109 protein-coding genes and 2 pseudogenes (2 of these 111 running past the window's edge) are annotated in these 115,343 nt (G+C 45.4%); 77 read left to right on the forward strand and 34 right to left on the reverse strand.

The genetic code is table 11. The annotated features are described in order from the left end of the window. Together ACWJJX_RS07305 and ACWJJX_RS07310 are read right to left on the reverse strand one after the other, a co-directional pair. A protein-coding gene (locus tag ACWJJX_RS07305) for a DEAD/DEAH box helicase (RefSeq protein ID WP_448197491.1) crosses the window boundary here: on the reverse strand, positions 1-1,947 show its 5' portion. It extends 828 nt beyond the left edge of the window; only the first 1,947 of its 2,775 coding nucleotides appear in the window; the start codon lies at positions 1,945-1,947; its stop codon lies off the left edge, out of view. Continuing rightward, positions 1,934-3,544 carry an SWIM zinc finger family protein gene (locus ACWJJX_RS07310; protein WP_326375193.1) on the reverse strand — a complete coding sequence of 537 codons (1,611 nt, stop codon included), beginning with the start codon at positions 3,542-3,544 and terminating at the stop codon, positions 1,934-1,936. Before ACWJJX_RS07310 ends, ACWJJX_RS07305 begins: the two co-directional genes overlap by 14 nt. Positions 3,545-3,747: 203 nt before the next feature. Between ACWJJX_RS07310 and ACWJJX_RS07315 the strand changes: the two genes are divergently transcribed. The 13 genes and pseudogenes from ACWJJX_RS07315 (at position 3,748) to ACWJJX_RS07375 (ending at position 14,804) form a co-directional block, all read left to right on the forward strand. Next, positions 3,748-3,891 (forward strand): hypothetical protein, encoded by a 144-nt coding sequence (locus ACWJJX_RS07315; protein WP_003151259.1) that lies wholly within the window; start codon positions 3,748-3,750, stop codon positions 3,889-3,891. 215 nt (positions 3,892-4,106) lie between these two features. Continuing rightward, positions 4,107-4,853 (forward strand): YveK family protein, encoded by a 747-nt coding sequence (locus tag ACWJJX_RS07320; RefSeq protein WP_146275686.1) that lies wholly within the window; start codon positions 4,107-4,109, stop codon positions 4,851-4,853. Then, entirely contained in the window at positions 4,840-5,529 is a 690-nt protein-coding gene (locus ACWJJX_RS07325) for a CpsD/CapB family tyrosine-protein kinase (protein WP_014305982.1), read from the forward strand. The genes ACWJJX_RS07320 and ACWJJX_RS07325 overlap by 14 nt, the downstream gene beginning before the upstream one ends. A gap of 45 nt (positions 5,530-5,574) precedes the next feature. Then, complete coding sequence (locus ACWJJX_RS07330; protein ID WP_454022853.1) at positions 5,575-6,339, forward strand: tyrosine-protein phosphatase; 765 nt, start codon at positions 5,575-5,577, stop codon at positions 6,337-6,339. Positions 6,340-6,538: 199 nt separating this feature from the next. Next, entirely contained in the window at positions 6,539-7,864 is a 1,326-nt protein-coding gene (locus tag ACWJJX_RS07335) for a UDP-glucose dehydrogenase family protein (RefSeq protein WP_015387591.1), read from the forward strand. 63 nt (positions 7,865-7,927) lie between these two features. Continuing rightward, complete coding sequence (locus ACWJJX_RS07340) at positions 7,928-8,716, forward strand: YwqG family protein (protein ID WP_060387207.1); 789 nt, start codon at positions 7,928-7,930, stop codon at positions 8,714-8,716. Between the two features lie 279 nt (positions 8,717-8,995). Beyond that, a complete protein-coding gene (locus tag ACWJJX_RS07345) occupies positions 8,996-9,430 on the forward strand; it encodes a coiled-coil domain-containing protein (protein ID WP_003151273.1) in 435 nt (144 codons plus the stop codon). Then, positions 9,430-9,690, forward strand: coding sequence for a YwqI/YxiC family protein (locus tag ACWJJX_RS07350; protein ID WP_007614257.1), 261 nt, complete (start codon positions 9,430-9,432; stop codon positions 9,688-9,690). The genes ACWJJX_RS07345 and ACWJJX_RS07350 overlap by 1 nt, the downstream gene beginning before the upstream one ends. Positions 9,691-9,709: 19 nt before the next feature. Continuing rightward, complete coding sequence (locus ACWJJX_RS07355) at positions 9,710-11,590, forward strand: ribonuclease YeeF family protein (protein ID WP_454022854.1); 1,881 nt, start codon at positions 9,710-9,712, stop codon at positions 11,588-11,590. A 2-nt stretch (positions 11,591-11,592) separates the two neighbouring features. Next, a complete protein-coding gene (locus ACWJJX_RS07360; protein WP_436335287.1) occupies positions 11,593-12,033 on the forward strand; it encodes an SMI1/KNR4 family protein in 441 nt (146 codons plus the stop codon). 47 nt (positions 12,034-12,080) lie between these two features. After that, positions 12,081-12,632 (forward strand): SUKH-4 family immunity protein, encoded by a 552-nt coding sequence (locus tag ACWJJX_RS07365; RefSeq protein ID WP_436335286.1) that lies wholly within the window; start codon positions 12,081-12,083, stop codon positions 12,630-12,632. A gap of 697 nt (positions 12,633-13,329) precedes the next feature. After that, positions 13,330-13,982 (forward strand): annotated as a pseudogene (locus tag ACWJJX_RS07370) (hypothetical protein). A 106-nt stretch (positions 13,983-14,088) separates the two neighbouring features. After that, positions 14,089-14,804 (forward strand): annotated as a pseudogene (locus ACWJJX_RS07375) (endonuclease V). A gap of 85 nt (positions 14,805-14,889) precedes the next feature. Here ACWJJX_RS07375 and ACWJJX_RS07380 read toward each other — a convergent pair. Beyond that, positions 14,890-15,771: a LysR family transcriptional regulator gene (locus ACWJJX_RS07380; RefSeq protein ID WP_077722959.1), complete on the reverse strand. Its 882-nt coding sequence runs from the start codon at positions 15,769-15,771 to the stop codon at positions 14,890-14,892. Positions 15,772-15,893: 122 nt separating this feature from the next. Here ACWJJX_RS07380 and ACWJJX_RS07385 point away from each other — a divergent pair, with 122 nt between their 5' ends. Continuing rightward, positions 15,894-16,439 carry a flavodoxin family protein gene (locus tag ACWJJX_RS07385; protein ID WP_146284007.1) on the forward strand — a complete coding sequence of 182 codons (546 nt, stop codon included), beginning with the start codon at positions 15,894-15,896 and terminating at the stop codon, positions 16,437-16,439. Then, the gene (locus tag ACWJJX_RS07390) at positions 16,436-16,654 is read left to right on the forward strand and encodes a hypothetical protein (protein ID WP_025853578.1); all 219 of its coding nucleotides are present in this window, start codon (positions 16,436-16,438) and stop codon (positions 16,652-16,654) included. The genes ACWJJX_RS07385 and ACWJJX_RS07390 overlap by 4 nt, the downstream gene beginning before the upstream one ends. Positions 16,655-16,680: 26 nt before the next feature. On the opposite strand, the gene chrA is transcribed toward ACWJJX_RS07390, so the two are convergent. Genes chrA through ACWJJX_RS07405 form a run of 3 tightly spaced genes read right to left on the reverse strand, consistent with a single transcriptional unit; the run spans position 16,681 to position 18,294 of the window. Then, complete coding sequence (gene chrA, locus ACWJJX_RS07395) at positions 16,681-17,217, reverse strand: chromate resistance efflux protein ChrA (RefSeq protein WP_077722957.1); 537 nt, start codon at positions 17,215-17,217, stop codon at positions 16,681-16,683. Next, positions 17,214-17,804: a chromate efflux transporter subunit ChrB gene (gene chrB / locus ACWJJX_RS07400; protein WP_025853576.1), complete on the reverse strand. Its 591-nt coding sequence runs from the start codon at positions 17,802-17,804 to the stop codon at positions 17,214-17,216. The genes chrA and chrB overlap by 4 nt, the downstream gene beginning before the upstream one ends. A gap of 13 nt (positions 17,805-17,817) precedes the next feature. Further along, the gene (locus ACWJJX_RS07405) at positions 17,818-18,294 is read right to left on the reverse strand and encodes an Lrp/AsnC family transcriptional regulator (RefSeq protein WP_003151298.1); all 477 of its coding nucleotides are present in this window, start codon (positions 18,292-18,294) and stop codon (positions 17,818-17,820) included. A gap of 206 nt (positions 18,295-18,500) precedes the next feature. Between ACWJJX_RS07405 and ggt the strand changes: the two genes are divergently transcribed. Next, complete coding sequence (gene ggt, locus ACWJJX_RS07410) at positions 18,501-20,078, forward strand: gamma-glutamyltransferase (protein ID WP_454022855.1); 1,578 nt, start codon at positions 18,501-18,503, stop codon at positions 20,076-20,078. A gap of 11 nt (positions 20,079-20,089) precedes the next feature. On the opposite strand, the gene ACWJJX_RS07415 is transcribed toward ggt, so the two are convergent. The 3 genes from ACWJJX_RS07415 to cotG all read right to left on the reverse strand — a co-directional run bounded on the left by ACWJJX_RS07415 (position 20,090) and on the right by cotG (position 21,942). Continuing rightward, positions 20,090-20,434 carry a DUF4181 domain-containing protein gene (locus tag ACWJJX_RS07415; RefSeq protein ID WP_172615032.1) on the reverse strand — a complete coding sequence of 115 codons (345 nt, stop codon included), beginning with the start codon at positions 20,432-20,434 and terminating at the stop codon, positions 20,090-20,092. A 164-nt stretch (positions 20,435-20,598) separates the two neighbouring features. Beyond that, the gene (locus ACWJJX_RS07420) at positions 20,599-21,219 is read right to left on the reverse strand and encodes a flavin reductase family protein (protein ID WP_326375197.1); all 621 of its coding nucleotides are present in this window, start codon (positions 21,217-21,219) and stop codon (positions 20,599-20,601) included. 156 nt (positions 21,220-21,375) lie between these two features. Next, positions 21,376-21,942 (reverse strand): spore coat protein CotG, encoded by a 567-nt coding sequence (cotG, locus tag ACWJJX_RS07425; protein ID WP_096034907.1) that lies wholly within the window; start codon positions 21,940-21,942, stop codon positions 21,376-21,378. Positions 21,943-22,082: 140 nt separating this feature from the next. On the opposite strand from cotG, the gene ACWJJX_RS07430 reads away from it, so the two are divergent. The 3 genes from ACWJJX_RS07430 (at position 22,083) to ACWJJX_RS07440 (ending at position 24,909) form a co-directional block, all read left to right on the forward strand. Next, positions 22,083-23,177, forward strand: a complete 1,095-nt coding sequence (locus ACWJJX_RS07430) for a CotH kinase family protein (protein ID WP_015387604.1) — start codon at positions 22,083-22,085, stop codon at positions 23,175-23,177. A 122-nt stretch (positions 23,178-23,299) separates the two neighbouring features. Further along, on the forward strand, positions 23,300-24,193 hold the full coding sequence (locus tag ACWJJX_RS07435) for a hypothetical protein (protein ID WP_025853571.1): 894 nt from the start codon (positions 23,300-23,302) through the stop codon (positions 24,191-24,193). Positions 24,194-24,234: 41 nt separating this feature from the next. Continuing rightward, positions 24,235-24,909 carry a hypothetical protein gene (locus ACWJJX_RS07440; RefSeq protein WP_007407530.1) on the forward strand — a complete coding sequence of 225 codons (675 nt, stop codon included), beginning with the start codon at positions 24,235-24,237 and terminating at the stop codon, positions 24,907-24,909. 49 nt (positions 24,910-24,958) lie between these two features. Here ACWJJX_RS07440 and ACWJJX_RS07445 read toward each other — a convergent pair whose 3' ends face one another. Both ACWJJX_RS07445 and alsR read right to left on the reverse strand, forming a co-directional pair. Then, positions 24,959-26,290, reverse strand: a complete 1,332-nt coding sequence (locus ACWJJX_RS07445) for an arsenic transporter (RefSeq protein WP_070082487.1) — start codon at positions 26,288-26,290, stop codon at positions 24,959-24,961. Between the two features lie 194 nt (positions 26,291-26,484). Further along, complete coding sequence (gene alsR, locus ACWJJX_RS07450; protein ID WP_003151316.1) at positions 26,485-27,393, reverse strand: acetoin biosynthesis transcriptional regulator AlsR; 909 nt, start codon at positions 27,391-27,393, stop codon at positions 26,485-26,487. A gap of 156 nt (positions 27,394-27,549) precedes the next feature. On the opposite strand from alsR, the gene alsS reads away from it, so the two are divergent. The 3 genes from alsS to ACWJJX_RS07465 all read left to right on the forward strand — a co-directional run bounded on the left by alsS (position 27,550) and on the right by ACWJJX_RS07465 (position 30,717). After that, on the forward strand, positions 27,550-29,262 hold the full coding sequence (alsS, locus tag ACWJJX_RS07455; protein ID WP_003151317.1) for an acetolactate synthase AlsS: 1,713 nt from the start codon (positions 27,550-27,552) through the stop codon (positions 29,260-29,262). A gap of 60 nt (positions 29,263-29,322) precedes the next feature. Next, positions 29,323-30,090, forward strand: a complete 768-nt coding sequence (gene budA / locus ACWJJX_RS07460) for an acetolactate decarboxylase (protein WP_003151318.1) — start codon at positions 29,323-29,325, stop codon at positions 30,088-30,090. Between the two features lie 102 nt (positions 30,091-30,192). Next, a complete protein-coding gene (locus tag ACWJJX_RS07465; RefSeq protein ID WP_454022856.1) occupies positions 30,193-30,717 on the forward strand; it encodes an NAD(P)H-dependent oxidoreductase in 525 nt (174 codons plus the stop codon). 124 nt (positions 30,718-30,841) lie between these two features. Here the strand turns inward: ACWJJX_RS07465 and ACWJJX_RS07470 are convergent, their stop codons facing one another. From ACWJJX_RS07470 to ACWJJX_RS07515, 10 genes are all read right to left on the reverse strand, one after another. Beyond that, on the reverse strand, positions 30,842-31,375 hold the full coding sequence (locus tag ACWJJX_RS07470; RefSeq protein WP_003151321.1) for an SH3 domain-containing protein: 534 nt from the start codon (positions 31,373-31,375) through the stop codon (positions 30,842-30,844). A 60-nt stretch (positions 31,376-31,435) separates the two neighbouring features. After that, positions 31,436-32,353: a ribose ABC transporter substrate-binding protein RbsB gene (gene rbsB / locus ACWJJX_RS07475; RefSeq protein WP_070082484.1), complete on the reverse strand. Its 918-nt coding sequence runs from the start codon at positions 32,351-32,353 to the stop codon at positions 31,436-31,438. Positions 32,354-32,366: 13 nt separating this feature from the next. Then, positions 32,367-33,338: a ribose ABC transporter permease RbsC gene (gene rbsC / locus ACWJJX_RS07480; RefSeq protein ID WP_003151325.1), complete on the reverse strand. Its 972-nt coding sequence runs from the start codon at positions 33,336-33,338 to the stop codon at positions 32,367-32,369. Next, positions 33,328-34,821 carry a sugar ABC transporter ATP-binding protein gene (locus ACWJJX_RS07485; protein WP_454022857.1) on the reverse strand — a complete coding sequence of 498 codons (1,494 nt, stop codon included), beginning with the start codon at positions 34,819-34,821 and terminating at the stop codon, positions 33,328-33,330. The genes rbsC and ACWJJX_RS07485 overlap by 11 nt, the downstream gene beginning before the upstream one ends. Positions 34,822-34,837: 16 nt before the next feature. After that, complete coding sequence (gene rbsD / locus ACWJJX_RS07490; protein ID WP_014305955.1) at positions 34,838-35,233, reverse strand: D-ribose pyranase; 396 nt, start codon at positions 35,231-35,233, stop codon at positions 34,838-34,840. Then, a complete protein-coding gene (gene rbsK, locus ACWJJX_RS07495) occupies positions 35,230-36,111 on the reverse strand; it encodes a ribokinase (RefSeq protein WP_454022858.1) in 882 nt (293 codons plus the stop codon). Before rbsK ends, rbsD begins: the two co-directional genes overlap by 4 nt. Then, positions 36,104-37,093, reverse strand: a complete 990-nt coding sequence (locus ACWJJX_RS07500) for a LacI family DNA-binding transcriptional regulator (RefSeq protein WP_146284010.1) — start codon at positions 37,091-37,093, stop codon at positions 36,104-36,106. Before ACWJJX_RS07500 ends, rbsK begins: the two co-directional genes overlap by 8 nt. A gap of 93 nt (positions 37,094-37,186) precedes the next feature. Beyond that, positions 37,187-38,320 (reverse strand): Ger(x)C family spore germination protein, encoded by a 1,134-nt coding sequence (locus ACWJJX_RS07505; RefSeq protein ID WP_146284011.1) that lies wholly within the window; start codon positions 38,318-38,320, stop codon positions 37,187-37,189. Continuing rightward, complete coding sequence (locus ACWJJX_RS07510) at positions 38,310-39,401, reverse strand: GerAB/ArcD/ProY family transporter (RefSeq protein WP_454022859.1); 1,092 nt, start codon at positions 39,399-39,401, stop codon at positions 38,310-38,312. Before ACWJJX_RS07510 ends, ACWJJX_RS07505 begins: the two co-directional genes overlap by 11 nt. Further along, entirely contained in the window at positions 39,391-40,860 is a 1,470-nt protein-coding gene (locus ACWJJX_RS07515) for a spore germination protein (protein ID WP_146275662.1), read from the reverse strand. Before ACWJJX_RS07515 ends, ACWJJX_RS07510 begins: the two co-directional genes overlap by 11 nt. Before the next feature lie 730 nt (positions 40,861-41,590). Between ACWJJX_RS07515 and pgsB the strand changes: the two genes are divergently transcribed. The 5 genes from pgsB (at position 41,591) to ACWJJX_RS07540 (ending at position 45,958) form a co-directional block, all read left to right on the forward strand. Then, a complete protein-coding gene (pgsB, locus tag ACWJJX_RS07520) occupies positions 41,591-42,772 on the forward strand; it encodes a poly-gamma-glutamate synthase PgsB (RefSeq protein ID WP_003151337.1) in 1,182 nt (393 codons plus the stop codon). 14 nt (positions 42,773-42,786) lie between these two features. Then, positions 42,787-43,236, forward strand: coding sequence for a poly-gamma-glutamate biosynthesis protein PgsC (gene pgsC, locus ACWJJX_RS07525; RefSeq protein ID WP_003151340.1), 450 nt, complete (start codon positions 42,787-42,789; stop codon positions 43,234-43,236). An 18-nt stretch (positions 43,237-43,254) separates the two neighbouring features. Next, complete coding sequence (locus ACWJJX_RS07530; RefSeq protein WP_017418784.1) at positions 43,255-44,403, forward strand: CapA family protein; 1,149 nt, start codon at positions 43,255-43,257, stop codon at positions 44,401-44,403. Positions 44,404-44,410: 7 nt separating this feature from the next. Further along, entirely contained in the window at positions 44,411-44,572 is a 162-nt protein-coding gene (locus ACWJJX_RS07535; RefSeq protein ID WP_003151344.1) for a hypothetical protein, read from the forward strand. 150 nt (positions 44,573-44,722) lie between these two features. Continuing rightward, a complete protein-coding gene (locus ACWJJX_RS07540; RefSeq protein ID WP_454022860.1) occupies positions 44,723-45,958 on the forward strand; it encodes a C40 family peptidase in 1,236 nt (411 codons plus the stop codon). A 38-nt stretch (positions 45,959-45,996) separates the two neighbouring features. Here ACWJJX_RS07540 and ACWJJX_RS07545 read toward each other — a convergent pair whose 3' ends face one another. From ACWJJX_RS07545 to ACWJJX_RS07555, 3 genes are all read right to left on the reverse strand, one after another. Next, the gene (locus ACWJJX_RS07545) at positions 45,997-46,722 is read right to left on the reverse strand and encodes a sunset domain-containing protein (protein WP_454022861.1); all 726 of its coding nucleotides are present in this window, start codon (positions 46,720-46,722) and stop codon (positions 45,997-45,999) included. Positions 46,723-46,827: 105 nt separating this feature from the next. Further along, complete coding sequence (locus tag ACWJJX_RS07550) at positions 46,828-47,685, reverse strand: Cof-type HAD-IIB family hydrolase (RefSeq protein ID WP_454022862.1); 858 nt, start codon at positions 47,683-47,685, stop codon at positions 46,828-46,830. Positions 47,686-47,839: 154 nt separating this feature from the next. Further along, positions 47,840-48,826, reverse strand: a complete 987-nt coding sequence (locus ACWJJX_RS07555) for an LCP family protein (RefSeq protein ID WP_003151348.1) — start codon at positions 48,824-48,826, stop codon at positions 47,840-47,842. A 304-nt stretch (positions 48,827-49,130) separates the two neighbouring features. Here ACWJJX_RS07555 and ACWJJX_RS07560 point away from each other — a divergent pair, with 304 nt between their 5' ends. Continuing rightward, positions 49,131-50,507, forward strand: a complete 1,377-nt coding sequence (locus tag ACWJJX_RS07560) for a sugar porter family MFS transporter (protein WP_038460090.1) — start codon at positions 49,131-49,133, stop codon at positions 50,505-50,507. 93 nt (positions 50,508-50,600) lie between these two features. After that, positions 50,601-52,013, forward strand: coding sequence for a glycosyltransferase (locus tag ACWJJX_RS07565; protein WP_454022863.1), 1,413 nt, complete (start codon positions 50,601-50,603; stop codon positions 52,011-52,013). A gap of 3 nt (positions 52,014-52,016) precedes the next feature. On the opposite strand, the gene ACWJJX_RS07570 is transcribed toward ACWJJX_RS07565, so the two are convergent. The 3 genes from ACWJJX_RS07570 to ACWJJX_RS07580 are packed head-to-tail and all read right to left on the reverse strand — an operon-like array spanning position 52,017 to position 55,707. Then, complete coding sequence (locus ACWJJX_RS07570) at positions 52,017-53,147, reverse strand: Ger(x)C family spore germination protein (RefSeq protein ID WP_454022864.1); 1,131 nt, start codon at positions 53,145-53,147, stop codon at positions 52,017-52,019. Next, positions 53,144-54,250 carry a GerAB/ArcD/ProY family transporter gene (locus ACWJJX_RS07575; RefSeq protein ID WP_454022865.1) on the reverse strand — a complete coding sequence of 369 codons (1,107 nt, stop codon included), beginning with the start codon at positions 54,248-54,250 and terminating at the stop codon, positions 53,144-53,146. The genes ACWJJX_RS07570 and ACWJJX_RS07575 overlap by 4 nt, the downstream gene beginning before the upstream one ends. 5 nt (positions 54,251-54,255) lie before the next feature. Beyond that, on the reverse strand, positions 54,256-55,707 hold the full coding sequence (locus ACWJJX_RS07580; protein WP_003151354.1) for a spore germination protein: 1,452 nt from the start codon (positions 55,705-55,707) through the stop codon (positions 54,256-54,258). Positions 55,708-55,925: 218 nt separating this feature from the next. Here ACWJJX_RS07580 and manA point away from each other — a divergent pair, with 218 nt between their 5' ends. Next, positions 55,926-56,876, forward strand: a complete 951-nt coding sequence (gene manA / locus ACWJJX_RS07585) for a mannose-6-phosphate isomerase, class I (RefSeq protein WP_094247919.1) — start codon at positions 55,926-55,928, stop codon at positions 56,874-56,876. A gap of 139 nt (positions 56,877-57,015) precedes the next feature. After that, a complete protein-coding gene (locus ACWJJX_RS07590) occupies positions 57,016-59,661 on the forward strand; it encodes an N-acetylglucosaminidase (RefSeq protein ID WP_454022866.1) in 2,646 nt (881 codons plus the stop codon). 60 nt (positions 59,662-59,721) lie between these two features. Here the strand turns inward: ACWJJX_RS07590 and ACWJJX_RS07595 are convergent, their stop codons facing one another. Beyond that, positions 59,722-60,888, reverse strand: coding sequence for a CDP-glycerol--glycerophosphate glycerophosphotransferase (locus ACWJJX_RS07595; protein WP_025853551.1), 1,167 nt, complete (start codon positions 60,886-60,888; stop codon positions 59,722-59,724). A 32-nt stretch (positions 60,889-60,920) separates the two neighbouring features. Further along, a complete protein-coding gene (locus ACWJJX_RS07600; protein WP_146275648.1) occupies positions 60,921-61,691 on the reverse strand; it encodes a WecB/TagA/CpsF family glycosyltransferase in 771 nt (256 codons plus the stop codon). Between the two features lie 355 nt (positions 61,692-62,046). Between ACWJJX_RS07600 and tagD the strand changes: the two genes are divergently transcribed. From tagD to tagH, 5 genes are all read left to right on the forward strand, one after another. Next, positions 62,047-62,436 carry a glycerol-3-phosphate cytidylyltransferase gene (gene tagD / locus ACWJJX_RS07605; protein ID WP_003151361.1) on the forward strand — a complete coding sequence of 130 codons (390 nt, stop codon included), beginning with the start codon at positions 62,047-62,049 and terminating at the stop codon, positions 62,434-62,436. Positions 62,437-62,598: 162 nt separating this feature from the next. Next, positions 62,599-64,617: an alpha-glucosyltransferase N-terminal domain-containing protein gene (locus tag ACWJJX_RS07610; RefSeq protein ID WP_454022867.1), complete on the forward strand. Its 2,019-nt coding sequence runs from the start codon at positions 62,599-62,601 to the stop codon at positions 64,615-64,617. A 49-nt stretch (positions 64,618-64,666) separates the two neighbouring features. Beyond that, positions 64,667-66,832 (forward strand): CDP-glycerol glycerophosphotransferase family protein, encoded by a 2,166-nt coding sequence (locus ACWJJX_RS07615; RefSeq protein ID WP_217904221.1) that lies wholly within the window; start codon positions 64,667-64,669, stop codon positions 66,830-66,832. A 154-nt stretch (positions 66,833-66,986) separates the two neighbouring features. Further along, the gene (gene tagG / locus ACWJJX_RS07620) at positions 66,987-67,814 is read left to right on the forward strand and encodes a teichoic acids export ABC transporter permease subunit TagG (RefSeq protein ID WP_015240701.1); all 828 of its coding nucleotides are present in this window, start codon (positions 66,987-66,989) and stop codon (positions 67,812-67,814) included. Between the two features lie 19 nt (positions 67,815-67,833). Then, entirely contained in the window at positions 67,834-69,387 is a 1,554-nt protein-coding gene (tagH, locus tag ACWJJX_RS07625) for a teichoic acids export ABC transporter ATP-binding subunit TagH (protein WP_454022868.1), read from the forward strand. 33 nt (positions 69,388-69,420) lie between these two features. On the opposite strand, the gene galU is transcribed toward tagH, so the two are convergent. After that, positions 69,421-70,299, reverse strand: coding sequence for a UTP--glucose-1-phosphate uridylyltransferase GalU (gene galU, locus ACWJJX_RS07630; RefSeq protein ID WP_015240700.1), 879 nt, complete (start codon positions 70,297-70,299; stop codon positions 69,421-69,423). Between the two features lie 277 nt (positions 70,300-70,576). Here galU and wecB point away from each other — a divergent pair, with 277 nt between their 5' ends. Further along, positions 70,577-71,716, forward strand: a complete 1,140-nt coding sequence (gene wecB, locus ACWJJX_RS07635) for a non-hydrolyzing UDP-N-acetylglucosamine 2-epimerase (protein ID WP_454022869.1) — start codon at positions 70,577-70,579, stop codon at positions 71,714-71,716. A 51-nt stretch (positions 71,717-71,767) separates the two neighbouring features. On the opposite strand, the gene tagU is transcribed toward wecB, so the two are convergent. Continuing rightward, complete coding sequence (gene tagU / locus ACWJJX_RS07640) at positions 71,768-72,688, reverse strand: polyisoprenyl-teichoic acid--peptidoglycan teichoic acid transferase TagU (RefSeq protein WP_077722937.1); 921 nt, start codon at positions 72,686-72,688, stop codon at positions 71,768-71,770. Positions 72,689-72,865: 177 nt separating this feature from the next. Between tagU and ACWJJX_RS07645 the strand changes: the two genes are divergently transcribed. From ACWJJX_RS07645 to ACWJJX_RS07700, 12 genes are all read left to right on the forward strand, one after another. Next, positions 72,866-73,168 (forward strand): hypothetical protein, encoded by a 303-nt coding sequence (locus ACWJJX_RS07645; protein ID WP_156735495.1) that lies wholly within the window; start codon positions 72,866-72,868, stop codon positions 73,166-73,168. A 22-nt stretch (positions 73,169-73,190) separates the two neighbouring features. Then, positions 73,191-75,308, forward strand: coding sequence for a SpoIID/LytB domain-containing protein (locus ACWJJX_RS07650; protein WP_454022870.1), 2,118 nt, complete (start codon positions 73,191-73,193; stop codon positions 75,306-75,308). Positions 75,309-75,333: 25 nt separating this feature from the next. Further along, on the forward strand, positions 75,334-76,824 hold the full coding sequence (locus tag ACWJJX_RS07655; RefSeq protein WP_172615018.1) for an N-acetylmuramoyl-L-alanine amidase: 1,491 nt from the start codon (positions 75,334-75,336) through the stop codon (positions 76,822-76,824). 253 nt (positions 76,825-77,077) lie between these two features. Next, positions 77,078-77,737 (forward strand): exopolysaccharide biosynthesis polyprenyl glycosylphosphotransferase, encoded by a 660-nt coding sequence (locus ACWJJX_RS07660; RefSeq protein ID WP_146284019.1) that lies wholly within the window; start codon positions 77,078-77,080, stop codon positions 77,735-77,737. 36 nt (positions 77,738-77,773) lie between these two features. After that, positions 77,774-79,222 carry a teichuronic acid biosynthesis protein TuaB gene (tuaB, locus tag ACWJJX_RS07665; protein WP_102422843.1) on the forward strand — a complete coding sequence of 483 codons (1,449 nt, stop codon included), beginning with the start codon at positions 77,774-77,776 and terminating at the stop codon, positions 79,220-79,222. Further along, positions 79,219-80,415 (forward strand): teichuronic acid biosynthesis protein TuaC, encoded by a 1,197-nt coding sequence (gene tuaC, locus ACWJJX_RS07670; protein ID WP_454022871.1) that lies wholly within the window; start codon positions 79,219-79,221, stop codon positions 80,413-80,415. Before tuaB ends, tuaC begins: the two co-directional genes overlap by 4 nt. 4 nt (positions 80,416-80,419) lie before the next feature. Continuing rightward, positions 80,420-81,760 carry a UDP-glucose 6-dehydrogenase TuaD gene (gene tuaD / locus ACWJJX_RS07675; RefSeq protein WP_182068998.1) on the forward strand — a complete coding sequence of 447 codons (1,341 nt, stop codon included), beginning with the start codon at positions 80,420-80,422 and terminating at the stop codon, positions 81,758-81,760. Between the two features lie 67 nt (positions 81,761-81,827). After that, positions 81,828-83,315: a teichuronic acid biosynthesis protein TuaE gene (gene tuaE / locus ACWJJX_RS07680; protein WP_326375206.1), complete on the forward strand. Its 1,488-nt coding sequence runs from the start codon at positions 81,828-81,830 to the stop codon at positions 83,313-83,315. Then, positions 83,312-83,992, forward strand: a complete 681-nt coding sequence (tuaF, locus tag ACWJJX_RS07685; RefSeq protein WP_015387623.1) for a teichuronic acid biosynthesis protein TuaF — start codon at positions 83,312-83,314, stop codon at positions 83,990-83,992. Before tuaE ends, tuaF begins: the two co-directional genes overlap by 4 nt. A 23-nt stretch (positions 83,993-84,015) precedes the next feature. Continuing rightward, the gene (gene tuaG, locus ACWJJX_RS07690; protein ID WP_003151380.1) at positions 84,016-84,774 is read left to right on the forward strand and encodes a teichuronic acid biosynthesis protein TuaG; all 759 of its coding nucleotides are present in this window, start codon (positions 84,016-84,018) and stop codon (positions 84,772-84,774) included. Positions 84,775-84,793: 19 nt separating this feature from the next. Further along, positions 84,794-85,990: a teichuronic acid biosynthesis protein TuaH gene (gene tuaH / locus ACWJJX_RS07695; RefSeq protein WP_094247452.1), complete on the forward strand. Its 1,197-nt coding sequence runs from the start codon at positions 84,794-84,796 to the stop codon at positions 85,988-85,990. A 132-nt stretch (positions 85,991-86,122) separates the two neighbouring features. Continuing rightward, positions 86,123-87,199, forward strand: a complete 1,077-nt coding sequence (locus ACWJJX_RS07700; RefSeq protein WP_003151382.1) for a glycosyltransferase family 4 protein — start codon at positions 86,123-86,125, stop codon at positions 87,197-87,199. A gap of 89 nt (positions 87,200-87,288) precedes the next feature. Here the strand turns inward: ACWJJX_RS07700 and ACWJJX_RS07705 are convergent, their stop codons facing one another. After that, positions 87,289-88,503 (reverse strand): LCP family protein, encoded by a 1,215-nt coding sequence (locus ACWJJX_RS07705; protein WP_070082459.1) that lies wholly within the window; start codon positions 88,501-88,503, stop codon positions 87,289-87,291. Between the two features lie 4 nt (positions 88,504-88,507). After that, positions 88,508-89,155, reverse strand: coding sequence for a YigZ family protein (locus tag ACWJJX_RS07710; RefSeq protein WP_060657503.1), 648 nt, complete (start codon positions 89,153-89,155; stop codon positions 88,508-88,510). Between the two features lie 222 nt (positions 89,156-89,377). Between ACWJJX_RS07710 and degS the strand changes: the two genes are divergently transcribed. From degS to ftsX, 26 genes are all read left to right on the forward strand, one after another. Then, a complete protein-coding gene (degS, locus tag ACWJJX_RS07715) occupies positions 89,378-90,541 on the forward strand; it encodes a two-component sensor histidine kinase DegS (RefSeq protein WP_003151385.1) in 1,164 nt (387 codons plus the stop codon). Positions 90,542-90,617: 76 nt separating this feature from the next. Further along, positions 90,618-91,307, forward strand: coding sequence for a two-component system response regulator DegU (gene degU, locus ACWJJX_RS07720; protein ID WP_003219701.1), 690 nt, complete (start codon positions 90,618-90,620; stop codon positions 91,305-91,307). Between the two features lie 97 nt (positions 91,308-91,404). Further along, on the forward strand, positions 91,405-92,253 hold the full coding sequence (locus ACWJJX_RS07725) for a DegV family protein (RefSeq protein ID WP_003151387.1): 849 nt from the start codon (positions 91,405-91,407) through the stop codon (positions 92,251-92,253). A gap of 107 nt (positions 92,254-92,360) precedes the next feature. Continuing rightward, positions 92,361-93,746: a DEAD/DEAH box helicase gene (locus ACWJJX_RS07730; RefSeq protein ID WP_109955204.1), complete on the forward strand. Its 1,386-nt coding sequence runs from the start codon at positions 92,361-92,363 to the stop codon at positions 93,744-93,746. Between the two features lie 57 nt (positions 93,747-93,803). Next, positions 93,804-94,088, forward strand: a complete 285-nt coding sequence (locus tag ACWJJX_RS07735; protein WP_017418816.1) for a late competence development ComFB family protein — start codon at positions 93,804-93,806, stop codon at positions 94,086-94,088. 5 nt (positions 94,089-94,093) lie between these two features. Further along, positions 94,094-94,783, forward strand: a complete 690-nt coding sequence (locus ACWJJX_RS07740) for a phosphoribosyltransferase family protein (protein WP_217365449.1) — start codon at positions 94,094-94,096, stop codon at positions 94,781-94,783. A 73-nt stretch (positions 94,784-94,856) separates the two neighbouring features. Next, on the forward strand, positions 94,857-95,276 hold the full coding sequence (locus tag ACWJJX_RS07745; RefSeq protein ID WP_173612792.1) for a TIGR03826 family flagellar region protein: 420 nt from the start codon (positions 94,857-94,859) through the stop codon (positions 95,274-95,276). A gap of 69 nt (positions 95,277-95,345) precedes the next feature. Next, positions 95,346-95,612, forward strand: coding sequence for a flagellar biosynthesis anti-sigma factor FlgM (flgM, locus tag ACWJJX_RS07750; RefSeq protein ID WP_003151393.1), 267 nt, complete (start codon positions 95,346-95,348; stop codon positions 95,610-95,612). Positions 95,613-95,626: 14 nt separating this feature from the next. After that, positions 95,627-96,109: a flagellar protein FlgN gene (locus ACWJJX_RS07755; protein ID WP_003151394.1), complete on the forward strand. Its 483-nt coding sequence runs from the start codon at positions 95,627-95,629 to the stop codon at positions 96,107-96,109. A gap of 15 nt (positions 96,110-96,124) precedes the next feature. After that, on the forward strand, positions 96,125-97,642 hold the full coding sequence (gene flgK, locus ACWJJX_RS07760) for a flagellar hook-associated protein FlgK (protein ID WP_015387629.1): 1,518 nt from the start codon (positions 96,125-96,127) through the stop codon (positions 97,640-97,642). Positions 97,643-97,653: 11 nt separating this feature from the next. Next, positions 97,654-98,571, forward strand: coding sequence for a flagellar hook-associated protein FlgL (gene flgL, locus ACWJJX_RS07765; RefSeq protein ID WP_003151396.1), 918 nt, complete (start codon positions 97,654-97,656; stop codon positions 98,569-98,571). Positions 98,572-98,660: 89 nt separating this feature from the next. Then, positions 98,661-99,230 carry a DUF6470 family protein gene (locus tag ACWJJX_RS07770; RefSeq protein ID WP_146284023.1) on the forward strand — a complete coding sequence of 190 codons (570 nt, stop codon included), beginning with the start codon at positions 98,661-98,663 and terminating at the stop codon, positions 99,228-99,230. A gap of 29 nt (positions 99,231-99,259) precedes the next feature. Continuing rightward, entirely contained in the window at positions 99,260-99,691 is a 432-nt protein-coding gene (gene fliW / locus ACWJJX_RS07775; protein WP_060657507.1) for a flagellar assembly protein FliW, read from the forward strand. Then, positions 99,685-99,909: a carbon storage regulator CsrA gene (gene csrA / locus ACWJJX_RS07780; protein ID WP_003151402.1), complete on the forward strand. Its 225-nt coding sequence runs from the start codon at positions 99,685-99,687 to the stop codon at positions 99,907-99,909. The genes fliW and csrA overlap by 7 nt, the downstream gene beginning before the upstream one ends. Before the next feature lie 144 nt (positions 99,910-100,053). Next, a complete protein-coding gene (gene hag / locus ACWJJX_RS07785) occupies positions 100,054-100,884 on the forward strand; it encodes a flagellin Hag (RefSeq protein WP_038460035.1) in 831 nt (276 codons plus the stop codon). Between the two features lie 249 nt (positions 100,885-101,133). Further along, positions 101,134-102,675, forward strand: a complete 1,542-nt coding sequence (locus ACWJJX_RS07790; protein ID WP_173612793.1) for a flagellar hook-associated protein 2 — start codon at positions 101,134-101,136, stop codon at positions 102,673-102,675. Positions 102,676-102,694: 19 nt separating this feature from the next. Continuing rightward, complete coding sequence (gene fliS, locus ACWJJX_RS07795; protein WP_003151407.1) at positions 102,695-103,096, forward strand: flagellar export chaperone FliS; 402 nt, start codon at positions 102,695-102,697, stop codon at positions 103,094-103,096. After that, positions 103,096-103,440: a flagella biosynthesis regulatory protein FliT gene (fliT, locus tag ACWJJX_RS07800; RefSeq protein ID WP_003151410.1), complete on the forward strand. Its 345-nt coding sequence runs from the start codon at positions 103,096-103,098 to the stop codon at positions 103,438-103,440. Before fliS ends, fliT begins: the two co-directional genes overlap by 1 nt. Positions 103,441-103,449: 9 nt before the next feature. Next, on the forward strand, positions 103,450-103,827 hold the full coding sequence (locus tag ACWJJX_RS07805) for a hypothetical protein (protein WP_003151412.1): 378 nt from the start codon (positions 103,450-103,452) through the stop codon (positions 103,825-103,827). A gap of 194 nt (positions 103,828-104,021) precedes the next feature. Then, on the forward strand, positions 104,022-104,588 hold the full coding sequence (gene hpf, locus ACWJJX_RS07810) for a ribosome hibernation-promoting factor, HPF/YfiA family (protein WP_003151413.1): 567 nt from the start codon (positions 104,022-104,024) through the stop codon (positions 104,586-104,588). A gap of 166 nt (positions 104,589-104,754) precedes the next feature. Then, positions 104,755-107,280 (forward strand): preprotein translocase subunit SecA, encoded by a 2,526-nt coding sequence (gene secA, locus ACWJJX_RS07815; protein WP_173612794.1) that lies wholly within the window; start codon positions 104,755-104,757, stop codon positions 107,278-107,280. 74 nt (positions 107,281-107,354) lie between these two features. Beyond that, a protein-coding gene (prfB, locus tag ACWJJX_RS07820; RefSeq protein ID WP_096034905.1) for a peptide chain release factor 2 occupies positions 107,355-108,456 on the forward strand; the annotation gives its coding sequence in 2 pieces (ribosomal slippage) (positions 107,355-107,426 and positions 107,428-108,456; 1,101 coding nt in all). Between the two features lie 169 nt (positions 108,457-108,625). Continuing rightward, positions 108,626-109,474, forward strand: a complete 849-nt coding sequence (locus tag ACWJJX_RS07825) for a YitT family protein (protein ID WP_058906389.1) — start codon at positions 108,626-108,628, stop codon at positions 109,472-109,474. A gap of 35 nt (positions 109,475-109,509) precedes the next feature. Beyond that, the gene (gene cccB / locus ACWJJX_RS07830) at positions 109,510-109,851 is read left to right on the forward strand and encodes a cytochrome c551 (RefSeq protein ID WP_454022872.1); all 342 of its coding nucleotides are present in this window, start codon (positions 109,510-109,512) and stop codon (positions 109,849-109,851) included. Positions 109,852-110,069: 218 nt separating this feature from the next. Beyond that, on the forward strand, positions 110,070-110,756 hold the full coding sequence (gene ftsE / locus ACWJJX_RS07835; RefSeq protein WP_003151418.1) for a cell division ATP-binding protein FtsE: 687 nt from the start codon (positions 110,070-110,072) through the stop codon (positions 110,754-110,756). Further along, positions 110,749-111,639 carry a permease-like cell division protein FtsX gene (ftsX, locus tag ACWJJX_RS07840; RefSeq protein ID WP_013353766.1) on the forward strand — a complete coding sequence of 297 codons (891 nt, stop codon included), beginning with the start codon at positions 110,749-110,751 and terminating at the stop codon, positions 111,637-111,639. The genes ftsE and ftsX overlap by 8 nt, the downstream gene beginning before the upstream one ends. 46 nt (positions 111,640-111,685) lie before the next feature. On the opposite strand, the gene ACWJJX_RS07845 is transcribed toward ftsX, so the two are convergent. Then, positions 111,686-113,092 carry a right-handed parallel beta-helix repeat-containing protein gene (locus tag ACWJJX_RS07845; RefSeq protein WP_071392356.1) on the reverse strand — a complete coding sequence of 469 codons (1,407 nt, stop codon included), beginning with the start codon at positions 113,090-113,092 and terminating at the stop codon, positions 111,686-111,688. A 206-nt stretch (positions 113,093-113,298) separates the two neighbouring features. On the opposite strand from ACWJJX_RS07845, the gene ctpB reads away from it, so the two are divergent. Both ctpB and swrA read left to right on the forward strand, forming a co-directional pair. Next, positions 113,299-114,660, forward strand: a complete 1,362-nt coding sequence (ctpB, locus tag ACWJJX_RS07850; RefSeq protein ID WP_369719121.1) for a carboxy-terminal processing protease CtpB — start codon at positions 113,299-113,301, stop codon at positions 114,658-114,660. A gap of 372 nt (positions 114,661-115,032) precedes the next feature. Then, on the forward strand, positions 115,033-115,343 hold the 5' portion of the coding sequence (swrA, locus tag ACWJJX_RS07855) for a swarming motility protein SwrAA (RefSeq protein WP_014305920.1). It continues 43 nt past the right edge of the window; 311 of the gene's 354 nt are visible here — the first part of the coding sequence; the start codon lies at positions 115,033-115,035; its stop codon lies off the right edge, out of view.

The raw sequence follows: 115,343 nt of genomic DNA on the forward strand, positions 1-115,343 counted from the left end.
TCTTTTTTCGTCACGGTCTTTTTCAATCGGCAGCACATAGCGTTTATGAAAGCCGGTCAGACTGCCGAGATAGCCTTTGTTCATAAAATCAAAGATCGACCAAAGCTCTGTCAGGCGGTTTTCCATCGGTGTTCCGCTCAGCGCGATATGATGGACGCCTTTCAGCTTTCTGATTGCGCGGGACTGCTTCGTATGCGCGTTTTTAATATTTTGCGCTTCATCAAGGCAGATGGTGCTCCATGTCACGGAAGAAAGCTCTTCCTGATCGGCGTGCGAGAGGCCGTAAGAAGTAAGAACGACATCCGCGTCCTGATAGGCCGGGACAAATGCTTCGCCCTTCGGCCTGCGGGGGCCGTAATGAAGCACGGCCTTCAGCTGCGGCGCGAAGGTCTGGAGCTCACGCTGCCAATTGCCGAGCACCGATGTCGGCGCAATGATTAAGGCAGGCGCTTTTTGCCGGCCGCTTTCCTTCACATGGAGAAAATAAGCGATCATCTGAATCGTCTTTCCAAGTCCCATGTCATCTGCGAGACAGGCGCCGAAGCCGTTTTCCCGTAAGAACAGAAGCCAGTTCATGCCGTACATCTGATAAGGGCGGAGCTGGCCCTGAAACGCGGCGCTGACTTCATGCTCCGGCAGATCCCCGGCATCCGTCAGTTTGCGGATCAGGCTTCTGAGATGCTTTGATAATTCGATCTTGATCCCGGCAAATGCCGATGAGTCAATGATGTCCGTGTCCTCGGCTCCGTTTTCCCCGTGATCCATCAGTTCGCGCGCCAGCACGTCGGACATGTGGAGGCCCTCAGATTCCGCTTTTTCCATCAATATTTTCATCTGTTTAATAAATTGCGGATCAATTTTCACCCATTGGCCGCGGATGTTGACGAGACGTCTGTTGTTTGCGACAAGCTCATTGAATTCATCCTCTGTCAGCTCAATTCCGTTTGTGGCGAATCTCCAGTTGAAATCAAGCAGAGCGTTCATGCCGACGAAGGACTCGCCCCGCGGGGAGGATGACACTTTCGCCTTGAGCATCATATTGCTGTCCCGGACAATCTGCCACCATGATGGGAGAAGAATCTCCACACCCATATCGACAAGCGTCTCACTCGCTTCCGATAAGAAGATCCAAGCCTCTTCTTCAGAGATCAGCGTCGTTCCTGAATCAAACGAAAGCCAGGGAACCGTTCTGCGGAAGCGGTCCTGTTCGCGCGCGATTTTTCCGCTGTATGCCTGCCACGCTTTTTTCAGACCCTTCAATCCGTCGAAAAAGGTGATGGAGCCGGTTTTTTTCTCACGTAAAAACATCTCGATTTTCCAGTCGTCACCGTCGAAATCAGGCTCGTTTAATCGGAGCCCGACGGTAAACGGCGTCAGATCGTCATGCCAGCCGATTCCCTCGAGAAAATCATCTTCATCCAAAAAGGAGCCTTTAAACGTATGAACGGCCGGCGAACGGGTTTCGATCCGCCTCCATTTTTCCAGCAGGTCATCATTGTACTGAATGTAGTCCTGTACCGCGGCTGAGAACCAGTCTGCTGTAAAGCCTTCAAGCAAAAGCTCGCGGTCTTTGAAGCGCAGGACACCATTTTGCCATGCGTCATAATCCGGAAGAAAATCGCCGTCGGCAATAAATTCGTATATCGTCGAAGCCGCTTCGATTAACGGTTCCGTTTCCTTTGTCAGCTGCACGGTGCTGAATGAATTGAACGAGTTTTTTCCAAGCAGCTCGACGGTCATCCAAGGGCTGAGCAGAACGGCCGGAGTGCCGATGAAGCTGACGTCTTCAAGAAACGTTCCGTAAAAGGTGGACTCATGCCATTGGAACAAATGAGTCTTCATCTGACTGAGAGTAAGCGGCTGCTCCTTCTCATCATGGCTTGACAGCGTAAATGTCCAATCTTCCATTTGTTCTACATGAATGAAAATTTCCTTAAGACTCGCCATCAATCAACTTTCCTTTCTGCAATTCTTCTTGAAGGGCGCGCAGCCTCTTGTAGCTTGCGCTCAGCCGGCTGATATACCGCTCCCAAACCTGCTGTTTTTTTGCCTTTTTATAAAGCGTCCGCAGTTTTTTCAGATGGCGCGCAGCCTCTTTATAGGCGCTGCGGTTTTTTTGGTCGATAAAAAAGGCCGCAGCCCGGTGATAGGAGGGGATGAGCGCTTCCGGATCACTGGCGGCAATTTCCTTCAGGATGTCCTTTTCGATTTCCCAGACGGAAAAACCGACGAGGCTGTGAATCTCCACCCATTCCGCGTACCGACGTTTTTCGTACAGGTACTGGCTGTATTCGGTAAAGGTATAGGGAAGGCAGCCGGAAGCAAACCGTTCAAACAGCTGATCATCCCGTGAGTGCCGCGCATAATCCGCCAATAGCGCAAACAGCTCTCCGATGATGTCGCGCATTTCTTTAAACGGCTTATCAAGCTTCGTATAGTTCACGGCAAGCGGTTCGATCCGGCCATACCATGCTTTCAGCCGTTTCCAGTCTTTTTTCGCGGTGAGTTCACCGAGCCATTGAAAGGTGTACGGCAGCGCTTCAGGAGGGAAGCGGGACATATCTTCAAAGACCGCTTCATCATCTTTTTGCAAAAAGGCCAGATGAAGCCGTCCGAACCGCACTTCCGGCGAAAAACGGCGCCCGCTTTCCTGTTCGAGAATCTCCTGTTCACGCGCGACCCATTTCGGCCGGTTCAAAAGCGCGCTCCACATTTCACCGAATATCCGGAGGCGTTCGTATTGAAAAAGCTCTTCTTTCACAAGCAGTCTGCGGAGCACCGGGGGCGTCCGGTCTAAAAAAGGATCGAGTGAAAAAGACAAGGCGTACGTTTTCAGTCTGTCAATGGAGGAATAAATCGTATCCATCAGCTGTTCCACGTATGGATTAATGCTGTAATAATCTTTTTCGGCATCCAATCTGCCTGACTCAATCAAAGTGAACATGTGAAGCCAGACGGCAAGCGCCGAATGAATCTGATATAAGCTTTTAAGCTCGGGTTTTTTCGGGGCGTGTTTTTTGAGCGCTGACAGATAGCCGTAATAAAGGCCCTGCATCGTCTGGCTTCCGGCCGGCGTCCGCGCCTCCCACAGCGAGAATTCCGAATCAAAAAAAGCGAGCCAGCTTGACAGCGACTCTTCATTCGGCAGCACTTTTTCCTGAAACTGCCGGCGGACAAGCTCCCTGCTTTCCTCAAGCTTTTCTCTTTCCAGCCAATGTTCGGTAAAGGTACCGACCCGCTCGAATTGGGCATATACGTAAAGAAAAACGGCGAGCACGTGGCGGCAGATCGCCTCAGACGGGCATGCGCAGCCGCTTTTCACCATGAAAAATAAGTTCAGCGTGACCCTTACAGGCACAACATCCTGCACATATGCGGAAATCTCTGTCGGGGTTTGAACCTGTATACGATAGACGGAATCCTGCCGATATAAAATGAGTGCTTTCTTCATCAGCTGAACATTGTCTTCATTGTAAGGAAGAAGTTCTTTAAGCTGTTCAGCCGCTGCGAGCACATCTTCTTTAGCAATCATATCCTGAAGCATGATTATCGCTCCTAACGAGTCACAAAATAAAAAGATTCCAATTCCTCTATTATATCGCAACACATGGCCCGGAAAAAGTTTTTCCTAAAAAAGGACATAAAAACCCGAATGTGTCGAATGATGTATTAGAGATTGCAAAACAGCACCCGACAGCATATAATAATCTTGTTTTCAATTTAATGGAAGCCGAAAGGAAACGAATGATGAAGAAAACGAAGTTAGATCAAGAGGAGTTTCTGAAGATTTTAATGCATGCGCACGACATCGGTGAGCAGTCCTCTGAGATGACCACAAAAGAAATGCTTGAGAATTTGATTTCTTATATTAAAAATGGATATGCAACATAAAATCCCGCAGGCTCCTGGCCGCGGGATTTTTTAATCTTCCTGTGACACCAGCATTTAAAGCGCTTACAAATATAAATCAGATTGAAGTGATTGTCTGTTTTTGTCGAATTTTGTCATTTGAAAAGGTTAGAAATGACAGTTTAAAGCTGTATAATCGTAATTGGAAAAGATCATTGGAGGGAATGGGAATACACGGAAAGTGATATGGAGGTTATATGGGAGAATCTGCAAGCATAAAGGAAATATTCGCAATACTGAGAAAGCGTCTGCTGTTTATACTTATTATTACCGCGGCGGCATCTTCCGCAGGCGGTCTCATCAGTTTCTTCGCTCTTACGCCGGTCTATGAAAACTCAACTCAAATTTTGGTCAGCCAATCCAAAAACAATCAAAAAGAAGTCCAATTCAATGACGTTCAAACCAACCTCCAATTAATCAACACGTATAATGTCATCATCAAAAGCCCGGTCATCCTCGATGAGGTGATTAAACAGCTGCATCTGTCCATGACTTCGAAAGAGCTGGAATCGAAAATCACGGTATCCAGCGAGCAGGATTCACAAGTCGTGACGATTGCCGTTCGGGATACGGATGCTAAGCGGGCGGCCGTTATGGCAAATGCGGTTGCATCCGTTTTTCAGGACAAGATCACCGCCATCATGAACGTGGATAATGTCAGCATCCTTTCAAAGGCCGAAGTGTCGGACAGCCAGTCACCGGCAGAGCCTAACCGTAAGCTGAACATCGCGATTGCGTTTGCCGCCGGACTTTTGGGCGGAATCGGTCTCGCCTTTTTGCTGGAACATCTGGATAATACGATCAAATCGGAAGAACAGCTGGAAGCGCTGCTCGGCATCCCGATCCTGGGAACGGTTACTTCAATCAGTACTAAAGACAGCGTTGCCAAAAATGTGAGGATGGCGGAAACCAAACAAGCGGGAGGCGGACATGTTGACGCGTAAAAAAGACAAACCCGGAAAACGAAGCGTGATTGCGATGTCTGAGCCGAAATCCATCAACTCAGAACAATATCGCACGATCCGCACAAACATTGAATTTTCTTCCGTTGATACGGAGGTGAAGTCCCTTTTGATCACATCCGCCGGTCCGGAAGAAGGAAAATCGACAACCGCGGCCAACCTTGCCGTCGTATTTGCACAGCAGGGGAAAAAAGTGCTTTTAATTGATGCGGATCTGCGCAAACCGACGGTTCATTTCACCTTCAAATTGGATAACGGAACCGGATTAACGTCGCTGCTGTTAAAACAGCTGCCGTTTCAGAAAGCCGTCCTGCCGGCTGATGAAGCAAACCTGGATATTTTAACGAGCGGGCCGATCCCGCCCAATCCGGCGGAGCTTTTATCGACGGGTGCCATGAAAGATCTTCTGTCAGAAGCAGCCGCAGTTTATGATAAGGTGATTTTGGATACGCCTCCCGTTTTGGCCGTAGCTGATACGAAAATATTAGGCAGCTACACTGACGGGGCCATTATGGTGATCTCAAGCGGGAAAACGGACAAAGAAAAAGCGGCCAAGGCGAAAGAAGCGCTCGATTACTGCCCGTGCAAGCTCCTTGGGGCCGTTATGAACGGGAAGAAACAAACGAAACATTCGGACTACGCCTATTACGGACAATAATGTCACAATGGGCGCGGTCCATTCTTTTTAAGGAGGGATTGAAATATGATAGATATCCATTGTCACATCCTTCCTTCCATAGACGACGGCGCGGCGGATGATACAGAAAGCCTGAAGATGGCGAGAGAAGCGGTCAGACAGGGGATTGATACGATCATCGCGACGCCGCATCATGTGAAATACCGCTATGACACGGATCGGCATACGGTCAACGAAGCGGTCAGCCTGTTAAACAAACGTTTGAATAAGGAAGGCATTCCGCTGACTGTCCTGCCCGGCCAGGAAATCAGAATAGACGGAGATCTGCTGGCAGGTCTTCAAAGCGGCTCGCTTGTCCCGCTCCATAATACAAAGTATGTGCTGGCGGAATTTCCGGCGGATCATGTCCCGGCCTACGCTGAAAGGCTGTTTTATGAACTGCAGCTGAACGGATATGTCCCCGTCATCGCCCATCCGGAGCGGAACAGGGAAATTCGCGAAAACCCTTCCGTCCTTTACAGTCTTGTGAAGAAAGGGGCGGCCGCCCAAGTGACGGCCGGCTGCATTGCCGGAGCATTCGGGCGGAAAGCGAAATCCTTTTCGCTGCAGCTGATGGAAGCGAATTTGATCCACTTTCTCGCATCTGACGCCCATAATCTCGGACCGAGAAATTTTTATTATCAGGAGGCGATCAGCGTTCTGAAAAAAGAAGCAGGGGCGGAGCTGATTTACATGCTCACGGAAAATGCGGCGCTTCTCGCTGAAAACAAAGCCGTTTATAAGGAACCTCCGCTGCCTGTGGCCCGCCGTAAGCGCTGGGGTCTTTTTTAATCGTCGTCTCCATCCCGTTTAAATGAAGCGTAAGCGGCTGTTTTGCAAGATGATTCTTTTATGCTTATGCTATTATCAGCGGCCGGCGCCGTTTTTTCCTATCATGACCTCAGGCTCCCGGCATTCCGCCGGGGCCGGGATCATATGATAATAGCGGTAAGCTGCCCAGCAGCAATTTCTAAACGGTTGGGGGAACACGATGAAAATAACAGTGATCGGAACAGGCTACGTCGGTCTTGTGACAGGAGTGTCTCTTTCAGAAATCGGCCACGACGTAACATGCATAGATATTGACGAACGTAAGGTTGAGCAGATGAGAAAGGGATTGTCCCCTATCTTTGAACCGGGCCTTGAAGATATGATGAAACGAAATATCGGCCGGCATCGGCTGGCATTTGAAACGAGCTACGAAAAAGGGCTTGCGGAAGCGGACGTTATTTTTATAGCGGTCGGAACGCCGCAAAAAGAAGACGGGCACGCAAACCTTACTTATATTGAAAATGTCGCCGAACAGATTGCCGAACATATTTCTAAAGATGCGATCGTCGTGACAAAAAGCACGGTTCCCGTGGGAACGAATGACAGAATCAGCGAAGTTATTCATTCACGGCTGAGAGCGGACGTGAACATTTCAATCGCTTCGAATCCGGAATTTCTCCGTGAAGGTTCGGCGATTCACGATACCTTTCACGGCGACCGCATCGTGATCGGGGCTGAAGACCGGCAGACGCGGGAAACGCTTGACCGGGTTTTCGCGCCGCTTGCGATTCCGGTATATCATACGGACATCAGAAGCGCTGAGATGATCAAATATGCGTCAAACGCATTTTTAGCGGCAAAAATCAGTTTTATTAATGAAATTTCTCATATATGTGAAAAAGTCGGTGCGGATGTGGAATCAGTCGCACACGGAATGGGATTGGATAAACGGATCGGCAATCAATTCTTAAGAGCCGGCATCGGTTACGGCGGTTCCTGTTTTCCGAAGGATACAAACGCCCTCGTGCAGATCGCGGGACATGTGGAGCATGATTTTGAATTGCTGAAGTCCGTCATTAAAGTCAACAATAACCAGCAGTCCATGCTGGTTGATAAAGTGCTGAACAGGCTGGGCGGTGTGACGGGGAAAACCATCGCGTTATTAGGGCTGTCTTTTAAGCCGAATACAGATGATATGCGGGATGCCCCGTCCATTGTCATTGCGGATCGTCTGGCGGCTCTTGACGCCCGGATGACAGCGTACGATCCGATCGCTTCATTCCGGGCTTCCGGGCTGCTTCCGGCTGCGGTTTCCTATCGGGAGTCCATAGAAGAAGCCGTCAGGGGAGCGGATGCCGTCCTGATTCTGACAGATTGGGAACAAATTAAACACTTCCCGCTTGAAGCGTACAAAGAGCTGATGGAAACCCCGGTTATTTTCGACGGGAGAAACTGCCACTCGCTTGAGGAAGCGGAACAGGCCGGCGTGGAATATATCTCAATCGGAAGAAGAGCCGTCGTGCCTCAGACTGATTCTGTCACTTGAAAGGCCGGCGGTCCGCACCGGCCTTTTATCATACAATCATTAGAGACGAAGGAGATATTAATCGTGGAAAACACATGGAAATTGCCGAAGCAAATGGAATCATCCCGCAGTCTGCTGGAAACGTCAGCACGGCCCTTTATCAAACTGCACGTCAAAAAAGCTGAAACGGGACGGTATGACAGTAAAATTGCCGGAGACCCCTATTTTCCGAAACATGAACCATACCCTGAAGATGAAAGCGGCAGGCCGATGAAGCTTCTCGCCCAAATCAATTTTGCGGATATGCCCGGACTACCTGATTTTCCGGACACCGGCATTCTTCAGTTTTACATATCGGTCAGTGATGACGTATACGGTTTGAATTTTGACGACGGGTGCGCGCAAACGGGTTTCTGCGTCAAATATTTTGAGCACGTGACAGATCGGGAAGAGGAGCTCATGGATGATTTTTCTTTCGTTCAGGTTGAAGAGGAGTACGATTTTCCGATTCAATCCGAAGCGCTGATCACCCCTGAGCTGTCTGCTGAATGGGTGCTCCCGTCTGATTTTCAATTCAGGCAATATGCCGGGATGGATGCCTTCGACTATTTCGAGCAGTTTGACGATGAGGTGTATGACGAATATACGGTGAACGCATTCGGCCATAAAATCGGCGGCTATGCGTCCTTCACCCAGGAAGATCCGCGGTCTTATTCCCATCAAAACCATACGATTCTGCTCTTGCAAATTGATTCAGATGATGACATTGATTCGATGTGGGGAGATGTGGGAATCGCCAATTTCTTTATCAGACCGGAAGATTTGAAGAAAAAAGATTTCTCAAACGTTTTGTACAACTGGGACTGCAGTTAACGACAGTATTAGAATCATGATACAAGGCAAAGGAGACGGTTAATCACTGTCTCTTTTTTTTAGGGAATTTATCATGGATACATAGAGGAGATCATTGAATGGATATGCCGCTTATGTGAGTCTTTTGGCGTTAATGATGAGCATCTCGGCTGCTGAAAATAAGTCATTTAACCTATTTAAGCTGCTTTCTGTCTATTTTAAAATATAATATATGGAAATATAGTATGGAAAAGTCTGTGCTTTTTGTACGACTTTTTGCGTAAGACGAGGTGAAAACAGATGAGCCATTCAAGCACATTAAGCCATATTAACAGCACCATCAGCCATAAACTGGGCGAGATCGAACACCAAATTGATAAATTAAAAGAAGCGAAAAGAGAGATAGAATCTCTGCAGGAAGAGGGCGTGTCTGAAATCAGAGACATCCTCAGGCCGCACCTGGATCATCATTGGACCGGCACTTTTGCAGAAGAATTTGATGACCGGCGCGATCAGGCCCATACAGAAGCATACAGAATCGTCACAGACAAATACGACGGTTATATTTACCGAATCGGCTTAAAGATGACACAGCTTGAAATTGAAAAAGGAGGGCTCCTTGCCGCCAGAAGCATCGCGAGAGAGGCAGAGCACCTGCTGACGCTGGGAGAAGAAGCCCTTGACACGGTCGGAGAAAAAATACAATCAATCAAAAAAAGCTGGAGTTGGTTTTAATGGCAGAAATAAAACTCAAATACGGAGCCGTCATGAAGCAGCTTGAATCCGTCAGCAGCGCTTTGGAGGCCGTTTCTATCGGGAACGCCGGTTCAAACGGAAAAAACAAGCTCGACTATACCTCCAAATACCAATCACGCGAGGCAAAGCTTGTATCGATGATCAGCGAATACAAGCAGGCCGTTCATAAGAATATCGCGGACGTTAAAGACAACGTAGATTCTTTGAAGGAACAGGACGAGGCGATCGCCGTAAAATAACGAAAGAAAGGACTTGCCGATGAGCAAAGTGTTTGAATCACAATCGTTAACGGACGAAGCAGATAAGAGAAAGAAACAATACGAAGCCCTTGAAGGGCAGCTGCGTGCGCTCAAACAAGCCTTTCAAGGCGTGGCCGATCTGGGTGATGCTTTGAAAGGGAAAGGCGCAGACAATATAAAAGATTTTTTTCAGGGACAAGCGGAAATCGCCGACAGCTGGCTGACGCTTGTCTCTGCTCAAATTGCGTTTTTAAATGGCATTTCAGGTGACATTAAAGATCAAGAACTCAGCGATTCATATGCGGAGACTTCGTTTTTAGAGCATGAGCTGCCCAATGCGGATTTGAGAGCTTCAGAGATTGTCTCCGCTCATAAAGCAGAAATCGATTCGATTTTGTCTGGCATCAGCGATATTATTCATCTCGATACATATACGCTGGATGATTACGCAGATAAAATGGGTGATGCCCAGAAAACCAGACGTGACACGATCACGGCAGTCGATACGCTTGATGAATCCCTGACCGCTGAATATCAAAACTTAGAATCTCTGGACAACGCAGTGCTCAGCAAATATTCCGTTCTCATGCAGGCCACCAGCAACGGGAAAAGCGCCTCCCCTATGTACTATGACAAAAAAGCCTTCCACAGCAATGAAATCTACAAAAGCGTCATGGCGACAGAAAAACAGGGCACGGACTATATTGACGCAAAAGCCCAGCAGGCCGAAGCAAGACGGCTTCAGGAAAAGGCTGAAGAAGAAGCCAATAAACCATGGTACGAAAAAACATGGGACGGCATCTGCAACTTTACCGGCGAAGTCACCGGCTATTATGATTATAAAAGAGCAGCCGAAGGTGTTGATCCGGTGACCGGCGAAAAACTCTCCACCGCAGAACGCGTCACAGCAGGAGCGATGGCCGCCGCCGGATTCATACCGGTCGTCGGCTGGGCGGGCCGCGCTTTCAAAGGCGGAAAAGCCATTTACAAAACCGGAAAAACCGTCATTGCCGCAGAACATGCTTTAGATGCCTATAAAACCGGAAAATCCTTAGACATTCTCAAAATGACAGAAATGGGCGCATACGGCCTCGTCGCCTCAAACGGATTCTCAGAAGCCGTCACAGGCAGAGATATGTTCGGAAATAAAGTGTCTGAGGAAAAACGGAAGCAAGGAGCGCTGGAAGCGGCGTTGAGTTTGGTTGGTGCCGGCGCACTGGCGAAGCATGTAAACAAAGGCATACCGCTTGCAAAATCGCCACAAGCAGCAAAGGTTGAAAAAGGGAAAAAGATTCTAGACCAAGTAAAAGAATTCAAAGTGCCGACGAATGTGAAAATTCGTGTCCATAAGACTGTCACACCGGATGGCGCAACTTTCCCAATCATTCATGCTGATGTTAAAACCAAAGCTGTGAAAGATCTTGGGTTTGTGAAGATGGTGGGTAGTGGGAATACAAATATTGTAGAAAAGATTAACTATGATTTAATAAAAAGGTATGTAAAAGATGTTGAGGCGAGAACATCTAGAAAAATACCAAAAAATCAGGTTGAAAAACTTAAAGAAGCCTTAAGAAACAAAGAGTATAAAAAGTTAACTCCACTACAGACAAGAAAACATCGAAGAGCGTTTAATAAAATTAAGGATCAGCTTATTGAAGAGTGGGAGAAAAATACTGGTCAAACATGGCCAACTTACTCTGAAGACGTTATATCTAAAAAGACTGGGGAGCCGGTGAGAAAAAAAGGTGATAAGTATGATGCCCACCATATTATCGAAAACAGTTTTGAGGGAGAGCACGAGTGGTGGAATATTCACCCGGCTAAGTTTCCTAATGAGCATCAATCCGGTATTCATGGTACGGGCTCACCTGCTAATGAACTTTTTAAAGGAGGTAAATAATTGTGAAATATGATTTTATAAAAACTTACAAAGAAAATACATTTTATCCAGTAAGCGAGAATGAAATTTTAGAAGTAGAAAATAAGTTAGGATTAAGGTTACCTTATGATTTGAGACAGTTTCTTCTTGAGATTGGTTACGGCTTTCTAAAAAAATCAGAATATAATATTAATCGCATTCTTGGACCTGCTTCAATTAGAGATGCAAGGTTAAAAGTTAATGACTTTGAGTTTTATCCAGATATAGAAGTTTATGAGGAACTTGAAGAAGATAAATTGATTTTTTTTGAAGCAAATGAAAGTGCTTTATTGTTAATTGCATTAGGCAATGAACAAAACAATTCAATATATTACGATGATATAAAAATTGCAGATTCATTAGAAGAGTTTTTAATCGAACTTATGAAAAATGATAAATATTATCTTGATTTAATTGAGGATTAGACTTATAAGCTGCAGAACGAGTAACAGCGGAAGGCTAAGGTGTCAACATGCTATTACCCAAAGAATTTAACCGAAGTTGGGATGTTAATAAAAATGGTCCGATATTAAAGTTTCCATATGATGACTTAGCAGAGACTCCTTTTTCGGAGGAATTTAAAAAATTTATTTCTTTAGGAGGTTTACCTGAAACCCCTCCGCCATATTTGGATTTCACTTCTTTTCAAACATCATTTAAACCAATTAGAAGTATCTTTGATGTGTCGGAAGCGTTTCGAAAATATTGGTTGTTAGGTTCTACTGGTTCCGGAGATCCAATTTGTATTATAGAAAATAACGAGAGAATTGTTTATTTAGATAATGGTAATGAATATAAAGAAGTATTTATTAACTCTTCAATAAATCAATTTGCAGAAAGTATACTGCTTTTCTCAGAAATGATTGACAAAGCTATTCAAATTAATGGAGAAGATGCTTTTATCGACAATGATATTCCTGAATATGTAATTGAATGGTTGAAAGAAGAACTGAAAAGAGTAGACTCAAATTGTATAAATGAAGAGAACTTCTGGGGTATTGAAATAGAAAGTTTATATGAATAATGAATTTTTATTTTGATGCATTGAGACCTGATCAGAGAAAGATGTTCTATCAAAGGATATTATTTCACCTAACAAGTCAAAGTAGATAATTGCTTTATTCTGGATCCAGCGTATGAGTTTACTGATAGTCCTTTAGCTTATGCAATTTATGTAATGGATAATAATTGGAATGCCATTTGAAATAAAAATTTCCTGAGCATAAATTTGTTGTAAAAAGTAGGTATTATACTGTATCTGCTTTTTAGTTTTTACTTTTTATGAATACTGGAGAGAAACCTTAATTAAATATATTACTTGGAGTTACTAATTGATTAAAAAACGATAGAACTCCTACCTGGATTGGTTTTACGCCTTTCAGGTTTTTTTATCGGTATAAAACTAAAGAGGGGAGGATAAAACAAAAAGCCTGCTTTTTAGCAAAGAGGCGGGGGCTACAGAGGAATTATGGGAAAGGTGAGTAGTTTCGGTGGATATAGCGATTTAGTGGAAGAGGTAATTGACTTTATTAAGCATGGAGAATTATTTAAAAATAATAATCGGAAAATGTTCCAAATACTAATATACCTCCCGGAGATTAACATTAGGAGATGCCTTGTTTACTGATGTATTAGAATTGCTATAGTTAAGAGCTTGCCGTGTTGTTATCGGCAAGTTTTTTTATAATAATTTAACAATGTGGAGTACAAGGAGAAGCAGGATGGACAGAGACCATATTTCTCAATTGCTGCCATTAAAAATCTGTAATGGCTGGTCTGTAGTACTGAACAATTTAAGTTCAGAAAAAAGAATGCGAGAAAAATATGAATTACTAAAACTACAAAATGAAAAACGTAATGCTGTTATTAAGGTAATATTTGAAAATGATCAATACCATGTCATAGTAGCGGGCTTAAAAACAGATAAGATTTATGAAGATGAGTCTTTTAATGAAATAGAACAATTATTGGAAGAGTTAGAATATCAAATCTGGACTGTGGGAAATGGGGTTTTAGAGGGTTTGCAGCAGCTAAGCCAACATGTTCCCAATTTCTTAAGGCTTAAGATACCGGCGGGGTGGACTGTTGATTATATTACATTAAAAGATACTGACCCTAAAACTCTAGAGGAAAATGATGATGCTTGGTTATTTGACTTTAATCAAGATCTCCTGCAGATTTCTCATAAAACTAAAAATTTGCTGCTTGACGTAGGATGGTACCCAGAAGGGGATCCCACCGGCAGATATGGCATTGACTGATAAAAAACGAAGATTGGGAAAATCCTCTAGAAGATATTATGTGTACTGAACGTAAAGAATTAATTAAACAATTGAATTATATTTTTATGAAAGAAATGAAAAATGAATATTAATAAAAAAGCAGATTATACTATCTGCTTTTTTCAATGATATAATTTGGAGTCATTGCTAGAATCGACATGCAGGACAATTGAGCGCGAAGAGAGGAAAACAAGTGAAATGAAAATACATCAAATTCACGATTTTGATCTAAAAGATGAATCGGCTTTTATTCGAACACAACAATCCCTTATACATAAAATCAACCTATCCCCCGTCATCCATCCAGACTCCGTCAATACATGCGCAGGCGTCGACCTTGCTTATTGGGAGCAGGACGGGGAACCGTACGGAGTGTGCAGTATCATCGTGATTGACGCTGATACAACAGAAGTGATTGAAAAAGTGCACAGCATGGGGAAAATCAGCGTGCCGTATGTGTCCGGTTTTCTTGCGTTTCGCGAGCTGCCGCTGATCATCGAAGCGGCCAAAAAGCTGGAGACGGAGCCGGATGTGTTTTTGTTTGATGCAACGGGTATCTGCATTACAATCATATGGGCGTTGCCACCCATGCGGCTTTTTTTCTGGGGAAGCCGACGATTGGGATTGCGAAAACCTATCTTAAAATCAAAGGCTGCGATTTTGAGATGCCTGAAAATGAAGTAGGCGCCTACACCGATATTCTCATTGACGGCGAGGTATATGGCCGGGCGCTTCGGACACGGCGGGACGTGAAGCCTATCTTCTTGTCTTGCGGACATAACATTGATTTAGAAAGCAGCTATCAGATCACAATGAAAATGATCAATCGAGAAAGCAGGCTGCCGATCCCTGTCCGTCTGGCTGACCTTGAAACGCATGTTTTGCGAACGTTTTATCGGAAAAATCACGTGTAACACTTGGGGCTTTAAGCCACCAAGTGTTTTTTTGTATGCCTGGTGTCTGCTTTATTAAAAACTTTGTCGTCCTTGCAGCAGGTTTTTATTTGAATGTTTTTCGCGTCAAATCGATAAATGCCTTTAATGGTGCAGACATCCACTTGTCCTTATGCCATGCTAGTTGAGTAAAAACGGGGCATTCATTCTGCCAGTTGAGTTCTTTCATCCGTCCTTCGGCAATATCGTCTTTTACTGTCATTTCAGGCAATAGTCCAATTCCGAGTCCGGCCATCACGCATTGTTTGATGGCTTCTATGCTGACGAATTCTAATTTATTAGGGTAGACTCCGGCGTCATGTAAAGTGTTCTCAAAGAGCGTGCGATATGAACAGCCGTCCTCTGTCAGCAGAAGGGTTTCGTTTTGAAGATCCTTCAATGTTGCTGGTGAATCTGCTGGAAAAGGATGGTCATTGGCGGCTACCATTTTGATTTCATCCTGAATCAGAGATTCAACGTGCAGTGCGTCTTCCGTTCGGTTCACATCCAAAATGAAAGTGATATCAAGCTGGCCCTGCAAGAGCTGTTCTTTCGCTTGTTCGTTGGAAATATACGGTTTGAATATGAGCTTTACTTGAGGAAAAGCCTGTTTGAATTCTTTTATGATAGGCGGAAGGCGGTATGTGCACTGGCTTTCCGTCGCGCCGATTTTCAAGGTTCCGGTTGTTTCTCTTGCTTGATTTGCGGCCATTTTTGCTTCTTCTGTTAACGCAATGATCTTCTCCGCATAGGATTTGAACGTTTTGCCGGCTTCTGTCAGGAAAAGCCGCTTGCCGAGCCGTTCAAATAAAGGAGTCCCGATTTCTTCTTCCAGTGATTTGATCTGAGAGGTAACGCTTGATTGTGCATAGTTAAGCATCTTGGCGGTTAGGGTGAAGTTTACGTGTTCTGCTGCGGTAATAAAGGTGATCAGCTGCTTCAATTCCATTTGATCTCGCCCTTTCTAAATCGGTTTTATCGATTGAAACAATCGAAATAATCATCTGTATTGATTGATGAATCCATTATATGATGAAGAAAATCATTCGTAAACAAAGGAGCAGATGCATCATGAAAATTGCGGTTATTAATGGCGGAACCCGGTCTGGCGGAAATACGGATATTCTTGCGGAGAAGGCTGTTCAAGCATTCGATGCGGAGCACATTCATTTGCGGAAATATCGGATACGGCCAGTTGAAGATCTGCGTCACGCCCAAGGCGGCTTTCGCCCTGTTCAAGATGACTGCGATTCTATTATTGAGCGGATTTTATCGCGCGATATTCTTGTATTCGCCACCCCAATTTATTGGTTTGGCATGTCAGGGACATTAAAGCTGTTTATTGATCGCTGGTCACAGACGCTGAGAGATCCGAGGTTTCCTGATTTTAAACAGCAAATGTCAGCGAAGCAGGCATATGTAACAGCAGTGGGCGGAGACAACCCTAAACTAAAAGGGCTGCCGCTGATTCAGCAATTTGAACATATTTTTCATTTTATGGGGATGTCCTTTAAAGGCTATGTGCTGGGAGAAGGCAATCGTCCGGGTGATATTCTTCATGATCAACAGGCTCTGTCCGCTGCGAGCCGTTTATTGAAAAGAAGTGATGCGATATGAAGCTGCTGCTGGTTATCTCTGGTATATTGATTCTTGCACTCTTTCTAGCTTGGAAAGCGCCGACTTCTGTTTGGGTACAGGCTGAAACCAATTCGCCTCAGGTTCAGCAATCTGTGAGAATGGCAGGCGCAACGCTGCAAGTCAAGCAAATCATCAAGAGTGATGCAGGCGAAGAAACAGTTGTCATATCAAACGGTATTTCCGGGCCAAAATAAAAAAGCACCTGTCCAGGTGCTTTTCTTTATAAATGAGGAATCACAAGCCCTCCATACAAAAATGCCGCGATAATCAGGAAGGCCGGATGCAGTTTGAATTTTGTCAAGGCAAGGAGGGAGATCCCCGCAATCACTATCGCTTGAACCCAGCCGATCGCTTTGATGCCGTCTGCGCCGATTTGCCAGGTAAGAATGAGCATCATGACGGCGATGACAGGCTGGACGGACAGCGTCATACCTTTGATGACGGGGGATTGGCGGAAGCGCTGAATGATGCGCAAGAGGACGATCAATGCGAGCGCCGACGGTACGACGGTGGCGATCAGCGCAATCAGGAACCCGGGCCATCCGCCTGCGCTGTAGCCGACATACGCCGCGATTTTGGTTGCGATCGGGCCCGGCAATGCGTTCGCAAGTGCGAGCATATTTGAGAATTGATCGTTTGAGAGCCAGCTGTATCTGTTGACGACTTCTTCAAACATCAGCGGGATCGACGCCGGTCCGCCTCCATATCCGAGTACGTTTGCGACAAAAAACGCCATAAATACATAAATCAAGATCATGAGGCAGACATTCCTTTATCTTTTGAACGTTTATTTGTGATTTTGTCCTTTAATTTAAAATGAAACGCGCCGTACGCCAAGAAAATGATAATGACAAAGCCGGGATTGATCTGTAACGTTTGCAGGCCGATAAAAGCGATGATAAAAAACAGGATGCCCGTGACCCAGCCGAAACCTTTAAGCGCTTTTTGGCCAAACTCGTACGCCATGATGCCGAGCATGACGGCGATCACCGGTGTTACGGCGCCAATCATGCCGGCAACGATTGCTGAGCGGCTTAAGACATTGACAGCCGCAAACAAGCCCGCCATAGCGAGACATGTAGGCAGAATATGTGCGAGGGTTGCCGCGATTGCGCCTAACGTGCCTTTCAGCTTGAAGCCCAGATACGCCGCCATTTTTGTGGCAATCGGTCCGGGAAGCGCATTAGCGATCGCTAATATTTCTCCGAATTCATCATCATCTATCCATTTGTATTTATTGACGGCTTCATGGCGGATGAGCGGGATCACCGACGGGCCGCCTCCGAATCCGAGAATGCCCGTTCGGACCATCGCCGCCGTAATGTCCCAATAGGGATGTTTCATGGCTATGTCCTCCTTACAGCTTCATGCCCGTTCTGCTTTTATACCGTTTAATCAGCATTTGGCAGTCGACGCTGACGACGCCTTTTTGCGTATAGAGCCGTTTTGTCAAAAACTCTTCCATCTCTTGATCATTTGCGAAAATGCCGTGCATATGCAGCTTGCTCGGTCCGGTCATATGATAAAGGCTTGTCACCGCCGGCTCCTTTTCAAGCTTTAATGCGGTTTCCTCCAAATACTGCGGCTCCACCTCCACGTTAAAAAACACGGACACATGACGGCCGATTTTCGCCGGGTTGATGACAGCGGTGAATTTTTCAATCACACCGGCATCCAGTAAATGCTGAATGCGGTGCTGAACCGCCACTCGCGACAGGTTAACCCGCTTTCCTAAGTCTGTATAGGAAATCCTCCCTTCCTCGTGCAAAATCGAGAGAATCTGTTTATCCGTTTCATCAAGGACAAGATTCGGAATGCTGTACTCATGTTCCAACCGGCTTCACCTTCCTTCATTTGGTGGATATTATTGTATCATGAAATGTTACGGTATGAAGGAGAAATTTTTTAATGTTTTCGTTACGTAATGATTGAGGATTATTTCTTATCGGAAAGTAAATAGTGTGTGAGCTTTTCTTTCAGGAAAGTGGATGCCGGCGATGCCGCTTTTTATACTTGAGAAAATTTGTAAAGGGGCTTGCCATGAATACTTCAACCATCGGAACGAAACAAATGGTCGTCAGTCCGCATTATCTTGCTTCTCAGGCGGGGGCCGGCATTCTGGAAAAGGGCGGAAACGCGTTTGACGCGGCAGTGGCGGTCAGCGCCTGCCTGGCAGTCGTGTATCCGCATATGACGGGTCTTGGCGGGGATTCATTTTGGCTCACTTACCATAAAGAAACGGGACGAATCAAAGCTTATAACGGGAGCGGCCGTTCAGGGAAGCATGTGACGAGAGACTTGTATCGGGGCAGAGAAGCGATCCCTCTGCGCGGGATAGAAAGCGCCATTACCGTTCCGGGCATGGCGGACAGCTGGGATGCCGTGCTTTCGGCGTACGGGCGTCTTTCTCTCGCTGAGGTGCTGAAGCCAGCTCTTGATTATGCGGCAAACGGATTTCCAGTGTCCGCCGACCAGTGCGCCCACACAGAACACAATCTCGCTCTTTTAGCCTCGACGCCTTACACCTCGGCCATTTTTACGAGAAACAAAAAAGCGCCCATGCCCGGTGAACGGTTTGTCCAGAAGGATCTGGCGGCCAGCTTGGAACAGCTTGCCGAGAAAGGCAGAGGCGCTTTTTATGAAGGAGATCTCGCTCAAAGCATCACATCCTTTCTGCAAAACAACGGCAGCCGTCTGACACTTGATGACTTTAAAGCCCACCGCGGCGAGTGGACGAACCCGGTATCCTCTGATTACCGCGGGTACCGCATCTATCAGGCTCCGCCGAATTCACAGGGCTTTACAGGCTTAATGACGCTCAATATATTGGAAAACTATGATTTTTCTCAGATTGAACACGGTTCCTTTGAATATTATCATCTGCTGATCGAGGCGCTGAAGAAGAGTTTTCAGCACCGGAATGAAGTGCTGACTGATCCGGCATTTTCTCATATTCCGCTGGATCGGCTGCTTGATAAACGGTATGCAAAGCAGCTGGCGGAAGAAATCGGTTACACGGCTGCGCCGGCGGTAAGCCGTCCGGTCGGAAGCGACACTGCTTATGCCGCCGTCAGAGATGCGGAAGGAAATGCCGTTTCCTTTATACAGAGCCTCTATTTCGAGTTCGGATCTGCCGTTACGGCGGGGGAGACGGGTATTTTACTGCAAAACCGCGGGTCATTTTTTTCGCTGGATGAATTCCATGTCAATACGCTCGAACCCGGCAAGCGGACGTTCCACACCCTCATGCCGGCGATGGCCTGTAAAGAAGGAAAGCCGCACATCCTGTACGGAACCCAGGGAGGAGAAGGCCAGCCGCAAACTCAGACAGCGATGATTACGCGCATCATTGATTACAAAATGGACCCGCAGCAGGCGATCAATGAGCCTCGCTGGGTCTGGGGACGGACATGGGGAGAGGAGTATGAAGGGCTGAGGGTTGAAAGCAGAATCAGCCCTGAAACGAGAGAAGCCCTAAGGCAGAGCGGCCACCGCGTCGAGACCGTTGGTGATTTTGACGGGCTTATGGGCCATGCGGCAGCGATCGTCATTGATGAAGAAGGCTTTCTCCAAGGCGTGGCCGACCCGCGCGGCGACGGAGCGGCCGCAGGAGTATAGAGCATGATACGCTAACTGATGAAAAAAATAAGCACGCCAAGAGCGGCAGAAAGACCCGCGTAAAACGAATCGTACACATATTGCTTTTCCTCCCGCCGGTGCCGCCATTCCATTAAGCCGCTGCAGCAAAATAGCATGGAAACAGCTCCGGCAAATACGTCCATTTCATTGAAAAAAGTCACCGCTGCGATGCCCGTAATAAGCAGTGTGATTTCGATTAATCGATATGTGCTGTTTATCGGCTTCTGCTTTTTAACAGGATTTGGAAAATGGAGAACTTTGACGGCAAATACTTGAAACATAAGGCTGAGCAAAATAAATACGGCTGAAAAAATCAGTAACTGAATGAAATCCATCGTCTGCCTCCTAAAAATGTGTCACTCGTTTCATACGGGTGAGGGCCTTGCAAGTTTCAGCATTCTATAAGACATTAGGCGGAGTTTAATGGTAAAAGACTCAAAAAGACCCCTTTCGAAAGGGGTCTTTTTGACTAGTTTCTTCTATTATAATGGTTCCTGCTTCAGGTCGGGCGGACGAGCGTATATGTCTTCCCGAGTCTGGCGTATTCATTCCCCGCGAGCCTTGCCGCAGGCTTCAGCTCATCTGTCCGTATGTAGCCTTTATCGGCGTCATATACTTGGTCATTCAAATGAAAACAAACGACTCTGCCGATGATGAGGTCTGTCGTCGTTTCTCCGCTGTCGTTTTGGAACGGAAGATGGCGTTCGAGTATACATTCAAACCTGACTTTTGCTTCTTTTATACCGGGAACGCTGATGCAGGCGCTGTCTGTCACAGAAAGGTCTGTCATGCCAAGTTCACTGACATCAGGATCAAGCCTTGCCGCCGTTTTGTTAATATCTTCAATAATGGACTCATCACTGACGTGCACCACGAATTCCCGATGAGCGATTGCGTTTCTCACGGTGTCTTTCTGCCGTCCGTCCGCGCGGCTGACAGAGATGGCCAGAAGCGGCGGTTCTGCGGAGACAACGTTATAGAAACTGAAGGGCGCCGCGTTTACGGCGCCGTTGATGGATGACCGCGTCGTGACAAATGCGATCGGCCGGGGAACGACTGTGCCCGAAAGCAATTTGTAAGTGTCTTTTGCGTTCAGTTCGTCTGCTCGTAAGATATGCATGATTTCGGCCGCCTTTCTTTATCGTATGACCTGATTATACAGAAAGAAAATTCGGAAACACAACAAAAGAAAACCGGCTGCATATCTTATCACGTGGCATATATCTGATTGAGGAAAAAGGCTTCCGTTTAGCCGGCAGCCTATTTACAAATGGCGTTACTTGTAGTTTTTCTTTACAACCCAGATGTTCCCGTCTTTCCAGTACTCTGTTTTGCTGCAGTAATCGTCTTTTTTGCAAGGGTCTTTTTTATGAGGACGATAAGGTTTTTTCTGCGTGCGTTTTTTCTTGCGGCGGCATGATTTTTTGTGGCTGCGAGATTTTTTGTGAGAACGGCAAGATTTTTTACGGCTGCGAGATTTTTTATGAGAACGGGACTTTTTATGGCTGCGAGATTTTTTGTGAGAACGGGACTTTTTATGGCTGCGAGATTTTTTGTGAGAACGGGATTTTTTATGGCTGCGAGATTTTTTGTGAGAACGGGATTTTTTATGGCTGCGAGATTTTTTGTGAGAACGGGATTTTTTATGGCTGCGAGATTTTTTGTGAGAACGGCACGATTTTTTATGGCTGCGAGATTTTTTGTGAGAGCGGCACGATTTTTTATGACTGCGAGATTTTCTCTTCTTACTGCTTTTTGGTTCTTGGTACAAATAATCTTCCAATCCCTCGGTGCTTGCGGACTTTACTGCTTCTTCGATATCAGAATGGGAATAGTGGCCCATTTTGAAACCTCCTCATGATATATGTTTTAAGGATGCGATCCTTACTACCACATAGTACGCATGAATGAAAAAAGTGTATGTGTGATTCGCTGAGTTTTATATAAAAAGCACAGCCTAAATTAATACAGGGAGGGTTACTGATGAAAGACCAATCAACATTGCCTCTGTACCAGCTGTTTATTCACCCGAAAGACTTAATGGAGCTGAAAAAAGACATTTGGGATGATGATCCGGTGCCCGCGGTGCTGAGAGTGAATCAAAAACGGCTTGACATTGATCTGGCGTACCGCGGCTCTCATATAAGAGATTTCAAGAAAAAATCGTATCACATCGCTTTTTATTCGCCGAAAACATTTCGCAGGGCGAAAGAGATACATTTAAACGCTGAATACAAAGATCCGTCGATGATGAGGAATAAGCTGTCTCTCGATTTCTTCGCGGAGCTTGGGACGCTGTCACCAAAGGCGAATTTCGTAACCCTGCAAATCAATGGCAGACATGAGGGGGTGTATCTTGAGCTGGAGTCAGTGGATGAATATTTTCTGGCGAAACGGAATTTGGCGGAAGGGGCTGTTTTTTACGCGGTTGATGACGACGCCAATTTCTCCCTTGTCAGTGATCTGGAGCGGGATACGAAAACATCGCTCGAACTTGGTTATGAAAAGAAAACGGGAACGAAAGAAGACGATTTATACTTGCAGGACATGATCTATAAAATTAATACCGTGCCGAAGTCAGAGTTCAAGGGGGAGATCGTCAAACACTTGGACGCCGATAAGTATTTGCGGTGGCTTGCGGGCATCGTGTTTACCTCAAACTACGATGGGTTTGTTCATAATTACGCTTTGTACCGGAATCATGAAACGGGACTTTTTGAAGTCATTCCGTGGGATTACGATGCGACGTGGGGAAGAGACATTCACGGTGATCGGATGGACGCCGATTATGTCAGAATACAAGGGTTTAATACCTTGACTGCAAGGCTTCTGGATGAACCGTATTTCCGCAAAGCGTACAAACAGCTTTTGGAAGAAACGCTTCAGACCCGGTTTACCATTGAACATATGAAGCCGAAGGTCATGTCACTGTATGAGCAGATCAGGCCGCATGTCGCAAAGGATCCTTATAAGAAAGAGGAGATTGATTGCTTTGACCGGGAGCCTGATGTGATTTGCGAATACATTAAGGAGCGGTCCGCCTTCATCAGCAGTGAGTTAGAGCGGTGGAATATCTGATTTGGAAATGAAGAAAGATTTTTTACAAATAGGCTGGTGAATCAGTTCCCGAAAATAATCGTGATACGTATATATGCATTATGCTTTTTACATTATGAGAAAAATGACTAGGAGGACAATAGATGAAACGCAATACGAAGCGGCATCGGTCTGATGACAACTTTTTGCATGCAATGGAAGGAAAAGTAATTACTGTCTACCGGGGAGGCCCGGAGTCCAAGACAGGGAGATTAGCAGACATTCAATCGGATTATATCGCTCTTCAGGTTGATAATAAAATCGTTTATTATCAATGGAAACACGTGAAAAGTGTGACGGAAAATACGAGTGAAACCGTATCGCCGGCCGAAGCGGCAGAATGTGAAAAAGCTGATGATTTTCAAGACCTGATCAGCCGGATGACCAATCGCACGGTGCAATTGAATCAGGGAGGTCCCGAATCGAAAAGAGGAAAGCTTCACGAAACAGGGGATGATTTTCTCGTGCTGGAAACGGAAGATGACGGAATCGTATATTTTAACGCCGACCATGTCAAAAGCATCAGCGCGGAACAAGAAGAGGACGGCCAAGAGGAGGAGCGCCCGGAATTTGAAATGGCTGATGATTTTCACGGCATATTTAAACGCCTGATCCACAAATGGGTATCCATCAACCGCGGAGGTCCTGAAGCCGTTGAAGGTATACTTGTGGATAATTCCGACGGCCACTACACTCTTGTGAAAGATAAAGAAGTGCTGCGGATCTATCCTTTTCATATCAAGAGCATCAGCGAAGGGGCAAAAGGAGCAGCTAAAAAAGAGGAGAATAAAGACGACGAGAATAAAGGTGAGAAAGAGAGCGCCGAAGAAGAAAAGTCACATGAAGAAGAATCACGCGAAGAGCAGCGTACTTCCTCTAAAAAGTCGAAAAGATCATCAAGATCCGTTCGATCCTCAAAACGGGAGGAAGAGAACTCTTATAGCTACGCCACTGTATTAAGGACAATAGATTATCGGTGGAAACACGGCCGTAAATGATTGGAAAGATTGTCCGTAAACGCGGGAGAGGGGGGAATGAAATGGCTGGATTAAGCAGATTTCTGGATAAACAAGTCGATATTGAGATATCGGGGAATACGACATTTTCAGGAACTCTTTTGGATATCGGTCAGGATATCATTGTGATTCATGACGGCCGGACGTTTCTTTATATTCCGCTGCTGCATCTTCAGAGGATGACATTGACGCTCCCGGACGAAGAGAATAAAGAACCGTACGCAAGAAAAAAAAGTCCGCATCCCGAAAAACAGGAACATTCATTTTCTTACCGGAATACCCTCCAGCATATAAAAGGCAGATTTACAGAAATATTTGTTACGGGAGACCGTTCCATCCATGGGTATGTGACAAGTGTTTTAAATGATTATTTTGTTTTCTTCTCTCCGGTTTATAAGACCCTTTTCATCTCGATGCATCATTTGAAATGGCTGACACCCTATTCCGATGAGCAGACGCCGTATACATTAAACAGTTCAGAGCTGCCGGTTGTTCCCGCTAATGTGCCCCTTGTCCGGAATTTTGAGGAGCAATTAAAAAGATATATCGGGAAGCTGATTATTCTGGATTTAGGAGATATACCGAATAAAGTGGGGCTGTTACAGGATGTCTCAGATAATATTCTTGAATTGACCAATGCAGACGGCGATACTGTTTTTTGGAAATTGAATCATTTAAAAACCATGCACCTGCCATAAATGATAAAACTGCCTCTCTTATACAGCAGGCAGTTTTTTTTCATCGGAGCTAAAGGTAAATCCAACTGATCCAAACATATAAAACGGTAATGGTAAACACGACGGTGAGAGGGACAACGACAATGGTCGTTTTGATATATTCTGACCAAGAAACTTTTTCGCCGTGCTGTCTGATGATATGCATCCAGATCAGCGTGGCTAATGTCCCGATCGGCAGAAGCAATGATCCGATATCACTGCCGATAATATTAGCCAGATAAATGATTTTTACGGTTAATGGGTCGATGGACATTTCAGTTAATGTCAAAGTGCTGATCATTAAGGCGGGATGGTTATTGAACAAATTAGAGAGGACGGATGTAGCAATGCCCATAATAGTTGCGGCGTGGGCAATGCTTTGTGAGACATAAGGCTCAATAGACTGAACAAGCAGCGCCGTCAGTCCGATATTATGCAGTCCGTAGATGATAATGTACATCGTGAAGGCAAAAATAAAGATATGCCAAGGCGCTTTTCTTAATAAGTCTGCCGGTCCGATTTTTAAATAAAACCATCTCCAGCAAAGCAGGATGACTGAACTGATGACAGCCACGAGCGAAACGGATATGCCGTTGTAAGAAGCTGCAAACAGACTGATCCGGACGAACAATACAAATACCAAAACACAAAACATGATGTTCGTACGGCTGTTTTGGCTCAAGTCCGGCGGAGGCTGAAGCGGATGATATCGTTTGTGTTCCAGCGAATCAAAATGAACCGGAATATCGGGGAGCTGTTTCGGCAAACGGCGGTAAAAAACGGCAAACAGCAGAAAGGCCATAAACACCAGTCCCAGCGTGCCGGGGATAAACATCATATTGGTGTACAAATAAAGGTCCATGCCTATCATTTTGAGAGAAATTAAATTGACGATATTACTGACGCCGATCGGGGTGCTTGCCGCCGTCGCAATTAATACGCCGCTTATTAAATACGGTGTTTTCTGATGTCTTTTAAGTCCGAGATATTGTAAGACCAATAGTAAAATAGGAGTGGTGATTAAGACGCTGCCGTCATTATTCAGAAAGAGCGTCATTGAAAAACAGAGCAGGTTGGTCAGCCAAAAAAGCCGGATGCCCGATCCCTTGGCGCGGTGAAGCAGTTTGGCCGCCGCCCAGTTAAAAAAACCGAAGCTTTCCAGCGCGATCGCCATAATCATTGTGGAGATAATGGTTATTGATGCTCCGGTGACTTTTGACCCTATATCCCCCAAATCATGAAAGGAAACGGTTCCGCATAACAAAACGAGAATGGCGCCCAGCGACGCCGGAACGGCTTCATTTAATCCCCCGGGTCTCCAAAATATAAAAATAATGGTCACAAAGAAAGAAATCAGGGTCAAAATGACGGTAATATGTGTAATGTGTTCTGCCTCCTTTTAGATGGGTCATTGCCGCCCCGTTATTTTTATCCCTCCTGATCAGTTGTACTGTATGTATACGGGTACAGGTCGTAAGGTGTACTGAGCGTTTCTACCAATTTAGTAAAAATCCATAAAAGCACAAAAAAAGAGGCTGCTTTCGGCGGCCCTCTTTTTTATGCATTTTCCTTATCCGCCTGCAATAAAGCCTGGCGTTTATTCATAATATCCAGAAAATGTTTCAGGATCGGATTTTGATTATCCTTGCGGTAGGCAATGACCCATTCGGCAGTGAGCTGCGCCTGATTAATGCCGCGGTAGGCGACTTCGAGATTAAACAGCTTTTTAGCAGAAGAAGGCACGAAGGTTACACCGATACCGGCACTAACCAATCCGATCACCATTTGATACTCCGTCGCTTCCTGAACGATTTTCGGTTTGAAGCCCGCCTGCTCGCAGTAGTTTACAAACTCTAGGTATAAAGTCGGCCATGTTTCTTTCGACAGTGTGATAATCGGTTCATTTTTTAAATCCTGAATGTCGATTGTCTGTTTAGCGGTAAGCGGGTGCTGCTTCGGCAAAGCCAGAATGCACGGACTGCTCTGCACCTTTTCCATATGTAACGCGGAATGCTGTAAAGGCGGATGAAGGATGCCGATATCAATGTTCCCCTTCAGAAGTTCTTCCTGCTGTCTGAAAGAAGAAATTTCACGCAGATCAAGCTTGACGGAGGGGAATTTTTCGCGGAATTCCCGAATGATCGGCGGCAGAAATTCATATGTGGCCGAGCCGACAAAACCGACGACAAGGCGGCCGAGCTCTCCCCGCGCCGTTCTCTGCGCCATTTCAATCGCTTTGTCTATTTCTTCGATCGCGTTTCGGCTGTGTTTTAAAAAACTTTCTCCGGCAGCTGAAAGCTCTACAACCCGTTTCGTGCGCTTTAATAAGGTCACGCCGACTTCCTTCTCAAGCTGTTTGATCTGCTGGCTGAGAGGCGGCTGTGTCATATTTAACCGAAGCGCAGCTTTGCCGAAATGAAGTTCTTCGGCAACGGCAATAAAGTATTGAAGATGGCGAAGCTCCATCCTTATCCATTCCTTTCTCTTTGTTAATTATTCGTGAAACATATTAATCATACGGCGAATTGATATTGGAGGTCAATTTCCAAAGAGTGTATAGTGAATAATATCACAAATTACTTAAAATTTTATATTTAATATGCATAATAAGGAGTGAGGGTGTTGGCAAAAGCAACAAATGAACTAAAAACCTCTGAAAAAAATCGGGGGGCGGAGCTTGTTGTTGATTGCTTAGTGGAGCAAGGTGTCACACATGTTTTTGGCATTCCGGGTGCAAAAATTGATGCAGTATTTGATGCGTTAAAAGATAAAGGACCTGAACTGGTTTTATGCCGTCACGAACAGAACGCTGCATTTATGGCTGCGGCTGTCGGAAGACTGACTGGAAAACCAGGCGTTTGTCTCGTTACTTCAGGCCCGGGGGCATCCAACTTGGCGACCGGCTTGTTAACGGCTAATACAGAAGGTGATCCGGTAGTGGCGCTGGCGGGTAACGTAATTCGCGCAGACCGGTTAAAACGGACACACCAATCATTGGACAATGCGGCGCTATTTCAGCCGATTACTAAATACAGTGTAGAAGTACAGGAAACAGGGAATATACCAGAAGCGGTAACAAACGCCTTCAGGGCAGCGTCAGCAGGTCAGGCAGGCGCGGCTTTTGTGAGCTTTCCGCAGGATGTTGTGAATGAAATCACAAATGTGAAAAACGTACGTAGCGTGCCGGCGCCGAAACAAGGCCCTGCACCTGAAGAGGCGGTCAGCGCGGCTATCGCGAAAATCCAGACGGCGAAACTTCCCGTTCTGTTAGTCGGCATGAAAGGCGGAAGACCGGAAGCGGTAAAACAAATCCGCAAACTGCTTGCCAAAACAAAACTGCCTTTCGTAGAAACGTACCAAGGGGCCGGCACATTGTCCAGAGAGCTGGAAGACCAATATTTCGGCCGGATCGGACTGTTCCGCAACCAGCCGGGCGATCTTCTGCTTGAACAGGCGGATGTCGTATTAACGATCGGTTATGATCCGATTGAATACGATCCGAAGTTCTGGAACGTAAACGGTGACCGTGCTATTATCCATCTTGACGAAATTCAGGCCGATATCGATCATGCCTATCAGCCGGAATTAGAATTATTAGGCGATATCCCCGCTACGGTTAAACAAATTGAACACGACGCTGTGACATTTGATATGGGCAGCCGTGAAAAAGAAGTGCTGAGCGAATTAAAACAGATGCTCTCAGACAGCGAGAAGGCGCCAAGCGACCATAAATCCGACAGAGTGCATCCTCTGCAAATCGTCCAAGAACTGCGCAATGCAATTGATGACGACGTAACCGTCACTTGCGATATCGGTTCTCACGCGATCTGGATGTCCCGCTACTTCCGCGCTTATGAGCCGCTGAAGCTGTTGATCAGCAACGGCATGCAGACATTGGGCGTAGCGCTTCCTTGGGCGATTGCCGCCACATTGGTGAATCCGGGTGAAAAAGTCGTATCCGTTTCAGGAGACGGAGGATTCTTGTTCTCTGCAATGGAATTGGAAACGGCAGTCCGCTTAAAAGCGCCGATCGTTCACCTTGTATGGAATGACAGCACATATGATATGGTCGCATTCCAGCAGATGAAAAAATATAACCGTACATCATGCGTAGATTTCGGAAACATTGACATCGTAAAATATGCAGAAAGCTTCGGCGCCACCGGCTTGCGCGTTGAGTCACCGGAACAGCTGGCAGACGTGCTGCAAAAAGGCTTGAACACAGAAGGCCCTGTCATCATTGACATTCCTGTCGATTACAGTGACAATGTCCATTTATCAAGCGACATGCTTCCGAAGCAATTCAAAGAAAAAATGAAAGCAAAAGCTCTCTAGCACTCTGCGCACCATGACCTGTTTTCTAAAACAGCCCAATTTAAAAGGAGTGAAGGGAATATGAAAAACGCAAGCGACATCCATATGATGAGCCGCGGAGAAAAAGGCTCACCTGAGGATCAGATCTATCAAGTATCCACCATGACATCTCTGCTGGACGGAGTATATGACGGAGATTTTGATATGGCTGACATTCCGAAGTTCGGTGATTTCGGAATCGGCACGTTCAACAAACTGGACGGCGAATTAATCGGATTTGACGGCGAATTTTACCGTCTGCGCGGCGACGGAACGGCTACGCCTGTTAAAGGCGGAGACCTGTCACCATTCTGCTCATTCACATTTTTCACGCCGGACATGACGCATACGATCGACGGCGAAATGACCCGTGAAGAATTCGAGCAGGAAATCGCCAGCCTTCTGCCTAGTAAAAACTTATTTTATGCGATCCGTTTAGACGGCGTATTTAAAAAGGTGCAGACAAGAACGGTAGAACGCCAGGAGAAACCGTACGTTCCGATGATCGAAGCGGTGAAAACACAGCCTGTGTTCAACTTTGACGACATTCAGGGTACAATCGCCGGCTTCTGGACGCCGGGTTACGCAAACGGCATCGCTGTTTCCGGATATCACCTGCACTTCATTGATGAAGGACGCAATTCCGGGGGACACGTGTTTGACTATGTCATTAAAGATTGTAAAGTGACCATTTCTCAAAAAATGAATATGAACCTCAAGCTTCCGAATACGGCGGACTTTTTCAACGCAAATTTAGATAATCCGAATTTTGCGAAGGATATCGAAACAACCGAAGGAAGCCCGGAATAAAATAAAAAAGAAAGCCTCATTTTTCTCGGGGGCTTTCTTTTTATTTGGCTGAACCGGCAAAGATTAGGTAAAATACAGTCAAAAGGGAAAGGTGTGGTAGCTGTGAAAGTATTGGTATTAGCGGTTCATCCTGACATGGACAACTCAGCGGTCAATAAGGCGTGGGCAGAAGAATTAAAAAATCATGATGACATCACGGTCCGTGAGCTTTATAAAGAATATCCGGACGGGAAAATAGAGGGGGAAAAGGAACGGCAGCTGTGTGAACAGTATGACCGGATCGTATTTCAATTCCCGCTGTACTGGTACAGTGCGCCTCCGCTTTTAAAAACATGGATGGATCATGTGCTGGCGTATGGCTGGGCTTACGGTTCCAAAGGAAAGGCGCTGCACGGCAAAGAATTGCTGCTGGCTGTTTCTGTAGGTGCCGGGGAGGATGCATATCAGGCAGGCGGGTCTAACCATTTTTCACTGAGCGAGCTCTTAAGGCCGTTTCAGGCAATGGCTAATTTTACGGGAATGACCTATTTGCCGGCTTTCGCGATGTACGGGGTAAGCAGCGCCGATGCTGCGGCTATCCGTGACAATGCCAAACGCCTGGCGGATTACATAAAGAAGCCATTTTAGAGTCGTATACATTCATCTTCATCCGACAATATTTCCTGAGAAATATTTCGAACCTTAGACGTTTCTGACTGCTCAAGAAAGAAAAAACGGATTTCGCGCTGAATTTGCGAAATCCGTTTTGATATTATGTCAGTTTTTGCAGATCTTTTGTGCTGATATATCCCGTTGCGCCCCCGTAATCGACAAGCGCCCAGCCGAAATCAATGCCGCCGCCGGCTGTCTTTTTCCATCCGAGGAAAGAAACGCTCGTGTTTTTGGCAAGGGAAGCTTTGACCGCTTGTTTGTCTGTATATACTTTTGTTTTTGCCGTCGTTTTTACGGTTGTTGCTTCTTTAACAATATAATGAGTAGATACAAATCCTGTTTTTCCGTTTTTATAATGTACTTTTGCCCAGTCAGCGTTCTGGAATGAAATGATCTTTAAGCTGTCGCCTAAATGAAGGGTATCAGCTCTCGGACTGGCTGCTGATGCTTTTGTTCTGACGTTCAATGCTTCCGCGGAAACGAGATAAGAGTCAAGCGGGTAGCTGTACAGATCGTCAATTTTGACCGCTTCTTGCGCGTGTGTCTCCGGAAGAGGCGTTATTCCGGCAGCTGAAGCCGCTGATATTCCCGCTGCAAGGGTCAGAATGGATGCCGCTTTGGCTGTTTTCTTCATCTGTATCTCTCCTTTTACTTCATCCTTTCACGTTTTACCGGAAGTCTAAACATCGGCCGATTATTTTTGTGTTTGAAGTTTCAATGGAGCGGCAATGGTTTTTTTGACTTTTTCTCCTTTGAGCACCTGCTCCGCCGCTTCGGCCGCCAGTTTTCCGATCAGCTCCGGCTGCTGGGCGACCGTGGCTGTCAGCTTCCCGTTTTTAATGGAAGAAATCGCATCTTTGTTTCCGTCGAAACCGACGACCAAAATGTGTTTGCCCGAGCTGTTAATCGCTTCGAGCGCCCCGAGTGCCATTTCATCATTATGGGCGAACACGGCTTTGATATCCGGATGTCCCTGCAGCAGGTTTTCCATGACGGTCAATCCTTTTGTGCGGTCAAAATCTGCCGCTTGCTTTGTTACGACATCCAGCTTTTTGTCGGCAATATGATGAAAGCCCGTTCCGCGTTCCCGTGTCGCGGATGCGCCCGGCACCCCTTGCAATTCAGCCACTTTGGCGCCTTTTCCGAGCTGATCGGCGAGGTAGTCAGCCGCCATTTCTCCTCCTTTGACATTGTCAGAGGCGACAAGCGTTTCGACTTTGCCGTGTTCGGCTGAACGATCCAGCGCAATGACGGGAATGCCGAGGGAATTTGCCGATTCGACGGCTGTTGAAATCGCTGATGAATCGGTCGGATTGATCAGCAGCGCATCGACTCCCTGCTGGATCAAATCTTCTACGTCATTTGACTGTTTAGATGAATCATTTTGGGCATCGACAATAATGACCTTCATGCCCCGTTTTTTGGCTTCCTTTACAACGCCTTCTTTTAATGAAACGAAGAACGGATTGTTTAATGTGGAGACGGAGAGCCCGATAGTGAATTCTTTTTTATGTTTTGTGTTTGACGGTTTTGCCCATTGCGGCGGTTCAAGTGAACAGGCGGACAGCAAAAACAGTGATAATGCCGCGATCGTGATGATGGCTTTCTTCATAATGGTCCTCCTACTATGCCGATTTTTTGCGGTCCAGCAGCACCGCGATTAAAATGACGATTCCTTTGACGACGAGCTGATAAAAAGATGATACGCCGAGAAGGTTCAAGCCGTTGTTCAGTGTACCGATAATCAAAACCCCGATCAGCGTACCGATGATGCGCCCTCGACCGCCGGACAGGCTCGTTCCGCCGAGAACGACCGCTGCGATGGCGTCCAGCTCGTATGATTCCCCGGCCGTCGGCTGTGCGGAATTTAAGCGTGATGTCAGAATCGCTCCCGCCAGCGCCGATAATAAACCTGTCAGAGAATAGATCATGATCTTGATGCGGGGCACTTTGATTCCCGATATCAGCGCCGCTTTCTCATTGCCGCCGATGGCGTATGTCCGGCGGCCGAACGGTGTTTTGTGCAGAAGAACCCACAGGGCCGCAAATGCAATCAGCATCGTAATGGCAGGTACGGGGATGCCGAGAAAATAACCGCGCCCGAATAATTGAAATGCGTAATTTGTACCGAGCCCCGTAATCGGATTTCCGTCCGTATAGACGAGGGTCAGTCCGCGAAAGACGGTCATTGTCGCCAAAGTGGCGATGAACGGCGCCATTTTTCCTTTTGTGATTAATAATCCGTTTATCATGCCGAGTACGGCGCCGATCACGCAGCCGATGATGACGGCTAAGATCGGGTCGATGCCTGATACCATCATACCTGCGACCAATGCGCTCGATAAGGCGAGGATGGCTCCGACAGAGAGATCAATGCCTCCCGTTAAAATGACAAACGTCATTCCGAATGCAATCAGAGCGTTAATCGCAACCTGCCGAAGAAGATTGAGAATATTGAGGGGTTCAAGAAAACTCGGGTTTAAAACGGAAACGATCAGCACAAGAATCAGTAAGCCGAGAAACGGACCGAGTTTTTGCGTGAAGGTGTGAATGGAAAATCGCTTTTGTTCAGTTGATGTCATTGGTTCAGTTTTCATACTGCTGCCCTCCCGTGGCAAGTGTCATGATGTGTTCTTGTGTTGCGTCTGCCGTATTGATTTCTCCGCTGATGCGCCCTTCGTGGACGACGATGATTCTGTCACTCATACCGAGAATTTCCGGCAGCTCGGAAGACACCATGATGATGGCGACTCCGCGATCGGTCAGTTCATTCATTAATGAATAGATTTCCCTTTTCGCGCCTACGTCGACGCCTCTTGTCGGTTCATCAAGGATGAGGACTTTCGGGCCGATTCCGATCCATTTGGCGATGACGACTTTTTGCTGATTTCCTCCTGATAAATGCCGGGCGGCGGTTTCCGGAGATGCAGTCTTAATGGTCAGACGCTTGATGAGCAGCTTAACGAACTCCGCCTCGCGTTTTCGGTCAATGATGCCTTTCTGAGAGAAGCTGGTCAGGTTCGGCAATGAGATATTTTCACGAATGGACGTATCCAGCAGCAGCCCTTCATCTTTGCGGTTCTCCGTAATCAGGCCGAGTCCCTTGCGGATGGCATCGTACGGACCCCGAATGCCGGTTTTTCGGCCGGAAATCCAGATCTCTCCGGAATCGAGCCGGTCAATTCCGAACAGCGCCCTCATGATTTCTGTCCGTCCGGCACCCATTAAGCCGGAAACGCCGAGGATTTCTCCGGCGCTCACATGGAAACTGATCTGTGAAAAGCTTCCTTTTTTTGAGGCGTTTTTCACTTCGAGCACCTTATCGCCGAGTGACGGCGTGCGGGTCGGATACCGATCGGTCAGCTCCCGCCCGACCATTTTTTTGACCACTTCATCAAAAGTAGTATCTTTCATATGCGCCGTATCGACAGTGAGGCCGTCCCGCATAATGGTGATCCGGTCGCAAATCGAAAATATCTCTTCCATTCGGTGCGAAATATAGACAATGGATACGCCGTCCCGCTTTAACGCCGTCATCACGTCAAACAGTTTGCTGATTTCCCGTTCGGTCAGCGCCGCGGTCGGTTCGTCCATAATAATGACTTCGGCGTTTGTCATCAGCGCTTTGGCAATCTCAATCATCTGCTGCTGGCCGACGGAACATTGTCCGGCTTCCCGGTCAAGAGGAAGAGAGACTCCCAGTTTTTCAAGCTGTGATTTTACTAGCGCTTTCATTTTCTTCGTTTCCAAAACGCCGAACGCCGTCGTCAGCTCTTTGCCGATAAAAAGGTTTTCAAGCACCGTCATGTCCGGCCATATATTCAGTTCCTGATGGATAAAGGCGATTCCGTGTTTTTCGGCTTCCTTTGGATTGGAGAAGCTCATATTTGTTCCGTTTATCGTAATGTTTCCCTTGTCGAGCCGGTAGAGCCCGGTGAGCAGATTCATTAACGTCGATTTGCCCGCTCCGTTTTCTCCCATTAAAGCGTGGATTTCTCCCGGCAGAAGCTCAAATGAGACGCCGGAGAGCACTTGGTTTTTGCCGAATGCTTTATGAATGTCTGTCATGCCGATGTGCATGCTGGATCCCTTCTTTCTAGAAAATCACACCCGCCTGCAGGATGCAGTTGGCGTATGGTGTCATTTCACCCGTTCGGATGACGGCTTTTGCTTTCTGTGTGAGCCGTTTGAATTCCGAGTGGGACATGTACTCGATCGTCTGCGCTGAGAAATGGCTTTCTATGAAACTTGCATTCTCAGGATTTTCGTCTTTGATCTCGGAGGCGGCCATCACCTTTTCGACGGCCATCTCCCCGGCTACCAGGCTGGTCACATCCCGAAAGGCGGGAATGCCCGCCGTTAAGGACAAATCAATTTTAGGGACGCCGTCAGGGACGGGGAGACCCGCATCGGCGATCGCGATGAGGTCTGTATGCCCGAGATCGGCTAATACTTTGGCAATGTGGCTGTTTAACATTCCGTGTTTTTTCATGACAGCAGCTCCTCAACTTCTTTTCTGACCGGCATCCCGCCTTGGGCGCCGAAGTGCTGCACGGACAGGGAGGCGGCGCGGTTGGCGAACAGGAGCGCTTGCTCGATGTCCCGTCCTTCCGCGAGTGCGACGGCAAGTGCCGCATTAAAGGTATCGCCGGCTCCCGTCGTGTCGACCGCTTCTGCAGGGGAGCCGGGAACAAGCCGTTCCGCGGTGCCGTCTGAGTAGCGTACGCCTTGTTTTCCTTCGGTAATGAACAGTTTGCCGGGATAGCCGGCGAGCGCTTCTTCTTTCGTCCGGTCAGGAAATAAAATGGATGCTTCATGTTCGTTCGGCGTAAGATATGCGGCATTCTCAATTGTCGATTGTTTCAGCGGCCGGGCCGGCGCGGGATTCAGGATAACCGGAATTTGCTGCGCGCGGCAGTAGCTGCACACTTCTTCAACGGTTTCTTCAGGAATCTCCTGCTGGATCAGCACGATATCAATGCCGGGAAGTTTTGCCAGCGCACTTTTGGCATAATCGGGGGAGATGTCATCGTTTGCGCCTTTTACGACGACGATGCTGTTGTCTCCTTCTGCGAGCACAATATGAGCCGTTCCGCTTTTTTTGTGTGTAACCGTTTCCATATAGTCCGTATTGACACCGTTTGCCTTCAGGTTTTCAATAATCGCTTTTCCGTAGCTGTCACTTCCAGCTTTTCCTACCATATATACGTTCGCGCCAAGGCGGGAAGCGGCTACGGCCTGGTTTGCGCCTTTTCCCCCGGGCACGGTTTGAAAGTCTGTGCCCAGTACGGTTTCCCCGGCTTTCGGACGCCGTTCGGATGTGACGACCAGATCCATAGAACAGCTTCCGATAACACAAATTTCACTCATGGTGATCATCCTTTCTCGTCGTTTGTCTTCTTATATAAGTCACGGGCATTTGAATGGCCGTCTCTTTCGGCGGCTCTTTCTTTATCAATTGCAACAGCAGGTTTGCCGCTTGTTTTCCCATCTCATATGCAGGCTGGCGGATGGTTGAAAGCGGCGGAAACAAAAGCCTGCTCTGCGGAATATCGTCGTATCCGATGATCTGAATCTCCTCCGGAACTTTTTTGCCGAGCCGCAGCGCCTCATGGAGGACGGCAGCCGCCGCAATATCGTTGCTGGCAATGACTCCGTCGGTTTCCGGGTATGCTGCAAACAATTTTTCTGCTAAAACGGCGGCATCCTTGATAGAAAATGAAGCGGCGGAGATGACATTGAACTGCGCGCCCGCTTTTTGCAGCACATCAAGTGCGCCGTTAAAACGTTCCTGAGCGGTCGGAAGGTGGCCTGGGCCTTTGACAAGCGTGATGCTTGTGCTTTTGCCGCGAAGCATTTCCTCAGCCGCCCGTTTTCCGCCTGCCCGCCCGTCACTGAATACGGATGGGGCGCCTTCTTTTGTCCGGTCCAGAAATACGACCGGGTAAAGGCTGCCGCTGTATTCGGGAAGGTCGGGGTAATGGGTGGCCGCCAAAATACCGGCAACTTGATTTTGTTTAAATGTTTGCAGGTAGTCGAGTTCTTTTTCCAATTCTTCATCGCTGTTGCCGATGATCAGCCGGTATCCTTCCCGCTGCAGCTCGTCTTCAGCGCCGCGGGCAAGCTGCGGGAAAAAGGGGTTCGTAATATCCGGAAGCAAAAGCCCGACCAGTCTGGATTCTCTTTTATAAAGAGAGCGGGCAACTTCATTCGGATAATAATTCAGCTTCTCCATGGCAAGCATGACCTTCGTTCGTGTATCTTCATGCACGTAGCCGTTGTCATTGAGGACACGCGAGACCGTGGCAACAGAGACGCCGGCAGCGGCTGCGACATCTTTAATCGTTGCCAACAAACACTCCTCCTTCATTTATGTAACCGTTTACACAAAAAGAGTACCACGAATCATTTCGATTGGCAACAAAAAAAGAGACCGGGGTCTCTTTTAGTTCACGATGCCGATTTGCGAGATATTCACTTTGATATCAGGGATTATCTCGATGGAAGGGTAGGCCTCACGCCAATTGAGCCGCTTGCCCCGCTCATAATAATGGGTTTGATATTTCCGGCCGATGCCGAGGATATCCGAGTTGTGCTCCTGAATATGGCTGATCACCGATCTGGCCTGGCTGTTCAAATTTGCTGATGCTTGTTTGTTCATTTGGTTGATTGCCGTATAAGAATTCAGCTTGTCCTTCGGATATTCCAAGACGCGTGCGTTCAGCTTTAAACGGATTTTCACTTTTATATGCTGCGGATCTGTATCTATAAATACAATCTTTCGCATGGCATCCGTGATGCCGAGAGAAAGATAATTTTCAATATCCATTTTGTATTTGTCCCACAGCTTCAGATTAATATTAGCCGATTTATTAAATTGCCCGCTTAAAAGGGTCAGGAGGGTCGAATCCTGACCGAGCACCTCAGTCACTTTCCGCTGGCCGCTGAACAGGGCAGAACCCTCTACCTTTATCGTCTGTCCGTTAATCGATAAATAAGGAAGGGCGAAATCCTTATCAGCCGTCAGCATGCTTGAACGGATGGATTGCAAATTTTCCATGCTGATATTTGATTCCGCATTAGCGCTTGTTAATAAATTCGTTAAATACTTGCTGACGATCAATTTCTGCCGGACGATCAGCTTCAGCACTTCAATCGCCTCGCCGTCTTTTACAACCGCCGGATGAGCGAGAAGCGGACTTTTCGGATCTCTGTAAAAGACATCGAGATAAGGAAAAAGCGGTTTTTCCGCCATTTTCTCACCGATTAATAAGACTCTTTGCTTGGACGTGTCAATGCGCTGGTCGACAAGCTTATCCAATTGAAACCGCGCTTCACGGATGGTGTGCCCGGAAGCGCTGAGCACCGTCGTAATGAATGAGCCGCCCGTTTCCTGTTCCGCCTGTGAGGACTGAACCTTCCGATAGGTGATGGCGATTTTATTTTTACCGTCCTGATCAACATCAAGGCTTGCGGTCAGCACGAGAGAAATATCTTTCAGCAAATTTTGATCCCAGCAGCCGGCAAGTGTCAGGCTTGCGCACATGAGACTGATAAGAACCGCTTTTTTAATGCGCATGGCGGACACCCTTTTTGCGTACAAGGACAATCAATACCATAAACAACGGAAACAAATACACAAACACAATATCGGAAATGCGGAAAAACTGATCCAGCTGCTGTATCGTTTTATCTGTGCTTGTGGCCCAAATAGACAGAAGGAAGACGAGCAGGGCCGGCGGATAAACAAACCGGCTGTGATCTTTTTGATTGAACAGCTTGGCGATGCCGGTGCTTGCCAAGTAAAACACGTTGGCCAGCGTTGAAAAGACGGTCACGAACCAAAACGTCAAAAAGAGCAGATCCGTCCGTTCGATAATTCTGAATGAAACGGTTTTTAACAGGTACAGCACAGGCTCCGGGATCATTTTTATTTCTTCGGGGCTGATGGTGACAAAGCAAGTAAGGGTGATATACAGGTAATAAAGGATAATCAAGCCGTTTGAAATCGTCAGTATTTTGTAGCGCTGGCTGACGGTGCAGTTGATTAGGGGCCCGATCACAAGCGCCGCCTGAAAGCCGGTAATGCTGACAAGTGTTTGCTGCACCCCGGTCAGCATGTCTTTTGCGGTTCCGTGAAAAATCGGCATAATGTATGTGATATCGGCTTTTCCCAGCGTGTATAAAAGCGGCAGAGAGATCAGCAGCAAAAACGGCGTTAAAATAAAGCTGAACCTCGCGATCGCATTCAGCGAGGCTTGGGCGATATAGACAGAACCGAGGATCAGCATTAAGCTGATCACCCAATTCGGAGTCTGAGGGAGCACCCAGATATCCAATATCCGTGTAAATACAGAAAGAATGAGCGTGCAGAGAAACGCGAAATATAAAATATACAGCACCTGCACCCCTTTGCCGGCAAGTGTTCCGAACACCTCTTCCAGCATTTCGTACAGGTTCAGCTTCGGAAACCGGTGGAATAATATCATATACAGGCTGAATGTAAGCTGGACGAGCAATCCGGTAAGCAGAATGGAAATCCACCCGCTGCTTCCCGATTTCATCATCAGTAAATGGGGCAGCGCCAAAATGCCGATGCTGATCTGCGTCTGATTAATGAAAAACACGCCTTGAAGCCGGCTTATTTTTTTAGGCTTCATCTTTTCTCCACCCCCGAACGTGTTTCATCTGCTTTGAGTCTTGCGGTCTCAAATAAAAAGGCCTTCTTTTAATAAACCAAGCCGGCAGCCGGATAAATGCATCCTTTAAGTCGCTGAAATGAAACGGCGTCAGAGATGATAAATACGGAACGCCGAGGGATTCAAGCTTGCACAGGTTCATCAGAATAAGTCCGAAGCCGAGTCCGATGCCGATAAAACCGAACGAGGATGCCAGAAACATAAGCGGAAATCTGAGCGTTCGAATGGACGTGCTCATTTCATATGAAGGAAGCACAAAAGAAGAAACAGCCGTAACGGCTACGACGATAATCATCATATTAGAAATGAGTCCCGCCTGAACGACCGCGTCACCGATCACGAGACCGCCGACAATGCCGATCGTCTGACTGATCGGTTTCGGCAGCCTGATACCGGCTTCGCGGATCAGTTCAATGGTAATCTCCATAATCATGGCTTCTATCAGCGGAGGGAAGGGAATATCAACTATCGAATTTTTCATGGTGATAATCAGATCGTTGGGAATGACTTCAAAATGAAACGCAATCAGCGCGATATAAAAAGCGGGCAGCGTAATCGCGATCATAAAAGCGGAAAATCTCAGCACTCTCAAAAAACTGGCGGAAATCCACCTCGTGCTGTAGTCATCCGGCGATTGAAAAAAAGAAAAGAACGTGATCGGGGCAATCAGGGCCGACGGGCTCCCATCCATCATGATCAGCACACAGCCTTCCATCACGCATGCTTTTGCTTTATCCGGCCGTTCCGTATGAACGATCTGCGGAAAAATGGAAAACGAATTATCTTCTATTGATTCCTCGATAATTCCGGGCGCAAGCACGCTGTCTATACGCAGGTATGACAGGCGCCGCTTCACTTCCTCCACAATCTCCGGATTGGCGATATTCTCAACAAAGATAACCGCAACCTTTGATTTGGCTCTTTCCCCGATATCCATATAATGAACGGAGAGATGGCGGTCCTGTATGTGAAACCGCAGCTGATGAATGTTCGTTTCCAAACTTTCCACAAACCCGTCATGGGCGCCGCGGACGATACTTTCAGATTCGGGTTCCATAATGGAACGCAGCGGATTCTGCCCGACGGAAAACAGTTTCGCTTTCCTTGACGCATCGCTGAGAAAAACAACCTGGCCTGCCAAAATCCCGTCAATGAGTTTTCTGGTTTCATCCGTTTCCGCACTGCTGACGGCATTCATCGTTTCCTCAAGCGGACCGTTCTGCAGGGTGTCGCTTAACAGAAACTCATTCAGCTTCTGTTCTTCTATCATTTGTTCAATATAAAAGAAAGCGGTATGACGGTCCTGCAGTTTGATCCTTCGTATTTTAAAATCGCCGCAAACACACATCAGCTCCTGCATTTCCCGTACAGCCGATTCAAAATCGCCGGGAATCCGTTTGTTTTGTTTATCCGCAGACATCAGACCGCCTCCTTTCCCGGTTATCTGTAGTTTTCAGCGGGTATTCCTTTTTTATGCATTTTATAAAATAGAGGAGTTTCTCGATGTTTTACCAAGAACTTCACAATTATGGATGAATATTTCTTGAACGAATATAAAGATTTATTAAAATTATTTCAAAAGAGTGATAAATGTCCTGTAAATGCTTTAAAAGGAGATAGGCTTTCCGCATATAAAATGTGTATTTCTTGTAAACACTCCGGACCCGTCTTTTTCTGTCACGTACCAGTCATTCCGCTAGTTATTTTGGAATGGGACTGAAAGCAGGATACGGGGGAAAAATGAATGACTTTAAGACCTTATCCTTAACAAAACAGGCAGTCTGCACACAGCGGACATAGAGTCCCGAAACGTATGCGCAGTGCGGAAAACGCTGATATAACAGGCTGTAAAAGATGGATTATCATTACATCTTTTTCTTCCGGAACGTGTATAGTCCCATTGGTCCAAATGAATTTCTGTGCGGAAATGTAAACGCATTCATTTTTCTTTTGAAAAATTGAAGTAAGGTTGAAGTCCTGCCTATTCCCAAAAAAAGCAATTCGATCATAGGAAGAATAGCGTCACTAATAGAGAAGTTTGGCTCAGTGAAAGCGGGAAGATTATGTTACATAATGCCGATTGAGAATTCATAGTGAAGCTATATACTGATGAATGAATTTATCAATACAGAAGGAGATGTCAAAAATCAATGTGGTTACTCATTATAGCCTGTGCTGCCGTACTAATCATCGGAATCATTGAAAAAAGGCGGCATCAGAAGAATATCGATGCTCTGCCAGTACGCGTCAATATTAATGGTATCCGCGGAAAGTCAACCGTAACGAGGCTGACGACCGGAATACTGATGGAGGCGGGCTACAAAACAGTCGGAAAAACGACGGGAACAGATGCAAGGATGATCTATTGGGATACACCTGAGGAGAAACCGATCAAACGGAAACCGCAGGGCCCGAATATCGGCGAGCAAAAAGAAGTAATGAAGGAAACCGTAGAACGGGGCGCCAATGCCATTGTCAGTGAATGTATGGCGGTAAACCCGGATTATCAGATTATCTTTCAGGAAGAACTCCTTCAAGCCAACATCGGCGTCATCGTGAATGTGCTTGAAGACCATATGGATGTCATGGGGCCGACGCTTGATGAAATCGCTGAAGCTTTTACCGCGACGATACCGTATAACGGTCACCTTGTCATTACAGACAGTGAATACACAGACTTCTTTAAAGAAAAAGCCGCAGAGCGGAATACCGAGGTCATTATTGCGGATAACTCTAAAATTACAGATGAATACCTTCGAAAATTTGAATATATGGTCTTTCCTGATAACGCTTCCCTGGCGCTCGGCGTTGCCCAGGCTCTTGGGATAGATGAAGAAACGGCGTTTAAAGGAATGCTGAACGCGCCGCCTGATCCTGGCGCCATGAGAATCCTGCCGCTGCTCAGCACGAAGGAGCCCGGTCATTTCGTAAACGGCTTTGCCGCAAATGATGCATCTTCTACTTTGAATATATGGAAACGTGTAAAGGAAATCGGCTACCCGACAGATGAACCGATCGTCATCATGAACTGCCGCGCCGACCGTGTGGACAGAACGATTCAGTTCGCAAACGACGTGCTTCCGTACATTAAAACGAAGGAACTCATACTCATCGGCGAAACGACGGAACCGATCGTCAGAGCTTATGAAGAAGGCAAGATTCCTGCCGATACACTGCACGATCTGGAATATAAATCAACAGACGAAATCATGGACGTGCTGAAAACAAGAATGCAAAACCGTGTCATATATGGCGTCGGCAATATCCACGGTTCAGCGGAACCATTAATTGAAAAAATCCAAGAGTATAAGGTGAAACAGCTCGTTAGCTAGGAGGAAAAGGATAAATGTTCGGATCAGATTTATACATTTCACTTATTTTAGGCGTGTTAATCAGTTTAATTTTCGCGGAAAAAACAGGTATCGTACCTGCCGGTTTAGTCGTGCCGGGTTATTTAGGGCTCGTTTTTAACCAGCCGGTCTTTATTTTACTCGTATTGTTAGTGAGTCTTCTTACATACGTGATCGTCAAATACGGTTTATCCAGATTTATGATTTTGTACGGACGCAGAAAATTCGCAGCTATGCTGATAACGGGAATCTGCTTAAAAATCGCCCTTGATTTTCTTTACCCGATCGTACCGTTTGAGATATCAGAATTCCGCGGAATCGGTATCATCGTACCGGGTCTGATCGCCAATACCATTCAGAAACAGGGATTAACGATTACATTCGCCAGCACGCTGTTCTTAAGCGGCGCAACTTTTGCCATTATGTTTGCTTACTACTTAATCTAATGTAAGGTGTGTCAAACGATGAAAAAACAATTAAGCTTTCAAGAAAAACTGCTGAAGCTGACCAAACAGCAGAAAAAGAAGACCAATCTTCACGTTTTTATCGCGCTGCCGATCGTCTTTTGCCTGATGTTCGTCTGCATCCTGACAGGGAAGGCGGAAACGCCGAGTGTGAAAAGAAATGCCGATGACCTTGTATCAGCTTCATTCGTCGGAGATATTATGATGGGCCGGAATGTCGAGAAAGTGACAAAGCATAAAGGCACGGAGAGTGTCTTCCGTTACGCAAAGCCATTCTTCGAAGCATCCGACTATGTGTCGGGGAACTTTGAAAACCCGGTTACATATAAAAAGAACTACAAAGAAGCAGAAAAAAATATCCACCTTCAGTCAAACAAAGATGCCGTAAAAGTATTGAAGGACATGAATTTCACCGTTCTCACGGCAGCCAACAACCATGCGATGGATTACGGCCCTCAAGGAATGCGGGATACGGTTGAAGAGTTTTCAAAGCAAAATCTTGAACTTGTCGGAGCGGGCCTCACGCTGAAGGAAGCCGAGCAGAACATTTCTTATCAAGATGTAAACGGAATCAAAATCGCAACACTGGGTTTCACTGATGTTTCCGGAAAAGGCTTTGCAGCTAAACGAAATGCGCCGGGTGTGCTTCCGGCCGATCCAGAGCTGTTTATTCCGATGATTTCTAAAGCCAAAAAGAAAGCAGATCTTGTCATTGTTCAAACACACTGGGGACAGGAATACGATAATGATCCGAATGACAGACAGCGCCAATTGGCAAGAGCAATGTCAGATGCCGGAGCGGATATTATCGTCGGACACCATCCGCACGTGCTGGAACCGATCGAAATGTACCACGGCACCGTTATTTTCTACAGCCTGGGCAACTTCGTATTTGACCAGGGGTGGACAAGAACGAGAGACACGGCGCTTGTTCAATATCATCTGCAGAAAAACGGCACGGGACGCTTTGAAGTCACGCCGATGAACATTCATGAAGCAACGCCTGCACCGGTTAAAAAAGGCAGCATCAATCATAAAACGATCGTACGTGAACTGACGAAAGAATCGAATTTCAAGTGGAGCGTCAAGGATGGAAAATTAACGTTTGATGTGGATCACAGCGATATCTTAAAAAAGAAAGCGGAGTGAAAAACAAATGAAAATCATTAAAGCGGGATGGCCGTTTGCCGCGATCATTATGGTATTTATGTTTATGTCTGCGTTTAAATACAATGATCAGCTCACAGATCAGGAAAAACAAAAAATTGACACGGAAATGCAAAAAATTCAGCAAGAGGACACAGCGGGCGCAAAATAAGCGCATGATTCCGCTTGCCGGCATATTGTTTGTTCCGAATCCAGTAAAGAATGCCCATATCGGGCATTCTTTTTTTTTGTGCTCTCCTAAACATTTGTTAAAAGTTACCGATGTAAAAACTACTAAAAATGAGGAGAGTGAATAGAAAACATGCTCACAAGCTGGAGGAAGTACATCCTTGCCGGCCTTATGATTTGTCTTGTGGCACCTGCAGTAACGAGAACGGAAATTGCCGAAGCGGATTCTCAAGTTTCTGTCCTGATCGTTTCAGACGCGCAAAAACTTGTCGGAAATAAATATGTTTACGGAGGCGAAGAGCCTGAGGACGGTTTTGATCCGTCCGGATTGATGCATTATCTTTTCAGCAGGCAGAACATCCATCTGCCGAGAACGGTCATTGATCAATGGAAAGTCGGAGCCGCCGTCAAAGAAAATGACCTTTTACCGGGAGATCTTGTGTTTTTCAAAAAGTCGGATTCAACACAAAATACGCCTGTCCATGACGGTCTGTATATCGGAAACGGAGAGATGATACACAGTTCTCCGTCAGAAGGCGTAACCGTCACACGCTTTCAAAAAAGCAGTTATTGGATGAATTTATATCTTGGCGCAAAGCGGATGACAAAAGATCCGGAACTGGCTGATGATCCGATCGTTCAGGAGGCAGCCCGTTACCTCGACATTCCGTATGTATTCGGCGGAAGCACGCCCGAGGCGGGATTCGACTGTTCGGGTCTGGTCCAATATGTTTTTGAAAACAAGCTTCACATTTACCTGCCGAGATCTGCGGAACAGCAGTGGCTGGTCGGTGAGAAAATCAAGCTGAGCGACATAAAGCCCGGGGACGTGATTTATTTCAGCGATACGTATAAAAAAGGAATTTCCCATGCGGGCATTTATGCGGGAGAGGGAAGGTTCATCCAAGCAAGCCGCTCCGAAAAAGTTACCATTTCTTACTTGGCGGAAGATTATTGGAAAAAACATTTCACAGGGGTGCGCCGATTCAGCAATTTAGCCATTTCTAAAGACAATCCCGTTGTGTCCACAGCGGCCGATCATATCGGAATTTCTTATCTGAAAGGCGGCGCTTCACCGGAAACCGGCTTTGATACGGCGGGATTTGTTCAATACATCTATCAAAAAGCGAAAGGAATCAGCCTGCCGCGTTATGCCGACAAGCAGATGCAGGCGGGCGTTCCGGTCGATAAACAAGATCTGAAGCCCGGCGATCTGGTCTTCTTTAAAGCGGAAAGCCTGAATCCGGCCATTTATATCGGGAACGGACAAGTGATTCATGTCACCGTGTCTGCAGGCGTTACCATCACAAATATGAACACAAGCGCTTATTGGAAGGACAAATATGCGGGCGGCATCCGGCTTCCGTAAAAAAAGACGTCAGAGAGTGTCTCTGACGTCTTTTTCTTTTACCGTTTCGGCGCTCTGTATCCGGCCGCTACCGCATCCTCTACAGAACAGAACATTTCCGCGGGATCTGTCGTCCGGTCGTAGTATGTACTTCCCGGTGTGTGATAAATGCCGTTCCGGCTGCCTTTAATGTCGCATCCCTGTGAGGTGCCGGCTGCTTTCGTTTCGGCATGTCCGCCGGAGGAAGGGGCGTTGTTTTGCGCCGTTTCCGCATTTTCGGATGTTTTTGTTTCTGCATTCTGCCGCTTTAAAGTTTTATTTTCTGACTGAAGCGTTTCAGCGGTCTTTTCGAGCTTCTTTTGTGAATTTTTTAATTTCTCGTTATCTTGTTTGAGTGATTTGTTTGTTTTTTTCAGCTCGCTTATCTCTTGGCTGAGTTTGCTGAGTTTTTCTTCATTGCCGGCTTCCGCTTCGGATTTCTCCTTTTCGGCTGCGGAACTGATGCTTTCATATTTTTTCTCAAGCGCCTGGTGTTCCTTCGTCAATTTTTGATAAGCCGTATCAAGGGTGCTGTATTTCTCCTCTGCCTTCACGGCCGAGGCGTCCGGCTCTGCAAGGGAGGCGCCGGTCAGAAGCAGGATAAATCCGCCGATGAGAAGGGGCCAAAACAGCTTTTTTGAAAAATGTTTTTCTTTTTTTGCCGCTTTGCATATGAGATGAAACATTCCGTATCCGACTGCACAGAGAAAAGCTAAAAATCCTATAATAGCGATTGCATTTGACATCATGAAACTCCTTTTTTCTTTATCTTACAATTTATTTTCATTTTTGGGAATTTCTTTTTTGGGAAACGTGAAAAGCCAGGCCGTGAAAGACCTGGCTTTTACCTTTTATTGCCCGTTGTCGAGAAGCCGGTTGATGAAATATGCGACGCCGTTTTCATCGTTGCTTTTTGTAATATACGTGCTTTTTTCCTTCAGTTCATCAATCGCATTGCCCATGGCGATGCGGTTTCCCGCCGCTTCAAACATGGAGAAATCATTCGGGCTGTCGCCGATGGCGTAAATATCCTGTTTTTCAATTCCGTACAGTGAGGCAAGCTCCGTCAGAGCACGTCCCTTTCCGGAACCGGCAGGGAGGATTTCGATAATGTGTTTTCCGGAAGATGTCTGGGATAATTTCGGATGATGTGTAATTTCTTCTTTGGCGTTTCTCAGTTTTTCCATATCAAAAGAGAAACAAAGAAGCTTGTAAACATGTTCGTCTCCGTGAAAAATCGCCTGTATATCCTGTACGGGTTTAATGCCGAATTGTTTGAACTGCGTCTTTGCGCCCTCCCATAATGTCTGAATATCTTCCTTAGGGTTGGCGCTTTTCAGAATGTCCAGTTCTGCCTGCAGTTTGGACTCGCCGTCAAACGGGGACAGCAGATGATCATCTGTATAGACCTCAAAGTAAATGTCTTTGTCCGTTAAATAAGCGGCGATATCCTTCCCGGCCTGCTGATCCATTAAGAGCCGGCTGACGAGGCGGTATCCTTTGTCATGGACTGTCCCGCCGTTTGCCGCAATGATCGGAATATCCAAATCCTTTAAGAGCGCTTTTACATCAAACGTGGCTCTGCCCGTGCAGATGGCCACGAGAATGCCCGCTTCATCCGCTCTTTGTAAAGCCGCTCTGTTTTCCGGAGAAATCACACTGTCCGAATTCAGTAATGTGCCGTCTAAGTCAATGGCTATCAATTTCATATGTATGGATGCCCTCCTTAAAAATAAAGCTGCTTCATGTAGTATGTTCAGCTTTGTGCGAAATCAGCAGAAAGCCGTCAGTTAAAAGGCTATACCTTCATGTCCTTTTTTTCAACAGAAAAACGGCGGGATTTGCTAATCCCGCCGTGACATCTTACGCGTCTAAATCATTTTTTAATTTCGTTTTTACTTCTTGAAGGTTTTCCTCATTCAGCTTGAAGTAATAAATATTTTTGCCGTACTGAGGAGTGTAAATGTAGCTGTCTGAACCTGTCAGCTGCAAAGAATTCACCGATTTCAGCGATGTGATAAACGGGAACAGACCGATGGCGTCATTAAGAGATAAGTTCATTTTCAAGTTTTTCCCTAAGCTGTCGACGATATCGTCATACGATGGGATCGAGCTTAACGATTTAGATTTTTTAATAATGGCGCTCAGCACTTCCATCTGTCTTTGTCCGCGCATCAGATCGGTGTCCGCTTTGCGTGTTCTTACATAAGCCAGTGCCTGCTCACCGTCAAGCGTCTGGACGCCCGGCTTCAGCACGACTTTTCCTTTTGTATCGACTTTAATACGATCGGCAATTTTCTGGCTTTTCACGTTTACCGTAACGCCGTTCAACTCATTGACGACATCGCGGAACGCGTCGAAGTTGCTCTCAACCACATAATCTACCGGAATATCAAACATGTTTTCTACTGTTTTATAAGTTAAATTATAACCGCCGTAAGCATGTGCGTGCGCGAATTTGTCATAGCCGTGACCCGGAATGTTGACATAGGAATCCCGCGGAATGCTGAGCATCGTCGCTGTTTTCTTTTTCCGGTTGAAGGTGACGAGCACATTGGCGTCACTTCTTGCGTCATCTACTGATTCGCCCTTATTGTCACGGGCGTCTATTCCTAAAAGCAATACGGTGAAAGAATCCTTCTTCGGGTCAAATTCTTTGATCCGTTTTACGGACTGGTCGCCGCGGTCAAGGCTGACGTGCGCTTCTTTGGTTGCATTATTCAATTTCACAAATGCGTAGGTGCCGACGGAACCGGCGATCACCAATAAGAAAGCGGCGAATACCAGTACAAATTTCACCCATTTTCTGAGGCGTCTTTTCTTTTTTCTGCGTTGAGATCGTTCTTCCATATCATTACCTCTCGTTTCTATTCTTTGTGAAGCGTACCATAATTGTTGACTTGGAGCAACTCTGCAAATGAGAAAATTCTAAATCTTTCTCTCTATTTCGACAACATCTACTGTTATTTTTGCATCAGGTTCACATTATATTGGACGGCAGGAAGCGGGAAATGTTTCGGCGCTTTGTAAAAAATAATCAGTAAAATAATGGATATTAACGGTGCGGAAGGTTTGAAACGATCGGAAACAGGCAAAAGAAGCAGTAGAACAATTCCGCGCGGATACAGCGTTGGATGAAGGGAGTCTATATAACATGAAAAGCATACACTCGAATAAATGGCTCTATTTTTTCGGCGCACTCGGCGGCGCGTTATACGGATATGATACCGGAGTCATTTCCGGAGCTATTTTGTTTATGAAAAAAGAACTGGGACTGAACGCCTTTACAGAAGGCCTCGTCGTCAGTTCGTTATTGGCGGGGGCGATTCTCGGATCGGGATTCGCCGGCAAACTGACCGACCGGTTCGGCAGGCGGAAGGCCATCATGGGAGCGGCGCTGCTGTTTTGTATAGGCGGATTAGGAGTCGCTTTTGCCCCGAATACAGAGGTGATGGTTCTTTTCCGGATTATTCTCGGACTGGCTGTCGGAACATCTACAACGATCGTCCCGCTCTATTTATCGGAGCTGGCTCCGAAGCATAAACGGGGGGCGCTTTCTTCGCTGAATCAGCTGATGATTACGGTCGGAATCCTCGTTTCTTATATCGTGAACTATATATTTGCCGATGCAGGCGCTTGGCGCTGGATGCTTGGACTTGCGGTTGTGCCGTCAGTCATTCTGCTGATCGGAATCTTATTTATGCCGGAAAGCCCGCGCTGGCTGTTTACGATCGGCAAAGAAGAGAAAGCAAGAGAAATCCTTTCATCATTGCGGGGAACGAAGAATATTGACGATGAGATTGATCAGATGAAAGAAGCGGAAAAGGAAAACGAAGGCGGTTTGAAAGAATTGTTTGAGCCGTGGGTGAGACCCGCGCTGATTGCCGGCCTCGGACTTGCCTTTTTGCAGCAATTCATCGGGACAAATACAATTATTTATTACGCACCGAAAACATTTACCAGTGTCGGGTTCGGCAATTCCGCGTCTATATTGGGAACGGTCGGAATCGGCGCCGTCAATGTCATCATGACGCTTGCGGCTATTAAAGTCATTGATAAGATCGGCCGGAAGCCGCTGCTGCTGGCCGGAAATGCGGGCATGGTCATCAGTCTGCTCGTATTGGCCGCGGTCAATCTTTTCTTTGAACATTCAGCAGCCGCATCATGGACAACGGTGATTTGTTTAGGCCTGTTTATCATTGTGTTTGCGGTCAGCTGGGGGCCTGCCGTGTGGGTCATGCTTCCTGAATTATTCCCGCTGCATGTCCGGGGTATCGGGACGGGTGTCTCCACTTTGATGCTGCATGCCGGAACATTGATTGTCTCATTAACCTATCCGATGTTAATGGAAGCAGTCGGCATCAGCTATTTATTTCTCATTTATGCCGCGATCGGGATACTGGCATTCCTGTTCGTCTGGTTTAAAGTGACCGAGACGAAGGGGAAAAGCCTTGAAGAAATTGAGCAGGATCTGAAAAGCCGTAACGGAGGCTCGGGATCAGAATCAAATCGGCGGACAGTTCATCCGTAATATTCAGTTTTAGGGGGGCGGTTATTCACCGGCCCCTCAAAACGGATGCCGAGCGGGCGCCCGGTCACATAAATGACGGGGATATGTCATACGTTGTATAAAGTCACGATAAAGGCGGGGATGCCGGTGAAAACGAGTATTATTATCCTTACATATAATGAACTTGAGCTGACGAAAAAATGTCTGGCCAGCATTGAACGATACACCGACAAAGATAAGATTGAACTGATTATAGTTGACAACGGTTCCTCAGACGGAACGAGAGAATACATATCAAATCTGCCTGACGTCAAAGTCATCCTTAATGAAAAAAACCTCGGGTTCGCCAGGGGGTGCAACCAGGGAATCGAAGCGGCAGGGGGAGAAAATCTGCTGTTTCTGAACAACGATACGATGGTCACGAAAAATTGGCTCACCTCCATGCTGAGGGTGCTGTATCAATCTGAAAAAACCGGTATGGTCGGGCCCGTCAGCAACTATGTCAGCGGCGCGCAAATGATCCATGACGCGTATCAATCGCTTGATGAGCTGGAGTCATTCGCGGAGGCATATTGCGCACGGGAAAAGCATCATACAAAGCGGGTGCTGCGCCTTGTCGGCTTCTGTCTTCTGGTGAAAAGAAGCGTCATTGAAGACATCGGCCCGTTCGATGAGCAATTCGGATACGGTTCTTTTGAAGATGATGACCTATGTCTGCGCGCCCTGCAAAAAGGATACAGCCTGCACATCGCTCTCGATGCCTTTGTGCATCACCACGGGCATGCGACGTTTACGGCTAATCAGGATATCAATATCAATCAGTTATATTCGGAGAACCGCCAGCGTTTTACGGAAAAATGGGGCACTGATTTTACGTACTTTACTCATCCGAGACCGGAAATTGCGGAGCTCGTTCCCCGGGAGGCGAAACGGATACTTGATGTCGGCTGCGGTGCGGGAGCTACGGGGCTGGAACTTCAAAACAGACAGCCTTGCGAACTGTACGGAATAGAACTGCACCCGCTGGCGGCGCAAGCGGCAAAAGGACACTATGAAGCCGTGCTGCAGGAAGATGTCGAAAAAGTGAACCTGCTTTATCCGGAAGGCTTTTTTGATTGCATCATTTTCGCGGACATCCTTGAGCACTTAAAAGACCCGTGGCGCGTCATTGAAACGTACTCATCCTATTTGTCGCCTGCCGGATCAATCGTTTGCAGCATTCCGAATATTTCCCACGCCGAAGCGCTGTTCCCGCTTCTGCTCGGTGACTGGACATACAGAGACGCCGGTATTCTCGACCGCACCCACTTGCGGTTTTTTACGCCGCAGACGGTGCACACGCTCTTTCCGGAAGAGACATTTGACGTGAAAAAGCAGTCCTATACGTATGTTCACGTAGATGAGCGGGTGCAGCTGTTTTTACAGGAAATCACACGAATGGCGCAATCGATGCAATTTCCGGTGACACAGCTGCCCGAACAAAGCAGGATTTATCAAATTCTCCTTCGTGTCGAAAAAACACGCTGAAGGCTACCGTCCCATCGTTCCGAAGTTGGTAATCTGAATGGAAACATCATAGTCAAAGGCCGCTTCGGAGAAGGTCTCATCCCAGCGGTGCTTCACTTTCTTCCAATAGTCGGGATATTGAATGCGGACTCTGTCAGAAAAGAATACAGGGTCCGTTTCATATTGATTCTGCAGCTTATCGATGACTTCTTTCATATCGCTTTTCAGTTTTTTTTCGAAAATCTTTTCCAGCCCGTTTAAATAGTGCTGATCGAATGAATCTTCTCCGGCATATTGATCCTCTGACAAAAGGCCTTTTGTTTTCACCGCTACATGAAATGACAGCTTCCCGTTTTTCAGCAGGGGGGTGATGGAGGATGTTGATTTTTTGATCTCGAAGGTAATCGGGTGCCCCCCTTTATCCAAAGCGGGCAGCACGCCGCCCCGTATCGTCCCCGTCAGCCAATTCAGGCTCTGTACTTCGTATGATGACAGAAAGCCCGCCAATCTGTTTTGTTTTGCGTTTTTGATAATGGCCGCTCCGTCATACACCGTTTTTCCTTTTTGATTGCTGACGGCCTGAATGAGAAAACTGAGTTTATTATGGCAGTAAATCGAAGCTCTCCCGATTCGGAGCGGTTTTAAAATCTTCCCGTTGTAGCCGCCGTTGTTCGTAAGGTCGATCAGCTTTTCCGCGGGCATGGGCTGATGCTGATTCGGCGTCGGCTCCGTCAGAATATCGGACGCTTTGCCTCTTGCCGCGAAGAGATAGCTGCTCCGCCTTAATTCATCATCGCGGATAAAATGATTCATCATCTGCAGTATATTTTGGTCGGCCAGCAATTTGTCGCTGAATATCAGCACTTTTAAATGATCGCTGTAAACGGGCGGATCTTTTAAAGCGACTTCACTGACGGCTTCAAGAATGGTATCCCCCCGCGACGTCACATTGACAAACACGGGCCGGCCGGAAGCCTGGCTGTTTTCACTTTGGGGCAGCAGGTTTTGATAGGTTAATTTATATCGGCGGTCACTCGTCTCGTCTATCGCCAGTCCCCGGGCGAAAGACAGCTTTTCGACTTCCTTCGCGTCCCAGCATCCTGAAAGCGTCATCAGTATGAAAAGCGCCGCCGCCCATTTTACGAAATGTGTCATGACGTCTGTTTCCTCCCGGCTATTTTTTTCATCCAGCTGACAAACCAGATGAGAAAAGGAATCATAATGACGGCAAAAAACGCATATCCGAGAATATTCGCGAATGCAAACACACTGTTGATATCATCGGGGTACATTGAAAGGCCGAATGTCACTGCCAATAAGCCCCCCAGCAGCCAGGCATTGTTTTTATTTTTCAGTTTGAAAATGGTGTTTAATCCGAGATGCGCTCCTTTAAAAGAACCGAGCATACAGGTGAACTGCTGGCATGTCCACGTAATTAAAAGAAAGATATCAAACCTTTCGATGAAAATACCGCGGATTTCCAAGGCGTGAATCAGGGAAATGGTCGGATATGTCACCGTTTTGGCTTCAGCGATCGACATACAGCCGATTACGACAAGCAGCGTAAAGCTGTAAAATAAGCCTGCGCATGCGATGCCGAAGACGGCAGCCTTTTTCGCCTGCTTCGGATTTTTCATAAACGGCACCAGATAAAGAATCACCTCAAGTCCTGAAAAGTACAGAAGGGTCCGCGGAAACAGCTCAAAAAAGCTTTTGTAGCCCCCATCCAAGACCGGGCGGACGAAATCCAGCTTAAACAGTCTCAGGCTGAATATGAGCAGCACAATCAGAATGACGATCGCAATCGGAAAGAGATAAGCATAGAGTTTTGAAATGGGATAGACCCCGCCGGTGACATGGTAGATGCCGACCGCCAGAAAGATGAATATAACGACACCCATCGGCGTATTTTTCAGTAAAAAGTAATTGATGACCTCACCGAGAAAACGGGCTTGAAAACAGACGGTGACGACAAAATAACAGCTGATGAATAAATTCAGAAGAGAACCGATGGCGCGTCCCATGATGCTTTGATTCAGCTCATAAATGGTTTCCCCGCTGTTTTTCTGCAAAAACGGCATAAAGAGCAGGACGATGCCGATAAACACGAGACTCTGCACAAGAATAATGATCCATCCGCTCGGACTGTCCGCTGTTGCGGCGGAGCGCGGCAGTGTTAACACGCCCGCTCCGATCATTGTTCCGCTTACCATGAGAAGTGTCTGCATAAACGACAGCTTGTCTTCCGGTTTTTTCATGGTGATCACCTTTGCTTGATTTTATCTTTCGTCTCTTTTCTGGTCGGCCGTTTTTTCAAAAGAGGCGTCGGCAGTCTGACAATCGTATCTTTTAAGTCCTGTCCCGGCTGCGCCATGATCGGAATAAGATAGTCCTGGCCGAAGCTTTTCAGGCGCATCAGATGGCCGACGACAAGCAGATAACACATGATCAGTCCGTATAAACCTAATATCGCCGACAAAATCATCGAAAAAATACGGATGAGTCTCAGCGGAAAATTGAACGCATAGGAGGGCGCCGTAAAAGAAGCCAATGCCGTAACGGATACGATAATGACCATCATCGCGCTGACGATGTTCGCCTGAACGGCGGCCTGCCCGATCACCACGCCCCCGATCAGGCCGATCGTCTGTCCGATCGGCTTCGGCAGCCTGAGTCCGGCTTCTCTGATCATCTCAATCGTAAAAATCATAATAAACGCTTCAACAAAAGGGGGAAACGGAACATTCAATCTGCTTCCGGCAATCGTCACCGCCATTCTCGTCGGCAAAAGCCCCGTGTGAAACGTAACGAGTGATATGTAAAGGCCGGGTAAATAAATCGTGATTAAAATGCATGTATACCGAAGCAGCCTGAGAAAGTTAACCGGAACCCACCGCTGATTATAATCGTCAGGTGAGTGGATAAATTCATCAATGGTAGCCGGCACCAAAAGGGTAAAAGGCGTTCCGTCTACAAGAATGGAGACCCTTCCTTCCAAAAGAGCGCCCATAACCCGGTCGGGCCGTTCGGTCGTCAAGACGGTCGGGAAAATGGAATACGTGTTATCTTCAATAAGCTGCTCGATCGTTCCTGATTCCGGAATGTCATCAATGGTGATCGAATCCAGTCTTTTCATCACTTCTTTTACAACATCATCGGGCGCAATATCCCGAATGTAGGCAACGGCGATCCGCTTTTTTGTCCGTTCGCCGAGTGTGATCTCTTTGATCTGGAGGTTGGGATCACCGGACTGCTCGCGCAAAAGCGCCGTGTTCGTTCGGAGCTTTTCGACAAAACCTATCCTCGGCCCCCGTTCAAGCACTTCTGAAGCCGGTTCTTCAATATCACGCATTTTAAATGTTTCCGTTTCAAACGAAAGGGCTTCCTCCCATCCCTCCGCCAGCAAAACCGATTTGCCGGAAAAAATGTCTGCCTCCGCGTCCTTAAGTGAAGAAAGCCGGGTGTGACGATAGCCGAAAGAGATGGATGACGGCGGTATTTCAGCCGGTTCCTCTTGATGCAGGGCGGCCGCCTGCACGGGCGAAATAATATATTCCGCAAGCAATTGATTGTCGGTCAGTCCGTCTATATATATAAGGCAGGCGTCACATTTGCCGTTTCCGTACGTAAACGAATAAAACATCATGTCATCGCTTTGGCCGATCCGTTTTTTCAGCGCTTCAAGGTTTTTGCCGAGCTCCGCATGTATCGTCATAATGTTCCCCCCCTTTCCATCAGTTATTTTAATTTGCGACAAACAAGGCATTTTATTCTGGAATAGGAAATGACTGAGCATTCCGCCCCATCCGAATGGTATAATGAGCAGGTCAGCCATTTTATACATATTGTTTTTAACCGCGGCTCCCTCCGTGTTTTAAAAAAGACACAGGGGGAATGGGATATGAGCCGCTTTTTAAGGGGAGGGGAACGAACATGACGCAAGAGCCGATTTTTCTACAGCCTGTATGTAAAGAAAAAATATGGGGCGGCACGTTATTACGCGAACGATTCGGATATGACATACCTTCAGAAACAACCGGCGAATGCTGGGCGATATCAGCCCATCCGCACGGAATGAGCACGGTCAAAAGCGGTCCGTATCAAGGGAAAACCTTGATGGAACTGTGGGATCAGCATAGAGAATTATTCGGCGGAACGGAAGGGGACCGGTTTCCGCTGCTGACGAAAATACTGGACGTCAAACATCATCTGTCCGTTAAAGTCCACCCTGACGATTATGACGCCGAGGAGCATGGACAGGGCGAAACGGGGAAATCTGAGTGCTGGTACATTATTGACTGTAAAGAAAATGCGGAAATCATATATGGTCATACGGCCCGTTCGAAAGCGGAACTTGTCACCATGATTAACAGTGGTGACTGGGAAGGCCTGCTGCGCCGCGTGAAGATCAAACCCGGCGATTTTTATTATGTGCCGAGCGGAACCATCCATGCCATTTGCGCCGGGGCGCTCGTGCTGGAAATACAGCAGAATTCAGACGCTGCCTACCGGATATATGATTACGGGCGTACAGATCAAAACGGCGGGGCGCGTGAGCTGCATATCCGCGATGCCGTCAACGCCGCCACCGTTCCTCATGTGGACGGATTTTTGGATGAATCAACTGAAACGAGAAAAGGCATCACCATTAAAACCTTTGTGCAGGGAGAATATTTTTCTGTATACAAATGGGATATCAGCGGGACGGCGGAAATGACCCAGGACGCTCCGTTTATGCTGTGCAGCGTCACAGAAGGAAGCGGCTCCATCATCTTTGAAGGCAAGTCCGCCAAGCTTGAAAAAGGCGCGCATTTCATACTGCCGGATCAGATGCCTGACTTTACGATAAACGGAGATTGCACGATCATCGTTTCTCATATATAAAACCAAACTTAATCCCAGCTCTGGGATTAAGTTTTTTTATTTGGATAATTGGATGATTTCTCTCTGTAAAAATGAAGAAAGCCGGCCGATAAATAAACTAGTTTGATAGAAACCAATTGAATCAGAAAGAGGAGAAGGAATGAAAAAGAGATTCGTTGCACCTATGTTATTGTCCGCCGTTTTCCTTGTCTTTAGCACCGTTACACAGCACGCCGAGGCCGCATACAGCGACTACTCCGTTTACGAGCTGGAAACGAAGCAGCAATTTGCTTCTGAGAACGAGGCGCTTCAAGCGGCAGCGAAATTGAAAAAGGATACGGGGTGGCAGGCTGACGCAAAGAAAGCCGGAAATGCGCCGCTCACTTATCAAATCTCAGCTTCAGGCTTACACGATGAAACGGATGCGAAAACCGTGCTGAAAGATTTTACGAAGCAGACGGGCGTGGCGGGCACTTACAGCGCAAGCGGAAGCAAACAGCCTTACTTGACCGTCACATCAGGCGTTCTGTCAGACGAGCGGCAGACGAAAAATCTTCTTGCCGAACTGACGAAAAAAACGGGCGTGACCGGCGCCGTCAAGCCGGCGGGGACAAAACAGCCATATATGCAGGTCGTGACTTCTGAGATGGCGGCCGATGCGGATGCAAAAGCGCTCTCGCAAGCGTTGACGAAGCAGACGGGCGTGAAAGCGTCATACCGTCAGATCAAACGGGAAACAGCCCGGTTTCAGATCCAATCGGGAACAATCTCCGGCGATCAAAAAGCCGCTCAAATTCAAACTGATTTTCAAAAGGAAACAGGATTGCAGTCGTCGCTGAAAGTCACGGCAAAGGCCAGTCCGAATATCACCGTGACAGCCTCTGACATTTCAAATGCAAATAATGCGGCAGGTTTAGTGAAACAGCTGCAGCAGAAAACGGGCGTCAAAGGGAACGTTCAAAAGTATGCCCAAAGCAAAACAGCAACCGTGTATAACGTGCAGTCAGGATATTTTAACGGAGTAAGCGCCGTACAAAATGCTATCACCCAAATCAAGAAGAATACGGGCGTCAGCGGAAGCTATCAAAAAGCCGGCAAGAAAAATAATTACACGGTCGCGATGAGCGGACTGATGGCTAAGCAGCTGCAAAGCGTGCAAGCTTTCTTTAAAAAGAAAAAATGGCATTGCGACGCATCGCCTGTCAAAAAGACAGCATCGGTGTCCGTTTACCGGATCACGGCAGGGCAGCTTACCGCTGCAAAGGCAGATCAAACGGAGGCGTTTTTCCGCCAGCAGCATGTAAAGACGGCAAGAACAGCGGCGGGAAAAACAGCAGAAAACGAATATCAGCTGCTTTCTCAGCAGACGGCAGACCAGTCGAAGATAAAAAAAGGATTGAATCTGCTGGCGGGATATAAACTGACTGCCATTTCAAAAACGATATCCAAGCAGACGGACACAACGTACCAAGTCACAACCGAATCACTGCTTGATACGGCAAAGATCAATCAATCGCTGGATTTTTTCAAAGGGAAAAAAGTATCCGCCTCCGCACAGAAAACAGGTGAAGCGGCGTATACACAATTCAGAATTGAAACGGCACCGCTGCTTAAGAAGGAAGACATTGACCGCGTGACTGCTTTTTTCAAGCAAAACAAAGCGGCCGGCACTGTGAAGGAGACGGGGAAAACCGGCTCTGCACAATACGTCATCAAAACCGAAAAATTCAGCAGTAAAACCGTTTTAAATAAAAGCATGAGCTTTTTCAGCGCCAAACAATTACAGGCCGGCTATACGAGTGAAAGCCATCCGGTTTATGAACTCCGCATTCGCAATCAATTCACGGGAGCGCAGTCAGCGGACTCCGCCTCCCAAAAGCTGAAAAAGCTGTACGGATGGACGATGGCTATTCTGAAAATAAAAAACGGACCGCAAATCATGAATACCAATTACAACATCTCGCTGGCAGATATGGTCAAAAAACAAATGACAGTCAGCCCGCAGACTGATGCCGCGGCTTATGCATCGCTTACGTACATCAATACGGCCTCCGGAACGGTCACAGCCGACGTCCTGAACGTCCGGTCAACCCCGGAAGTCAGCTCAGGCAATATTATCGGGCAGTTGAAAAAAGGCGATAAAGTCAGCATCACAGGCCAGACAAACGGCTGGGCCAAACTCAGCATGGGCTGGAGAAACGCCAGCAGTGACGAAGTCGGGCAGTACGTCAATCCGGCTCACTTCGCACAAGACAGCAAGTATTACTTTCAATTTCTGAAGCTCTCTCAGACAGCCGGACTGAACGCATCGGAACTGAATCAAAAAGTGCTGGTCAATAAAGGAATACTGACAGGAAAAGGCCAGGCCTTTATTACAGCCGCCGGCAAATACAGCATCAATGAAGTGTATTTGATTTCGCATGCTTTGCTTGAAACGGGCAATGGCACGTCAGAGCTTGCGAACGGCATTATGTATAATGGTAAAAAGGTTTACAATATGTACGGCATCGGGGCTTATGACAGCAACCCGAATTACTACGGCGCACAATACGCATATAAGCAAGGCTGGTTTACTCCGGAAGCCGCGATTATCGGCGGAGCCCAATTTATCGGTGCGTCTTATATTCACAATCCTTCATACGAGCAGGATACGCTGTATAAAATGAGATGGTCTCCAGCCGCGGCTCATCAGTATGCGACAGACATCGGCTGGGCGTATAAGCAGGTAAACCGCATGTACAGCTTATACTCACTGCTGGATGACTATACGCTTTACTATGATGTTCCCGTGTATATGAAAGTATAAAAAAAGGGCTGAAGTGTATGCTTCAGCCCTTTCTTCCTGCAAAAAACACCCGCCTCAGATTCAGGCAGGTGCTTCAGCGCAATTTTTCATTTTTGTTTCCGCAAATTTTAATAACGCTTCACTCGAATTCCCATCTGAATACATATTCCATTTGTCCGAGAACCGCTTCATTTCTTCTGCACGAAATGGCTTTTTCGTCATTTCCTCCAGAAGAGCTTCGCTGTCATGACAAGCTTTTCCGGGAATGACGGAAGTATAATTGTCGATTAAACCGCGTTTTCGATCATATTCCTCCAGATCATACGTGAAAAAGAAAATCGGTTTATTTAAGAGCGCGAATTCAAAAGGCACGGAAGAGTAATCCGTAATTAAAATATCAGCCGCTTTCAAGAGATCATGAAGACGCATGTCAGACACGTTCTTGATCAATTCGCTTTCAAACGAAGCCGAAATATGATGCAAAACGGCAGGATGAAGCTTTACAAGCAGCATATACTCTCCGTTTAACGCGTTTGTAAGCTGTTCTTCGGTGAATGGCAGCCGAAAGGACTGCATATCATAATCCCTGAATGTCGGTGCGTACAGGATAATTTTTTTCGGCCATTTGTGCTTCAGTTCGGGCTTGTGTTCTTCATAATACACGTCAGTCAGGGGGACACCCGTTTTTAACAGCTGGCCGTCCCGTATGCCGAACGACTTTTTAAAAACGTCAGCCATCGCGTCTGAACCGACGGTGACAAAGTCAAACGAGCGGTACACTTTTTTAAAACGGCTGATATCTGATGCCGGACGGTTTTGATTCGTCACATCCTCAAGGCCGAACTTTTTCAAAGAGCCGTTCGCATGCCATACCTGAATGCATGTCGTTTGCGGCCGGCGGTTTAAGACGCTTGTCATGAGGAAATAGTTATCCGTTATCACCGCTTTGCTCTTAAAAAGGATCAAAACCGCCTTCAAAAGATGCAGCGGATGTTTTTCGTTCAGATAAAAAGAGCCGAGACCTTCCAGCTCTTTTTTCAGACTGACGGCGTGTCTCGTATACAAAACCGTCATTTCATAAGAAAGCGATTCAGCGTGCGCTTTGTAAGAGCGGATGAGAGCCTGTGCATTCTCTTCAAAAGATACCAGCAGGGTCAGATGGTTCTTGGGCTTTACAGGCTTGAACAAAACGCCGAGAACAGACAGATATATAGAATAAAAAGCGGCGAATAAAGATCGCAAGTTCATAGATTACCAATCTCTTTTGCTGTTTTATTTGTTTAAAGCTGTTTCGTTTGATCTTCTGCCTGCTTGGAATACAGGCTTTTATTTGATTTATTATTTCTCAAAACGGTAAAAGCATACTTCGGAATGTTCAGCATCCTTTTCCATCTCCACGGATTCGTCACCAGTCTGTACAGCCATTCCAGATTCGTTTTGATCATCCATTCAGGGGCGCGTTTCACCGTTCCGCTGAACACATCAAAGCTTCCGCCCAAACCGATCGATACAGCCTGAGGGAAAAGATGTTTGTATTCATAAATAAATTGTTCCTGATGGGGATATCCTAAGGCGACAAACACGAGATCGGGTTTCGCCCGGGAAATCTGTTTGGCGACGAAGCGTTTATCCGCTTCATAACCGTTGCTGGCTCCGACAACCTCAATATTCGGATACTCTTTGCCGATCCGGTCCAAAACGGCGTCAAGCACGTCTTGCTTAGCTCCGTATAAAAATATTTTTTTAGACTGCCGGTTTGCGAGACCGAGCAGCGACAGAAACACATCGAATCCCGCAATTCTTGATTTCAGCGGGTGCTGCGTCAAACGTGACATTAACACGACGCCGATACCATCCGGCAGGACGAAATCCGCGGAAGAAATGACTTGATGATAACCTTTGTCTTTCGCCGCAGCATATCCGATCTCAGGGTTGACCGTCGCAATGACGGCTCCTTGCTTCTGTGCGATATAATAAGTGTCTAAATATGAAATAAACTCCTGTAAATTTCCATTAACATAAGAAAGGTTGTGCACCATTTCAGTCTGCATCTGCCGTCCTCCTTTTTGTACGGGATTTTCTTTCATTTTTTCGTGACTTAGGCTAAGCTTTATTTTAACATAATACCTTCAGATAAACTTAACAATAGTTTTACAAAAATATAAATAAGATAACAATTTCTTTAATCAACCGCGCAAAAACCCTGCTAAACTCCTATTGTAATAACATTTGTTAATAAGTGGAATTTAACTTCGTTTTACATTGGCTTAACCTTTTCAGGGCTATGTGATATAATGAGGTTCCATGAGTACGAAATTGGCACTTTAGTGATTAAGGATACAGCTGCGCAGCATTTCAGGGCAGTTGCTTGTTATACGTATGATGATAGAAAGGAGCTTTTGTTTCATGAAGAAGGTCATTACTTACGGAACGTTTGATTTACTGCATTGGGGTCATATTAAACTGCTTGAGCGCGCAAAGCAGCTTGGAGATTACCTAGTTGTTGCCATCTCAACAGACGAGTTTAACCTGCAAAAACAAAAAAAGGCCTACCACAGCTATGAACACAGAAAGCTGATTCTGGAAACGATCCGTTATGTCGACGAAGTCATTCCGGAAAACAGCTGGGATCAAAAAGTACGTGACGTAGCGGATCACAACATCGACGTGTTCGTAATGGGAGACGATTGGGAAGGCAAATTCGATTTCCTTAAAGATCAATGCGAAGTCATCTATCTCCCTAGAACCGAAGGCATTTCCACCACACAGATTAAAAAAGAAATTGCCGGGGTGTAATACGGAAATATAATAGATTGAGTGAAAAACCATCAAAGTACTTCTTATTTATTGATAAGAAGTACTTTTTGATGCTTAAATTGGTTTTGCTATTTTAATCTGCGGGAATAGTATTATTTTGCAGTGTTCTACTAAATTCATATGGTGAAAGGGAGAAAAAATTTGTCCAATCAGCCTATTAACTATAATAATGAGCTTCCCGATATGATGTATTATTTTATCTCAGGCGGACTGCCGGATAATTACGGCGGTCTGACCAAATCACTATTATTGCGTTCTAAACTATTCGGAGAAGAAAGCCAAAAGAATACCGCCTTTCTTACTTTTAGATTTGATTTAGAGTTTGCTAGAAAAAAGAACGAGCTGTTTGAAAAGGGAAAAGCTGACTCTGAATACACTCAAGTTATAAACATGTATGATGACTTTTTAAGTAAAAAAACAAAAGGCAAGCGGATTTATTCGGAGAAAATTGAGCTGGATCAAATAAAAAGACATGTCAGCAAGGGGAAAGTAAGCAAGGCAATTTCAAAGATCTTCGGCAAATCATCAAATGATTATATTCTTTCCTATTATTCAGGCGGTTCGGCGGTGCGTTACGTAGACTATCTGAATGATGAAAAACAAGTAATCAAAAGAGAAGAATACAATAAAGAAGGAAAACCCGTCATTGTCTCTCATTTTGACACAAAGATTAACCAAATCTTCCTTCAGGAGTTTATCAACAGCGAAAGTGTCGTTTACCTGGAAAAACACTACATGTGGGACAGCCAAAGTGAAGAAGTGAAATTTACCCATTTCACGTGGTACACAGAGGAAGGTCCATTAACATTTAAAGATGAATCTGAGCTGCGCCGGTATTGGATAGACGTTCTTCAAAATGAAAACGATCAGCCTAAACTATTTCTGGTAGACAGCAGACCTCAGGACAAACATGTCTTCAGAGTGAAAAAAGCGCCGTCATCATATTATGCCGCGATTATTCACAATAAACATTATGGTGATAATAAATTCCAGATCAAAGGGCGTTATAAAGAAGTTTTTGGCCAGATCAATAATCTGGATGCTGTATTTTTTATTACTGAGGAGCAGATTGCAGATTTCACTTTAATTACAGGGGAAAAAGAGACTTTCTTTTTTACGCCGCATACCATTAATAAACCGCTTGATGAAAAGGTACTGAACGTTCCGAGTGAACGAAATAAAGCGGTTATTATCTCAAGGCTTGCTGCGATGAAAAACCTGACGCATGCCGTTAAAGCGTTCAAACTTGTTGTAAATGAAATCCCGGATGCGAAATTGGAAATATTCGGGTCTGGAGAAGATACAGAAAAAATCAAAAAGGAAATTGAAGCTCAAAACCTCCAGAATAATGTATTGCTGAAAGGCTACACGAATAACCCCGATTACGAGTTTCAAAAAGCGTGGCTGACAATTTCAACGTCTCACTTTGAAGGCTTCGGTCTGTCCAACATGGAAGCATTGAGCAATGGATGCCCTGTGGTAACTTACGATTATGATTACGGTGCCAGAAGCTTGGTAGAAGACGGAGTAAACGGCTATGTAATCGAGCAATATAATATAGAAAAATTAGCCGAGGCCATTGTCTCTTTAATGAGAGATGACAGCACTCATCAACAATTTTCACGTAAGGCCTTTAAAATGGCTGAGAAATACTCAAAACCAAATTATATTAAAAATTGGTCATATGCTCTTTCCAAAATGATTGAAGTGAGAAAAGAAAAGGAACGGCTCGCTGAAAAAGTCGGTTCTAAAGAACAGCCGATTACATCCTTTGAAAATAGCGGCACCGGATTGACGATCAGCGTTTCAGTGTGCAATCAGAATGATGGCTTTGAAAAAGTCAGACTGGTCGGGATTGATCGAAAAAACAAAGCTGAAATCATCTCCGTATCCGCTGATCAACCGGCTCAGCCGTTTACTATTGATTTTGAAAAGGATATCAAAAAAGAAAAAATCGATGCTAATCTTACTTCGGTTCTTGACTTTTACATTCAGTTTGTAACAGCTGACCATATCAGTATGCTTAGAAGGGTATCCAGCCGTGAAGTTATTTTCGGCGAAAAGGAACGGTTTATGAATAACGGATACACTTTCGAACCTTATACGACTGTGAAAGGGAATTTCTCTATTAAATTAAACAAAAAGGATCACATCGATTAAGTAAATCGGCAAAGTGAAGAGCTTTAATACAGAGGAGCAGAAAATAAGTATGGATGAAAATACTGTGAGTAAATGTATTTTGAAAAGCTTAAAAAATAATGTGGGCGATCTGGCGCTCTCTATTTCACTTGAAAGCGAAGAACCGTTAGCTGAGGAAGTGAAATGTTATTTAAAATTAAAAGAACGGCGTTCCGGAGCCGAGGACTTTATTGTTTTAGAGAAAGAGAGCCCGGCTCAGTACAGCGCATCAATTAATATTCACTCGTTTCCTGAACCTTTAGAAATGGGACAGACTTATGATTTTTATGTGGTACTTGGTGAACCGGAAGCTGAAGAAGAAGAACAGCCGAAGCAGGTGCGTTTATCTGTGGAAGCTGAAGCGATTGAGCGTGCCTACCACCTTGATCATACGACTGAGCTGTTAATTTTGCCTTATACAACCGATAAGGGGAATTTTTCCTTAAAGGTAAAAAGAGAAGCGAAAATTGTGAAGTTTGATGAGATTCAGCTGAAGGCAGAAGAGATTATGATTTCAGGGTATGCAGGATATCTAAGTTCGGAGAATCAGCTTTCAGTTAAAAACCTGCAATTTGTCATTAAAAAAGGGGGAGAAGACCCCGTAGAAAAACATTTCCCTATTGAAGTGACGAAAAAAACGGAGAATATTGAACAGCTTCGGGAAGATGCATTCACCCCTGAAATTTTTGATTTCCAAATAAAAATTCCATTAAAAGATATTCCTTATTCTCTGGAAAAACGGTTTGTCTACCGTATGTTTATGGAGTTTCATTGTGAAAACGACGAAGCTGAACCTATTGTTCTCAGCAGCACTCCGCTTGTGCTCGGAGACAGAAAAAATAAACTGAAAGGCCTCATAAGCGTTGTGAATAAAGACAGCGGGCCGGTCAGATATGAAGTATATAAAAAGAAGAAAAAGCAGACTGTCTGTATCCGTGTGAACGACTACAGCCTGAAAACAAGGATGAGATACTTCATAAAAGGGAAGAAAAAACGTTTCATTTCCAAAATGAAAAAACTGAAAAAACGCAGAAATTCCCTTATTACGAAAGGTTATAAAGTTGTTTTCAGAATGGCGAGTAAAATGCCTGTTAAAAGCAAGACCATTATTTTTGAAAGCTTTAACGGCAAACAATACAGCTGTAATCCGAGAGCAATTTATGAATACATGCAAATCAATCACCCGGAATATAAAATGTATTGGAGCGTAAATAAACAGTATGCAGCGCCTTTTAAAGAGAAGGGCATTCAATACATTAACAGGCTTTCTATCAAGTGGCTGTTTGCTATGGCGCGGGCAGAATATTGGGTCGTCAACAGCCGTCTGCCTTTATGGATTCCAAAGCCTGAACATACAACCTATCTTCAAACATGGCACGGCACGCCTTTAAAAAGACTTGCAATGGATATGGAAGAAGTTCATATGCCGGGTACTAATACGAAAAAATATAAAAAGAATTTTATTAAAGAGGCATCCAATTGGGATTATTTAATTTCCCCTAATGCCTACTCGTCTGAGATATTTGCGCGCGCCTTCCAATTCGATAAAACCATGATTGAATCAGGTTATCCGAGAAATGATTTTCTTCATAATGACAATAATAATGAGACAATCACAGCGATCAAAAGAAGATTAAACCTGCCTGAGGATAAGAAAATTATTCTTTATGCGCCGACATGGAGAGATGACCAGTTTTATGCTAAAGGCCGTTATAAATTTGACCTTGATTTAGACCTGCATAAATTAAGGGAAGAGCTCGGAGATGAATATCTCGTTATTCTGAGAATGCATTATCTTGTGGCCGAAAATTTTGACCTTGGTCCATTTGAAGGGTTTGCTTACGACTTTTCTGCACACGAAGATATTCGGGAATTGTATATGATTTCAGATCTGTTAATCACCGATTACTCTTCTGTATTTTTCGATTTTGCAAATCTGAAACGCCCGATGTTGTTTTTTGTTCCCGATATTGAAACATACCGGGATAAACTCAGAGGGTTTTATTTCGATTTTGAGAAAGATGCTCCTGGTCCGTTAGTGAAAACGACAGAGGAAACGATCGAGGCAATCAAACATATTTCATCACCGGATTATCAGCACCCGGTTTCATTCAAACCTTTTTATGACAAATTCTGTTATCTTGAGTCAGGACATTCTTCTGAGAAAGTCGTAAAGATTGTGTTTGAATCTGAATAATAGAAAAACCCCTTTGTATCAAGGGGTTTTTCTATTACGCTTTACAAACTTTTTAGCAGCATTTGCATGCGGCTTGAAAGTGAAAAAAAATTTGATTTCTGGTACAATTATCAGCGATGCTTTATAAAATCAAATCAACCTAAGGAAGATTAAAATGAATGCTGTAGTGAAAATACTAAAAGAGCAAGTAACATCATTTCCTTTAATCATGCGATTAGCGGCCTACGAAACAAAGTCTAAATATCAAATGAATTATTTAGGCGTTTTATGGCAGTTTTTAAATCCTCTTATTCAAATGCTCGCCTATTGGTTTGTTTTTGGATTGGGGATCAGAAAAGGGGGGCCGATGGCTACAGGTGCCGGAGAAGTGCCTTTTATTCTGTGGATGCTTGCAGGTCTGATACCGTGGTTTTTTATAAGCCCGACAATACTGGACGGATCAAATAGTGTATTTAAAAGAATTAAAATGGTTGCTAAAATGAATTTCCCAATCAGTTCTTTGCCGTCTGTCGCCATCGCTTCTAATTTGTTCAGTTATGCAATTATGATGGTGATCTATATCATTGCATTGCTCGCCAGCGGAATCTATCCGAGCCTTCATTGGCTTCAATATATTTATTATTTTGTTTGTCTGATGGCTTTCTTATTTTCGTTCAGCTTGTTTAATTCGACAATCAGCGTGCTGATCCGAGACTATCAGTTTCTTCTGCAGGCAGTGACAAGACTTTTATTTTTCCTGCTGCCGATTTTTTGGGACATTCACTCGAAACTGGGGGCAGATCACCCGGAATTGGTGCCGGTCCTGAAGCTGAATCCGCTGTTCTATATTATTGACGGATTCAGGAACAGTTTCTTAGATGGCCAGTGGTTCTTTCAAGATGTGAAGTATACACTGTATTTCTGGCTGTTCACCTTATTTTTATTAACAGTCGGTTCTGTTTTACACATGAAATTCAGAGATAAGTTTATTGACTTTCTTTAATACGTAAGGAGATTGTACAATGAAACTAAAGGTTTCGTTTCGAAATGTTTCAAAGCAGTATCATCTTTATGAAAAACAGTCGGACAAAATAAAAGGTTTGTTTTTCCCTGCTAAAGATAACGGTTTTTTCGCTGTGCGAAATGTCTCCTTTGATGTATATGAAGGGGAGACAATCGGCTTTGTAGGAATTAACGGATCGGGTAAATCGACGATGTCAAATCTGCTTGCAAAAGTAATACCGCCGACAAGCGGTGAAATTGAAATGAACGGCCAGCCGTCGCTGATCGCGATTGCAGCCGGTTTAAATAATGCTTTGACGGGCCGGGATAACATTAGACTCAAATGTTTAATGATGGGGCTGACCAATAAAGAAATCGATGAGATGTATGAAAGCATAGTTGAGTTTGCTGAGATTGGTGATTTTATTAATCAGCCGGTAAAAAACTATTCTAGCGGTATGAAGTCCCGCCTCGGCTTTGCGATATCCGTGCATATAGATCCGGATATTTTAATCATTGATGAAGCCCTCTCTGTCGGGGATCAGACATTTTATCAGAAATGTGTCGACCGAATCCAGGAATTTAAAGAACGAGGAAAAACCATTTTCTTTGTGAGTCATTCCATCGGTCAGATTGAAAAAATGTGTGACCGTGTGGCTTGGATGCACTATGGTGAATTAAGAATGTTCGACGATACTAAAACCGTAGTCAAAGAGTACAAAGCATTTATCGATTGGTTTAATAAGCTCTCCAAAAAAGACAAAGAGAAATATAAGAAAGATCAGGTTGCTGAACGTAAAAAAGAATCGCCTGAGCAGCAGGCAATTGTGAAGGAACAAAAGAAAAAAAATAAATCCGGATCAGCAGTCAATGCTGTTCAAATTGCTATTTTATCAATACTGCTTGTGTTTATGGCCGGAACCATGTTTTTCAGCGCCCCGCTTCGTACGATCGCATCGTTCGGTAAGATCGGATATCAAGATGATGTTAACAAGGGGAAAGACCAGATATTGGTGAACAAAAAAGGTTTCGTATTAAAAGACCAGACGCAGGCCTATAAAGATACAGAGCTGAAAAAAAAGGCGGACTTCCTTATTCCGTTCGGTGCTCAGGTGAAAGTGGTATCTGAAGACAGGCAATCAGCAAAGATCGAGGTCAACAATAAAACGTACTATATCCCGGAAAACGCAGCGGTCTATAACGAAAAAAATTCAAATGTGAAAGCATCCGCTTTTTCTCCGTATGTAAAGCAGGGTGATGCTGATCAACTTGTGTCGCATCTCGGTGAGCGCGTTAATGATATCCAGCAAGAAATGAAAGAGCTGCAGAAAGAAGTGGTGAACGGCCGGGAGACGCTATATCTTAAAAATGGCGAGGTCAGTTATGTAGTGAATAATGGCAAGGCCGAGCAGCTTGTTTTCAGAGGAATATCAGCTATTACTCCGGCAGATCTATCCCTGAATAATAAAGGTGTTATAAAGGCCAGCAGTGATCGGCAATTTATTGCGGCAAATGATAAATACGCTTTTATTATCAATAACGATAATCAAACTTTAACCTGCATTTTAAAATAAAAAGCTGTTGGAATAAATCCAACAGCTTTTTTCTTATAATTCATCTTTTCTTAACAGGTCTTCCATGAAAGGGATAAGGTGATCACGCAGTTCACGATCCTGCATCGCAAATTCTAATGTAGTGGTAATAAAACCTAGTTTTTCACCAACATCATATCTTTTGCCCTCAAAATCGTAAGCAAAAACCCGCTGAATTTCATTCAGCTTTTGAATAGCGTCTGTAAGCTGAATTTCCCCTCCGGCACCAATTTGCTGTTCCTCAAGATACATGAAGATTTCAGGAGTGAAGACGTAACGTCCCAGTATTGCCAGATTGGACGGAGCAGTCCCTTGAGCCGGCTTCTCAACAAAGTTCTTCACCTGATATCTGCGGCCTTCACTTGTCAGCGGATCAATAATTCCGTAACGATGGGTTTCTTCTTCAGGCACTTGCTGAACCCCTATAATAGAAGAAAGTGTTTTTTCATATTCATCCATCAGCTGGCGAAGCCCTGGTTTTTCAGCTTGAACGATATCATCTCCGAGAAGGACGGCAAATGGCTCGTCACCGATAAAATTACGTGCGCACCAAACGGCATGTCCAAGACCTTTTGGCTCCTTTTGCCGGATATAATGAATGTCAGCAAGATTAGAGGCTTTTCGGACTTTTTCTAAGAGTTCGACCTTCCCTTTTTCTTCTAGATTTCTTTCCAGCTCTGGTGAGTAATCAAAATGGTCTTCAATGGCTCTCTTGCTTTTTCCCGTAACAATAATAATGTCTTCAATACCCGCTTCAACCGCTTCTTCAATTATGTATTGAATCGTTGGTTTGTCTACAATCGGAAGCATCTCTTTCGGCATGGCTTTTGTTGCCGGCAGAAAGCGTGTCCCTAAACCTGCAGCGGGAATTATGGCTTTGCGTACTTTTTTCACTTTAAAGCACCTTCCTTAGCGTCACTTAAATATAAGTTATGATATCTATACAGACTCAGGCTTGCTGATATTTTCTGTATACCCGATATTTCATTTTTAACACTTTTAATGATATAAGATAAACCATTATTAAACAAGTTTTATCCGTAAAGCCTTAATGATATATCCTTTTTCATTTAGGGGAAAAATAATACAAGATATTTAACCGGTGGATCATATCGTGTAAAATGGGTTGATAATGAAAAATGATCACAAACTTGATACAGGAGAAAGAGATATGAAAAAACTTAAAGTCATGACGGTATTCGGTACAAGGCCTGAAGCGATAAAAATGGCGCCCCTTGTGCTCGAATTAAAAAAACGCCCTGAAATAGAATCATATGTCACTGTGACTGCCCAGCATAGACAAATGCTGGATCAAGTTCTTCACGCATTTCAAATTAAGCCTGACTTTGATTTGAATATTATGAAAGAACGGCAGACGCTGGCTGAAATTACTTCAAACGCCCTGGTAAAACTGGACGGCCTGTTTAAGGAAATCAAACCTGATATTGTTCTTGTTCATGGTGACACGACAACAACCTTTGCCGGAAGCCTTGCAGCTTTCTATCACCAGATTACAGTCGGACACGTGGAGGCCGGATTGCGGACGGGCAACAAATATTCACCTTTTCCGGAAGAATTGAACCGCCAAATGACCGGAGCGCTTGCTGATATCCACTTTGCTCCGACTCAGCAAGCGAAGCAAAATTTATTGAATGAGAATAAAAAAGAAAGCTCCATTTTTGTTACCGGAAATACAGCGATTGATGCTTTGCATACAACGGTTCACTCTGAATATTCCCATAACATTATTGAGAAAATCGGCAATGACAGAATGATTTTACTGACGGCGCATCGCCGGGAAAATTTAGGTCAGCCGATGGAACATATGTTTAAAGCCATCCGCCGGATCGCAGATGAATTCAGCGATGTGCAAGTCGTTTATCCGGTACACCTGAATCCTGCTGTACGTGAAGCTGCTGATAAGCACTTTGGTGATTCGGAGCGCGTCCATTTAATTGAACCTCTTGAAGTGATTGATTTCCACAATTTTGCGTCAAGGTCGTATTTTATTTTGACTGATTCAGGAGGCGTTCAGGAGGAAGCTCCTTCCTTAGGAAAGCCGGTTCTCGTATTGCGCGATACTACTGAACGGCCTGAAGGAGTGGAGGCGGGCACTCTGAAATTATCCGGTACTGATGAAGAAACGATTTATCAGATGGCAAAACAGCTGCTGACAGACAAGCTGGAATATGAAAAAATGTCGCGGGCATCTAATCCCTATGGAGATGGCATGGCGTCAAGAAGGATTGCTGAGGGGCTGCTCTATCAATTCGGACTGCGTTCAGAGCGTCCTGATTCTTTCGAGGTGTAACAAAAAAGCAGCTCTGCATAAAGTATGCGAAGCTGCTTTTTCTGCATTAGTTTAAAGGTTGAGGCTGCTTCTCAATTCTTTAGTAATGGAGGCAAGTCCGTTTTCATCTGCTTTATAATAGTAAATTCCGTCGATTTTGGTGCCGTCACCCTTTAGCTCATGCTGAATCACTTTCTTGCGGGCATCTTTATAACCGGATTGAATATCCCACATATCATCAAAGGTTAAATTCGTTTTTACATTGTTCTCTACTACTTTAAACATATCTCCGAATTTCGTGACAGAAGAGATACTTGCCCCTTTATTGATAATACCCTCTATAATCTGCCGCTGTCTGTCCTGGCGGCCGAAATCCCCTTTAGGATCTTCTTTTCTCATTCGTGAGTAAGCGAGGGCTTCATCACCGTTTAATGAAATATTGCCTTTGCTGAAGGAATAACCGTCATAGTTAAAAGCGAATGTACTGTTGACAGTGATGCCTCCTAAAGTGTCAACGACATCTTTAAAACTTTCCATGTTTACTTTAATGAAATAATCTACAGGCAGGTTCAAGAAATTCTCCACAGTATCTACTGCCATTTGCGTACCGCCAAATGCATATGAATGATTGATTTTATCCATCGTGCCTTTGCCGATAATTTTTGTATAAGTGTCACGCGGAATACTGACCATTTCCGTTGTTTTTGTCTTTGGATTGACAGTAAGGTAAATGAGCGAGTCGGCTCTTCCTTTATCATTTTTACGTTCGTCCACTCCCATGATCAAGACAGAGAACGGTTCGTGTTTATTTATTTTCACCTCAGTACTGCGTTTATTCGATTTGTTAATGTCTTCGTGAATGCTGGCGACGGTTGATGCCGCTTTATGCCATAGATAGTATGTAAAGCCGCCGGAAACTAAAATAAAAATGCCGATGATTGTCAGAAAGACCAGTAACAAAGTCTTTTTCTTTTTTCTTCGTTTACTTCTCATCTCAATACACCCCATCTGTTTTAATTGGAAATCGGACTCCCAGCAAATGCAATATTTTATAATAGAATACAATAAATCCTAATATAGTCGAATGTTATCGAAAAAAGTTTCAATGTTTCTTAATTTTTCTTTAAAATAGATAATATATTGTCGATAATCCATAATGAGGTGAAAAAAATGAAAAAAATTTTTGGATGTTTGTTCTTTATACTGCTTCTCGCCGGGTGCGGAGTTAACAATGAAAAATCTCAGGGCGAGGATACGGGTGAAAAGCTGGTCACGAAAGAGGGCACTTATGTAGGACTGGCGGATACTCATACAATAGAAGTCACTGTGGATCATGAACCGGTAAGTTTTGATATCACTGAAGAATCAGCCGACGATGTTAAGAATTTGGATAATGGCGACAAAGTGACAGTAAAATATCAAAAAAATAGCAAGGGACAGCTTATGCTGAAGGATATCGAACCGGCAAATTAATGAACAGGGGGACGCTGTAATCTTGAAAACTTGCAAACATTTAATAGGACTGACTCTAGCTGTTGTTATATTGATTATACCGGCGGTTTCCTTTGCGGCAGATTCAAATATATCAGTTAAGCTGACAAATTACATAGGAAATCAATCAAGCATTTCTTTATCTCCAACCGGTTTTTATCAGGTTACCGGTGATCATGTGTCTGTAACCAACCGCTTTTCGGGGGCATCCCGATATGAGACGGCGGCTCTTGCATCTGACTCCCAATGGACGAATCCTAAAACCGTTATTCTCGTCAATCGTGATGTTTTTATCGACGCATTACCAGTAATTCCTCTGGCAAAAAAAATGGATGCGCCGGTGTTATTTACACAGCCGGACACTTTGACAAAAACTACAGAAAAACAGATTGCTAAGTTCAATCCCGATAATATTCTGGTTATCGGCGGGGCTAAAAGCATTTCAAAGGACGTTGAAAATAAGCTTAAGTCTTATGGAGCTGTGAAAAGAATCAGCGGGAAAAACCGTTATGTTCTGTCTGAAAACATTGCAAAACAAATGGGAAATTACGATAAAGCAATTGTTGTAACAGGGAATGTTTTTCAAGACGCTTTAGCCATTGCTCCGTATGCCGCTGCAAACGGCTATCCCATTTTACTGACTGAAAAGGATAAATTGCCGGATTATGATCTTCCGAAGCAAGTCTTAATTATCGGGAGTTCGTTCAGCGTGAGTGATGCTGTAGAAAATCAAATTAAAAAAACTTCAACTGTGCAGCGAATACCCGGATCAACACGGTATGAATTGACTGCTAATATTATTAATCAGCTAAAGTTGAAGGCTGATAAAGTCGTCATGACTAATGGAACGAAATATGCTGATGTCCTGGTGGGCGCTTCTTTAGCCGCCAAAAAAAACAGCCAATTATTATATATCAAACAAGATGATGTTCCTTCAGCAGCTAAATCAGTGACAAAAGAGAAGGCGTCGTATGCATACGACTTTATCGGAAGTACAAGCTCCATTTCCGCCGGGGTTGAAAATGAGCTTTCAAACCATTTTTACTTAGCCGGCGGAAGCACATACAACTTACAAATCAATAATGGAAAGTTAAATCTTAATCATATTAAAACATATGGGAATTCATTGAGAATAAAACCGGAAACGTACAATGAATCCAACCGGATCAGTTTGAATGGAAAAGAATACTTGGGGACGGTTAATTTTTCAATAGAGTCAGGCAAATATATCAGACCTGTAAATGAAAACATTCCTTTTGAAGATTATTTAAAAGGTGTCGTACCGAATGAAATGCCTGCAAGCTGGTCTCTTGAAGCGCTGAAGGCGCAAACGGTTGCGGCAAGAACATACTCAATTACGAAGACCGGGAGCACTGTTGCTGATACTACTGCTTTTCAAGTATATGGCGGGTACAGCTGGAATGCCAATACGACGAAAGCGGTGCAGCAGACAAAAAATAAGGTGCTGACTTACAAAGGGAATTTAATTACGGCAGCTTATTCATCGAGTAATGGCGGTTATACAGAATCAAGCGACGAAGTATGGGGTTCAAGCGTTCCTTATTTAACTGCGAAAAAAGACACAAAAGATCCTCAAACTGCCTGGAGTCTGACGCTTTCTAAGCAGCAAATCAATACGGATTCAATTGATGTAAATAAGCCGGCCTCTTGGTTTGCTTCAAAGAATGAGACAAATGCAGCTCAACTGAGCGGTATTAAAAATTGGATTTTGAAAAATAAGGAAACGGGCGCTTCCGCCATTAAAATCTTAAAATTAGCAGATTTTACATTCAGCGGAACAACTAAAGGACAGCGGGCTAAAACAGCAACTTTGAAAGTGAATTACGCTGTCAAACAAAACAATGGAAATTACGAGGCAAATAAAACATCTGCAATGACTGTGCCGGTTACTGAACTGAGAACAATGATCGGAGCCTCCGTGTTTAAAAGCACTTATGTGACCGTCAGTCAAAACGGTTCTGCTTTTACAATCAGCGGAAAGGGATATGGACACGGCATCGGAATGAGCCAATACGGCGCTAAGGCAAGAGCGGATTCAGGAGATTCATATAGTTCAATTTTAAAATTTTATTATCCGGGCACCACATTGACTGACTATTAAATAAACGAGAGCAGGAGGAAGGCAATTGCGTTCTTATCTTAAAGTCCTGATCATTTCTATGCTGGGACTCATCATATTTATCCCGTCAGCCTTAGCTGACAACGCGGTTAAAAGAGTAGGGGGAAGCAACAGGTATGGTACGGCTGCTGCGCTTTCCAAGCAGGTGTATTCAACAGCGAGTACGGCTGTTGTCGTCGGCGGAGGTTCGTATGCAGATGCTATATCCGCTGCCCCGATGGCATATCAGAAAAATGCGCCGCTGCTTTACACAAACAAAGATAATTTGTCATCAGAGACGAAAACCCGTCTGAAAGAATTAAAAACAAAAACGGTCATTATTGTCGGCGGAACGCCTGCTGTGTCAGCAAATACAGCAAATCAAATCAAAGCGCTCGGCATCAGTGTTAAGAGAATTTCAGGGAGCAACCGATATGATACGGCAGCTAAAGTAGCAAAGGAAATGCCTGCTGCTTCAAAAGCCGTTATTGCAAACGGATTTTTATATGCTGACGCAATAGCTGCAATTCCATATGCCGCAATGAACGGATATCCAATTTTGTTTACGAATCAAACAGATATCAACAGTGCGACAGCAGGAGCTATAAAAAGCAAGGGGATCAAAAGCTCTATTGTAACAGGGGGAACCGGGAGCATAAATGCCTCTGTCTTCAATAAACTTCCTTCACCAAAAAGAATCAGCGGAAGCAATCGATACGAACTTGCGGCCAATCTAGTTCAGCAATTAAATCTTCCGACAGGCAATGTATTCGTCAGCAATGGTTTCGGGTATGCAGACTCCATAGCGGGTGCTGCTCTTGCTGCAAAGAAAAAACAATCTATCATTCTGACAAACGGCAGCAATCTTTCAAAAGAAACAAGAGTCATCATCGGAAGAAAAAAATTAAGCAGCTTTACCATTATCGGGAACTCCCCGGCTGTCAGCTCAAATGTTGCAAACCAGCTGAAAAATCCGGCCGCGGGAAAAACAATTTTAATTGATCCGGGTCATGGAGGCCAAGATTCCGGTTCTATAGGTAACGGCATTTTAGAAAAAGACGTCAATCTTGATATCGCTAAAAGGCTGAATAAAAAATTAAATGCTTCAGGTGCTCTGCCGGTCATGACGAGGTCTAATGATACATTTTATTCCTTGCAGGAAAGGGTAAATAAAGGTGCAACCGCAGGAGCGGATTTATTCATCAGCGTTCACGGCAATGCAAATGATGCAACTTCTGCAAACGGAACTGAGACCTACTATGATGAGACATATCAAGCCGCTGCAAGCAAACGCCTGGCAGGACAAATTCAGCCTAGGGTTGTTAATGCATTAAAAACAAGAGACAGAGAGGTTAAAACAGCTCCGTTCTATGTCATTAAGTATTCCAAAATGCCTAGTGTATTAGTAGAGACGGCTTTTATTACGAATCCGTCTGATGCAAGTAAATTAAAGCAAGCATCCTATAAGGAAAAGGCAGCTGCAGCCATCAATGATGGAATCGTGTCTTATTATAAGTAAAACTTTTATATATTTGTGTACGAGCCTGCTGGTCAAAATTGATCGGCAGGCTTTTTCGTTGTTTTCCGCTCATAATGATCCTTTTCAATTATAGTAACCGCCGTTTATGGATATGAATAGATTTACAATAAAAAAACAATAATCGAAACATTCTAATAAACATTAACGTTTCCTTTACTTCCAATTAACATCCATCTGCTAAACTCACGGCATAGGTCATCAAACATCCCAACAAATCGTGAGGTGTGTGTCAGTGGGAGCAGAGAAAAGCATGAATGTAAATAATAACTATGCAGTGCGGCAGGGGACTTCCGCTGCCGTTACGGAAAGAACGGCCCGTTATTTGGCTTTTAAGCGATTCATGGACATTGTGTTTGCGCTTGCGGGGCTTTTGGCGGCGCTCCCGGTGATGGGCCTGTTCTCCATACTGATTCGTTTGGAGTCGCCCGGCCCGGCTTTTTACAAGCAGGAGCGGGTAGGCAAAGACGGGAAGCCGTTTTATTTGTATAAGCTCCGCTCTATGAAAATAGATGCTGAAAAATCGGGGGCGGTCTGGGCGCTGAAAAAGGATCCCCGCGTGACAAAGGTCGGCGCTTTTATCAGAAGGACCCGTATTGATGAGCTGCCGCAGCTGGTAAATGTGCTTCGGGGAGAAATGAGCCTGATCGGCCCGCGTCCCGAGCGTCCCGTGTTTACGGAACAGTTTCAGGCTGAGATTCCGGGGTTTACAGAGCGGCTGGCCGTTAAGCCGGGATTAAGCGGCTGGGCGCAGGTCAACGGGGGATATGACATGACACCGAGGGAAAAACTGATGTTTGACTTATATTATATCCGCAACCTGACCTTTTCATTGGAACTGAAGATTATGTTCAAAACGTGCAAAGTGATCTGGACCGGTGACGGGGCGCGATAAAAATTCTGGTCAGCAGACAAAAAAGTAGGGAAAACGATGCCTAGTATTACAAATCAAATTTTGAGCGGCGCCAAATGGACAAGTATTTCGACAGCGTGTATTACGGTCATTCAAATTGTCCAATTCGCCCTGCTCGGGCGGGTCATGTCACTGGCTGAATTCGGCCTTGTCGGCATGATCACAACGGTAGTGGTGTTTGCCCAAATTGCGCTTGATATGGGTTTTGGCGCCGCGCTCATTCAAAAAGATCATGTGACTGAAAAACAGATGTCTTCCTTGTACTGGCTGAATATCATAACGGGGATTGCGCTGTTTGCGCTGCTGTTTTTCAGCAGTCCGCTCATTGCCGATTTTTATCGGCGGGAGGAGCTTGTCTATTTAATCCGCGTGCTGGCCGTCATGTTTTTAATCGCGCCGATCGGTCAGCAATATCAGTATATGCTGCAAAAAGCGCTGGCATTTAACACGCTAAGCAAGATTGAAATCTTTTCAAATGTGCTGTCCTTCGTTTACTTGGCGGCTGCGGTTTTTTATACGGACCCGATTCTCGCCTATGTGATTTCCCAGGTGCTGCTGCAATCGTCAAAAGGCATTCTGTACTGGGTGTCCTGCAGAAAAACATGGAGACCGGCGTTCGTTTTTGATCTGAAGGGAATGAAAGGCTTCTTTTCTTTCGGGGCCTTTCAGCTGTCTTCCCGGCTTGTGAACCGGCTCGGGGCGAATATTGATATGATTCTGATCGGCAGTTTTATCGGCGCCGAGGCGCTCGGCATTTACAATCTGGCCTACCAGATTGTCACGCTTCCGGTATTAAAAATTAATCCCATCATTACGAGAGTCGCGTTTCCCGTCTTTGCGAAAAACAAGCATGAAAACAGCGTGATCAGAGAAGGGTTTCTCAATATGACCAAAATACTCGCGCTGATATCCTTTCCGCTCTTGCTCGGTTTGGTTTCAGTATCGGATGCATTCGTGGCTTCGGTTTTCGGAGAAAAATGGCTGGCGGCTGTCCCGGTTTTAAACGTTCTCGCCATCGTCGGGATTTTAAGGGTTCTGATGAATCCGAACGGATCTGTGCTGCTGGCAAAAGGGCGGGCCGATCTGGCATTTTATTGGGACGCCGGGGTGATGCTGCTGTATGGTGCATCTTTGTACGCCGCCGTGCTGTCCGGAAATCTCTTGACGGTAGCCTGGACGTACGCTTTCATCAGCATCCTGAATTTCCTGATCGGGCGCTGGCTGCTGGCATATGTCATTAAGCTGCGGCTGTCGGCTTACTTCAAAGCCGTGGCCAAACCGTTTCTGCTTACGGCGGCAATGGGTGTCATCGCCTTTACAGCCAGCTTCGGAACGGAGCGGATCAGCCTTGATGTCAAGCTGCGGCTGGCGATCTCCGTAGCCTGCGGCGCGTTGTGTTATTTATTCCTGTTAGGAAAAGCTTATCCGCATATGAAAAGTAAATTAAGAAAAGGACGTTTGCTATGAAGGTATTGTGGATGACAAGTGTATATCCGAGCAGTGAGAAGCCGGGAGAAGGCGTTTTTCATGAGACGCAGGCCCAAGAACTGAGAAAGCTTGGCGCGGAGATGACTGTCATTTGTCCGCAGCCGAAACTCGCCGCGCCATTCCGGGTGCTGAAAAAGACGTATCGGCAAAAGGATATAAGGCCGGCGCATGAATGGCGGAAAGGTGTGTCCGTCCACCGGCCGTTTTATCAGGCGGTTCCCGGGCAGCTGAAATGGGCGCAGCCGCATAAAAGAATGGCGTCATCGGTTCTTTCCGAAATTAAAAATCATGGCCTGAAGCCCGATCTGATTCACGCGCATTTCGCCATGCCGTCAGGCGGAGCGGCCGCCATTGTGTCAAAGGCTTTAGGCATCCCGTATGTGCTGACCTTGCATGGCAGTGATGTCAATGTCTATCCGCATTACAGCAAAAGCGCTCATCGCGCATTTACATTTGCGGTGCGGGAAGCAGCCGATATTTACGCTGTGAGCGGCAGTCTGCGGGAACAAATGAAAAAGCTCATCGAAGCGGAGTGCAGCGTGCTTCCGATCGGCATCACGCTTGACGCCTTCCGAAAAAGGAACGAGACGAAAGAAGCCGTCAGAAAACGGCTCGGCTTTCCTCCGGATAGAAAACTGATCGTGTTCATCGGCAGGCTTGTCAAAGAGAAAGGTGTTTTCGACTTATCAAAAGCCGTTCAGTCATTGGATGAAAGATATGAAGCTGTCTTTGTCGGTGACGGTCCCGCCGAATCTTCATTGCGTGAAGCCGCTCATATCGTCACGGGGCAAGTGCCGAACGACAAGGTACAGGACTATCTGCTGGCCTCAGATGTAATGGCGCTGCCGTCCTACAGCGAAGGCATGCCGACTGTGGTCATTGAGGCGCTCGCTCTGAAGGTGCCGGTAATCTGTACCGATGTCGGAGGATTGGCTTCTTTATTCGGGAAACACCGGGGGTTGCTGATCAAGCCGGGTTCACCTGACACGCTGGCAGAATCCATTTTGCAATATGACGAAGGAGAGGCTTGGACGCCGCAAACAGCCGAGGAACTTTCTCAAACCGTCCGCACGTATTTTGACGCAAGCCACAATGCGAAAGCGCTGAAAGAGAAATACCGGTCCGTCATGAACCGGGCCGGGCAAGAGGAGAACCTTTCGAAAGAGGGATGAAGCTGTGAAAAAAATCGCTGTATTAGGAACAGGGTATGTAGGTCTTGTATCTGGAACTTGTTTTGCGGAAATCGGCCATCATGTGACTTGCTGTGACATCAATGAAGCGAAAATCAGAAGCTTGCAAAACGGAGTCATCCCGATATATGAACCGGGGCTTGAGGAATTAGCCGAAAAAAATGTCAGTGCCGGGCGGTTATCCTTTACGGCCGATATTGAGCCGGCTGTGAAAGCCGCTGATATCATCTATATCGCCGTCGGTACGCCGATGTCAAAGACGGGTGAAGCCGATCTGACCTACATTAAGGCAGCGGCGCAAACAATCGGAGAACAGCTGAACGGATACAAAATCATTGTCACCAAAAGCACTGTTCCGGTCGGGACGGGAAAGCTCGTTTACCAAATCGTCAGCGAAGCGTCAAAGGGAAAATATCCGTTTGATGTCGCGTCAAATCCTGAATTCCTCCGCGAAGGTTCGGCGGTGCGGGATACGATGCAGATGGAGCGAGCGGTTATCGGCGCCACAAGCGAACATGCCGCTTCAGTCATTGAAGAGCTTCATAAGCCGTTCCGTACGAAGATCGTAAAGACCAATCTTGAAAGCGCGGAAATGATTAAGTATGCCGCAAATGCTTTTTTAGCCGCCAAAATATCTTTTATTAACGATATCGCCAATATTTGCGAACGTGTCGGGGCGGACATTTCTCACGTGTCAGAAGGCGTCGGCCTTGACAGCCGGATCGGGAATAAATTTCTGCAGGCGGGCATCGGATTCGGCGGATCCTGCTTTCCGAAGGATACAACGGCTTTATTGCATATCGCAAACGCCGCCGGCTATCCGTTTGAAATGATGGAAGCCGTCATTGAAACCAATCAGAAGCAGCGGGTCCGTATTACGGAAAAATTGAACCGCGCCATCGGTCCCTTAAAAGGGAAAACCGTGGCCGTACTGGGACTGGCCTTTAAACCGCATACAAATGACGTCCGCTCCGCCCCGGCTCTTGATATCATCACAAGTCTTAAAGAGCAGGGCGCTCACGTGAAAGCGTATGATCCGATCGCGATTCCCGAAGCGTCAGCGATATTAGGAGAAGGCGGCATTGAATATCACACAGAGATGTACAGTGCCATCAAAAACGCGGACGCATGCCTGATTGCAACAGATTGGCCGGAAGTCAAGGAGATGGATCTTCAGAGAGTGAAGCAGCTGCTCAAACAGCCGGTCATCATTGACGGCAGAAATATGTTTCCGTTGGAGTATATGAGGGTTTCAGGATTCACTTATCATTCCGTCGGACGTCCGGCGGTTCATGCCGATCGGCAAATAAAAGAACTGGCAAGATAGAAAAAGATTTGTTTTCAGGCTCTCGGCAGTCCGGCTCGGCTGCCGGTTTTGGAAAGGGGTTTGCCATGTGAGTATCAAACGTTCAGCGGCACATGTTCTTGTGCTGCTTGCCGCTGTCATTACAGGAGGATGCATCATGCTGGGGGCGGTCAGGGCGGATGCCGGCTTCGGAAAAATCACCGTGCTGCTGCTTGCCGCCATGATCGGCATTGCCGGACTTGCTTTGCTATCCGCCTTTACAACAAACGGTCAGATGTTTATGGCGCTCATTTATATACTGATCGCGTGTACATTTTTAAACCAGGCCTTCTTTGCGGTTCATCTCGGATTTTTCAGCTTATTTATATACCGGCTGTTATTAATCGGAGCGGGCGCCCTTCACATCGCCGGCATCCTGACAAACCGTCATCATATTGACAGATGGAATCGGGTGAATGTAAAAGGGGTTCTGATGTTTTTCGCCTTATGGTTTACATACGGTCTCCTATCGTTATTGTGGGCAAAGTCCGTGACGTACGGGATTAAATATTTAGCTTTAATGGGAATGGGCATGTTTTTGATTTATCTTATTGTCATGTTCATTCAGCGCTTTGATCAGCTGATGGTTTTTTACGGCATATGGCTTGGGATGACCATTTTTGTGATGGCGATCGGCTTTTACAACCATTTTACACACAACCATCTGCCGAGCTCCACGCTTTATAACGGCCCGCAGTACAAACAGCATTATCCGACGTCCGTTTTCTTTAATCAAAATGATTTCGCGACGTTTTTGTGCATCAGTTTCTTTCTGTATGCGGCGGCGGTGAAAAATATGAAAAACGGCTATGTGAAGGCCGTCAGCCTGCTCTTTGCGATCTGCGCTTTGTATTTAATCATTTTGACCGGTTCGCGCGCGAGTCTGCTGGGCATATGCGCGGGGGCGGCTGTATACGTCTTCATCCTGCTGCCTTCCGTGTTGAAAAAATTCGCGCTGTACGCTGCGGGAGCGGGTGCTGCGCTGTTTGCGGTTTTATTTGCGGGCCGTATCACCAATGCCGTCTTGAATCTGTTTTCAGCTCCGCAGGCGATGCCGGGACAGCAGCCGCTTCCTTCCAACCTCGCGAGGGCGAATCTTTTAAAGAACGCCTTTCACTATGTGATTGATTCCTGGGGGTTCGGAGTGGGTGCCGGAAACGTCTCTTACTATTTAAAAGCGGAGCCTGTTTATGATACGGGCGGCGTAGTTGAGGTGCACAACTGGCTCGTCGAGATTATGGCGAACTTCGGCGTGCTTACGATGCTCGGTTACCTGACAGTCTATTTGTTCCTTTTTTGGACACTTTATAAATGTCATGAAAGAAAATCGGAAAATCAGTCAAGACTGATCACAGAAGGACTTATCACGGCGATGGCCGGTTTTTTGGTAAGCAGCATCAGCCCAAGCTCCGTATCAAATTTATTTTTCCACTGGGTATTTCTCTCGCTCGTGATCGCGGCGGTCAATATATTGAGGCGTTTACAAAAGGAGTCTGCCGCCACGGCGTACTATGAAAAACAGGGAGATGCGAGATGAAGGATATGTTGACAAGAATAACCCGGCGTATCAAAAAGAATATCATTTGGATCATTGCGCTGCCCGTTGTGTTAGGGGCGGCGGGATATGTATTGCCGTCAAAAATCAGCGGAAACAGCAGTTTTACATCAGAAGCCGCGATCGCCGCGGGAAATTATGATCATCCGCTTTATAACAATACAAAAGAAATCCCGCTCCTTTTGACGAGCGATGCCTTTTTAAAGCAGGCTCTGCCTGATAAAACAGACGAAGAAAGAGCGGCCGTGAAAAGTAAACTGACTGTCGAAACACAATCAGATTCATTGATCACGGTCAGCTACAGCGGCCAAAACAAACAGGAGACCGAATCGGTGTTTCAAGCCGTCATAACAACTTTTCTGAAGAATGATCAGGACCTGTTTGAAAAACGGGCAAAAGTAGTGCGGCAGAGTATTGCTGCGCTTGAAGGAGAAACCGTCAGCGCGGACGCCAAAGTGGATAAGGAACGATTTTTATACGAATTGAAAAATACGCAGCTGAACCTGAAAGCGGCCGGCGTCATCAATTCAGAGCCGATGAATGAAACGGCGGGACAAGGCATGCCGCCGAAAAAGAAAGCGGTTCTGGGCGTTTTAATCGGCATTGCAGTTGCCTTTATGTTCATTGTCATTCCGGAGTTTTTTAGAGAGTCCTTGTAAAAATCTGCGATGGAGATGTGACCATGACAAACTGGAAACCTTTCGTATCTGTCATTACACCGTCTTATAACGCAAGTGAATATATCGAAGACACGATTCAGTCCGTTTTACATCAAAGCCACCCGCATTGGGAAATGATTATCGCGGATGATTGTTCAACGGACGGAACGAGAGATATTTTACGGCAATATGAACAAAAAGATGAGCGGATCCGCGTCGTTTATTTAGATAAAAACGGGGGAGCCGCGGCTGCCAGAAATACAGCCCTTAAACATGCCAAGGGCCGTTATGTCGCATTTCTGGACAGCGATGACAGATGGAAAAAGGAAAAGCTTCAAAAACAGCTTGCGTTTATGGCGGAGCGTTCCTGCGCTTTTTCATTTACGGGCTACAGCGTCATGGAGCAGGACGGAACGCCGACGGACAAAACGATTCAAGCCCCTGAAAGCCTGTCATATGATGAAGCTTTAAAAAACACGATTATCGGATGTTTAACGGTCATGATTGACAGAGAGCAGACGGGGCAGATTCAAATGCCTGATATCAGAACGCGGCAGGATTTAGCGACATGGCTTTCCCTGCTGAAAAGGGGATTTACGGCTTACGGCCTGAATGAGTGCCTTTCAGAATACAGGCTTGTGCAGAATTCGATTTCAAGCAACAAGTGGAAAGCCGCAAAAAAAACGTGGTTTGTTTATAGAGAAATTGAGCGCCTGCATTTTATCAAGGCTTCGTGGTGTTTTATGCAATATGCGAAAAACGCGGTCTTGAAAAGACTGTAGGCGTCAGAGGAGCTAGGTGATGAAGGTGGAACCGATTATTCACGTAATCGTCGGAGCGGCGGAATGGGGGCATGACCGGCTGAGATACAGACGGCACCGGCTGGCTGAATTTCTTTCCCGGCAAAAAGAAACGAAAAGCGTCATTTGGGTATGCCCGTCCCCGCGAGCCAATGATGGTCAGACGGCCGGGATCGCCGAGGGAATCCGGCAGTTCACTGTAAAGGATCTCATGCAGCAAAAAGCATTCCGTTTCGGCAGGTATACAGACATGTGTTACAGGCATAAACTTTCACCATTGTTGCACATGCTGAAGGAAGAAGGAGAAGGGGCCCGCTGCTGCTTATGGTACACCTTCCCCGGTTTTCCGCTTCTGGCAGATCTGTTTCCTTGGGATGAAGTGATTTACGATTGCAGTGATCTGTGGGCCGCTCCGATCAGCGGCCGGGCCGGTGTGCTGTCAAATGTAAGAAGAAACATCATTAAACAGGCGGAAATGAGAATCATTCAGCGTGCTGATTCCATCACCTGCACATCTGACTGTCTGCACCGGGAGGTCGGAAAAAAGCTGGAGAACCCGCACCAGAAAGTGTTCACCATTGAAAACGGAGTGGAATATGACCTGTTTTCACGGGAAAATAAACAGCCGGATGAAGACATTTTACGGGGAAGAAACGGAACGGTTCTCGGTTTTATCGGCGGAATCAAACCGAAGCTCGATTTTGCGCTTATGGCGGAAACGGCAGATGTGCGGCCTGACTGGACGATTTTATTGGTGGGCCCGAACACGGCTCAGGACGATCCGGATTTCGAGTCGCTTCTGGAACGCCCGAATGTCATCTGGACGGGACCTGCCGCGCCGAATGAAGTGCCGTCCTATATGCAGCTTGTCGACATCGGCATCATGCCGTATAAAAATTCACCTTATAATGACGCGGTATTTCCGCTTAAGCTTTTTGAATTTTTAGCCGCCGGGAAACCGGTTGTCGGCTGCAACCTTTCTTCTACGTCAAAAATCAAAAGGCCTTACGTTTATGAATACGTTGAAGGGAGCGACCCCGCAGATTTCATCGCGGCCTGCGAAGCGCTTCTGGCAGCGGACCGCCGCGGATCATACGAGGCTTTGCGCCGTGAATTGGCCCGGAGACGAGATTGGAATGTTTTATTCGGCCGAATGCTCGAATGCACGGGTATATTGAAAAATGCGCAATCCCATTAAAAGGGAAAGCGCATTTTTTGATTTGCGTGTTTCTTTTTGATGATGCTTGTTATAATAACTAGTAAGAATTATAATGGAAGGAACGGTTCAATATCAGAAAAGACTTCATATAATTCCAAAGGAGACTTCTTTATGCTTGACGAACGCATGTTTCGCATAGTTGTTGCGTTTTTTGTCTCTCTGCTAACGGTTTTAATCCTAACTCCTATCGTAAAAAAAATTGCGATCAAAATAGGTGCAGTTGACCAGCCCAGCAACCGAAAAGTACATGATAAAATAATGCCCCGTATGGGCGGCTTGGCCATCTTTATCGGCGTAGCGGCGGGTGTGCTCGCGGCCGGCATATATAATGAAACGAAAATGACCGCCATTACGGTGGGTGCGTTTATTATTGTTATTTTAGGGATCCTTGATGATAAATACCAATTAAGCGCAAAGGTAAAGTTTTTCGTCCAGCTGGCCGTGGCCATTATGATTGTGAGCACGGGACTGAAAATGGACTTTTTCTCCGTACCGTTTTTAACGGAACGTTTAGAATTGGGATGGGTCGCTTACCCGCTGACTGTGTTATGGATCGTCGGTATTACGAATGCGATGAACCTGATTGACGGTTTGGACGGACTCGCTGCCGGCCTGTCGGTCATCGGACTCTCCACTATCGCCGTTATGGCGTTATCCGGAGGGAAAATCCTTATTCTGTCACTTTCACTTGTCGTGATAGGAAGCACACTCGGATTTTTATTTTATAATTTTCACCCGGCAAAGATATTTATGGGAGATACCGGATCGCTCTTTCTCGGATACGTCATCTCAGTACTCTCATTATTAGGTCTTTATAAAAGTGTTACTTTATTCAGTATCATCATTCCGATCATCATTTTGGGCGTGCCGATTTTTGATACGACATTCGCCGTCATCAGGCGGATTTTAAACAAACAGCCGATCTCAGCGCCTGATAAGTCACATATACACCACCGGCTGATGGCCTTCGGGCTGTCACACCGCACGGCTGTCATTATCATTTATTTAATCGGCTTTATTTTCAGCGTCAGTGCCATCCTGCTGAAAAGTGCGACCATATGGCTTTCGCTGTTTATTATTTTTGTATTGATTGTATTTATGCAAATCATAGCAGAGGTCACAGGGTTAGTAAATGAACAATTTAAACCATTTACCAAGTTTTACAAAAGATTGGTAAAGAAAAATTAAAAAGAGCAGATCATGCGAATGGTCTGCTTTTTTGCTATTCTCTTATTATATAGAAAAACCCGATCCTGCTCAAAGGATCGGGTTTACTCTTAATAGCCTGTTGTGCCGCCGGACTGTGTGCTGTCCGTACCGTTTGCACCTGCAGTACCGTTGGTTGAATCGGTTGTGCCGCTTGTTCCTGTGCTGCCGGAAGTCGAATCAGCCGTACCGCCTGTTCCCGTGCTGTCGGAAGTCGAATCAGTCGTACTGTCCGTTCCGGTGCTGTCAGAAGCGGGATCGGACGCCGTGCTGCTTCCGGACGGGTAATCCAGGTGCTTCTGCAATTCCTGCCGTACTTTTTCGAGATTGGCTGGATCCGGCTGGAAATAATATGTTCCGCGCGTAGTTGCGGTTCCGCCTAAATATAAATCTGATCCTGTTATGGTCAGTGTATCAATCTTTTTGCTGGTAAAGCCGCTGTAAATCTGCTGAAGAGCGAGTCCTTCAGTGATTCGGATATTTGTTTGGACGTTATTGCTCGCTGTTTCAGCGATTTTATCGATTTTAGCAATATTTCCAGCTCTTGACATTTGGTCGATCAGTGCGTTTAAGATTTGCTTTTGGCGGTCATTCCGGCCGAAGTCTCCGCGCTTATCCTGCTTTCTCATCCGCGCGTAAGCCAAAGCCTGCTCACCGTTCAAATGCATGTTTCCTTTCTTGAAATAGATCCGTTTCTTTTTACTGACGTCACTCATCTCGTCGAAGTCAAACGGCACTTTTACATCGACCCCGCCTACCTCATCAATAACATCCTTAAAGCCATTGAAGTCGACAGTGACATACTTATCAATCGGTATGCCTAATAAGTCTTCGACGGTTGAGACGGTTTCATCCGCTCCGCCCTTAGCAAAAGCCGCATTGATTTTTGTTTTGTTACCGGTTGTGTCACCGGCAAGCGTCACCCGCGTATCACGCGGAATACTCAGCATTTTCATTGTTTTATTTCTCGGATCAAGGGTAACGACAATAAGAGAATCTGATCGTCCGCCTTTTCCGCTGGTGGCATAATTTTCGATCCCCATAAACAAAATGGAGAACGGTTTTTTCTTCATATTGATGACTTTATCCCGCAATTTTGATTTGTCTCCGCGGGAAAGGGCATCATATGCATTATCTGCCGCATTAATCGTTTTGTATACTTTGTATCCGCCAAATCCGGCAGCGACTAACAAAACGAGGGTAAGCAGCAGCAAAATCCGTTTGAATATGATCTTTCGTTTGCTTTTCTTTTTCTTTCGAACACGCACTCTTACACGTTCAGCCATTACATTAGTCTCCTTTAGGGCTGACGTCTGTTTCTAAATACGTCAGTTCTCCCTCTGTATTCTTACTCTTGCCGTTCGTCAGTTCTGTCATCCATTTTAGAAACGCTTCTTTGTCTTTTTCTTCAACGTACGTTTCAAATTCGACATGATCCGCATAATGGATATCTTTCAGTAAAAAAACTGATTCTCTCAGTTCGTTCTCTATCTTGCCGAGCCACGTATAATCCGCTGATGTATGCATAATCCGCATCAGCTTCCGCTCCGTAACTCCTATATGATTTAAGCCTTCAGACACTGACTTCCCATATGCACGAATCAATCCGCCTGCACCGAGCTTTATTCCGCCGAAATACCGGGTAACCACCGCGCAGGTATCTTTCAGACCGCGTTTTTTCAGCACTTCCAGCATGGGGACGCCGGCTGTGCCGCTTGGTTCTCCGTCATCATTGGCCTTTTGTATATGGTCGGTTTCGCCGATCAGATAAGCTGAGCAGTTATGAGTCGCATTCCAGTGCTGTTTTTTTATCTTTTGTATAAATTCCTGCGCTTCCTCTTCAGAAGCAGCACGGCTCAGGTGACAGATAAAACGTGATTTTTCAATCACAATCTCATGTTCACCCGCTTCTTTAACAGTTAAATAGCTGTGCAGCATGATTGCTGGACCCTCCTGACAAGCATTAAAAGACTTGTTTCTACAAATTCGAACAGACTTTAGAATTTTTGCGCATATTTTGGTATCATGAAAGAGTAAGATACTATATAAAAATGTTTTTTTCTAGAATATACGCATTCTTTCATTATAATTCGACATAAATTGCAGTTCAATTACATTTATAATAAAAATACATAACAACACCGTTACGGAGGGAGACAGATGAATAAATCGAAGATGGACTCCAAAGTTTTGGATTCTATACTTATGAAAATGCTGAAAACCGTGGACGGGAGCAAGGACGAGGTTTTTCAAATCGGAGAGCAGTCGCGCCAGCAATATGAGCAGCTGGTTGAAGAACTCAAACAGATCAAACAGCAGGTGTACGAAGTCATTGAGCTGGGCGACAAACTTGAAGTTCATACGCGGCACGCACGAAACCGCTTGTCTGAAGTAAGCAGAAATTTCCATAAGTTCAGCGAAGAAGAAATTCGCAACGCCTATGAAAAGGCGCACAAACTTCAAGTGGAACTGACGATGATCCAGCAGCGTGAAAAGCAGCTGCGGGAGCGCAGAGATGATTTAGAACGCCGGCTTTTGGGGCTTCAGGAAATCATTGAACGGTCAGAATCATTGGTCAGCCAAATAACCGTCGTTCTGAATTACCTGAATCAAGACCTTCGCCAAGTAGGGCTTCTTCTTGCCGATGCGCAGGCTAAACAAGATTTCGGCTTAAGAATCATCGAAGCCCAAGAGGAAGAAAGAAAAAGAGTTTCCAGAGAAATTCATGACGGTCCCGCGCAGATGCTGGCAAATGTCATGATGAGATCGGAATTAATTGAACGGATCTTCCGCGACCGCGGCACGGAGGACGGATTTCAGGAAATCAGAAATCTTCGGCAGAATGTGCGGAATGCCCTTTACGAAGTCAGAAGGATTATATATGATTTAAGACCGATGGCATTGGACGATCTCGGGCTGATTCCGACACTGAGAAAATATCTTTATACAACTGAAGAATACAACGGAAAGGTGAAAATACATTTTCAGTGTATCGGAGACACGGAGAACAAAAGGCTTGCCCCGCAATTTGAAGTGGCGCTTTTCCGTCTCGCTCAGGAAGCCGTCACAAATGCACTCAAGCATTCAGAATCAGAGGAAATAACAGTAAAAGTGGAAGTAACCGCTGATTTTGTCGTTCTTATCATTAAGGACAACGGAAAAGGCTTTGATATTAAGGATGCTAAACAAAAGAAAAACAAGTCATTCGGCTTGCTGGGAATGAAAGAAAGAGTAGATCTGCTTGAAGGAACGATAACGATAGACTCTAAAATAGGTCTTGGGACATTTATCATGATTAAGGTTCCGTTATCTCTCGGCCTATAATTTGTTAAATAGAGCCAAAAGACATATTGACCGAACAGCGGCGTATATAGAACAATAGGATAAGGAGGCGTAGCGTGTGACTAAAGTAAATATTGTTATTATCGACGACCATCAACTATTCCGTGAGGGTGTAAAAAGAATATTGGATTTTGAACCTACCTTTGAAGTGGTAGCAGAAGGTGACGATGGAGATGAGGCGGCTCGAATCGTCGAGCATTATCATCCCGATGTTGTCATAATGGACATCAATATGCCGAATGTAAATGGAGTAGAGGCTACTAAACAGCTTGTTGAGCTGTACCCTGAATCTAAGGTGATTATCCTCTCCATCCATGATGATGAAAACTATGTGACTCATGCTTTAAAAACAGGTGCAAGAGGCTATCTCCTGAAAGAGATGGACGCAGATACTTTAATCGAAGCAGTGAAAGTGGTAGCCGAGGGCGGTTCTTACCTTCACCCGAAAGTAACCCACAATCTTGTCAACGAATTCCGCCGTCTTGCGACAAGCGGAGTTTCTGCTCATCCTCAGCATGAGGTTTACCCGGAAATCCGGAGACCATTACATATATTAACGAGACGGGAATGTGAAGTGCTGCAAATGCTTGCAGACGGAAAAAGCAACCGCGGAATCGGTGAATCATTGTTTATCAGTGAGAAAACAGTGAAAAATCACGTGAGTAATATTTTGCAGAAAATGAACGTTAATGACCGGACACAAGCCGTTGTCGTAGCCATTAAAAACGGCTGGGTAGAGATGCGTTAGTCATGTATGAGAAGACTTGCCATAATAGGCAAGTCTTTTTTTACTGCTTCATATCTATTAAAATACTTATTAAGTACTTAATAAGGCAGGTAAAGTGATGAAGATTGCAGTTGTAACAGACAGTACAGCATATATTCCGAAAGAGATGAGAGAAGAACATCATATTCATATGATCCCTCTTCAAGTGGTTTTCGGTGAAAAAACATTTCGCGAAGAAACAGAACTCGACTGGAGAAGTTTTTATAAAGAAGTAAAAAATCATGATGAGCTGCCGACTACGTCCCAGCCTTCTTTCGGTGAATTAATCGCATTGTACGAAGAACTGGGCAAAACATATGACGCAGTCATAAGCATACATTTGTCCAGCGGAATCAGCGGAACTTATAACAGCGCCGCCTCGGCAAACACTATGGTTGATCATATTAAAGTTTATCCCTTTGATTCAGAGATCAGCTGTTTGGCGCAAGGTTTTTATGCATTAAAGGCAGCACAGCTCATTAAAGACGGTGTTGACTCACCGGAAGAGATTATAAAAGAGCTGGAAGAAATGAAAAAAACAGTCCGTGCGTATTTTATGGTGGATGATTTATCACACCTCCAGCGGGGCGGGCGTCTAAGCAGTGCTCAGGCTTTTATCGGCGGTCTGTTAAAGGTAAAGCCTATTCTTCATTTTGACAATAAGGTAATTGTTCCTTTTGAGAAGATTCGGACACGCAAAAAAGCGATTTCGAGAATTTTTGAGCTGTTTGGGGAGGATGCAAGTAAAGGAATCCCGATGCGGGCCGCTGTCATCCATGCAAACAGGGAAGAAGAAGCGGCGGATATTATACAGGAGTTAAGCGGTAAATATCCTCATGTCGAATTCTATAACAGCTATTTCGGTGCCGTGATCGGAACCCATTTGGGCGAAGGCGCCATCGGAATCGGCTGGTGCTTTAAAAACTAAGTGAAAATCTCCGTTTTCAAGGGCGGAGATTTTTTTATTATTAAATTTTCGTGATTCGACAAAAAAATTCCCGGCAGGCATACTTTGAGCAGAAAGGAGGCAGGGAGATGTCCGAAGGTGCTTCAGAATTTTCAGAGGTGCGGGATTTCTTTTACGGCCGGCATTTATTGAGAGCTGAGATACCGTTTTCAGAACATCGCATCAACCGTTTTATAGAAAAAGAATATATAACGGCCGAGCCGTCAATCATCCGCCGGAAAAACCGTTACGTTTGCCAACGATGCGGTCAGTCTGATCAAGCCTGCTTTGCGGCATTTTGGGCGCCCTCTGCCAAAAGGCAGATTACCTATTGCCGTGCCTGTGTCATGATGGGAAGGGCTGATGAACTGACATCATTATATTCTTGGAATCAAGCCCCTGAAAACAGATGGAAGCCTGTAAAGCTTTCTTGGGAAGGAACACTGACAGACGGACAGAAGCAGGCCGCCGCAGCGCTTACAGATGCGATAAAAGAGAGACAAGAGCTGTTAGTATGGGCGGTTTGCGGATCGGGGAAAACCGAGATGCTGTTTCCGGGTATCGAGTTTGCGCTGAATCACGGTTTGCGCGTCTGTGTCGCGACTCCGCGCACAGATGTCGTACTTGAACTGCTGCCGAGGCTGAAAAAAGCATTTGAGAAAGTCGACGTTTCTGCTTTGTACGGCGGCAGCGAGGACAAAGGCCGCTTGACTCCGCTGATGATTTCAACCGCTCATCAGCTGATGCGCTACCGAGACATTTTTGATGTCATGATAATAGATGAAGTAGATGCGTTTCCTTTTTCAGCCGATGAGACATTAAGGTTCGCTGTTGATAAAGCGAGGAAGAAAAACAGCGCCCTTGTTTATGTAACGGCAACTCCTTCAGACACATTAAAAAAGAATGCTGAAGCCGGTTTGCTGAAAAGCGTTCGAATACCGGCCAGATATCATCGGAAACCTCTCCCGGAGCCGCGTTTTTTGTGGTGCGGCAATTGGAAGAAGAAGCTTCAGAAAGGAAAACTGCCGCGCTCTGTAACGGATTGGGTCCGCCAAAAACTTCAATCACAGCTGCCGGTTTTCTTATTCGTTCCGTCTGTACACGTATTGAAAAAGACAACGGATTATTTTCAGAAATTAAACGTAAGGGCAGAGGGCGTGCATGCGGAAGACACATTCAGAAAGGATAAAGTGAAACGGTTCAGAGACGGCCGGCTTGACCTGCTGGTAACGACTACGATTTTAGAAAGAGGAGTTACCGTACCCAAAGTTCAGACATGTGTCCTCGGCGCAGAAGCACCTATCTTTACTGAGAGCGCGCTCGTACAGATCGCGGGCAGAACGGGAAGGCATTATAAACATTTCAGCGGTGATGTCGTCATGTTTCATTTCGGAATGACAAACGGAATGAAAAAAGCAAAAAAACATATAGAACATATGAACAAATTGGCACAAAAAAGTAAATTGTTGGACTAGTTAATTTCAGAAAACGTGATACAGTATACTCATACTTTCCTATGAGGAGCTGTCAGCATGCTTGTCAATTCTAAAGAAATCATATTAAAGGAACTTCTCGACCGCCATATGCCTCAGCTTCATATGAAATGCACATGCCGGGTATGCAAAAATGATGTACTGGCACTTTCATTAAACCGGGCTGAGCCGGCATATGTTACAGATAAAAAGAAAGTTGCTTATGCAAAAGCAGAGATAGTTGATAAACAGAAAAATACGGCGCTGCTTGTCATTCTGGCTGAATCAGCGGCGATTGTTTCGGTTAATCCAAGCGAGTTCTGTGAAACTCGGGAAGGAGCGTAATATCTCTGAATTGTTTATTGTGTGACTCACCAATTTCAGGTTCATTGACTTGGAGATCTCTGTTTTCTCTGGCGCCCGAGCAAGAGGTATGCACCATATGCAGCAGCCGATTCGAAAAAATTGAAGGCCCCGTATGCACTATATGCGGGAGGCCTCAGGAGTCAAATGAAAAATGCGCTGATTGTGCGGCCCGGGAATCAAAAACGGAAAAGCGCTTTTTGCTGCTGCAAAACCGTTCGGTATATTTGTATAATGATGCGATGAAGGACTCATTGGCCCGGTTTAAATTCAGGGGCGATGCGAAAATCATTCAAGCATTTGAACGTGACTTTGCTGCCGGCTTTAAAGCGGCATATCCATCAAATACACATACTCTCATCCCTATTCCGCTGAGCGGCGAACGGCTGGCGGAACGCGGATTCAATCAATCCGAGCTGCTGGCCTCTCTGCTCGGAATGCCCGTCATTTTCCCCCTCATCCGACTGAACAATGAAAAACAATCCAAAAAGAGCAAAACAGAAAGGCTTTCCGCAGAAAAAAAGTTTTCAGCAGCCGAAAACTCGGCCGAAGGTATGAACGTCATCTTAATAGACGATATTTATACGACGGGCGCCACACTGCATCAAGCCGCCGAAGTCCTGCTGACAGCGGGTAAAGCGTCATCGGTCTCCTCTTTTACTTTAATCAGGAGCTAAATCATTCTTTTTTTCTGCCGATATAATTGATAGAAATATAAGGCAGATTAAAGAAGGAATAGGAGTTAATACGATGGGTGAATTGGCGAATTGTCCAAAATGCAATGCTTTATTTTTTAAAACGAACCTGCAGACCGTGTGCCAGGCATGTATTAAAGAAGAAGAAAAAGCATTTGAAACCGTCTATAAATTTTTGAGAAAGCAGATCAACAGACAGTCGACGATGCAGGAGATCACTGAGGAAACAGGTGTGGATGAAGAGCTGATCCTCAAGTTTATCAAACAAAAAAGGATTCAGATCAGCCAGCTTCCAAATTTGGCATATCCTTGCGAAAGGTGCGGAAATCCGATCAGGACAGGGAAATTTTGCAAGTCCTGTCAGACAGATATTGAGTCGCAATTAGACCATATGAACCAAAAAACAGCCGCTGAATTCAAAGAAAAAAACAGTACAAAAGACACATACTATGCCTATAATACCAAAAACACCTGATTCCCTAAACTAACTGATAACGCAGTCGATAAAAGAATTAGACTGCGAACAGAAAGCGAGAGGAATCCTATGAAAATCAATCAGTACGGAACACAATCCGTTAATCCATACCAAAAAAATTACGAAAAGCAAGCCGTACAAAAAGAGGCTGCAAAGCCGAAGGACAAAGTGGAAATTTCTTCTCATGCAAAAGAGCTTCAAAATGCGTCAGATGCGGTCACTAAAACACGTCAGGAAAAAATCGCTCAGCTTAAAGCGGATATAGAGAGCGGAACATATAAAATAGATTCAAACAGCATCGCTGAAAACATAGTGAATTTTTATAAAAAGCAATAAAAAGGAGAAAGCCAATGTCAGCAAAGCCAATTATTGATCAACTGAAGCGACTTTGCGCACTGCATGAACATCTGCTCACGCTGTCTGAGGAGAAAACGGAAGCGCTGAAAGCAGGTAAAACAAAAGAGCTCTCCAACATATTGACTAAAGAGCAAAAGTATATTCAGGCAATCGGGCAGACTGAGGAAGAACGAATCAGGTTAACTTCTCAGTTTCTCAGCCGTGGTGAGGACAATACAATTGCTGCATGCATCTCCAGAACTTCAGGCAGTGAAAAACAGGAGCTTGAAGGGTTATTTCACTCTTTGTCTGCGCTTCTTGACCGTCTGAAAGAAGTGAATGAGATGAACAAACAGCTCACGATTCAGGCTTTACAATTCATCTCAGGGGCATTCGATATGATCATGCCGGGTGAAAAAGAGAATATGAATTATAAAGAGCCGCAAGCGGCGCGCAAGCCTGTCAGCCGTTTGACATTATTCGATTCAAAAGCTTAGAACGGAGGATTTTCAATGCCATCGACTTTTATGGGGCTCGAAACAGCAAGGCGTGCATTGAGTGCGCAGCAGACTGCATTGAGCACAGTTTCAAATAACGTTGCAAATGCAAATACAGAAGGATATACGAGGCAGCGCGTCACATTACAATCGACGAGTCCTTATCCCGCAGTATCAAAAAACAGTGATCTGACGGCCGGCCAAATCGGAACAGGAGTAAAAGCCGGTTCAGTTGAGCGCGTCAGAGACAGTTTTTTAGACTATCAGTACAGAACTGAAAATACAAAATTAGGGTACTATACAGCCCGTTCCAATTCATTGTCGCAAATGGAAGGCGTCATGAAAGAGCTTGACAATAACGGATTAAACGGATCGCTCAGTTCGTTTTGGAATGCCCTTCAGGATCTGGCGACGAATCCGGAAAATACGGGAGCGCGCTCAGTTTTGCAGGAGCAGGGGAAATCTCTTGCCGAAAGTTTTAACTATATATCTACCTCTTTGACTAACATTCAGGGTGATATTAAAAAGAACCTGGATAACACAGCTGATCAGGTCAATTCCATTCTCAATCAGCTGAATGACCTTAACAATCAAATAGCGGCAGTTGAGCCGAGCGGTATGCTCCCTAATGATTTGTATGACCAAAGAGACAGATTGATTGATCAATTATCTTCTATGGCAAATATAAAAGTTTCATATAATAAGTCGGGCGGACATGCCTTGGCGACTGCTGAGGGCACGGTTAACGTCGAATTGCTGAATGGAAACAACAATTCTCTCGGTACGCTGCTCGACGGTAACACAAAAACAGTTTCAGAAATGAAAATCAACTACGACAAGGACAGCGGACTCGTGTCGAGTGTGTCAGTCGGCAGCAGTACGGTCAATGCGGATGCATTTACCGGAAAAGGCTCACTTTTAGGTCTTATTGAATCATACGGCTATATGTCAAATGGAGAAGAAAAAGGGCTTTATCCTGAAATGCTGACGGCTCTTGACAATATGGCGCTATCCTTTGCTGACGCGTTTAATGCAGTTCATGAAAAAGGGAAGACCTATACAGGCGAACAGGGTGCAGCATTTTTTGATTTCAGCGGCGGTGAAGCGGTGCCGGCAAAAGGTGCGGCAGCGAAAATAAAAGTCAGTGACAAAATCCTTGCGTCTACTGATAATATCGCAGCGTCGTTAAACGGAGAAAAAAGTGACGGCACAAACGCGACAAATCTTGCAGCCGTACAGAACAGCAAGCTGACTATTAACGGTGAAACCACTACAATTAATGACTTTTATGAATCCCTTATCGGAAAGCTGGGCGTTAATTCACAAAAAGCGGCCAATCTTATGAACAACTCTGAAAGCAACACCCTTTCAGCCGATGAACGGAGACAATCAGTCAGTGCAGTGTCTTTAGATGAAGAAATGACAAATATGATTCAGTTTCAGCACGCTTATAATGCGGCTGCGCGGATCATAACGATGCAGGATGAAATATTCGATAAAATTATTAACGGTATGGGCACCGGAGGAAGATAGGAGATAAGTAAATGAGAGTAACTCAAGGGATGATCGCAAAAAATTCTCTTCGATTTATCGGCTCAAGTTATGACAAGCTCGATCGGCTTCAGCAGCAAGTGTCTACGGGGAAAAAAATCACGAAAGCTTCTGATGATCCGGTCGTCGCAATGAAGGGAATGCAGTACCGTACTCAGCTTGCGCAGGTAAACCAGTATCAGCGGAATGTTTCGCAAGGTTTTACATGGCTGGAAAACTCGGAATCAAGCGTAAACTCGGAAACGGATATTATGGGGAAAATCCGGGATTTGATGGTTCAGGCGAAAAGTGATTCGAACGGTGAAACAGAATTGAAAGCAATCGGTACAGAAATCGGCCAGCTGAAAAAGCAGCTCGTTTCTGTCGCGAATACTCAGGTAAACGGACGTTATCTGTTTAACGGAACAAATTCAGACGTCCCGCCGATCACTGAAAATGCCGACGGCACATATACGTACAACTATGAGAATTATACCGGTGCTTCGGATGTTAACATCAACATCTCAAACGGAGCAGTGCTGAAAGTGAATTCTGATCCAAACTCAGCTTTCGGAGGCGTCGCACAAAATGGAGATAATGTATTTGAATTTCTCAACTCCTTAGAAGCTTCTTTAAGCAAAGGCACGCTGTCCGAAGCAGATTCAAATCAAATTCTGTCAGATATCGACGGTTTTACTGACAAAATGAATGCTGAAAAATCCAATATCGGCGCACGCACAAACCGGTTGGAACTCATTCAGACAAGATTGGAATCACAAGCGGCAACCGCTGAAAAAGTATTGTCGGATAATGAGGATGTAGAAATGGAAGATGTAATTGTTGATTATTTATCTCAACAGACGGTTCATAGAGCAGCGCTGTCAGTGAATGCGAATATCATTCAGCCGTCACTGATCGACTTCCTGAAATAATATAACTATCGTCTTCAATATATAAAAAAGCGACTCACAACAGGGAGATCGCTTTTTTTACTAAAATACTATAAATAGGAGGGATCTCTGTGCAGATGCCGAGATTGATTATTGACAGTGTGCCTGCTAAAATCGGTATAACCTTTCAAAAGGAAGAAATCGAGATGGAACAGCCGCCCGCTGACCTGGAAATCGAGCAGCCGCCGGCAGAGCTGAACATTGAAAGCACGCCGGCCAAACTGACGATTGACCAGACGAGGGCGTGGGAGAACTTGAATCTCAAATCATTTGAAAAGCTGAACGCTGAAGCCGCTCAAAAAGGTGCGGAAGCCTGCAGCGAGTTTATCGCAAAAACAGTCAGGGAAGGGAAGGAAATGGCGGCTATCGAAAAGAAAACGGGCAATGTGATGGCCCGGCAGGCAGCAGATGTCAGTCCGCCCGATCCATTCGGCGAATTCAGCGACTTTCTGCCTGCGCAGTTTCTCGTCGACATTGACTGCATTCCTTCAAAGCTTACGATTGATATTGAAGCCCGCAAACCTTCAATTGAAGCAGCCGTCAATAAACCTGTATGGAATTATACGCCGGAGAAAGTTCAGATTGATATGATGCAAGACCCTAAGGTGACGATTTCGGTTGATGATGGTAACGCAGAATAAAAGATGAAAGTGGTAAAGGATTGTGAAGCATGATAATTAAAACAAAATATCACGGAGAAATCAGAATAGATGAAGGGCAGATTATCTCATTTGAAAACGGCCTGCCGGGATTTAATGAAGAGACTCAATTTGTTGTTCTTCCTTTGTCGGAAGATTCACCGTTTTTGGCGCTGCAGTCTGTGAAACAGGAGCACATCGCCTTTATTGTCGCCAGTCCGTTTATTTTCTTTAAAGGGTACGAATTTGACATTGACCAAGCGACGCTTGAGCTTTTGCACATTGAAGATATAGAGGACGTCGAAGTGATGGCGATTTTAACGCTGGAAGAGCCTTTTGAAAACACGACCGCCAATTTAAAAGCGCCGATTATCGTCAATAAAAAGGAAATGAAGGCGAAACAAATCATTTTACATGATGCTTCCTATGAAACAAAACATCTGATAGGAGGAGGATCATGCTAGTTCTCTCAAGAAAAGTGAATGAGTCCATTCAGATCGGGCCGGATATTGAAATAAAGGTGATCGCTATCGAAGGAGAACAAGTGAAGCTGGGAATTGAAGCGCCTCAGCACGTAGATATTCACCGGAAAGAAATCTACTTGTCGATCCTGGAAGAGAACAACAGAGCCGTATCTTTTAATACTGATTTATTACTTAACTTATCCTCACAAAAAAAGTGAGGATTTTTTTATTTTCAATATAAACAATAGAAGCGGCCATCCGATATATATATTGTAGCCAATGAGAGGAAAAATTTTCTTCAGAAATGACGCTGCGCAAATGCACAAGGACGTGCGAAAAACAATTCAGGGAGGAAATACAAAATGAGAATCAACCACAATATCGCGGCTCTTAACACTAGCCGTCAGCTGAATGCAGGTTCAAACTCTGCTGCAAAAAACATGGAAAAATTATCTTCAGGTCTTCGCATCAACCGCGCTGGTGATGACGCTGCGGGTCTTGCGATCTCTGAAAAAATGCGTTCTCAAATCCGCGGTTTAGACATGGCGTCTAAAAACGCTCAAGACGGAATCTCTCTTATCCAAACGGCTGAGGGTGCATTGAACGAAACTCACAGCATTCTTCAGCGTATGAGCGAGCTTGCTACACAAGCGGCTAACGACACGAACACTACTTCTGACCGTGCTGAGTTACAAAAAGAAATGGATCAGCTTTCTTCTGAAGTAACTAGAATTTCTACAGACACAGAATTCAACACAAAGAAATTACTTGATGGTACAGCAACTGACCTGACTTTCCAAATCGGTGCCAATGAAGGTCAAACTATGAAGCTTTCAATTAATAAAATGGATTCTGAAAGTCTTGCTGTTGGGGATGCTACTAAAGGAATTGATATCTCTACTTCTGCGGAGGCAGCATCTACTGCTCTTACAACAATCAAAACAGCTATCGACACAGTATCTAGCGAGCGCGCTAAACTTGGTGCGGTTCAAAACCGTTTAGAGCACACAATCAACAACCTTGGTACTTCTTCTGAGAACCTGACTTCTGCTGAATCACGTATCCGTGACGTAGACATGGCTTCTGAGATGATGGAGTACACGAAAAACAACATCCTTACTCAGGCTTCTCAAGCTATGCTTGCGCAAGCTAACCAACAGCCTCAGCAAGTTCTTCAATTGCTTAAAGGTTAATGACGGAAAGATCCTGGTTCTCCAGGGTCTTTTTTTATTTCTTCAGCTAACTCCTCCTTCAGCAAGCCAAAGAACCCTATTGACAAAATGAAACATTATATTTTGCAGTTAAATTATTGAAAACCTTTTAATATGACCGATATAAGAATAAGATCATACATTTATGGAGCTGTGATATGATAAACAGTCGGAAACTCACTGTTGTCATAGAGCCGTCTACGACTAAACGCCGAAAAGGAGAGGGTACATATGGTCACAAGAATCACAGGCCTTAATTCCGGTCTTGATGTAGATTCTCTGGTGAAAAAAATGATGGATGCCGAAAAGCAGCCGCTTAATAAATTAAACCAGCAAAAGCAGACGCTTGAATGGAAGCGCGATGCTTATCGGGAAATGAATACCCAGATTGCCGACATGTATTCTACTACATTTAATAATATGCTGATGTCCACAAACTGGAATAAAAAAACAATAACAAGTTCGGATTCCAGTGTCAGCGCGGTGGCTGTCAGTGCTGAACAGAATATTTCAACGAGCATGTCTGTACAGCAGCTGGCTACGCCGACGACATATAAATCATCGGGCGCTATCAATTTCACTTCGGGTCAGAGCCAAACATTGAAATTCAATGTCACAAATCCGGGTGAAACGAAGCCGACTGAGGTAAACGTCACGATCGCCGCAACCGATACGATTGATGATGTGGTCACCAAACTGAACAGCTCGGGTCTCGGAGTGACGGCTTTAAAAGAGAAAATCTCTAACGGCTCGGATTATGTGGACACGATTGCGTTCACTTCCAATAAAACGGGGGAAGGGTTTACCCTTTCAGCAGGTGATGACGCGACCAAAAGCTTTCTGAAAGATCAGCTCGGTTTTGCCGTTGATGATGCAACAAATGAACTGACGGCCAATGCCGAAGGGAAAAACGCGAAGTTTACGTTCAACGGGCTTGAAATGACAAAAACGTCAAATAACTTTACGATCAACGGCATCAAATACACGCTGAACAGCGTGACGGACAGCAACAAAACGGTTACGATTAACAGCACGACTGATACGGACGGCATTTTTAACAACATTAAAGATTTCGTTGATAAATACAATACGTTAATTAAAAGCGCAAACGAGAAGGTGACAGAATCAAAATACCGCGATTATAAGCCGCTAACCGATGAACAAAGAGAAGCAATGACCGATAAGCAGATTGAGCAGTGGGAGGCAAAAGCTAAAAGCGGTTTATTACGGAGTGACAGCACGCTGCAGAACGGTTTGGCGGAGATGCGGCTTGATCTGTACTCAACCGTTACGATTGACGGGAAAAAATATCAGCTTGCCGATTTCGGAATTGAGACGTCTGATAGTTATACGGATCAAGGAAAGCTTGTCATTAAAGACGAAGCGAAACTGAAACAGAAAATTACCGAGAACCCCTCTCTCGTGGCTAAACTGTTTAATGCAGACAGTACAAGTACGATTACAGACAGCTCAACCGGTAAGACTATCAAAAACCCGGAGGAACAGGGGATTGCCCGGAGATTAAAAGACACATTAAACAAAATGCAGACCCAAATTTCAAAACAGGCGGGTACGGAAAGCTCGGTATCAACCAGCTTTGCCATTGGAAAAAGCCTGGATGAAATAGAAACAAATATTTCCAATATGAAAACGAAGCTGGATGACATCGAGACGAGATATTATAAAAAGTTCAGCGCACTGGATACGGCATTGGAGAAATTGAACAGCCAATCTTCATATCTCACGTCAATGTTAGGATCTTCAACATCATAACCTTGGAGGTTTTATAAAAATGGCAATAAATAATCCTTTTGCTGCTTACCAGCAGACATCCGTCTTTACAGCCGCTCCGGAAGAGCTGACCCTTATGCTTTATAACGGCTGCCTGCGATTCATTAAGCTGGCAAGGCAGGCGATGAAGCAAAACAACCTTGAAGCCAAAAATGAAAATATCGTAAAGGCGCAAAACATCATTCAAGAGCTCAGCATCACGTTAAACCGGGAGATTGAGATTTCTGAGCAGATGTCATCAATCTATGATTACATCCGCCGCCGGCTGATCGATGCGAACGTGCAGAATAACGGAGAGTTTTTAGATGAAGCGGAAAAGCTCGTTACTGAATTTCGCGACACGTGGAAGCAGGCCATGCAGAGTGAACGGAAAAACAGCCATGGCGCGGGCGGCCTTGCCTGATGAACAGCAATGTCTTTTCTTTGTATAACGAAACGAAGAACATGTACGCCGCACTGAAGGACGCCCCGGAAAGCGACGGTCTCATCAGCAGCGTTACGGCATTTACGGAGAAAAGGGAGGAGATGCTTGCGGGCATAAAGCCGCCTTTTTCCGAAGAAGAAAAAACGCTTCTTCAGCAGGTGGCCGCGATGGACCGTCTGATTACCGGCGAAGTGAAACGGATTCAGGATGGTATCCGAAATGAAATAAAAACGCTTAAGAAAAAACGAATCTACCATAATACGTATTTCAATCCGTATCAGCAAACGACAAGTGACGGCCGTTATTACGACAAACGCAAATAGGTGAGTGTTTTGAGAAGTTTGAACGATTACCATTTGGTGTCAGCCTATTACCAGCTTCTTTTTACGATTGATGAGGGGCTTTGCTACCTGTTGGACACGCAGGACGATTTTTTTAAGACGGAGGGCGAGCGGATTTACAACGATTTGATTCAGGCTTTTTTTCATCTCGATTCTTCTCATGCGCTTCTGTTGTCTATCATTGAGTGCCGATGCGTGGAGACGGCGATCCGCTCATTTGACGAGATCTTTCAGGATTTCAGCATGTTAAATGATTATGATTTCCCGTCCGCCCCTTTTCAGGAGTTTTTAAAAACCATCTTTCTGCCGCATTATAAGCTATGGATGGAGCAGACGCACGACTGCATCAAACCGTATGTTCTTCACTAGACCTGCTGCAAGCGGCAGGTCTTTTGCCTGCGTCCTTTGCATATACTTATAATCCTGCCGGACGCTGCCGGATAAAACCGACACCATTCGTCATCGTTCACCGAATTTACACATTATTTTAACGTTTCAGCAGGGATCAGAAGGGGTAAAAGAGAAATAGTTACATATCCTTAGATAAAGGGAGGCGTTCTTTGATGAACTACAATATCAGAGGAGAAAACATTGAGGTTACACCTGCGTTAAAGGATCATGTGGAGAGAAAAATCGGCAAGCTGGAACGATATTTCGAGCAGAGCGTCAATGCCGATGTGAACGTCAACTTAAAATTCTATAACGATAAGGAATCCAAAGTTGAAGTCACCATTCCGATGACTGATCTGGCGCTTCGTTCTGAAGTGCATAACGAGGATATGTACAATGCAATTGATCTCGCAACAAACAAGCTGGAACGTCAAATCCGAAAGCATAAAACAAAAGTCAACCGAAAATTCCGCGAGCAGGGTCTTCCGAAACATTATTTCGAGAACGGCAGCGCTGCTGATACGGGCGTAGCGGTTCAGGACGAAATTGAAGATGACAGCCCGGAAATTGTCCGTCAAAAGCGTTTTAATTTAAAACCGATGGATAATGAAGAAGCGATTCTCCAAATGAATATGCTCGGACATAATTTCTTCGTATTCACCAACGCGGAGACGAATCTCACAAATGTCGTTTACCGCAGAAATGACGGCAAATACGGATTAATTGAACCGACTGAATAAACCCATCCAGCCTTCCGTGAACGCGCGGAAGGTTTTTCTCTATCTTTATCTGCAAATTCTTTGGAAATAGCAAAAGGTATGTTATGATAATGAGAGGTATACATGGACAGAAAATTATCATTTATTCCATGCAAAATCTGCATGTGAACATAGAGGAGCGTTATAGATGCTTGGGATTTTAAATAAAATGTTTGATCCGACCAAACGTGCGCTGAACAAATACGAAAAAATAGCAAATGACATTGATGCCGTAAGAGGAGATTATGAAAATCTTTCTGACGAGGCGCTTAAAAATAAAACGGCAGAATTTAAAGAGCGGCTTGAAAAAGGAGAAACGACGGATGACCTTCTTGTCGAAGCGTTTGCCGTCGTTCGTGAAGCTTCCCGCCGCGTAACCGGCATGTTCCCGTTTAAAGTGCAGCTCATGGGGGGCCTTGCCCTTCATGAGGGGAATATCGCAGAAATGAAAACAGGGGAAGGGAAAACGCTGACGTCCACCCTTCCGGTATATTTAAACGCGTTAACGGGAAAAGGCGTTCACGTCGTAACGGTCAACGAATATCTGGCCAGCCGTGATGCCCAGCAAATGGGAGAAATTTTCGAGTTTCTCGGGCTTACAGTCGGCCTGAACCTGAATTCGTTGTCAAAAGACGAAAAACGCGAAGCCTACGCAGCCGATATCACGTATTCAACGAACAATGAACTCGGCTTTGATTATTTGCGTGACAACATGGTGCTCTATAAAGAACAAATGGTGCAGCGCCCGCTTCATTTTGCCGTTATTGATGAAGTCGATTCAATTTTAGTCGATGAAGCGAGAACGCCATTGATTATTTCCGGACAAGCTCAGAAGTCCACAAAACTGTACGTGCAGGCAAATGCGTTTGTCCGCACACTCAAGAAAGATCAGGATTATACGTATGACGTCAAAACGAAAGGCGTTCAGCTGACGGAAGAAGGAATGACGAAGGCTGAAAAAACGTTCGGCATCGACAACCTGTTTGATGTCAAAAACGTGGCCTTGAACCACCATATCAACCAGGCTTTAAAAGCCCATGCGGCGATGCAGAAAGACGTGGATTATGTTGTTGAGGACGGCCAGGTCGTCATCGTTGATTCCTTCACCGGCCGTCTGATGAAAGGACGCCGCTACAGCGAAGGTCTTCACCAGGCAATTGAGGCGAAAGAAGGCCTGGAGATTCAAAATGAAAGCATGACATTGGCGACGATTACGTTCCAAAACTATTTCCGTATGTACGAAAAGCTGGCCGGTATGACCGGTACCGCAAAAACGGAAGAGGAAGAATTCCGCAATATTTATAACATGCAGGTTGTATCCATCCCGACCAACCAGCCGGTCATCCGTGACGACCGTCCGGACTTGATCTACCGCTCAATGGAAGGGAAATTCAAGGCGGTGGCGGAGGATGTCGCCCAGCGCTACATGACCGGACAGCCGGTTCTTGTCGGTACGGTTGCCGTTGAAACGTCTGAATTGATTTCTAAACTTCTGAAAAACAAAGGGATTCCGCATCAGGTGCTGAATGCCAAAAACCATGAGCGTGAAGCTCAGATTATTGAAGAAGCGGGACAAAAAGGCGCTGTCACGATTGCAACCAACATGGCGGGACGCGGAACCGACATTAAACTCGGCGAAGGCGTAAAAGAGCTTGGCGGTCTTGCAGTCGTCGGTACGGAACGCCACGAATCCCGCCGGATTGACAATCAGCTCCGCGGACGTTCAGGACGTCAGGGAGACCCGGGCATCACACAATTTTATCTTTCAATGGAGGATGAATTGATGCGCCGTTTCGGAGCTGAACGGACGATGGCGATGCTTGACCGGTTCGGTATGGATGACTCCACGCCGATTCAGAGCAAAATGGTGTCACGCGCCGTGGAATCATCTCAAAAACGTGTCGAAGGAAACAACTTCGATTCACGTAAACAGCTTCTTCAATATGACGACGTGCTCCGTCAGCAGCGCGAAGTCATTTACAAGCAGCGTTTTGAAGTCATTGACTCTGAAAACCTGCGCGACATTGTGGAAGGCATGATCAAGTCTTCTCTGGAGCGTGCGATTGCCGCTTATACGCCGAAAGAGGAGCTTCCGGAAGAATGGAATCTTGACGGCCTCGTGGAGCTGGTGAATTCAACGTATCTTGATGAAGGCGCGCTTGAAAAGAGCGATATCTTCGGAAAAGAACCGGATGAAATGCATGAGATGATCATGGACCGCATCATGACAAAATATAATGAAAAAGAAGAGAATTTCGGTACGGAGCAGATGCGTGAATTTGAAAAAGTCATCGTATTGCGTGCCGTTGATTCAAAATGGATGGATCATATTGATGCGATGGATCAGCTGCGTCAAGGGATTCACCTTCGCGCTTATGCGCAGACAAATCCGCTGCGTGAATATCAAATGGAAGGTTTCGCAATGTTTGAGCACATGATTGAGTCCATTGAGGACGAAGTTGCGAAATTCGTCATGAAGGCCGAGATTGAAAGCAATTTGGAACGTGAAGAAGTTGTTCAGGGCCAAACGACGGCTCATCAGCCGCAGGACGGCGATGAGGCCAAACAAGCGAAAAAAGCGCCGGTCCGCAAAGTTGTGGATATCGGACGCAACGCGCCTTGCCATTGCGGAAGCGGAAAAAAATATAAAAATTGCTGCGGCCGGACAGAATAGTCTGGACTGTATGAAGCGAACATGACCGGGTCTGCGTCTTATGGCGCCCCGGATCTTTTAATGAGGTGAATGGAATGGAATTATCAGAAATCAGGGCAGAGCTCGAAAATATGGCTTCTCGTTTAGCGGACTTCAGGGGGTCTCTTTGACCTCGAATCAAAGGAAGCCCGCATTGCAGAATTAGATGAAAAGATGGCGGAACCGGAATTCTGGAATGACCAGCAGAAGGCCCAAACCGTCATCAACGAAGCGAACGGTCTGAAAGAATACGTGAACTCCTATCATCAGCTGAGCGAGTCTCACGAAGAGCTGCAAATGACACATGATCTTTTAAAAGAAGAACCTGACCAGGACCTTCAGCAAGAGCTTGAGAAAGAGCTGAAGTCATTAACGAAGGAATTGAATGAATTTGAGCTTCAGCTGCTGCTCAGTGAACCATATGACAAAAATAATGCGATTTTAGAACTTCACCCGGGCGCCGGCGGTACGGAATCTCAGGACTGGGGTTCCATGCTGCTCAGAATGTATACCCGCTGGGCGGAAAGACGCGGCTTCAAAGTTGAAACGCTTGATTATCTCCCGGGAGATGAAGCAGGAATTAAGTCTGTCACACTGCTTATTAAAGGTCACAATGCATACGGCTATTTAAAAGCGGAAAAAGGCGTACACCGTCTCGTGCGGATTTCTCCATTTGATTCATCAGGCCGCCGTCACACGTCATTCGTGTCATGTGAAGTCATGCCTGAATTCAATGAAGAAATCGACATTGATATTCGTACCGAAGATATTAAAGTTGATACGTACCGGGCGAGCGGTGCCGGCGGACAGCACGTCAATACGACTGATTCAGCCGTTCGGATCACCCACCTGCCGACAAATGTAGTCGTCACGTGCCAGACGGAACGCTCACAAATCAAAAACCGCGACCGGGCGATGAAAATGCTCAAAGCGAAGCTGTATCAGCGCAGAATTGAAGAACAGCAGGCGGAGCTTGACGAAATCCGCGGCGAACAGAAAGAAATCGGCTGGGGCAGCCAAATCCGCTCGTACGTCTTCCATCCGTACTCCATGGTGAAAGACCACCGCACCAATACGGAAATGGGGAACGTGCAGGCGGTTATGGACGGAGATATCGATATCTTCATTGACGCCTATTTACGTTCTAAACTGTCGTAATCCGGGAACACACCTGCCTTTGGCAAGGTGTGTTTTTTTATCCGTTCTCTTTTTCCATTTTTCACAACAGCGCTTTAGCAAATTAATACGGTATTTGGCTGTTATTTACTTCTAAGCCGGGAAGACTTAAAATGCTATCGAGAGAAAATCGGAGAACGGAGGATTTTGCATGGATGTGAATCACAATAAGCCGCTCCGTCTGATCAAAGATTACATATATATCATGATCGGCGCGGCGATTACGGGGGTCGTGTTTAACGTATTTTTGCTGCCGAACCGTATAGCAGCGGGGGGAGTAAGCGGGATCAGCACCATTTTAGAAACGTTTGGTTTTGAACCGGCTTACGTGCAGTGGATTATTAACATCCCTTTGTTTATCGCCGGAGTGATCATTCTCGGCGGGAAGTTCGGAATGAAGACACTGGTCGGTTCCATCGTTCTGCCGCTCGCCGTCTTTTTAACAAGAGATCTGCCTGCCGCGACGACCCATGAACTGCTGGCGGCGATTTTCGGAGGCGTCGGGATCGGAACGGGAATCGGCATCGTGTATCTCGGCAAAGGCTCAACAGGGGGAACGGCTCTGGCGGCGCAGATCATTCACAAATACACGGGGCTGTCGCTGGGAACGTGCCTTGCCATCATGGACGGATTAATTGTGCTGAGTGCGATGCTCGTTTTCGGAGTGGAGCAGGGACTGTATGCGATGCTCGGGGTATTTATTTCGAGCAAAACGATTGATGTCGTGCAGGTCGGGTTCAACCGCTCCAAAATGGCTTTAATCATTACGCAGCATGAAGAAGCAGTCAGATCGGCTGTGTTTAAAGAAATCGACAGGGGTGTGACGAAGATCTCCGCAGTCGGCGGGTATACGGAACATGACCGGCCGATCTTAATGTGTGTCGTCGGTCAGACCGAATTCACAAAACTGAAACAAATCGTCAAACAAATTGATGAGTCAGCCTTTGTCATTGTCGCAGACGCAAGCGAGGTGCTCGGCGAGGGTTTCAAACGCGCGTAAACGAGGTTATAATAGCGAAGGGGTGCATCTTACATATGAAATCAAAATGGGCGCTGCTGGCGCTGGTTCTGACCATGTCCGTCCTGCTGGCGGCATGCGGCGGATCCAATGAATCGAAAAAAGAAAGCTCTGACAGCTCAGGCGGATCAAAGGCATCTGCGTCAGCGGGCGAAGAGCTTTATCAGCAAAGCTGTATCGGCTGTCACGGTAAAGACTTAGAAGGCGGCGGAGGTCCGAATTTACAGGAAGTCGGCGGGAAGTATGATGAAGCTAAAATTGAAAGCATCATTAAAAACGGACGCGGCAATATGCCGAGCCATCTTGTAAATGATGAGGAAGCCGCGAAGATCGCAAAATGGCTGTTACAGAAAAAATAACAGAAAAACCTTGCCTGTTATAGGGGCAAGGTTTTTTCTCGGTCTGGGAATGAAAAGAAACTGTAATAGTAATATGTCTAAATTTGACGTATAATGAAGTGTACTGAGGAAAAGGAACTTTCAGATTTTTCATCTGTTTCCTGACGAATCGGCCATAAACCGCTGTACGTTTGCGAACTCTATGGCTGCAAGACATAAATAAAAGATTAGGTGATTTCATGATAGAGATGAAAGAAGTATATAAATCCTATCCGAACGGTGTAAAAGCGATTAACGGGCTGTCAGTCATGATTCATCCCGGAGAATTTGTATATGTCGTAGGACCGAGCGGAGCCGGTAAATCTACTTTTATTAAAATGATTTACAGAGAAGAAAAACCGACAAAAGGGCAAATATTGATTAATCATAAAGATCTCGCGGCTGTGAAAGAAAAAGAGATTCCTTTCGTGCGGCGTAAAATAGGTGTTGTTTTCCAGGATTTCAAACTTCTTCCGAAATTGACGGTATTTGAAAACGTAGCGTTTGCGCTTGAGGTTATCGGAGAGCAGCAGTCAGTCATTAAAAAACGCGTGCTCGAAGTGCTCGATCTTGTGCAGCTGAAGCATAAAGCGCGGCAGTTTCCCGACCAGCTTTCCGGAGGAGAACAGCAGCGTGTTTCCATCGCAAGATCCATCGTCAACAATCCTGACGTCGTGATAGCTGACGAACCGACGGGCAACCTTGATCCGGTAACATCATGGGAAGTGATGAAGACACTGGAAGAGATTAATAACCGCGGAACGACCGTCGTGATGGCGACACACAATAAAGAAATAGTAAACACCATGAAGAAACGGGTCATCGCGATCGAAGACGGAATTATTGTGCGTGATGAGTCAAGAGGGGAGTATGGTTCTTATGATTAAAATTCTCGGGCGCCATTTGCGTGAGAGTTTTAAATCTCTCGGAAGAAACACGTGGATGACATTTGCATCCATCAGTGCCGTTACCGTTACATTGATTTTGGTCGGCGTGTTTTTAGTCATTATGCTGAATTTAAACAACATGGCTAAAAATGCTGAAAAAGAAGTGGAAATTAAAGTATTAATCGATCTGACGTCAAATAAGAAAACGCAGGATACGCTGCAGAATGAGATAAAAGACATTTCAGGAATCCAAAGCGTAGAGTTTTCATCTAAAGATAAAGAGCTTGATCAATTGGTCAAAAGCTTCGGCGACAGCGGAAAGGCCATGAAAATGCAAGATCAGGAAAACCCGCTGAACAACGCGTTTATCGTCAAAACGACAGATCCGCATGATACGCCGAAAGTCGCGAAAAAAATTGAGAAGCTTGATCATGTGTATAAAGTGACATACGGGAAAGAAGAAGTCAGCCGTCTGTTTAAGATCGTCGGGGTGTCACGCAACATCGGGATTGCGTTAATCATCGGCCTTCTGTTCACGGCGATGTTCTTAATTTCGAATACGATTAAAATCACGATTTTCGCCAGAAGAAAAGAGATTGAAATCATGAAGCTTGTCGGCGCGACAAACTGGTTTATCCGCTGGCCGTTCTTCCTGGAAGGACTGCTGCTGGGGGTATTCGGTTCTGTCATACCGATCGCTCTCGTGCTGAGTACGTACCAGTCGATGGTCGCTTGGGTGGCCCCGAAAGTTCAGGGATCATTTGTTTCACTTCTGCCGTACAGTCCGTTTGTGTTCCAAGTATCACTTGTGCTCATTCTGATCGGCGCGGTGATCGGGGTATGGGGAAGTCTGACTTCCATCCGGAAATTCCTTCGTGTATAAATACAAAAGCCAGTCTGATATAGACTGGCTTTTTTTAATGGTCTCGTTACTGAATGACGGGCAGGGCCGGTGATCCGGGCTTTAATGTAAAGTCATAAGACGATTCGTCTCGGTACATCGGGTCCGCATAAATGGAATCCGAATCGTTTGCCGTTCCTTTTCGGTACGCTGTGAATGAATCATATTCTCTGTTCTTCCAATTCCAGATACCGTCTTTTCCCTCTTCTTTGTGATAGACGTTATGATTAACGGTATTTTCTTCGTTTTTCGTAAAATCATTTGCGATAAAAATCCGTGAATCGCTTGCCGTCATGATGTTTTTTTCGATCGTGTTCCCTTTTGTGCCGTACTGCAGGAGCAGCTGGCCGCCGTCAAGGTCCTTCGTGTCATTTCGGTACATGATGTTGTGAGCGATCACCGAATTGATGGTGCCGCCGCGTTTCGTGTCATAGCCTCCGATTGAAATACCGGTATAAGCATTGCCGTACACCTTGTTATCCGTGATCCGGATATCTCGTGCGTATTTCCCTTTATGCTCAGAGGTGGCTTCAATCCCAAGGTCATTGTTGTAAACGGTGTTTTTCTTAATGTCCACATGTTCTGCGCCGTCAACGTAAATACCGCCCGCTGAATATTCATCTCCGTAAGCGGGATTTCCGTAAGAAGAGTTATGGCTCACCGTATTGTTTTCAATGATGCCGTTTCGCGCATAGTCGTTTTGCTTGGATGTTCCTTCGTATCCGATCACGTCAATCCCGATATTGTTATTGTCCCGGATGGTATTGCCGGCAATCTTAAATCCGTCAACATTTCCGTTCAGCACGACCGCTTCGCTTGCGCCGAGCGTCAGTTTTTCAACCGTATTATTTGTGATGCTGACATCCTTCATGGCGCCTGTGCCGTAAAATGCGATGCCGTGTGCGTTTCCTTCATCAGCCGTGGTTTTAATGTTCCGGATATGGTTGCCGTCAATGTTGATATGACTGCTTGATCCGGTGACGCAGATCCCCATGGCCGTCGCATCTTCTGATGATACGGAGAGATTCTCAAGCGTAATGCCGTGAATGGTAATGTACTGTTTATTGCGGATTTGAATTAACGGAGTTTCAGAATCGCTTTTTGGCGCAGATTTGCCGCTGATGGCGACATGCTCATTCTGATAGTTCCGAAATGTAATCGGCTTTTCGGCCGTGCCGCTGTGCTTTACTTCAAACGTTTCATCATATGTCCCTTCCCGAATCAATACGGTTGTTCCGGCCTCTGCCTTTTCAGCAGCATGTTTTAATGTGCGGAACGGCTTTTCTTTCGTTCCTTCATTTTGGTCGCTGCCTGCGGGAGAAACATACAAGGCGTCCGTCTGCGTTTTCTCATTGGCCTCTGTTTTTGGCCAGACAAAGGCGGTAATGCCTGCGGCCAGAACCGCCGCGGATAAAATCGATAATTTTATTTTCATATCGCATTCTCCTGTATATATAATGAATTGCATACAAAATATTATACGTCACCCATATATATGAAACAATCTCGCATTTTCATTTTTTTGTTGCCGTTACATGAATTCTTTGCAATTTACACATACTATCTCCAGGTTTTCGTAAAAGGACTAAGAGGAGGTAAACGATGAAGCAGAAAATGATCGCAGTGATAGCGGCCCTAAGCATGATGTGCGGCGGAGCCCATATTGCCGGGGCGGCACAGCCGAATTCATCAGACGCAGAAAGAACCCGGGCAATGGAAAAAATCGAAAAAGCATATGAGCTGATCTCGAACGAATATGTGGAAAATGTAGATAAAGAAAAGCTTCTTGAAGGAGCGATTCAGGGGATGCTGTCTACATTAAACGACCCTTATTCCGTTTATATGGACAAGCAGACCGCTAAGCAGTTTTCTGATTCTCTTGATTCTTCTTTCGAAGGGATCGGCGCTGAAGTCGGTATGAAAGACAATAAAATCATTATCGTATCACCGTTTAAGCAATCTCCGGCGGAAAAAGCGGGCCTCAAGCCGAATGATGAAATCATCAGTATAAACGGCGTGTCAATGAACGGGAAAGATTTAAACGAAGCCGTGCTGAAAATCAGAGGAAAAAAAGGATCGAAGGTTTCTATTAAAATACAGCGTCCGGGTACTGAAAAACAGCTGTCATTCCGGATTAAAAGAGCGGAAATCCCGCTTGAAACCGTATTTGCTTCCCGCAAAGAATCAGGCGGTCATCATGTCGGCTACATCGGCATATCGACATTTTCCGAGCATACCGCCGAGGACTTCGCCGCGGCGCTGAAAAAGCTTGAAAAACAAGGGATTGACGGTCTCGTCCTTGATGTAAGGGGGAATCCCGGCGGCTACCTTCAAAGCGTCGAACAAATTTTAAAGCATTTCATCACAAAAGACATGCCGTATATCCAAATTGCGGAGCGTAACGGCGATAAAAAACAATATTTCTCAACCTTAAAACATAAGAAGCCGTATCCCGTCAATATTATAACAGATAAAGGAAGCGCCTCCGCTTCAGAAATTCTTGCGGGCGCGTTAAAAGAAGCGGGACATTATGACGTTGTCGGCGACACTTCTTTCGGTAAAGGAACGGTTCAGCAGGCCGTGCCTATGGGAGACGGGAGCAACATTAAATTGACGCTTTACAAATGGCTGACACCGAAAGGCAATTGGATTCACAAAAAAGGCATTGCTCCGACAATCGCCGTGAGCCAGCCGGATTATTTTGCGGCGGGACCGCTTCAGCTGAAACAGCCGCTTCAGCCTGATATGAACAGCGCGGATGTCAAACACGCCCAAATCCTGCTGAAAGGCCTAGGCTTCGACCCGGGCAGAGCGGACGGCTATTTCAGCAAAACAATGAAAAAAGCCGTTCTGGCGTTTCAAGACCGGTACAAGCTTGATAAAACAGCAGTCATTGATAAAAAGACAGCGGAAAAAATGAATCAGCTGATGAATGAGAAGAAATCTGACGAAAAAAATGATTTGCAGCTGCAAATGGCGTTAAAATCATTATTTGTAAAATAAATGAAAAGGAGGCGTTTTTTGCGTCTCCTATTTCTTTTGTCATTCGTAAAAAATGAACCAAAAGACATATAATTATGACGGTTTTGACAAGATATTAAAAAAATTTTCACATTTAAACATTTATAAAGGACAAACATTACCCGATATTTATAGAGAAGAGAGACTTTATGCCGAGTTAATATGTATTCAAAATGAAACTTTTGAAAGTTGCCTCAGTCAGTTTTAGTTCTTACAATAAAAGAAGGTTCTAATAGAGAACAGTTTTAGTTTGGCAGCTGCATTTCAGTATCGAAAGCAGAAGTGTTTGCGGCGCTTCAGCACGGCAGCTGTAATCACCCGTGCTTATCTGGATAAAAAAATGGGGGTTCACAATTGAAGAGGGCAAGTATTGTGCGTGAAAAAAAATATTATGAATTAGTGGAACAACTAAAAGACAGAACAAAAGACGTTACATTTTCATCAACAAAAGCACTAAGTCTTCTTATGCTGTTCAGCAGATACCTGGTCAATTACACAAATGTTGAATGCGTTCACGAAATCAATGAAGAGTGTGCGAAGCATTATTTCACTTACTTAATGAAAAACCATAAACGTTTAGGAATCAATCTGACGGATATTAAGCGGTCCATGCTTCTGATCAGCGGCGTGATCGAGGTGGAGGTTGACCACTATCTGAAAGATTT

This window comes from Bacillus sp. YH3-2-B2, from assembly GCF_053663335.1.

Bases quoted from the DNA above. Each gene is read 5' to 3' on its own strand.
- ACWJJX_RS07310 (WP_326375193.1), bottom strand. From the start codon at position 3,544: ATGCTTCAGGATATGATTGCTAAAGAAGATGTGCTCGCAGCGGCTGAA.
- ACWJJX_RS07315 (WP_003151259.1), top strand. From the start codon at position 3,748: ATGAAGAAAACGAAGTTAGATCAAGAGGAGTTTCTGAAGATTTTAATG.
- ACWJJX_RS07320 (WP_146275686.1), top strand. From the start codon at position 4,107: ATGGGAGAATCTGCAAGCATAAAGGAAATATTCGCAATACTGAGAAAG.
- ACWJJX_RS07325 (WP_014305982.1), top strand. From the start codon at position 4,840: ATGTTGACGCGTAAAAAAGACAAACCCGGAAAACGAAGCGTGATTGCG.
- ACWJJX_RS07330 (WP_454022853.1), top strand. From the start codon at position 5,575: ATGATAGATATCCATTGTCACATCCTTCCTTCCATAGACGACGGCGCG.
- ACWJJX_RS07335 (WP_015387591.1), top strand. From the start codon at position 6,539: ATGAAAATAACAGTGATCGGAACAGGCTACGTCGGTCTTGTGACAGGA.
- ACWJJX_RS07345 (WP_003151273.1), top strand. From the start codon at position 8,996: ATGAGCCATTCAAGCACATTAAGCCATATTAACAGCACCATCAGCCAT.
- ACWJJX_RS07350 (WP_007614257.1), top strand. From the start codon at position 9,430: ATGGCAGAAATAAAACTCAAATACGGAGCCGTCATGAAGCAGCTTGAA.
- ACWJJX_RS07355 (WP_454022854.1), top strand. From the start codon at position 9,710: ATGAGCAAAGTGTTTGAATCACAATCGTTAACGGACGAAGCAGATAAG.
- ACWJJX_RS07365 (WP_436335286.1), top strand. From the start codon at position 12,081: ATGCTATTACCCAAAGAATTTAACCGAAGTTGGGATGTTAATAAAAAT.
- ACWJJX_RS07380 (WP_077722959.1), bottom strand. From the start codon at position 15,771: ATGGAATTGAAGCAGCTGATCACCTTTATTACCGCAGCAGAACACGTA.
- ACWJJX_RS07385 (WP_146284007.1), top strand. From the start codon at position 15,894: ATGAAAATTGCGGTTATTAATGGCGGAACCCGGTCTGGCGGAAATACG.
- ACWJJX_RS07390 (WP_025853578.1), top strand. From the start codon at position 16,436: ATGAAGCTGCTGCTGGTTATCTCTGGTATATTGATTCTTGCACTCTTT.
- chrA (WP_077722957.1), bottom strand. From the start codon at position 17,217: ATGATCTTGATTTATGTATTTATGGCGTTTTTTGTCGCAAACGTACTC.
- chrB (WP_025853576.1), bottom strand. From the start codon at position 17,804: ATGAAACATCCCTATTGGGACATTACGGCGGCGATGGTCCGAACGGGC.
- ggt (WP_454022855.1), top strand. From the start codon at position 18,501: ATGAATACTTCAACCATCGGAACGAAACAAATGGTCGTCAGTCCGCAT.
- ACWJJX_RS07415 (WP_172615032.1), bottom strand. From the start codon at position 20,434: ATGGATTTCATTCAGTTACTGATTTTTTCAGCCGTATTTATTTTGCTC.
- ACWJJX_RS07420 (WP_326375197.1), bottom strand. From the start codon at position 21,219: ATGCATATCTTACGAGCAGACGAACTGAACGCAAAAGACACTTACAAA.
- cotG (WP_096034907.1), bottom strand. From the start codon at position 21,942: ATGGGCCACTATTCCCATTCTGATATCGAAGAAGCAGTAAAGTCCGCA.
- ACWJJX_RS07430 (WP_015387604.1), top strand. From the start codon at position 22,083: ATGAAAGACCAATCAACATTGCCTCTGTACCAGCTGTTTATTCACCCG.
- ACWJJX_RS07435 (WP_025853571.1), top strand. From the start codon at position 23,300: ATGAAACGCAATACGAAGCGGCATCGGTCTGATGACAACTTTTTGCAT.
- ACWJJX_RS07440 (WP_007407530.1), top strand. From the start codon at position 24,235: ATGGCTGGATTAAGCAGATTTCTGGATAAACAAGTCGATATTGAGATA.
- alsR (WP_003151316.1), bottom strand. From the start codon at position 27,393: ATGGAGCTTCGCCATCTTCAATACTTTATTGCCGTTGCCGAAGAACTT.
- budA (WP_003151318.1), top strand. From the start codon at position 29,323: ATGAAAAACGCAAGCGACATCCATATGATGAGCCGCGGAGAAAAAGGC.
- ACWJJX_RS07470 (WP_003151321.1), bottom strand. From the start codon at position 31,375: ATGAAGAAAACAGCCAAAGCGGCATCCATTCTGACCCTTGCAGCGGGA.
- rbsB (WP_070082484.1), bottom strand. From the start codon at position 32,353: ATGAAGAAAGCCATCATCACGATCGCGGCATTATCACTGTTTTTGCTG.
- rbsC (WP_003151325.1), bottom strand. From the start codon at position 33,338: ATGAAAACTGAACCAATGACATCAACTGAACAAAAGCGATTTTCCATT.
- ACWJJX_RS07485 (WP_454022857.1), bottom strand. From the start codon at position 34,821: ATGCACATCGGCATGACAGACATTCATAAAGCATTCGGCAAAAACCAA.
- rbsD (WP_014305955.1), bottom strand. From the start codon at position 35,233: ATGAAAAAACACGGAATGTTAAACAGCCACATTGCCAAAGTATTAGCC.
- rbsK (WP_454022858.1), bottom strand. From the start codon at position 36,111: ATGAGTGAAATTTGTGTTATCGGAAGCTGTTCTATGGATCTGGTCGTC.
- ACWJJX_RS07505 (WP_146284011.1), bottom strand. From the start codon at position 38,320: ATGCGCATTAAAAAAGCGGTTCTTATCAGTCTCATGTGCGCAAGCCTG.
- ACWJJX_RS07510 (WP_454022859.1), bottom strand. From the start codon at position 39,401: ATGAAGCCTAAAAAAATAAGCCGGCTTCAAGGCGTGTTTTTCATTAAT.
- ACWJJX_RS07515 (WP_146275662.1), bottom strand. From the start codon at position 40,860: ATGTCTGCGGATAAACAAAACAAACGGATTCCCGGCGATTTTGAATCG.
- pgsB (WP_003151337.1), top strand. From the start codon at position 41,591: ATGTGGTTACTCATTATAGCCTGTGCTGCCGTACTAATCATCGGAATC.
- pgsC (WP_003151340.1), top strand. From the start codon at position 42,787: ATGTTCGGATCAGATTTATACATTTCACTTATTTTAGGCGTGTTAATC.
- ACWJJX_RS07530 (WP_017418784.1), top strand. From the start codon at position 43,255: ATGAAAAAACAATTAAGCTTTCAAGAAAAACTGCTGAAGCTGACCAAA.
- ACWJJX_RS07535 (WP_003151344.1), top strand. From the start codon at position 44,411: ATGAAAATCATTAAAGCGGGATGGCCGTTTGCCGCGATCATTATGGTA.
- ACWJJX_RS07540 (WP_454022860.1), top strand. From the start codon at position 44,723: ATGCTCACAAGCTGGAGGAAGTACATCCTTGCCGGCCTTATGATTTGT.
- ACWJJX_RS07545 (WP_454022861.1), bottom strand. From the start codon at position 46,722: ATGTCAAATGCAATCGCTATTATAGGATTTTTAGCTTTTCTCTGTGCA.
- ACWJJX_RS07550 (WP_454022862.1), bottom strand. From the start codon at position 47,685: ATGAAATTGATAGCCATTGACTTAGACGGCACATTACTGAATTCGGAC.
- ACWJJX_RS07555 (WP_003151348.1), bottom strand. From the start codon at position 48,826: ATGGAAGAACGATCTCAACGCAGAAAAAAGAAAAGACGCCTCAGAAAA.
- ACWJJX_RS07560 (WP_038460090.1), top strand. From the start codon at position 49,131: ATGAAAAGCATACACTCGAATAAATGGCTCTATTTTTTCGGCGCACTC.
- ACWJJX_RS07570 (WP_454022864.1), bottom strand. From the start codon at position 53,147: ATGACACATTTCGTAAAATGGGCGGCGGCGCTTTTCATACTGATGACG.
- ACWJJX_RS07575 (WP_454022865.1), bottom strand. From the start codon at position 54,250: ATGAAAAAACCGGAAGACAAGCTGTCGTTTATGCAGACACTTCTCATG.
- ACWJJX_RS07580 (WP_003151354.1), bottom strand. From the start codon at position 55,707: ATGACGATACATGCGGAGCTCGGCAAAAACCTTGAAGCGCTGAAAAAA.
- manA (WP_094247919.1), top strand. From the start codon at position 55,926: ATGACGCAAGAGCCGATTTTTCTACAGCCTGTATGTAAAGAAAAAATA.
- ACWJJX_RS07590 (WP_454022866.1), top strand. From the start codon at position 57,016: ATGAAAAAGAGATTCGTTGCACCTATGTTATTGTCCGCCGTTTTCCTT.
- ACWJJX_RS07595 (WP_025853551.1), bottom strand. From the start codon at position 60,888: ATGAACTTGCGATCTTTATTCGCCGCTTTTTATTCTATATATCTGTCT.
- ACWJJX_RS07600 (WP_146275648.1), bottom strand. From the start codon at position 61,691: ATGCAGACTGAAATGGTGCACAACCTTTCTTATGTTAATGGAAATTTA.
- tagD (WP_003151361.1), top strand. From the start codon at position 62,047: ATGAAGAAGGTCATTACTTACGGAACGTTTGATTTACTGCATTGGGGT.
- ACWJJX_RS07615 (WP_217904221.1), top strand. From the start codon at position 64,667: ATGGATGAAAATACTGTGAGTAAATGTATTTTGAAAAGCTTAAAAAAT.
- tagG (WP_015240701.1), top strand. From the start codon at position 66,987: ATGAATGCTGTAGTGAAAATACTAAAAGAGCAAGTAACATCATTTCCT.
- tagH (WP_454022868.1), top strand. From the start codon at position 67,834: ATGAAACTAAAGGTTTCGTTTCGAAATGTTTCAAAGCAGTATCATCTT.
- wecB (WP_454022869.1), top strand. From the start codon at position 70,577: ATGAAAAAACTTAAAGTCATGACGGTATTCGGTACAAGGCCTGAAGCG.
- tagU (WP_077722937.1), bottom strand. From the start codon at position 72,688: ATGAGAAGTAAACGAAGAAAAAAGAAAAAGACTTTGTTACTGGTCTTT.
- ACWJJX_RS07645 (WP_156735495.1), top strand. From the start codon at position 72,866: ATGAAAAAAATTTTTGGATGTTTGTTCTTTATACTGCTTCTCGCCGGG.
- tuaB (WP_102422843.1), top strand. From the start codon at position 77,774: ATGCCTAGTATTACAAATCAAATTTTGAGCGGCGCCAAATGGACAAGT.
- tuaC (WP_454022871.1), top strand. From the start codon at position 79,219: ATGAAGGTATTGTGGATGACAAGTGTATATCCGAGCAGTGAGAAGCCG.
- tuaF (WP_015387623.1), top strand. From the start codon at position 83,312: ATGAAGGATATGTTGACAAGAATAACCCGGCGTATCAAAAAGAATATC.
- tuaG (WP_003151380.1), top strand. From the start codon at position 84,016: ATGACAAACTGGAAACCTTTCGTATCTGTCATTACACCGTCTTATAAC.
- tuaH (WP_094247452.1), top strand. From the start codon at position 84,794: ATGAAGGTGGAACCGATTATTCACGTAATCGTCGGAGCGGCGGAATGG.
- ACWJJX_RS07700 (WP_003151382.1), top strand. From the start codon at position 86,123: ATGCTTGACGAACGCATGTTTCGCATAGTTGTTGCGTTTTTTGTCTCT.
- ACWJJX_RS07705 (WP_070082459.1), bottom strand. From the start codon at position 88,503: ATGGCTGAACGTGTAAGAGTGCGTGTTCGAAAGAAAAAGAAAAGCAAA.
- ACWJJX_RS07710 (WP_060657503.1), bottom strand. From the start codon at position 89,155: ATGCTGCACAGCTATTTAACTGTTAAAGAAGCGGGTGAACATGAGATT.
- degS (WP_003151385.1), top strand. From the start codon at position 89,378: ATGAATAAATCGAAGATGGACTCCAAAGTTTTGGATTCTATACTTATG.
- ACWJJX_RS07725 (WP_003151387.1), top strand. From the start codon at position 91,405: ATGAAGATTGCAGTTGTAACAGACAGTACAGCATATATTCCGAAAGAG.
- ACWJJX_RS07730 (WP_109955204.1), top strand. From the start codon at position 92,361: ATGTCCGAAGGTGCTTCAGAATTTTCAGAGGTGCGGGATTTCTTTTAC.
- ACWJJX_RS07735 (WP_017418816.1), top strand. From the start codon at position 93,804: ATGCTTGTCAATTCTAAAGAAATCATATTAAAGGAACTTCTCGACCGC.
- ACWJJX_RS07745 (WP_173612792.1), top strand. From the start codon at position 94,857: ATGGGTGAATTGGCGAATTGTCCAAAATGCAATGCTTTATTTTTTAAA.
- flgM (WP_003151393.1), top strand. From the start codon at position 95,346: ATGAAAATCAATCAGTACGGAACACAATCCGTTAATCCATACCAAAAA.
- ACWJJX_RS07755 (WP_003151394.1), top strand. From the start codon at position 95,627: ATGTCAGCAAAGCCAATTATTGATCAACTGAAGCGACTTTGCGCACTG.
- flgK (WP_015387629.1), top strand. From the start codon at position 96,125: ATGCCATCGACTTTTATGGGGCTCGAAACAGCAAGGCGTGCATTGAGT.
- flgL (WP_003151396.1), top strand. From the start codon at position 97,654: ATGAGAGTAACTCAAGGGATGATCGCAAAAAATTCTCTTCGATTTATC.
- fliW (WP_060657507.1), top strand. From the start codon at position 99,260: ATGATAATTAAAACAAAATATCACGGAGAAATCAGAATAGATGAAGGG.
- csrA (WP_003151402.1), top strand. From the start codon at position 99,685: ATGCTAGTTCTCTCAAGAAAAGTGAATGAGTCCATTCAGATCGGGCCG.
- hag (WP_038460035.1), top strand. From the start codon at position 100,054: ATGAGAATCAACCACAATATCGCGGCTCTTAACACTAGCCGTCAGCTG.
- ACWJJX_RS07790 (WP_173612793.1), top strand. From the start codon at position 101,134: ATGGTCACAAGAATCACAGGCCTTAATTCCGGTCTTGATGTAGATTCT.
- fliS (WP_003151407.1), top strand. From the start codon at position 102,695: ATGGCAATAAATAATCCTTTTGCTGCTTACCAGCAGACATCCGTCTTT.
- fliT (WP_003151410.1), top strand. From the start codon at position 103,096: ATGAACAGCAATGTCTTTTCTTTGTATAACGAAACGAAGAACATGTAC.
- hpf (WP_003151413.1), top strand. From the start codon at position 104,022: ATGAACTACAATATCAGAGGAGAAAACATTGAGGTTACACCTGCGTTA.
- secA (WP_173612794.1), top strand. From the start codon at position 104,755: ATGCTTGGGATTTTAAATAAAATGTTTGATCCGACCAAACGTGCGCTG.
- ACWJJX_RS07825 (WP_058906389.1), top strand. From the start codon at position 108,626: ATGGATGTGAATCACAATAAGCCGCTCCGTCTGATCAAAGATTACATA.
- cccB (WP_454022872.1), top strand. From the start codon at position 109,510: ATGAAATCAAAATGGGCGCTGCTGGCGCTGGTTCTGACCATGTCCGTC.
- ftsE (WP_003151418.1), top strand. From the start codon at position 110,070: ATGATAGAGATGAAAGAAGTATATAAATCCTATCCGAACGGTGTAAAA.
- ftsX (WP_013353766.1), top strand. From the start codon at position 110,749: ATGATTAAAATTCTCGGGCGCCATTTGCGTGAGAGTTTTAAATCTCTC.
- ACWJJX_RS07845 (WP_071392356.1), bottom strand. From the start codon at position 113,092: ATGAAAATAAAATTATCGATTTTATCCGCGGCGGTTCTGGCCGCAGGC.
- ctpB (WP_369719121.1), top strand. From the start codon at position 113,299: ATGATGTGCGGCGGAGCCCATATTGCCGGGGCGGCACAGCCGAATTCA.